This is a genomic window from Burkholderia sp. Cy-637, from assembly GCF_011753175.1.
Taxonomy (GTDB): Bacteria; Pseudomonadota; Gammaproteobacteria; order Burkholderiales; family Burkholderiaceae; genus Burkholderia; species Burkholderia gladioli.
In genome coordinates this window covers 1-89,839 of the sequence record NZ_VWWC01000011.1, presented here as the reverse complement: position 1 = coordinate 89,839, position 89,839 = coordinate 1, and the positions used below count along the sequence as shown (strand labels likewise).

Annotated in this window: 75 protein-coding genes and 3 pseudogenes; 45 read left to right on the top strand and 33 right to left on the bottom strand. The window is 64.9% G+C overall.

The window, feature by feature from the left end; all coding sequences use genetic code 11:
• Nucleotides 1–147: 147 nt before the first annotated feature.
• The 7 genes from F3J10_RS05770 to F3J10_RS05740 all read left to right on the top strand — a co-directional run bounded on the left by F3J10_RS05770 (nucleotide 148) and on the right by F3J10_RS05740 (nucleotide 10,418).
• The gene (locus F3J10_RS05770; RefSeq protein ID WP_013691343.1) at nucleotides 148–633 is read left to right on the top strand and encodes a periplasmic heavy metal sensor; all 486 of its coding nucleotides are present in this window, start codon (nucleotides 148–150) and stop codon (nucleotides 631–633) included.
• 544 nt (nucleotides 634–1,177) lie between these two features.
• Nucleotides 1,178–4,063, top strand: a complete 2,886-nt coding sequence (locus tag F3J10_RS05765) for a GH92 family glycosyl hydrolase (RefSeq protein ID WP_240155397.1) — start codon at nucleotides 1,178–1,180, stop codon at nucleotides 4,061–4,063.
• 413 nt (nucleotides 4,064–4,476) lie between these two features.
• Complete coding sequence (locus F3J10_RS05760; protein WP_025101624.1) at nucleotides 4,477–6,687, top strand: glycoside hydrolase family 3 C-terminal domain-containing protein; 2,211 nt, start codon at nucleotides 4,477–4,479, stop codon at nucleotides 6,685–6,687.
• A gap of 280 nt (nucleotides 6,688–6,967) precedes the next feature.
• A complete protein-coding gene (locus F3J10_RS05755; protein ID WP_013691346.1) occupies nucleotides 6,968–7,297 on the top strand; it encodes an H-NS histone family protein in 330 nt (109 codons plus the stop codon).
• Between the two features lie 178 nt (nucleotides 7,298–7,475).
• Complete coding sequence (locus tag F3J10_RS05750) at nucleotides 7,476–8,966, top strand: DUF1800 domain-containing protein (RefSeq protein WP_167241550.1); 1,491 nt, start codon at nucleotides 7,476–7,478, stop codon at nucleotides 8,964–8,966.
• 2 nt (nucleotides 8,967–8,968) lie between these two features.
• A complete protein-coding gene (locus tag F3J10_RS05745; protein ID WP_167241548.1) occupies nucleotides 8,969–10,120 on the top strand; it encodes a DUF1501 domain-containing protein in 1,152 nt (383 codons plus the stop codon).
• A gap of 76 nt (nucleotides 10,121–10,196) precedes the next feature.
• On the top strand, nucleotides 10,197–10,418 hold the full coding sequence (locus F3J10_RS05740; RefSeq protein WP_025097309.1) for a YXWGXW repeat-containing protein: 222 nt from the start codon (nucleotides 10,197–10,199) through the stop codon (nucleotides 10,416–10,418).
• 82 nt (nucleotides 10,419–10,500) lie between these two features.
• Here the strand turns inward: F3J10_RS05740 and F3J10_RS05735 are convergent, their stop codons facing one another.
• Entirely contained in the window at nucleotides 10,501–11,121 is a 621-nt protein-coding gene (locus tag F3J10_RS05735; RefSeq protein WP_167241546.1) for a TetR/AcrR family transcriptional regulator, read from the bottom strand.
• A gap of 95 nt (nucleotides 11,122–11,216) precedes the next feature.
• Here F3J10_RS05735 and F3J10_RS05730 point away from each other — a divergent pair, with 95 nt between their 5' ends.
• From F3J10_RS05730 to F3J10_RS05720, 3 genes are all read left to right on the top strand, one after another.
• Nucleotides 11,217–12,047, top strand: a complete 831-nt coding sequence (locus F3J10_RS05730; RefSeq protein WP_167241544.1) for an SDR family NAD(P)-dependent oxidoreductase — start codon at nucleotides 11,217–11,219, stop codon at nucleotides 12,045–12,047.
• Nucleotides 12,048–12,089: 42 nt separating this feature from the next.
• The gene (locus F3J10_RS05725; protein ID WP_167241542.1) at nucleotides 12,090–12,722 is read left to right on the top strand and encodes an NAD(P)H-binding protein; all 633 of its coding nucleotides are present in this window, start codon (nucleotides 12,090–12,092) and stop codon (nucleotides 12,720–12,722) included.
• Nucleotides 12,723–12,990: 268 nt separating this feature from the next.
• Entirely contained in the window at nucleotides 12,991–14,547 is a 1,557-nt protein-coding gene (locus F3J10_RS05720) for an FAD-dependent monooxygenase (RefSeq protein ID WP_167241540.1), read from the top strand.
• Between the two features lie 37 nt (nucleotides 14,548–14,584).
• Here the strand turns inward: F3J10_RS05720 and F3J10_RS35960 are convergent.
• A pseudogene (locus tag F3J10_RS35960) lies at nucleotides 14,585–14,701 on the bottom strand (SDR family oxidoreductase); the annotation flags it as partial.
• An 18-nt stretch (nucleotides 14,702–14,719) separates the two neighbouring features.
• Between F3J10_RS35960 and F3J10_RS05710 the strand changes: the two are divergent.
• The 6 genes from F3J10_RS05710 (at nucleotide 14,720) to F3J10_RS05685 (ending at nucleotide 20,823) form a co-directional block, all read left to right on the top strand.
• Nucleotides 14,720–14,932, top strand: a complete 213-nt coding sequence (locus tag F3J10_RS05710) for a helix-turn-helix domain-containing protein (RefSeq protein WP_167241538.1) — start codon at nucleotides 14,720–14,722, stop codon at nucleotides 14,930–14,932.
• 396 nt (nucleotides 14,933–15,328) lie between these two features.
• On the top strand, nucleotides 15,329–16,945 hold the full coding sequence (locus tag F3J10_RS05705) for a peptide ABC transporter substrate-binding protein (protein WP_025097318.1): 1,617 nt from the start codon (nucleotides 15,329–15,331) through the stop codon (nucleotides 16,943–16,945).
• A 13-nt stretch (nucleotides 16,946–16,958) separates the two neighbouring features.
• A complete protein-coding gene (locus F3J10_RS05700; protein ID WP_017918724.1) occupies nucleotides 16,959–17,897 on the top strand; it encodes an ABC transporter permease subunit in 939 nt (312 codons plus the stop codon).
• A gap of 13 nt (nucleotides 17,898–17,910) precedes the next feature.
• Nucleotides 17,911–18,810, top strand: coding sequence for an ABC transporter permease (locus F3J10_RS05695; RefSeq protein WP_167241536.1), 900 nt, complete (start codon nucleotides 17,911–17,913; stop codon nucleotides 18,808–18,810).
• Nucleotide 18,811: 1 nt separating this feature from the next.
• Complete coding sequence (locus F3J10_RS05690; RefSeq protein WP_013691355.1) at nucleotides 18,812–19,801, top strand: ABC transporter ATP-binding protein; 990 nt, start codon at nucleotides 18,812–18,814, stop codon at nucleotides 19,799–19,801.
• A complete protein-coding gene (locus F3J10_RS05685; protein WP_013691356.1) occupies nucleotides 19,798–20,823 on the top strand; it encodes an oligopeptide/dipeptide ABC transporter ATP-binding protein in 1,026 nt (341 codons plus the stop codon). Before F3J10_RS05690 ends, F3J10_RS05685 begins: the two co-directional genes overlap by 4 nt.
• 37 nt (nucleotides 20,824–20,860) lie before the next feature.
• On the opposite strand, the gene F3J10_RS05680 is transcribed toward F3J10_RS05685, so the two are convergent.
• On the bottom strand, nucleotides 20,861–21,217 hold the full coding sequence (locus F3J10_RS05680; RefSeq protein ID WP_167241534.1) for an antibiotic biosynthesis monooxygenase: 357 nt from the start codon (nucleotides 21,215–21,217) through the stop codon (nucleotides 20,861–20,863).
• A 486-nt stretch (nucleotides 21,218–21,703) separates the two neighbouring features.
• Between F3J10_RS05680 and F3J10_RS05675 the strand changes: the two genes are divergently transcribed.
• Entirely contained in the window at nucleotides 21,704–22,450 is a 747-nt protein-coding gene (locus F3J10_RS05675) for an SDR family oxidoreductase (RefSeq protein WP_167241532.1), read from the top strand.
• Nucleotides 22,451–22,575: 125 nt separating this feature from the next.
• Here the strand turns inward: F3J10_RS05675 and F3J10_RS05670 are convergent, their stop codons facing one another.
• The gene (locus F3J10_RS05670; protein ID WP_167241530.1) at nucleotides 22,576–23,493 is read right to left on the bottom strand and encodes a LysR family transcriptional regulator; all 918 of its coding nucleotides are present in this window, start codon (nucleotides 23,491–23,493) and stop codon (nucleotides 22,576–22,578) included.
• A 206-nt stretch (nucleotides 23,494–23,699) separates the two neighbouring features.
• Nucleotides 23,700–24,233, bottom strand: coding sequence for a heme-binding protein (locus tag F3J10_RS05665; RefSeq protein WP_167241528.1), 534 nt, complete (start codon nucleotides 24,231–24,233; stop codon nucleotides 23,700–23,702).
• 472 nt (nucleotides 24,234–24,705) lie between these two features.
• Between F3J10_RS05665 and F3J10_RS05660 the strand changes: the two genes are divergently transcribed.
• The 8 genes and pseudogenes from F3J10_RS05660 to F3J10_RS05625 all read left to right on the top strand — a co-directional run bounded on the left by F3J10_RS05660 (nucleotide 24,706) and on the right by F3J10_RS05625 (nucleotide 34,590).
• Nucleotides 24,706–24,858, top strand: coding sequence for a hypothetical protein (locus F3J10_RS05660; protein ID WP_167241526.1), 153 nt, complete (start codon nucleotides 24,706–24,708; stop codon nucleotides 24,856–24,858).
• Between the two features lie 334 nt (nucleotides 24,859–25,192).
• Complete coding sequence (locus tag F3J10_RS05655) at nucleotides 25,193–27,700, top strand: type VI secretion system Vgr family protein (protein ID WP_167241524.1); 2,508 nt, start codon at nucleotides 25,193–25,195, stop codon at nucleotides 27,698–27,700.
• 52 nt (nucleotides 27,701–27,752) lie between these two features.
• Complete coding sequence (locus F3J10_RS05650; RefSeq protein WP_167241522.1) at nucleotides 27,753–30,575, top strand: hypothetical protein; 2,823 nt, start codon at nucleotides 27,753–27,755, stop codon at nucleotides 30,573–30,575.
• 2 nt (nucleotides 30,576–30,577) lie between these two features.
• Nucleotides 30,578–31,114 (top strand): hypothetical protein, encoded by a 537-nt coding sequence (locus F3J10_RS05645; protein ID WP_167241520.1) that lies wholly within the window; start codon nucleotides 30,578–30,580, stop codon nucleotides 31,112–31,114.
• A gap of 15 nt (nucleotides 31,115–31,129) precedes the next feature.
• A pseudogene (locus F3J10_RS05640) lies at nucleotides 31,130–31,362 on the top strand (PAAR domain-containing protein).
• 245 nt (nucleotides 31,363–31,607) lie between these two features.
• Nucleotides 31,608–32,270 (top strand): hypothetical protein, encoded by a 663-nt coding sequence (locus tag F3J10_RS05635; protein ID WP_167241518.1) that lies wholly within the window; start codon nucleotides 31,608–31,610, stop codon nucleotides 32,268–32,270.
• A gap of 12 nt (nucleotides 32,271–32,282) precedes the next feature.
• Nucleotides 32,283–32,524: pseudogene (locus F3J10_RS36180) on the top strand (PAAR domain-containing protein); the annotation flags it as partial.
• 365 nt (nucleotides 32,525–32,889) lie between these two features.
• Nucleotides 32,890–34,590 (top strand): amidase, encoded by a 1,701-nt coding sequence (locus F3J10_RS05625; RefSeq protein WP_240155394.1) that lies wholly within the window; start codon nucleotides 32,890–32,892, stop codon nucleotides 34,588–34,590.
• A gap of 91 nt (nucleotides 34,591–34,681) precedes the next feature.
• On the opposite strand, the gene F3J10_RS05620 is transcribed toward F3J10_RS05625, so the two are convergent.
• The 3 genes from F3J10_RS05620 to F3J10_RS05610 all read right to left on the bottom strand — a co-directional run bounded on the left by F3J10_RS05620 (nucleotide 34,682) and on the right by F3J10_RS05610 (nucleotide 38,454).
• Nucleotides 34,682–36,091: an amidase gene (locus F3J10_RS05620; RefSeq protein WP_103693273.1), complete on the bottom strand. Its 1,410-nt coding sequence runs from the start codon at nucleotides 36,089–36,091 to the stop codon at nucleotides 34,682–34,684.
• 465 nt (nucleotides 36,092–36,556) lie between these two features.
• Nucleotides 36,557–37,186: a cysteine hydrolase family protein gene (locus tag F3J10_RS05615; protein WP_167241516.1), complete on the bottom strand. Its 630-nt coding sequence runs from the start codon at nucleotides 37,184–37,186 to the stop codon at nucleotides 36,557–36,559.
• A 215-nt stretch (nucleotides 37,187–37,401) separates the two neighbouring features.
• Entirely contained in the window at nucleotides 37,402–38,454 is a 1,053-nt protein-coding gene (locus F3J10_RS05610; RefSeq protein WP_167241514.1) for an alpha/beta hydrolase, read from the bottom strand.
• A gap of 248 nt (nucleotides 38,455–38,702) precedes the next feature.
• Here F3J10_RS05610 and F3J10_RS05605 point away from each other — a divergent pair, with 248 nt between their 5' ends.
• From F3J10_RS05605 to F3J10_RS05575, 7 genes are all read left to right on the top strand, one after another.
• Nucleotides 38,703–39,281 carry a TetR/AcrR family transcriptional regulator gene (locus F3J10_RS05605; protein ID WP_167241512.1) on the top strand — a complete coding sequence of 193 codons (579 nt, stop codon included), beginning with the start codon at nucleotides 38,703–38,705 and terminating at the stop codon, nucleotides 39,279–39,281.
• A gap of 457 nt (nucleotides 39,282–39,738) precedes the next feature.
• Nucleotides 39,739–42,417 carry a type VI secretion system tip protein VgrG gene (locus F3J10_RS05600; protein ID WP_167241510.1) on the top strand — a complete coding sequence of 893 codons (2,679 nt, stop codon included), beginning with the start codon at nucleotides 39,739–39,741 and terminating at the stop codon, nucleotides 42,415–42,417.
• Nucleotides 42,414–44,144, top strand: a complete 1,731-nt coding sequence (locus F3J10_RS05595) for a hypothetical protein (RefSeq protein ID WP_167241508.1) — start codon at nucleotides 42,414–42,416, stop codon at nucleotides 44,142–44,144. Before F3J10_RS05600 ends, F3J10_RS05595 begins: the two co-directional genes overlap by 4 nt.
• A gap of 80 nt (nucleotides 44,145–44,224) precedes the next feature.
• Nucleotides 44,225–45,094, top strand: coding sequence for a T6SS immunity protein Tli4 family protein (locus F3J10_RS05590; RefSeq protein WP_167241506.1), 870 nt, complete (start codon nucleotides 44,225–44,227; stop codon nucleotides 45,092–45,094).
• Nucleotides 45,095–45,499: 405 nt separating this feature from the next.
• Complete coding sequence (locus F3J10_RS05585; protein WP_167241504.1) at nucleotides 45,500–46,273, top strand: T6SS immunity protein Tli4 family protein; 774 nt, start codon at nucleotides 45,500–45,502, stop codon at nucleotides 46,271–46,273.
• A gap of 281 nt (nucleotides 46,274–46,554) precedes the next feature.
• The gene (locus tag F3J10_RS05580; protein WP_167241502.1) at nucleotides 46,555–48,120 is read left to right on the top strand and encodes an AAA family ATPase; all 1,566 of its coding nucleotides are present in this window, start codon (nucleotides 46,555–46,557) and stop codon (nucleotides 48,118–48,120) included.
• A complete protein-coding gene (locus F3J10_RS05575; protein WP_167241499.1) occupies nucleotides 48,105–49,166 on the top strand; it encodes an AAA family ATPase in 1,062 nt (353 codons plus the stop codon). Before F3J10_RS05580 ends, F3J10_RS05575 begins: the two co-directional genes overlap by 16 nt.
• Nucleotides 49,167–49,495: 329 nt before the next feature.
• Here F3J10_RS05575 and F3J10_RS05570 read toward each other — a convergent pair whose 3' ends face one another.
• Entirely contained in the window at nucleotides 49,496–49,894 is a 399-nt protein-coding gene (locus tag F3J10_RS05570; RefSeq protein WP_013691373.1) for an FKBP-type peptidyl-prolyl cis-trans isomerase, read from the bottom strand.
• Nucleotides 49,895–50,253: 359 nt separating this feature from the next.
• Here F3J10_RS05570 and F3J10_RS05565 point away from each other — a divergent pair, with 359 nt between their 5' ends.
• On the top strand, nucleotides 50,254–51,627 hold the full coding sequence (locus tag F3J10_RS05565; RefSeq protein WP_167241497.1) for a sigma-54 dependent transcriptional regulator: 1,374 nt from the start codon (nucleotides 50,254–50,256) through the stop codon (nucleotides 51,625–51,627).
• 25 nt (nucleotides 51,628–51,652) lie between these two features.
• Here the strand turns inward: F3J10_RS05565 and F3J10_RS05560 are convergent, their stop codons facing one another.
• The 6 genes from F3J10_RS05560 to F3J10_RS05535 form a co-directional block, all read right to left on the bottom strand.
• Entirely contained in the window at nucleotides 51,653–54,046 is a 2,394-nt protein-coding gene (locus tag F3J10_RS05560; protein WP_240155393.1) for a PAS domain S-box protein, read from the bottom strand.
• Between the two features lie 51 nt (nucleotides 54,047–54,097).
• Complete coding sequence (locus F3J10_RS05555) at nucleotides 54,098–55,225, bottom strand: hybrid sensor histidine kinase/response regulator (RefSeq protein ID WP_167241493.1); 1,128 nt, start codon at nucleotides 55,223–55,225, stop codon at nucleotides 54,098–54,100.
• The gene (locus F3J10_RS05550; protein ID WP_123037599.1) at nucleotides 55,225–55,845 is read right to left on the bottom strand and encodes a chemotaxis protein CheB; all 621 of its coding nucleotides are present in this window, start codon (nucleotides 55,843–55,845) and stop codon (nucleotides 55,225–55,227) included. The genes F3J10_RS05555 and F3J10_RS05550 overlap by 1 nt, the downstream gene beginning before the upstream one ends.
• Before the next feature lie 5 nt (nucleotides 55,846–55,850).
• Nucleotides 55,851–56,705, bottom strand: coding sequence for a CheR family methyltransferase (locus tag F3J10_RS05545; protein WP_166912172.1), 855 nt, complete (start codon nucleotides 56,703–56,705; stop codon nucleotides 55,851–55,853).
• 16 nt (nucleotides 56,706–56,721) lie between these two features.
• Nucleotides 56,722–60,234: a response regulator gene (locus tag F3J10_RS05540; RefSeq protein ID WP_167241491.1), complete on the bottom strand. Its 3,513-nt coding sequence runs from the start codon at nucleotides 60,232–60,234 to the stop codon at nucleotides 56,722–56,724.
• A gap of 205 nt (nucleotides 60,235–60,439) precedes the next feature.
• Nucleotides 60,440–61,036 (bottom strand): DUF892 family protein, encoded by a 597-nt coding sequence (locus F3J10_RS05535; protein ID WP_167241489.1) that lies wholly within the window; start codon nucleotides 61,034–61,036, stop codon nucleotides 60,440–60,442.
• 114 nt (nucleotides 61,037–61,150) lie between these two features.
• Between F3J10_RS05535 and F3J10_RS05530 the strand changes: the two genes are divergently transcribed.
• Both F3J10_RS05530 and glgX read left to right on the top strand, forming a co-directional pair.
• Nucleotides 61,151–61,915 carry a hypothetical protein gene (locus F3J10_RS05530; protein ID WP_167241487.1) on the top strand — a complete coding sequence of 255 codons (765 nt, stop codon included), beginning with the start codon at nucleotides 61,151–61,153 and terminating at the stop codon, nucleotides 61,913–61,915.
• A 183-nt stretch (nucleotides 61,916–62,098) separates the two neighbouring features.
• Nucleotides 62,099–64,354: a glycogen debranching protein GlgX gene (gene glgX, locus F3J10_RS05525; RefSeq protein WP_205200168.1), complete on the top strand. Its 2,256-nt coding sequence runs from the start codon at nucleotides 62,099–62,101 to the stop codon at nucleotides 64,352–64,354.
• Between the two features lie 289 nt (nucleotides 64,355–64,643).
• Here the strand turns inward: glgX and F3J10_RS05520 are convergent, their stop codons facing one another.
• The 4 genes from F3J10_RS05520 to F3J10_RS05505 form a co-directional block, all read right to left on the bottom strand.
• On the bottom strand, nucleotides 64,644–64,943 hold the full coding sequence (locus F3J10_RS05520; protein WP_166912165.1) for a type II toxin-antitoxin system RelE/ParE family toxin: 300 nt from the start codon (nucleotides 64,941–64,943) through the stop codon (nucleotides 64,644–64,646).
• Nucleotides 64,933–65,178: a type II toxin-antitoxin system ParD family antitoxin gene (locus F3J10_RS05515; protein ID WP_167241485.1), complete on the bottom strand. Its 246-nt coding sequence runs from the start codon at nucleotides 65,176–65,178 to the stop codon at nucleotides 64,933–64,935. Before F3J10_RS05515 ends, F3J10_RS05520 begins: the two co-directional genes overlap by 11 nt.
• Nucleotides 65,179–65,567: 389 nt before the next feature.
• Nucleotides 65,568–66,437 (bottom strand): type 1 glutamine amidotransferase domain-containing protein, encoded by an 870-nt coding sequence (locus tag F3J10_RS05510; protein ID WP_167241483.1) that lies wholly within the window; start codon nucleotides 66,435–66,437, stop codon nucleotides 65,568–65,570.
• A 30-nt stretch (nucleotides 66,438–66,467) separates the two neighbouring features.
• The gene (locus F3J10_RS05505; protein ID WP_025097346.1) at nucleotides 66,468–67,277 is read right to left on the bottom strand and encodes an SDR family oxidoreductase; all 810 of its coding nucleotides are present in this window, start codon (nucleotides 67,275–67,277) and stop codon (nucleotides 66,468–66,470) included.
• 259 nt (nucleotides 67,278–67,536) lie between these two features.
• Between F3J10_RS05505 and F3J10_RS05500 the strand changes: the two genes are divergently transcribed.
• Nucleotides 67,537–68,484 carry a GlxA family transcriptional regulator gene (locus tag F3J10_RS05500; RefSeq protein ID WP_025097347.1) on the top strand — a complete coding sequence of 316 codons (948 nt, stop codon included), beginning with the start codon at nucleotides 67,537–67,539 and terminating at the stop codon, nucleotides 68,482–68,484.
• A gap of 101 nt (nucleotides 68,485–68,585) precedes the next feature.
• Here the strand turns inward: F3J10_RS05500 and F3J10_RS05495 are convergent, their stop codons facing one another.
• The 6 genes from F3J10_RS05495 to F3J10_RS05470 form a co-directional block, all read right to left on the bottom strand.
• Nucleotides 68,586–69,947 (bottom strand): MmgE/PrpD family protein, encoded by a 1,362-nt coding sequence (locus F3J10_RS05495; protein ID WP_167241481.1) that lies wholly within the window; start codon nucleotides 69,945–69,947, stop codon nucleotides 68,586–68,588.
• Between the two features lie 122 nt (nucleotides 69,948–70,069).
• The gene (locus F3J10_RS05490; protein WP_167231053.1) at nucleotides 70,070–70,990 is read right to left on the bottom strand and encodes a LysR substrate-binding domain-containing protein; all 921 of its coding nucleotides are present in this window, start codon (nucleotides 70,988–70,990) and stop codon (nucleotides 70,070–70,072) included.
• Between the two features lie 199 nt (nucleotides 70,991–71,189).
• A complete protein-coding gene (locus F3J10_RS05485; protein WP_025097354.1) occupies nucleotides 71,190–71,795 on the bottom strand; it encodes a thiamine pyrophosphate-dependent enzyme in 606 nt (201 codons plus the stop codon).
• A gap of 8 nt (nucleotides 71,796–71,803) precedes the next feature.
• Nucleotides 71,804–72,319, bottom strand: a complete 516-nt coding sequence (locus tag F3J10_RS05480) for a thiamine pyrophosphate-binding protein (RefSeq protein WP_167231056.1) — start codon at nucleotides 72,317–72,319, stop codon at nucleotides 71,804–71,806.
• 164 nt (nucleotides 72,320–72,483) lie between these two features.
• Nucleotides 72,484–73,818, bottom strand: a complete 1,335-nt coding sequence (locus F3J10_RS05475) for an MFS transporter (protein ID WP_167241479.1) — start codon at nucleotides 73,816–73,818, stop codon at nucleotides 72,484–72,486.
• 219 nt (nucleotides 73,819–74,037) lie between these two features.
• A complete protein-coding gene (locus F3J10_RS05470; RefSeq protein ID WP_166912151.1) occupies nucleotides 74,038–74,433 on the bottom strand; it encodes a tautomerase family protein in 396 nt (131 codons plus the stop codon).
• 458 nt (nucleotides 74,434–74,891) lie between these two features.
• Between F3J10_RS05470 and F3J10_RS05465 the strand changes: the two genes are divergently transcribed.
• On the top strand, nucleotides 74,892–75,779 hold the full coding sequence (locus tag F3J10_RS05465; protein WP_167241476.1) for a LysR substrate-binding domain-containing protein: 888 nt from the start codon (nucleotides 74,892–74,894) through the stop codon (nucleotides 75,777–75,779).
• A 73-nt stretch (nucleotides 75,780–75,852) separates the two neighbouring features.
• Here F3J10_RS05465 and F3J10_RS05460 read toward each other — a convergent pair whose 3' ends face one another.
• The gene (locus tag F3J10_RS05460) at nucleotides 75,853–76,554 is read right to left on the bottom strand and encodes an SDR family NAD(P)-dependent oxidoreductase (protein WP_167241474.1); all 702 of its coding nucleotides are present in this window, start codon (nucleotides 76,552–76,554) and stop codon (nucleotides 75,853–75,855) included.
• 294 nt (nucleotides 76,555–76,848) lie between these two features.
• On the opposite strand from F3J10_RS05460, the gene F3J10_RS05455 reads away from it, so the two are divergent.
• Nucleotides 76,849–77,481 (top strand): glutathione S-transferase, encoded by a 633-nt coding sequence (locus F3J10_RS05455; protein WP_167241472.1) that lies wholly within the window; start codon nucleotides 76,849–76,851, stop codon nucleotides 77,479–77,481.
• Nucleotides 77,478–78,113, top strand: a complete 636-nt coding sequence (locus F3J10_RS05450; protein WP_167241470.1) for a cupin domain-containing protein — start codon at nucleotides 77,478–77,480, stop codon at nucleotides 78,111–78,113. Before F3J10_RS05455 ends, F3J10_RS05450 begins: the two co-directional genes overlap by 4 nt.
• Here the strand turns inward: F3J10_RS05450 and F3J10_RS05445 are convergent.
• From F3J10_RS05445 to F3J10_RS05420, 6 genes are all read right to left on the bottom strand, one after another.
• On the bottom strand, nucleotides 78,104–79,009 hold the full coding sequence (locus F3J10_RS05445; RefSeq protein ID WP_167241468.1) for a LysR family transcriptional regulator: 906 nt from the start codon (nucleotides 79,007–79,009) through the stop codon (nucleotides 78,104–78,106). The genes F3J10_RS05450 and F3J10_RS05445 overlap by 10 nt on opposite strands.
• Before the next feature lie 173 nt (nucleotides 79,010–79,182).
• Complete coding sequence (locus tag F3J10_RS05440; protein ID WP_240154687.1) at nucleotides 79,183–80,520, bottom strand: MFS transporter; 1,338 nt, start codon at nucleotides 80,518–80,520, stop codon at nucleotides 79,183–79,185.
• A 244-nt stretch (nucleotides 80,521–80,764) separates the two neighbouring features.
• On the bottom strand, nucleotides 80,765–82,213 hold the full coding sequence (locus tag F3J10_RS05435; RefSeq protein ID WP_167241466.1) for an NAD-dependent succinate-semialdehyde dehydrogenase: 1,449 nt from the start codon (nucleotides 82,211–82,213) through the stop codon (nucleotides 80,765–80,767).
• Between the two features lie 21 nt (nucleotides 82,214–82,234).
• On the bottom strand, nucleotides 82,235–83,281 hold the full coding sequence (locus F3J10_RS05430; protein WP_167233721.1) for an aldo/keto reductase: 1,047 nt from the start codon (nucleotides 83,279–83,281) through the stop codon (nucleotides 82,235–82,237).
• Between the two features lie 65 nt (nucleotides 83,282–83,346).
• Complete coding sequence (gene fae / locus F3J10_RS05425; RefSeq protein ID WP_025097369.1) at nucleotides 83,347–83,871, bottom strand: formaldehyde-activating enzyme; 525 nt, start codon at nucleotides 83,869–83,871, stop codon at nucleotides 83,347–83,349.
• 237 nt (nucleotides 83,872–84,108) lie between these two features.
• Nucleotides 84,109–85,089: an AraC family transcriptional regulator gene (locus F3J10_RS05420; protein WP_167241464.1), complete on the bottom strand. Its 981-nt coding sequence runs from the start codon at nucleotides 85,087–85,089 to the stop codon at nucleotides 84,109–84,111.
• Nucleotides 85,090–85,202: 113 nt separating this feature from the next.
• Here F3J10_RS05420 and F3J10_RS05415 point away from each other — a divergent pair, with 113 nt between their 5' ends.
• The 5 genes from F3J10_RS05415 to F3J10_RS05395 all read left to right on the top strand — a co-directional run bounded on the left by F3J10_RS05415 (nucleotide 85,203) and on the right by F3J10_RS05395 (nucleotide 88,374).
• Nucleotides 85,203–85,739, top strand: coding sequence for a carboxymuconolactone decarboxylase family protein (locus tag F3J10_RS05415; protein ID WP_025097371.1), 537 nt, complete (start codon nucleotides 85,203–85,205; stop codon nucleotides 85,737–85,739).
• A gap of 76 nt (nucleotides 85,740–85,815) precedes the next feature.
• Complete coding sequence (locus F3J10_RS05410; protein ID WP_025097372.1) at nucleotides 85,816–86,319, top strand: DUF417 family protein; 504 nt, start codon at nucleotides 85,816–85,818, stop codon at nucleotides 86,317–86,319.
• Between the two features lie 125 nt (nucleotides 86,320–86,444).
• Nucleotides 86,445–87,131, top strand: coding sequence for a signal peptidase I (gene lepB / locus F3J10_RS05405; RefSeq protein WP_166912129.1), 687 nt, complete (start codon nucleotides 86,445–86,447; stop codon nucleotides 87,129–87,131).
• The gene (locus tag F3J10_RS05400; RefSeq protein ID WP_167241462.1) at nucleotides 87,115–87,774 is read left to right on the top strand and encodes a hypothetical protein; all 660 of its coding nucleotides are present in this window, start codon (nucleotides 87,115–87,117) and stop codon (nucleotides 87,772–87,774) included. The genes lepB and F3J10_RS05400 overlap by 17 nt, the downstream gene beginning before the upstream one ends.
• Nucleotides 87,775–88,374, top strand: a complete 600-nt coding sequence (locus F3J10_RS05395) for a GNAT family protein (protein WP_166912125.1) — start codon at nucleotides 87,775–87,777, stop codon at nucleotides 88,372–88,374. It abuts the gene before it with no gap.
• On the opposite strand, the gene F3J10_RS05390 is transcribed toward F3J10_RS05395, so the two are convergent.
• Nucleotides 88,313–89,317 (bottom strand): LysR family transcriptional regulator, encoded by a 1,005-nt coding sequence (locus tag F3J10_RS05390; RefSeq protein ID WP_167241460.1) that lies wholly within the window; start codon nucleotides 89,315–89,317, stop codon nucleotides 88,313–88,315. The genes F3J10_RS05395 and F3J10_RS05390 overlap by 62 nt on opposite strands.
• Nucleotides 89,318–89,446: 129 nt before the next feature.
• Between F3J10_RS05390 and F3J10_RS05385 the strand changes: the two genes are divergently transcribed.
• The coding region (locus tag F3J10_RS05385) for an MFS transporter (RefSeq protein WP_167241458.1) at nucleotides 89,447–89,839 on the top strand (393 nt) is incomplete at its 3' end.

Here is an 89,839-nt window from a genome sequence, read left to right as displayed (position 1 = left end):
GGCAGTGCTCGGCATCGGCGCGGCCGGCGCCCTGGCCGGTGCCTTCGCCACCTCGGCCGCGCTGCTGTCGAGCGTGCCGTCCTATGTCCACGAGAGCACCTACCTGACCACCACCTTCGGCGGCTCGCCCGACGACTGGAGCGGCGAATGAACGGCCGCACCGGAACCATCGTGCTGGTCGTCTCGGTGGTGCTGAACGTGTTCCTGCTCGGCGCGATCGCCGGCGGCGCCTATCAGTGGTTCTCCCGCCATCATGCCGGCGGCGCGCCCGCCGCCAGGACCGCGCTGCGCTTCGCCGCCGAGGGCCTGCCGCCGGAGCGGCAGCAGCAATTCGCCGAGGCGCTGAAGGCAGCCCGCCGCGACGGCCGCGTCTATGTGCGCGAGGCCCGCGAGGGCCGCCGCGACGTGCTCGACCTGCTGGCCATGCCCCAGCTCGATCGCTCGGCCGTGGACGAGGCGCTCGCGCGCACGCGCGACGCCGACCTGCGCCTGCGCGCCCAGGTGGAGAGCAACGTGGTCGATTTCGCCGAAACGCTGTCGCCCGACGAACGCCAGCGTTTCGTCGACGGCTTGCGGCACAGCGGGCAATGGCGCTCGGGGGCGGCACGCGCGCCGATCCCGCCGCGTCAGTGACGTGAAGCTACGGGATGCGCGGCGCAACACGCCGCGCATCCCATGCGAAGCCGCTTCGCCCGGCTGCCGACAATCCCGCCTCGACGGACCGTTCCGTCCTCCCGCCTCGCCCGATGTGCATGCGCAGCAGCACGCTCGTGCCGTCGCGCGAATCCCTTCTCCCTTCCCTGTGACCATCACGCGAATCGCGCGCCAACTCCCCGCGTTCTGATGCGATCGCGATGGCTCGCGCCACGCGTTTTTCCCTTCATCGAATCGACGGCCGTCACGACGCAGCGCCGCAAATTTCGCCGTGTTTTTCTCCGCTTCCGGCATTGAGCACAACGACGCCGCGTTTCGTCACGTTGCGCATCGTTTAGTAAATCTAAGAAAAATATTACAACTGTGTTTATTCGATTGACGGCGGATTCGTCCGAATCCTAGTCTTACGACGCAGCAAGACAGTAAGACCTTGTAACGAAGCAGGAGTCGCGACGAGCCGGCGGTTCGATCGTTCGAATCGTCGATACGCAAGAAGCAAAGAAGAATGGAGAGAGAGACGATCATGAATCGATTCACGACGCTCGCAGCCACACTGGCCGTGGCCTGCGCAGTGAGCGCGTGTGGGGGAGACGACGGCGGCAGCGGTGGCGCCGCCTCGATACTGGCGGCGCGTCCGTCAGCCTCCGCGGCCGACACGACCAACCTCGACGACAACCGCAGCCTGTCCCTGACCCAGTACGTCGATCCGCTGATCGGCACGCTGGCCAGCAATTCGCCGAACCCCGTGCCGGCCGGGCAGGCCGGCAGTGTCGAGCCGGCTGCCGGCCTGCCTTCGGGCATGGTGCAGTGGGCGCCCGACACCAACACCACGCCGGCGCCGAACAGCAGCAAGGAGCCGGGCTCGCCGGCCGGCTACTACTACGACATCAACTCGATCCAGGGCTTCAGCGTGACGCACATGCCGGGTGCCGGCTGCGGCGGCAACAACGGCGAATTCCCGGTGATGCCCACCACCGACTTCACCCAGCTGGTACCCACCTTCAGTCATGCGAACGAAACGGCCAAGCCGGGCTACTACTCGGTGCTGCTCGATTCGCAGATCAAGGTGGAGCTGACCGCCACCCTGCGCACCGGCTTCGGCCAGTTCACCTACCCGGCCGGCAAGCCCGCGCTGCTGGTGCTGGACGCCACGCGCACCAACACCAAGACCTCCACCACCGGCTCGATCACGCAGGTGTCCGACAGCGTGATCTCGGGCAGCACGGTGGGCGGCGGCTTCTGCGGCAACTCGGTGCCGGTGCCGGTCTACTTCTATGCGGCCTTCGACCGGCCCTTCACCTCGGCCGCAATCTCGCACGGCGTGGCCCAGCTCGGCTTCCGCTCGGGCCTGACGGTGAAGATGAAGATCGGCATCTCCTACGTGAGCGTCGCCAACGCGAAGGCCAACCTCGACGCGGAAAATCGCGGCTGGGACTTCGACGGCGTGCGCACGCAGGCCGACAGCACCTGGAACGACCGCCTCAACGCGATCCGCGTGGCGGGCGGCACCGCCGACGCGAAGAAGAAGTTCTACACGGCGCTCTATCACGCGCTGTGGGCGCCCAGCATCTTCAGCGACGTGAACGGCCAGTACATCGGCTTCGACAATACCGTGCACCAGGTCGCCAAGGGCCAGCAGGCACAGTATTCGTCGTTCTCGGGCTGGGACATCTACCGCTCGCTGATCCAGCTGAAGTCGATCCTCAACCCGTCGGAAACCAGCGACATGATCCAGTCGCTCGTCAACGACGCGGACCAGTGCGGCGCGATCCCGCATTGGGTCAACGACAACGTCGAGGACGGCGTGATGCCGGGCGATGCCGGCTCGCTGATCGTCTCCAGCGCCTATGCCTTCGGCGCGCGGCGCTTCGATACGCAATCGGCCCTGCAGCACATGGTGAAGATGGCGAACATCCCCGGCACCGCCTGCAACAACGTCACCACCAATGGCGGCCGCGCCAGCTACCTGCAGACCGGCTACATCACCAGCGGCGAGTGGGGGCAGGCTTCGTCGACGCTCGAATACTCGAGCAGCGACTTCGCGATCTCGCGCTTCGCCGGCGAACTGGGCGACACCGCCACGCAGCGCATGCTGCTGGGCCGCTCGGCCTACTGGCAGAACCTGCTCAACACCTCGCTCACGCCGCCGCTGATCGCGGGCCGCCAGTCGAACGGCGCCTGGATCCCGGAAACGCCGAGCAGCGGCGACAACTACGTGGAGGGCAATGCCGAGCAGTACACCTGGATGGTGCCGTACAACGCGGCGGGCCTGTTCGCGCAGCTCGGCGGCAACAGCACGGTGACGTCCCGGCTCGACCAGTTCTTCACGGTGCTCAACGCCGGCCTGAGCCTGCCCAATTTCTACATGGGCAACGAGCCGACCTTCGAGGTGCCCTGGCTCTATAACTGGGCGGCGCAGCCTTCGGGCACGCAGCGCGTGGTGCAGCAGATCATGGGCACCGCGTTCGGCACCGGCCCCGACGGCCTGCCGGGCAACGACGACCTCGGCGCCGTGTCGGGCTGGTATGTGTGGGGCGCGCTGGGCCTGTACCCGCAGATCCCGGGCGTGGCGGGCCTGGCGATCGGCAGCCCGCAGTTCCCGCAGATCGACGTGCGGCTCGGCAACGGCCGCACCTGGCGGATCCGCGCGGCGGGCGCGCCGAACTCGAGCTACGTGCGTTCGCTGTCGATCGACGGCCGTGCCCACGACACCGCCTGGGTCGCCTACGACGACATCGCCAACGGCGCCACCCTGCACTTCTCGATGGGCAGCTCGCCCTCGCAATGGGGCAGCCAGAAGCAGCCGCCGTCGTTCGGCGTGCCGGTGGCGATCAACGCGGCCGACAGCTACAACAACCGCGGCTTCAGCGCGGACGGCGCGACCAACAGCGACGGCCAGGGCGCGGACTTCGACGGCAGCCTGTTCAGCTACTCGCTGAATGCGCTGGCGGCGGCGGGCGTGCAGCCGGGCAAGCCGTTCGCGGTGGCCGGCGCCAGCGTGGCGGTGGCGGGCGGCCCGCTCACGCTCGACAACACCGTCACCGTCGGGCAGACCGTGATGCTGCCCCCGGGCTCGGTGGGCACCGGCGTGGTGGTGCTCGGCTCGGCCAACAACGGCCCGAGCAACGGCACGGCGCAGCTGAACTTCGCGGACGGCTCGAGCCAGGCGGTCACGCTGAGCTTCGACGACTGGACCCTGAACGGCGGCGGCGCGAGCCCGAGCTCGACGGTGGCCGTCACGATGGCCTATCGCAACTCGGCCAGCGGCCAGCAGGACAACGTGAAGACCTACATCTTCGCGCAGAAGATTCCGGTGCCGCTGGGCAAGGTGGTGACCAGCATCACGCTGCCGCGCCAGGTCAGCGCCGGCAAGATGCACGTGTTCGGGATCGGCATGACGAACTCGTGATGACGGCATGACCCGGCAAGGCCCCGCATCGTCGATGGCGATGCGGGGCCTTCTCACCTCCCCCTCCGCGAAATTTTCCCCTTCGCGCATATCCCGCGCCCCGCCTGGTTTTTCGGCACTTCTTACATTCCTTTTTCGATACCTCTCGGGAAGCTTTTCCGCTCGAAAAAGAGACGACATCGGCACCACGAAGAAAGATCCGAGGATTGAGGGAAAACACCGATGCTGTAGTCGGACTACATTCCTACTATCGAAGCCGGTGGAGGTTTCCTACATCACACTGGCCACGTCGATTCTCCACTCCGTCGCGACGGTGCGCACCGTCGCGGCACACGCGGACCGCGTTCCGCGTTGCATCCGTTGTCGCTTCCTGCATCAGAGACACCCAACCAGAACCAAACGGAGAGAGAGACATGCAGGTCAGACTCTGGTCGGCCGCCGCCGTGGCGGCGTTCGCGTTCGCCGGTGCCCATGCGGCCGGCGCCCCCGACATCATCAACTTCCCGCCCACGCCGTCGAGCCTCGACGTGGTCGGTTCGATCGCCGCGCAAATCCGGGCCGACGTGCTCCTGCGCAAGATGACGCTCGATGAAAAACTGCAGCTGATTCATTCGCAGTACGAGATGAGCGCGGTGCCCGGCGGCGGCGCCGGTTATATCCAGGGCGTGCCGCGCCTGGGCATCCCCGACCTGAACATGGCCGATTCCTCGACCGGCTCGGGCAGCACCTCGCAACCCAGCACCACCTTCCCGGCCACCATCGCGGTGGCCGCCAGCTGGGATCGCCAGCTCTCCAACGCCTATGGCCGGCAGGTCGCGCAGCAGTTGCGCGCGCAAGGATTCGGCATGGGCCTGGGCGGCGGCACCAACCTCGCGCGCGAGCCACGCGGCGGGCGCCTGTTCGAGTATCTCGGCGAGGATCCGCAGCTCGCCGGCGACCTGCTGGCCGAGCGCACCGACGGCACGCAGCGCGAAAAAGTGATCGCCACCATCAAGCATTACGCCGGCAACGAGCAGGAACACGGCCGGCAGGGCGGCAACACGCAGATCGACGAGCGCACGCTGCGCGAGATCTACCTGCTGCCCTTCGAGATCGCCGCCAAGCGCGCGCGTCCCGGCAGCGTGATGTGCTCGTACAACCGCCTGAACGGCGACTACGCCTGCGAGAACACCTACCTGCTGTCCACCGTGCTGAAGAACGACTGGGGCTTCGAAGGCCAGGTCCAGTCCGACTGGGGCGCGGCGCACAGCACGGCGAAGTCGATCAACGCCGGGCTCGACGAGGAAGAGGACGTCGGCGCCACCGTCTACCTGACGCCGGCCGCCGTCAAGCAGGCGATCGCGAATGGCTCGGTGTCCACCGTGCGGCTCGACGACATGGTGCGGCGCAAGCTCTACACCATGATCCGGCTCGGCCTGGTCGATCATCCCGCCAAGAGCGGCACGGTCGATTTCGCGGCCGGCAACGCCTTCGCGCAGAAGGCCGCCGAGCAGTCGATGGTGCTGCTGAAGAACGAGGGCAACCAGTTGCCGCTGGTCGCCTCGGCGCTCAAGCGGATCGCCGTGATCGGCGGCCATGCCGACGCGGCGGTGCTCTCGGGCGGCGGCTCGGGCAACACGCGCGACCCGGTGACGGGCTCGTTCGCCGGCTGCGGCGGCCTGCAGTTCGGCAGCTCGACGGGCTGCGGCTGGTGGCACAACCCCTGGCTCAAGCTCGATACGCCGATCGTCGCCGCGATCCAGCAGCTCGCGCCGGGCGCGCAGGTCAGCTTCGCCGGCAACAGCGACCAGCAACAACCGTTCCGCGCCTACACGCAGCAGGAGATCGACTCGGCCGCGGCGCTCGCCAAGCAGTCCGACGTGGCGATCGTGGTGGTCGCGCAGCCGGCCGGCGAGGACTTCGGCGACCTGCAGAGCCTCTCGCTCGCCAATCCGTCGAACCAGGATGCGCTGGTCTCGGCGGTGGCGGCCGCCAACCCGCGCACGGTGGTGGTGGTCGAGAGCGGCAACCCGGTGCTGATGCCGTGGAAGGACAATGTCTCGGCGATCGTCGAGGCCTGGTTCCCGGGCGACGGCGGCGGCAAGGCGATCGCCAACCTGCTGTTCGGCCAGGTCAATCCGTCCGGCAAGCTGCCGGTGACCTTCCCGGCGCGTGACCAGGACACGCCGACCTGGGGCAGCAACGGCAGCTTCGATCCGAATCCCGTCTACAGCGAGAAGCTCGACATGGGCTATCGCTGGTATGACGCGAAGAACATCGATCCGATGTTCGAATTCGGCTTCGGGCTCTCGTATACGCAATTCGCGTACTCGGGCCTGTCGGTGCTGCGCCTGCCGGGCAACCTGCTCGACGTGAGCTTCACGGTCCGCAACAGCGGCCGCGTGGCCGGCGCCGAGATTCCGCAGGTCTACCTGGGCGTGCCGTACAAGGACGAGCCGCCGCGCCGCCTGGTCGGCTGGGACAAGGTTCGCCTGAATCCGGGCGAGTCGCGCCGCGTCAATGTGATCGTCACGCCGCGCATGCAGAGCGTGTGGGACGACACGCAGGGCAAGTGGCGCTTCGTGTCGGGCAGCAGCGTCTACGTGGGCGCCTCGTCGCGCGACATCCGCCTGCAACAGCGCTGATCGAACCGGCCGGACGGCGGCGGGCGACGCCGTCCGGACCCCGAAATACCGGCGGGGCGGGCCTTCTGGCCCGCCCCGCCGTTTTTTATCGGCGCATTCATCGCGCTGCAAAGGGATGCGTGCCGCGCAACGGCCCATCCCGCCGGGTGCAATAAATCCCTTGCTTCGGGTAATCGCATGTAATTAAATGCCTCGAATGAATCAGGCAGATTGCCGGTATATGTGAAAATGTGCCCCGAGCCTAGTAATATGGCGCCCTATCGACACTCGCCCACCCACAATGAGCAATAACCTCAACGTTCTCGAAGAGCAGCTGCGTGAACTCGACCGCCAGATCGCCGAGGCCAAGACAGAAGGCAAGCGTGGCCTGCTTTCGACTCTCAAGGATCAGGTAGAGCAATACGGTATTACCGAAGACGAATTGCTGCGTGCGGCCGGTTTCCGCGAGCCGGCGAAAATGCGTCGCGCCGCGCCCGCCAAATACTACGATCCGTCCTCGGGTAATTCGTGGTCGGGCCGCGGCCCGCGCCCGAAATGGCTGCAAGGCAAGGAACTCGACGATTACCTGATCGACCGCGCGCCGAAACCCTGGTGGCCGGGCGAAGACTGATCGCCGGGCCCGCGACGCGCGAACTGCCCACGCCGGCGCCCTGCCGGCCCTCGCGCACCGGCCGTTGATGTAGACCGGGCGGTCTTGCGCAGGCCGCCCGAAAAAATTTTCGCCCGACGCGACGGATTTCGCGGCGTGCTCCGTTTAATGGAGATCATCCACGCCGGCAGGACTCCGTATGAACGTTCCGCCCCGCCTTACCGCCGCCGCGATCGCGCTGAACCGCTTCGGCCTCGGCGCGCGCGCCGAGGACAGTGCCCCCGCCGATCCGAAAGCCTGGCTGCTCGACCAGTTCGCGCGTTATGAAGCACGTCCGGCGGCCTGGGCCGAAACGCCAGGCGCGGTCGCGCTGGCTACACGCTTCGGCGCGCAGCGCAACGAATTTCGCGCCGCCAGTGCCGGCGAGGCCACGTCCATGCCGCCCGCGCCATCACCGGCCGCCAGGCTCGCGGCGGCCTCGTCGGCCGCACCCGGTGCGACGCAGAACCCCGCGCAGGCAGCACGCCAGGCCCTCAACCAGATGATTCGCCGCGAGAGCGTGGCGGTCTATCGCGATGCCGTCGATGCGCGCGTCGAGAGCGCGCTGAGCACGCCGACGCCCTTCGTCGAACGGCTGGTGCACTTCTGGGCCAATCATTTCGCGGTGTCGGTGGACAAGGGGCAGGTGGCGGGGCTGGCCGGTGCCTTCGAGCTGGAGGCGATCCGTCCGCACGTGCTCGGCCGTTTCGAGGACCTGCTGGTGGCGGCCGAGCAGCATCCCGCCATGCAGTTGTTCCTGGACCAGACGCGTTCGGTCGGCCCCGACAGCCGCGCCGCCATGCGCGCCGACGCGCGCGACCCGGCCCGCAAGCGCGGCCTCAACGAAAACCTCGCGCGCGAGATCATGGAGTTGCACACGCTCGGCGTGCGCAGCGGCTACACCCAGGCCGACGTCACCGAATTCGCGCGCGCCCTGACCGGCTGGAGCGTGGCCGGCGTGCGCGGCCCGCAGCCCAACGACGCGCCGCCGGGCAGCTTCGTATTCCGCCCGGCGCTGCACGAGCCCGGCACGCGCAGCGTGCTCGGCCGCCGCTACGATCAGGATGGCGAAGCACAGGCGCTCGCGATCCTCGGCGACCTCGCCCGCGCGCCGGCCACGGGGCGCCACCTGGCCTTCCAACTGGCGCGTCATTTCGTTGCCGACGATCCGCCCGCCGCGCTGACCGAGCGGCTCGCGCAAGCCTTCGAGCGCAGCGGCGGCGACCTGCCGACCGTCTATCGCGCGCTGGTCGAGGCGCCCGAGGCCTGGTCGCCGCGCGCCGCCAAGTTCAAGACGCCCTGGGACTGGACGCTCTCCTCGCTGCGCGGGCTCGGCTGGACCTCGCTCGACGGCCTCGAGGCCGCGCCGCTGCTGACCCAGCTCGGCCAACCCGTATGGCGCCCCGGCTCGCCCGCCGGCTACGACGATATCGCCGCGAGCTGGGCCGCGCCCGACGCGCTGGTGCGCCGCGTCGAGGTCGCGCAGCGCCTGGCCGCGCGCACCGGCGATCGCGTCGACGCACGCCAGCTCGGCAACACGCTGTTCGCCGGCACGCTGGGCGATGCCACCGCCACCGCCGTGTCGCGCGCCGAGAGTTCCACTACCGCGCTGGCGCTGCTGCTCGTCTCGCCCGACTTCCAACGGAGGTAAACATGCTGCCTTCCCGCCGCCGATTCCTCGGCACCGTCGCCGCCGGTGCCGGCACCCTGCTGATCGCGCCGCGGCTCGCGTTCGCCAACGTCGCCAGCGATCGCCGTTTCGTGTTCGTGATCCAGCGCGGCGCGGCCGACGGACTCAATATCCTGGTGCCCTATGCCGAGCCCGACTACGCCCGGCTGCGCGGCGAGCTCGCGATCGACCCCGCCAAGGCCACGCGCCTGGACGGCAGCTTCGCGCTGCATCCCTCGCTGGCGCAGACGGCGCGGATGTACCAGGGCGGCCAGGCGCTGTTCGTCCACGCGATCGCCTCGCCCTATCGCGACCGCTCGCATTTCGACGGCCAGAACGTGCTGGAGACGGGCGGCCTGTCGCCCTACCAGGTCAAGGACGGCTGGCTGAACCGGCTCGTCGCGATGCTGCCGGCCACGCGCGAGAACGCGATCGCGCTGGCGCCCACCGTGCCCGCCGCGCTGCGCGGGCCAGCCCGCGTCACCTCCTATGCGCCGTCGGGCCTGCCCGGCGCGCCCGACGATCTGCTCACGCGCGTCTCCTCGCTCTACGAGCAGGACGCGCAGCTCGGGCCTTTATGGACCTCGGCGATGCAGGCACGCGGCCTGGCGCACGACGCCGGCGCGCGGCAGGACCCGGCCAGCGTCGGCAAGCTGGCGGCGAGCTTCCTCGCGCGCGACGACGGCCCGCGCATCGCCATGATCGAGACCGGCGGCTGGGACACGCACAGCGCGCAGAACGCACGGCTCGCCAACGTGCTGAAGGGGCTGGACGCGATGCTGGCCTCGCTGCGCGACGGGCTGGGCCCGGTCTGGAACGACACCACCGTGCTGGTGGCCACCGAGTTCGGCCGCACCGCCGCCGCCAACGGCACCGGCGGCACCGATCACGGCCAGGGCTCGGTGGCGATGCTGCTCGGCGGCGCCGTGGCCGGCGGCCGCGTGATCGCCGACTGGCCCGGCCTGCGCCAGGCCGATCTCTACGAAGGCCGCGACCTCAAGCCGACCGCCTCGCTCGACGCGCTGATCGCCGGCGCTGCCGCCGAGACGCTGCGCCTCGATCCGCAACGCGCCGCCGCGGCGCTGTTCGAGCGTTCGGCCGCGAGCCGACCGATGACGGGCCTGGTTCACGCCTGAAGCGCCCGCTTGCGTGCCGGCCGGCAAGCCGGCGTTTCAAGAACAGATCGATAACAGTCCTGGGAGGACATGCATCATGACGATCCGATCCAAAACCATCGCCGCCTTCACCGCCAGCCTGTGCGCGGCCCTGCTTTCGGCCTGCGTGGTCGAGCCGGTGCGACCGCCGCAGCCGGAACCGCGCGTGGAGGTGATACCGGCCGCGCCGGCGCCCGGTTATCACTGGGTGAAGGGGCATTACCGCTGGGAAGGCAATCACTGGGAATGGGTCCCGGGGCATTGGAAGGCCGTTTACTGATCGCCCGGTCGTTCGCATTCCATATGAAAACGGCGACGCACTTCAGGTGCGTCGCCGTTTCCGCTTGTGGATGCGCGGCGCCTCAATCGACCAGGTCGCGCTCCCGTTTCGACAATTGCCCGAGCAGGCCGAAGGCCTCGTCGATGTAGTGCGTCAGGGGACGCGCGGCTTCCTCGCGCCGCCAGTTCTCCTTGGCGACCCGCAAGGTGCCGATCGCGATCATCGCGTCCAGGCGCAGCGCCTGCCGCCGCGCCGGATCCGGCCAGCGCTCGTACATCGCCTCGGCCAGCACATCCTCCATCTGCACCAGCAGCGCCTCCTTGCGCAGCCGCAGCGCCTCGATCGAGCGCAGCACGCGGTCGGCGAGGATCGACTCGCGGGTCTCGTACATCTCGGCGAGCGCCAGCAGCGTCTTGCGCGCCGTCGCCAGCGGCGATTGCTTCGGCGACTGCGCCAGGAAGGTCGGCCGCAACGATTGCGGGAACTTGCCGCTTTCGTGCGCGAGCAGCACCTCCTCCTTCGACTTCAGGTAGTGGAAGAAGGTGCGCCGCGAGATCCCCGCCGCGGCCGCGATCGCATCGAGCGTGGTCGCCTCGTAGCCGTTCTCGACGAACAGTTTCAGGCCGACTTCGGCGATCCGGTCGAGCGTCAGTTGGCGTTTGCGTTCACGCAGATCGTTGGGGGCGTTTTCAGTATCAACCATGGCCGCCAGTCTGACGGTTGACGCGCTTCTTGACAAATTTGCACTGAGTGCTACATTTTGCACTCAGTGCAAAATACTCACCAGGGAGGTTCGTCATGGCAGGGTCGAAGGTCTGGTTCATCACGGGTGCCTCGCGCGGCTTGGGCCGCGTCTGGACGGAGGCCGCGCTGGCACGCGGCGACAAGGTCGTCGCCACCGCGCGGCACGCGCCATCGCTCGACGAACTCGTCGCGGCGCATGGCGATGCGGTGCTGGCGCTGGCGCTCGACGTCACCGATCGCGCCGCCGTGTTCGAGGCGCTCGAGCAGGCGCACCGGCATTTCGGGCGCCTCGACGTGGTGCTCTGCAATGCCGGTTATGGCTACATGGGCGCGATCGAGGAACTGGAGTTCGAGCAGGTCAAGGCCAATTTCGATACCAATGTGTTCGGCGCGCTGTCGGTCATCCAGGCCGCGCTGCCGATCCTGCGTGCGCAGGGCAGCGGCCATGTGCTCACCGTGTCGAGCATCGGCGGCATCATCGGCTTTCCCACCGGCGGCAGCTACACGCCCGGCAAGTTCGCGCTCGAAGCCATGTCGGAAGCCCTGGCCGGCGAAGTGGCCGCGCTCGGCATCAAGGTCACCATCATCGAGCCGGGACATTTCGCGACCGGGTTTCGCGCCGCGACGGCATCCGCGCCGGCCATCGCCGCCTATGATTCGGTCAGGCAGGCGGTACGATCCTCCTTCAAGCCCGAGGACTTCGGCGATCCGGCCGCCACGGCCGCGGCGATCCTCGCCGCCGTGGATGCCGAGGAACCGCCCCTGCGCCTGGCGATCGGAACCAAGGTGGTCGAGAAATTCCGCGCGGTCTATGCCTCGCGCCTGAGCAACTGGGATCGCTGGGAAGCCGTCACGATCGCGGCGCAAGGGCAGCCGCAAGCCTGAGTTAGTCGCCGCGCGCGCAAGCATGAAAAGGAGAACGGGAAGATGAAGCTGTTGCTGCTGGGTGCCACCGGCCTGGTGGGAAGCCGGGCCTTGAAGCTCGCGCTCGATAGCCGCGCGTTCTCCCAAGTGGTCGCCCCGACAAGAACGCCGCTGCCGCCCGACGCAAAACTGCTGAACCCCGTCGTGGCGCGGCTCGACGACTGGGTGCCGGCACTGGCATCGCAGCAGTTCGATGCCGTCGCCTGCGCGCTGGGCACCACCCAGGCCAAGGCCGGCTCGAAGGCCGCCTTCATTCATGTGGACTACCAACTGCCGCTGGCCTTCGCCAGGGCCGCGCACGATGCGGGCGTCCCGACCTTCGCGATCGTCACGGCGATGGGCGCGTCGCCGAGCTCCCGATTCTTCTATCCGAGAACCAAGGGCGAGGTGGAGCGCGATATCCAGGCGATCGGCTTTCGCTCGCTGACGATCTGCCGGCCCAGCCTGATCGACGGGCCGCGCAACGAGAGCCGGCAAGCGGAAGGCGCGGCGCTGAAGCTGGTCCGGCTCCTGGCGCCCGTGCTGCCCAGGAAATGGCGCGTGAATCCCGCCGATTCCATCGCCGCCGCCTTGCTCGACGCGGTGCTCGCCGCGCAACCGGGTTGCCGCTGGATCCATTCGCAGGACATGAACTGAAAATCCAACGCCGTCGCTTCGGTAACCTGACTATCGCGTGCCGGCAGGCCATTGCGCCGCGCCCGCCGCGATGATATAAAGCCGTGTCGGAAAAGGCAGACTTGGTTTGGTAAGCCCAAGTCCTTTCGGTAACGAAAGCTCTGGTCTTTGGCCTCGTGCATGAGATCCCCGCGACGAACATGGAACGCCGTCCAGGCTTCCTCCCGTTCGTCCGTGTGGCGCTCAGCCTGAGAAACGCTCCGGTCGAACCTCGACAATGGAGCCGTTCATGCACGATCACACCCTCAATTCTCATGATGTCGTCATCGCGGGCGCAGGCCCCGTCGGGCTGTTTCTCGCCTGCGAGCTGCGCCTGTTCAAGCTTTCCGTGCTGGTGCTGGAGCGCGCGCAAGCCCCGCAAGCGCCGCTGAAGCGCCTGCCGTTCGGGCTGCGCGGCCTGTCGGTCGCCACGCTCGAAGCCTTCCATCGGCGTGGCCTGCTCGATGAACTCCTGGCCGCGCAACAGGCGCGCGACGCGTCGGACCAGCCCGCCCCGGCTCCGCATTGGGCCGGCAAGTCGCGCAAGCCCGGCGGCCACTTCGCCGGCATCCAGTTTCATCACGACGCGATCGACAGCTCGCGCTGGCCGTATCGGCTGCCGAGCTCGGCCGACGAAGGCATGGCCGTCGAACTGGAGATGCTCGAGACCGTGCTGGCTCGGCGGGCCATCGCGATGGGCGCCGAGATCCGGCGCGGCCACGAAGTCGATCGCCTGCTCGCCGGCGAGGACAGCGTGAGCGTTCGCGCCGGCGGCGAGAGTTTTCGCGGGCGCTGGCTGGTCGGTTGCGATGGCGGGCGCAGCACGGTTCGCAAGCTGGCCGGCATCGCCTTCGCCGGCACCGATCCCGAGTTCACCGGCTATTCGGTCGAAGCGGAGCTGCGCGATCCGCACGCGCTGCGCCCCGGGCGGCATTACACGCCCAATGGCATGTATACCTTCACGCCGCCCGGCACCATCGCGATGGTGGACTTCGACGGCGGCGCTTGCCATCGAGGCCAGCCGATCACGCTGGAGCATGCGCAAACCGTGCTGCGCCGCGTATCGGGTGTCGACGTCGAACTGACTCGCCTGCTGCTCGCCAGCACCTGGACCGATCGCGCCTACCAGGCGCGCACGTATCGCCAGGGGCGCGTTCTGCTTGCCGGCGATGCCGCGCATATCCACTCGCCGCTGGGCGGGCAGGGACTAAATCTCGGCATCGGCGATGCGATGAACCTGGCCTGGAAGCTGGCCTCGACGATACGCGGCGACACGCCCGAGGCGATGCTCGATAGCTATCAAGCGGAGCGGCATCCGGTGGGCGCCGGCATTCTCGACTGGTCGCGCGCGCAGGTGGCCTTGATGCGGCCGACGGCGAGCACGCGCGCCCTGGCGGCCATCATGCGCGACCTGGCGGCGACGGATGACGGCGCCGCGTACCTTGCCGAGCGCGTATGGGGTTTATCGTTGCGCTATCCCCTTGGCGATGGACACCCCTTGATGGGATACAGCCTGCCGGAGTTCGAACTGGGCGACGGGACCCTGGCCGGCAACCTGCTGCGCGACGGCAAGGGCTTGTTCCTCGATTTCGAGCGCGATCCGCAACGGCTGACTGACGTGCGTCGCTGGCAAGGGCGCGTGGCCGGTGTCGCGAGCGAGGCAAGGGATTCGCTGGGGCTGCGCGCGGTGCTGGTACGGCCTGACGGGTTCGTTGCATGGGCAACCGACTCGCCGTCGGACGCAGCGGGCCTTTCACAAGCCCTCGGCCAGTGGTTCGGCGAGCCGGGCGATACAGGCGACCTGTGAACGCCATGGCTGCCCCGGCACGGAAGCCACGGCAAGCTCACAAGCCAGGCGACAGGCCGCCGTCGATACGCAGGTTGACGCCGGTGATATAGCTCGCCAGCGGGCTCGCGAGGAAGGCGACGGCATTCGCGATCTCCTCCAGGCTGCCGACCCGGCGCTGCGCACCTTGCGGATGAAACGCGACCTGCCCGGCATTTCGCAAAAGATGCTGACCCAGCATCTTCGCGAATTGGCGCACGACGGCCTGATCGAGCGAATCGATTTCGCCGAAAAACCCTTGCGGGTCGAATATCGTTTGACTGAAATGGGGCAGGCCCTGCTGCCGGTGCTGATCGCCGCGCGCAGCTTCTCGACGCGCTATTCGGAGCAGGATCGGGGCCAATGATCCGTCCCGGCGTTCTTTATCACGCTCGCTGCAATCAAAATGAAAACCAGGCGATTCACATCGATAACGCAGCCGGAACAGACACCCTCCTCCATATCAATCTAATTTAGTTATTTTTCATCAAACATTTTTTGACGACCTGATTTCGGTCTGCTATGGTTCCTTCCACTGTAAGCATGCGGCGTCCCATGCCGTGGCCGGTAAGCACATAGAGAGCGGCCGTGGCGCGGGTAATCCCTGATATCGACGGGATTTCCGCCCGGAGAATGACCAGGATTACTAATATGAAAGACAAGCATCATGGGCCCCTTCTTTCGTCTCATTCGTAAATATCCCCGGCGTCGCACGCGGTAAATCCGCATCCGCTCCCCTCGTTCCCTCTGTCAATCGCACACGATGAAACATACGCATGCCATGGCGGCCGTGCTGGCCGCGCTCGCCCTCACCGCGGCCTCCACCGCGTCTGCCGTCAACGTCCCGGCGAACGTCACGCTGGCCGCGCAGCAGGACATCACGCGCCAGGTGCCGGCCGAGGTCGAGTCGCTCGATCCCGCCCATATCGAATCCTGGACCGGCAACACCATCGGCCTGGACCTGTTCGAGGGCCTGGCCCGGATCGACGCCGACGGCAAGCTGGTGCCGGGCGTCGCGCAATCGTGGGAGCACCCGTCGCCCGATACCTGGGTGTTCAAGCTGCGTCACGACGCGAAGTGGAGCAACGGCCAGCCGGTGACCGCGGCCGATTTCGTCTATGCCTGGCAGCGCGTGGTGGACCCGAAGACGGGCTCGAAATACACCATCCTGGTGGAGTTCATCAAGAACGCGAAGGCCGTGATCGCCGGCAAGCAGCCGCCCTCGGCGCTGGCCGTGCGCGCGGTGGACCCGTACACGCTCGAGGTGAAGACCGAGAACCCGGTGGCCTTCTTCCCGGAACTGACCGCGATGGCCCCGCTGGTGCCGGTCAACAAGGATGACGTGACCAAGTTCGGCGACGCCTGGACGCGTCCGCAGAACATCGTCAGCAACGGCGCCTACAAGCTGGTGGACTGGCAGCCGAACAACCGCATCCTCGCGACCAAGAACGACAAGTACTGGAACACCGGCAAGGTGGTGATCAAGAACGTCACCTACCTGCCGATCGAAAGCGACGATACGGCAATGCGCATGTATCAGTCCGGCCAGATCGACTACACCTACTCGATCCCCGCCGGCGTGTTCAACCAGGTCAACAAGCAGTTCGGCAAGGAGCTGCGCCCGGGCCTGCAGCTCGCGACCTACTACTTCTACATGAAGAACAGCGACGCGGCCTTCAAGGACAAGCGCGTGCGCCAGGCGCTGTCGATGGTGCTCGATCGCGACATCCTCACCTCCAGGCTCACGCAGGCCGGCGAAGTGCCGATGTACGGCCTGATGCCGAACGGCACCAAGGGCGTGCAGCCGTTCAAGCCCGACTGGGCCGCCTGGCCGATGGCCAAGCGCGTCGACTACGCGAAGAACCTGCTCAAGCAAGCCGGTTATTCCGATGCCAACCCGCTGAGCTTCACGCTGACCTACAACACCAGCGACCTGCACAAGAAGGTGGCCCTGTTCGCCGCATCGGAATGGCGCACCAAGCTGGGCGTGACCGCCAAGCTCGAGAACGTCGAATTCAAGGTGCTGATGAAGCTGCGCCACGACGGCAAGGTGGAGATGGCGCGCGACGGCTGGTTCGCCGACTACAACGACGCGATGACCTTCTTCGACCTGATCCGCTGCGGCAGCGCGCAGAACACCGTGGGCTACTGCAATCCGAAGGTCGACCAGCTGATCGACCAGGCCAACCAGAAGCTCGACGACAAGGAGCGCACCGCGCTGCTGACGCAGGCGCACGACCTGGCGATGAACGACTACCCGATGCTGCCGCTGTTCCAGTATTCGGCGGACCGCCTCGTCAAGTCCTATGTCGGCGGCTACTCGCTGAGCAACGTGATCGACATGCGTGCCTCGCAAGACATGTATCTGATCAAGCACTGAGGCGGAACGCATCATGCTGGCCTACGCACTGCGTCGCACGCTCTGGGCGATCCCGACGATCCTCGCCGTGATCACCGTCTGCTACCTGCTGCTGCACTTCACGCCGGGCGGGCCGTTCGACAGCGAGAAGCAGCTGTCGGCGGCCACCATCGCGAACCTGAACGCGAAGTACCACCTCGACGCGCCGCTGTGGAAGCAGTACCTGCTGTACCTGAACTCGCTGCTGCACGGCGATCTCGGGCCTTCGTTCCGCTACGTCGACTGGTCCGTCAACGACCTGGTGCGCAAGGCCCTGCCGGTCAGCCTCGGTGTGGGCGGCATCTCGATCCCGATCGCGATCGTGCTCGGCGTGCTGCTCGGTACCGTCGCCGCGGTGCGCCGCGACAGCCTGATCGATCGTTTCGTGATGCTGATCGGCAACTTCGGCAACGTGATCCCGCCGTTCGTGCTGGGCCCGGTGCTGGTGCTGATCTTCGCGATCGGCCTGAAGACCTCCGAGGGCCATGGCTGGCTGCCCGCGGGCGGCTGGGGCGACGGCGGCTGGCAGTATCGCGTGCTGCCGATCCTGCTGCTCACGCTGATCAACGTCTCGCTGCTGGCGCGCGTGATGCGCGGCTCGATGATCGAGACGCTGTCGAGCAACTACATCCGTACCGCGCGCGCCAAGGGCCTGCCGGGACGCACCATCGTGCTGCGCCACGCGCTCAAGCCGGCGCTGATGCCGGTGGTGTCGCTGTTCGGCACGGTCTGCATCTCCTCGATCACCGCCGCGGTGGTCACCGAATCGGTGTTCGCCCTGCCCGGGCTCGGGCAGCTGGTCGTGAACGGCGCGATCAACCGCGACTACACGCTGGTGCTCGGCCTGGTGGTGCTGACCACCGTCTGCGCGGTGCTGTTCAACCTGCTGGTCGACCTCGCCTATGCCTGGCTCGACCCGCGCATCCGCTATTGAGAGGGGCGCAACCATGACGCCTGCCGCAACTCCCGCCGAAGCCAAGCCGGCCGACGCGCCGGTACGCTCGCGCACGCCGCTCGAACTGGCGGCCGCGCGCTTCGTGCGCAACCGCGCCGCCATGTTCAGCCTGGCGCTGCTGATCCTGATCGCGCTGGCCTGCTTCGTCGGCCCGCTGCTGCTGCCCAACGATCCCACCGCCAGCGACTGGTCCTCGATCAGCCTGCCGCCCACGCTCGCCGGCCTGCACTGGTTCGGCACCGACGAACTCGGCCGCGACCTGCTCGCGCGCACCCTGGTGGGCGGGCGCGTCTCGCTCGAGGTCGGGCTGCTGGGCACCCTGGTGTCCGGCCTGTTCGGCGTGGCCTGGGGCGCCATCGCCGGCTTCGCGGGCGGGCGCACCGATTCCGTGATGATGCGCATCGTCGACATGATGTACGCGATCCCCTACCTGCTGATCGCGATCCTGATGATGACGCTGTTCGGCCGCTCCTTCATCCTGGTGGTGCTGACCATCAGCGCCTTCTCCTGGCTGGACATGGCGCGCGTGGTGCGCGGCCAGACGCTGTCGCTACGCACCCGCGAATTCGTCGACGCCTCGCGCGCGATCGGCGTGACGCCCGGTACCATCGTGCGCCGCCATATCGTGCCGAACCTGCTCGGCGTGGTGGTTGTGTATGCAACCGTCAGCGTGCCGGGCATCATCCTCACCGAATCGGTGCTGTCCTTCCTCGGGCTGGGCGTGCAGGAACCGATGACGAGCTGGGGCATGCTGATCCAGGACGGCGCGCAGAAGCTCGACGCGATGCCCTGGCTGCTGCTGGCGCCCGCCGTGCTGCTTTGCGTGACGCTCTACTGCGTGAACTTCCTCGGGGATGGTTTGCGCGACGCACTCGATCCGAAGGACCGCTGACATGGCGCTATTGGAAGTCAATAATCTCGGGGTCCGCTTCACGCGCCGCGACGGCCCGCCGGTGGATGCCGTCTCGGGCGTGTCGTTCTCGCTGGAAGCCGGCAAGACGCTCGGCATCGTCGGCGAATCCGGCTCGGGCAAGAGCCAGACCGTGATGGCCCTGCTGGGCCTCCTGGCCGGCAACGGCTCGACCAGCGGCGAGGCGCGCTACCGCGACGCCGACCTGCTCGGCATGAACACGCGCCAGCTCAACGAGATCCGCGGCAACCGGATCGGCATGATCTTCCAGGACCCGATGACCTCGCTCAATCCGTTCCTGACGATCGAGCGGCAGATGACGGAAACCCTGCAGCTGCACCGGAAGATCTCGCGCAAGGACGCCACGCGCCGCGCGATCGAGGCGCTCGAGTCGGTGCGCATTCCCGACGCGGCGCGCCGCATCCGCATGTATCCGCACGAGTTCTCGGGCGGCATGCGCCAGCGCGTGATGATCGCGATGACCCTGCTTTCCGAGCCGGAGATCCTGATCGCCGACGAACCCACCACCGCGCTCGACGTGACGGTGCAGGCGCAGATCATCGAGCTGCTGCGCGAGCTGAACCGCGAGCGCGGCACCTCGATCGTGCTGATCACGCACGACATGGGCGTGGTGGCCGGCCTGGCCGACGACGTGATGGTGATGTACGCGGGCCGCACCGTGGAATACGCGAGCGCCGAGGCGATCTTCGCCGCGCCCTCGCATCCCTACACGATCGGCCTGCTCAACGCCCTGCCCCGCCTCGACGCGCCCGACGACGCACCGCTCATCGCGATCCCCGGCAACCCGCCGATGCCCGGCCAGGGCAGCGACGGCTGCGCGTTCGCCAAGCGCTGCGGCTACGCCTCGGCGGACTGCCACGAGGATCGCCCCGAGCTGGCGGTCTATTCGGAAGCCGGTGCGGTGCGCGCCTGCCATCGGCCCATTGCGGAAATCACGGGAGGCCTGCGATGAGCACCGCCGAACTCGCTTCAACGAATGCCGCGACGGCCGATACGCTGCTGGCCGTGCGCGATCTCAAGGTGCATTTTCGCGTGCCGCTGGGTGGGTATCCGTGGTCGGGCAAGGGGACGCTGCGCGCGGTCGATGGCGTGTCGTTCGACGTGCGTCGGGGGGAGACGGTTGGTCTGGTCGGGGAATCGGGCTGCGGGAAGTCGACGCTGGCGCGGGCGCTGATCGGGCTGGTGCCGGTGACCGAGGGCAGCGTGCAGTGGCGCGGCGAGACGATGGTGTCGGGCTCGCGCCGCGATACGCGCACCATGCGCCGCGAGATGCAGATGATCTTCCAGGATCCGCTCGCCTCGCTGGACCCGCGCATGACGATCGAGCAAGTGGTGGCCGAGCCGCTGGTGACGCATCAGCCGGGGCTCGGGCGGGAGGAGATCCGGCTTCGCGTGCGAACCATGCTCGAGCGCGTGGGCTTGAATGCGCATCATCTGATGCGCTATCCGCATGAGTTCTCGGGTGGCCAGTGCCAGCGTATCGGGATCGCGCGTGCGTTGATCGGCGAGCCGCGGCTGGTGATCTGCGATGAGCCGGTGTCGGCGCTGGATGTGTCGATCCAGGCGCAGATCGTGAACCTGCTGCGCGACCTGCAGCGGGAGCTTTCGCTGTCCTACCTGTTCGTGGCGCATGACCTGGCGGTGGTGAAGGCGATCAGCCAGCGAGTGCTGGTGATGTACCTCGGGCGCGTGATGGAGTTCGGGGCTCGGCATGATGTGTATGGCGTGCCTCAGCATCCTTATACGAAGGCGCTGCTGGCGGCGGCGCCGACGCCGGATCCGGCACGCGAGCGCGCGCGGCGGCCCTTGCTGCTTTCCGGCGAGATGCCCTCGCCGATGAATCCGCCTTCGGGTTGTGCGTTTCGAACGCGGTGTCCGGATGCGATCGAGGCTTGCGCGCAGGACAGGCCGCTGCCGGAAGTGCGTGGCGGGTCGGCGGCGCGGGTGGCTTGTATTCGGGCGGGTGTGGCCTGAGGCTCAACGACATGCGGGATGAGCGCGGTATCGTCGCTCAGGTCCCGCTCGATTCGCCCACTTGCGGCCCCGTGCCTCGCGCCGCCAGCGGGTGCGCGAGCTTGCTGTCACCGTAAGTGCGGATCACCTCGGAAACGATCACCTGATAGCCGTCCAGCCAGTTCGCCTGGGCGGCTTTCGCCTCAAGATGCGCCGGGTTTTTCATCAGAACCTGCAGTGCTTCCAGCGACTCCCAGTAATACACATTGGACGTCAGGCCCGTGGCGGCGTTCTCCCACGTCTCCTCGCCCAGATAACCCGGAATCGTTTTTGCGGCTTCTGCGATCGCTTTGTCGAGGCGGTGGAAGGTGTCGTCGAACTGCCCGGCGGCGAAGATGAAGGTGGAGGAGTACATGGGGTGGGTTTGGGTTGAAGGCGGAAGAATGAAACTGGGCCGTTCGTGCCAGTTCGGCTGACGTCGAGCTCTTCTCGTCATTTCCTCGGCTCCCTTGCCGGCATTATCGCCGACTCGGCCTCGGCAATTCCGACTATCCGGTTGCTCGAATTCGCGCGACCGCCGCCCCGTCCCCGGCCGCTTCCCCACGTTCGCACAACCCGCCGCGCGCGCCGCATGCCGCCATCGGCCATCGTCAGCTATGCGAATTGATCGTCACCCCGGCCAGTGACGCGTCACCCGATATTTCTTCGAATTCCGACGAGATGTTGCGCGAATTCAGTCGATTCCGCCGTCCAGCGACTACGTGCATGATTCGAATCAGGCGAGGTGCTCGTCGAAAAACCGATGATCGATAAAGCTCAAAGGTCTACGACATGCCTTCCATTCAATGACATTCGACAGTCATCACTGGATGACCGGAATATTTTTTACTGGATGACGAAAATGAAGCTCAAGAACAAGGTGGCCTTCGTAACCGGCGGCACGTCGGGCATCGGCCTGGAAACCGCGAAACTCTTCCAGGCCGAAGGCGCCAATGTGGTGCTGGTTGGCTCGAATGAAGAACGCCTGGCCGCCGCAGGCAAGGAGCTCAACGGGACGGCCCTGCTGGTTCGTGCCGATATCCGCAAGGTGGCGGACATCGCGCACGCAGTTGAACAGGCGCGGACGAAATTCGGCCATATCGACGTGGTGTTCGCCAACGCCGGCGCAAGCACGGTCGCCCCGCTCGAAGCGATAACGGAGGAGTATGTCGCGAACAACCTCTCCCTCAACTTCACCGGCACCTTCTTCACCATTCAGAAGACGGCTCCGATCATCGCCAACGGCGGCAGCATTATCGTCACGACCTCGTTCCTCAATACGATCGGATTTCCGGGCTTGTCGATTCTCGCCGCCACCAAGGCCGCGACTCGCTCACTCGTGCGCACCCTGGGCGCGGAACTGGCGCCTCGCGGCATCCGCGTCAATGCCGTGAGCCCCGGCGCGATCGCGACGCCGTTCTACAGCAAGATCGGCTTGCCTGACGATGCTCTTTCCCAAGTCGCCGGCGACGTCACGCAGAAAATTGCCCTCAAGCGCTTCGGAGAACCGATTGAACTGGCGAAGGCCGCGTTGTACCTGGCAAGCGATGATTCGTCGTACACCACGGGCACCGAGCTGGTTGTCGATGGTGGGCTGACACAGTTCTGACGCGCCTTGCCGGCGACACGATGAATGCATCCAGGTTGCAGCGACGCTGCAACCGAATCCAGCCTGCCGCCTGCCTGATCCACGAACGGCAGGCTGCTTCCGATTGATCGATTGGTCTGCCGGGATCATGCCGACTTGGTGAATCGGGAGAAGGACTCCCTGAGTCTGGGCGTCACGAAATCGAGAAAGCGCCGTAGCTTCAGGGGCATGACGCTGCGGAAGACGTGCACGAGTTGTATCGGGACGGGATCGACCTCGAACGCGTCCAGAATGACTTCCAATTCCCCGGCGTCGATGGCCTCCGCGACGTGATAGTGCAGCAACTGTGTGAATCCGAACCCGCGAACGGCTGCATCCACCGCGGAATCCGCGGACGATACCTGGAGCCGAGGCGAAATCGGGACAGTGACCAGGAGCCCCGTATCCGGATATCGGAATGTCCAGTCCGGCGACAGCATCGGGCCGTTGTACATCACGCAGGGCAGCCTTGCGAGCTCGGCCGGCGTTCGGGGCACGCCACGTTCCCTCAGCAAGGCCGGGCTGGCACAGACCACCGTTCGAAATGCGCCAATCCGCGTCGCAATCATGTTGCTGTCGGGCAGGCGGCCGATACGAACCGCGACGTCGACATGCGTATCGACCAAATCGACATTGCGATCCGATTGAGTCAATTTCACGTCGATCTCCGGAAACAGCGCCAGGAAATTCATGATTTCAGGGAGCACGTAAAGCCGCCCAAGCCGCACCGGTGTGGTAATGGCCAGTTCTCCGCGCGGCGCCGTGAATTCGCCCGTCGCCTCACGCTCCTGTTCACTCACCAGATCCAGGATCTGCCGCGCCGTCACCGCATAAGCGAGCCCCGCATCCGTCAGACTCAACTTGCGCGTCGTTCGCATGAGCAAGCGCGTACCTAATTGCTCCTCGAGATCCGTGACTTTACGCGTCAGCGTGGCCACCGGTACATTCATCATTCTTCCGGCAGCAGAAAAACTGCCGGTTTCGATAGTGGCGAGCAACATCGCCATAGCTTCCAACCTATCCATGGCGCCTGAACAGCCTCCGAAAACGGAAAAAAATATTGTAATGGATCCATCGCGATAACGATGGGTATTTTCCAATGCAGAAGAATGAGCAATTCAGCTTCGAGGCATCGACATGAAAATGGGGGCGCACACCGCCTGGAGTTCGGCGTGTTCGCCCCCTGCTTCAACTCATGCGATCGATATTTCGCATTGAATGCCGACGATTTTCAAGGCATCAATTCACTTTCGATCTTCTTCACACCTGCCATCGCGCACTCCTCGTCCTTGTCGCCGCCAGGGGATCCCCCAACGCCAATCGCGGCGATGGTTTCATCCCGCAGCTTGATTGCCACACCACCCGGCAAGGCCGTGACATTCGGGGTCGATGCCAGCGATTGCGCGCCAATCGGCGGATACTTCGCGAGAACATCCCAAAACTGGCTGGTGCGATCGAAGTGGAAAATCGGCCCCATCGACACCGCCGTGTAGGCCTTGCGATAGGAGGAGTCCTTGGTGTGAATGACGGCGTGATCGCCGCGCAGCACGACCTCAGGCGTTCCGGCCACGTCCACCACCGTCGCCGTGACGGCGTATCCTTTTGCCGTGCAGGCGCGGACTGCCTCGAGCGCGCCGTCGAGTGCGATATTCATCGGCAATGTATAACCACTAATCGACACCTGGGCAACGGCCGGTGATTCGACAAACAGAGTACCAACGGCCAGGAGCGCGACTGCGGCGGCCGTATATTTGTTTCCCGACATGTTTTCTCCAAGAATAATTACGCGCCCCACCGGATAATTCTCCGATGGGCTTCACGATATAAACCAGACGATTTATTTCACTCTCTCAGACAAGCAATTTTTATTATCAATCTGAATCACGGTCGATCGTCGGGCAGCGGCTACGCCTCGGATCAGTCTTGTCGTGGCCGATTATGCCGCGTGATCCGGTTCCAATGAATTCGTCAAATCCGAGATACATATCCTCAAGAAATGAGGAAATCGGGCTGAAATTGCGTCGTAAAGTGTCCGGACAGACAGTCCCACCCAAAGCATGACCTCGCGTCATCCGCCTCCTGACGCCGCCGCGCTTCATGCCTCGCGCGTCGCTTCCTAAACTCTCCTTGCATCGTGATCCGCTTCGCCGCTCGGCGAATCGAGCCCGCCCTTCCCCACCTCCCTCCGGAGCGAGCCGGCGCCGGGACGCATCTCGCCACGATAGGAGGATTCCCGCATGAACCGACGCCGCACGCTCCTCAAGACCGCCGCGGCGCTGCCCCTGGCTGCCACGCTGCTCGATGCGAAACCGGGCGCGGGGGTCGCGGCGGCGCTGGCGGCGCTGGTATCGCTGGGGGTGCTGTGCGTGGATTGGTCGCGGCGGGGATGATGCGGAAGATCAGTCGCTCACGCTGCGGCGAATCCTAGAATGGAAAATCCGATGCGCAAAAACGCTAGGCGCCACGCAAGGTGCCATGCCAGCACACGGTAGTTCCATCAACCAGCTTTCGCATGCTCATGGTGACATCGGCTGGCGTCTTTTCTCAGCGATTCGAGAATATCGTGGGTCGATTCAAACCGTTTGGTTGCGCTTTGAGAGGAGCAACGCCACCGGAATTGCGCCATGAGCCGCTGTCTCGGCGGCTTAGGCCAATGCCAATAATATTGCGACCGGTTTTGCCCGGGATGGCTCATCTCCGGTCCAACAGATTCGGAGTTTCCTCATGGCTATCAAGGCCTTGGAACAGTTGCTCGGAGCCCGTTACACCCAGTACGAACGGCTCGTCAAACTCGACACGCCAATCGGCAAGGACGCGCTCGTTCCACTGTACGTAAAGTTCAAGGCGCGGCTCGGCCGAAATTTCGAGGTGGTTGTCGATGCCTTGTCGACGAGCGGAGACTCCATTCAATTCAAGACATTGCTGATGCAGCCGGTCACGCTCTGGATTCAGCAAACCGACGGAAACTATTTGCCCATCCACGGCTACGTGCAGCGCGCTCGCCGTCTTGGTAGCGACGGCTCGGTTTCCTATTTCCAGGTCCACTTCTCATCCTGGCTGAGTTTCCTGAAGCTGAGCAGCGATCGACGCGACTGGCAAGAAGCGAACGGCTCACAGATTCTGAGCGACGTGCTCGACAAGCATCCCCAGGCGAACGGGCAGTACAAGTTCGAGCTGCACGCCGCGATGCGCTCGTACTCGCACCGCGTGCAGTGGGAAACCGACTGGAATTTCGTCCACCGCAGCATGGAGGAGGTCGGCGTGTTCCCGCGATTCGATTTCGCGCAGGATGGGAAGTCGCACCAAGTCGTCATCATGGACGATCTGTATTGCGGCCCGTCGCTTCCCGGCGGCGACATGAAATTCAGCCACTCGAGCATGAACGAGGAGTTCGACGGCCTGACTCAGCTCGGGGAGCAGCAGGACGTACAGAGCGAGTGCCTCACGCTCGGCGCGGCCGACTACAAACGTCCGAATGCCGATCAGCGGATCAGCACGCCGGCTGCCGACCTGGACGAGTTGCCCGGGCAGGGAGAGGACTACCTCTACACGGGCTCGCAGGCCTGGTCGAACAGTGGCATGGGCGAGCAACAGGCGCGCATCCGCACGGAAGAATGGGCGTCCCGCGCGAAACGCTATTTCGCCGTCGGCAGCCCGCGCTATGCCCTTCCCGGCTACTGGTTCAAGCTGACCGGCCATCCCATTCTGGACAAGCTGCCGCCGAAAGATCGCGAGTTGTCCATCATCGCCAGTGACTGGCTGATTCAGAACAATATCCCCGGCATCGACGCGTTGACGCGGTTTCCTCGTAGCCTGCGCAACGAGGTCGAACAGGCGCGCGCGGCCGGCGCTGGCGCCGCCGTCAGGCACGGCGACGGCGGTGTTGGCTTTATCCAGGTTGAAATCGAGGCACAGCGCCGCCGCACGCCTTTCCGCAGCCCTTTCGAGCACCAGAAGCCGGAGATGCATCTCCAGACAGCCGTCGTCGTGACAGACAGCGATGAGGAGATCCTGACGGACGAAGGCAATCGGGTCCACGTTCGGACGACGAACAGTCGAAACCACCCGAAGCTGAAATCGACGAATTGGATTCGCGCTGCCATGCCGGACGCGGGTGCGAAGCGCGGCGGCTACTTCCCGCTGCGCAAGGACGACCAAGTGCTGCTGGGATTCGTGAACGGCGACTGCGACCGGCCGGTCATCATCTCGCGATTACACGGTGGATCGACGATGCCGGTGTGGAACACGCATGGCCTGCTGTCGGGCTTCCGATCCCGGGAGTATGGCGGCGACGGTTTCAACCAGCTCGTCATGGACGATGCCACGGGTCAAAACCGCGTTCACCTCTACACCACGAGCTATCACTCCCATCTTCACCTCGGTCATCTTGTCGACCATTCGGACAACACCCGTGGCGCGTTCCTCGGTAACGGCTTCGATTTGAAGTCCAACGCGTACGGCGCCGTGCGTGCCGAACAGGGGCTCTATGTATCGACGCACCCGGCAAGCGACCAACCGCTGAATGTGACTGCCGCAACAGAATCGCTGGCACGTGTGGAAGCCGTGTTCGAGACAGCCTCGAACGCAAGCGAGACGAATCGTGCCGAGAGCCTGCAAGCCGGGCAGAAAGCGCTGAAGTCGTTCACGGACGGGACGCAGAAGACGATAGCTGGCACGGCGGGTAGCGGCCGAACGGCCGGCGGCGGCACCGGGAACGCCAACGGCTTTTCGAGGCCGGTCATGCTGCTGTCGAGCCCCGAGGGCATTGCGACGTCCACGCAGCAGTCAGTGCATCTCACGGCGACGCAACAGGTCAATGCGGCGGCCGGCGAGAATATCAATCTGGTGGCGGGAAAATCCCTGCTCGCCAGCGTGCTCGATAAGGTCAGCGTGTTCGCACAAAATCTCGGTATCAAGATCTTTGCGGCGAAGGGACCGGTAGAGATCCAGGCGCAGGGCGGTCCGCTGTCGGTCGTGGGCCTGGAGGATGTGAAGATCGAGAGCGCAAACGGTCGGTTGGTGCTGACCGCTGCGAACGAGGTATGGATTGGTGCCGGCGGCTCGTACATCAGCATCAAGGGCGGTGTCATCGAGAATGTGACGACGGGCCAAATCCTCGAAAAGTGCACCACGTGGAACAAGCTTGGCGGGGCGAGCAGGACGATCCGCGACAAGCTGCAGGCCACGCCGATCGCCAGCGAGGGCGGACGCGGCACGCCGTTCTCGGGCTGAACGTATTGCACCGCCCCTCACGATAAGAAATGAACGAGAGATTCCGATCGCCATGAGCCAGCGCCATTCATCCGGGAACCCTAGCCCGCCCGCCAAACCGTCGAACCCATCTTCCACATCGAGCGCGCCCGAACCGTACAAGCCGCTCGCCTGGGCCTTTCCCTTCGCCTCTGTTGACAAGAGCGGCGGGAGCGCCCCGATGACCTATATGAAGGCGTTGGCCGCTGCCGAGGACGGCTTCTATCCGCTGGGCGCGAATGGCATGTGGCACGGTGGCGTCCATTTCGACCAGAACACCGCCAAACACCTCAAACAGGACGCGGGAATTCGCGTGATCGCCGATGGCGAGGTGGTGGCGTACCGGCTGGACAGCAAATATCCGGAGCAGGACTACCCGGATGGCCGCCATGCCCTGTACGCCACGGGCTTCGTGTTGGTGCGGCATAAGCTGCAATTACCGCCGCCGCCCCCGCCTAAGCCCGATGCAAGCAAACAGGCCGCTGGCCAGCCGGCATCCAGTCAGCCCCGGCCAGGCGAAACGCTGATCTTCTTCAGCCTCTACATGCACTTGATGGACTGGAACACCTACCAGTCCGCAGCAGCACAGGCCAAAGTTGCGCAAGTCGACACTGCAAAGTTGAATATGGCGCCCATGCCGTATTGGGAGGGAGAGCGGTTCTATCGAGTGGGCGACAAGGCGAACGACTCGCAAGACGTTCCCAAGCCGAAAACCCCCGCCTCACCGCCGCGCGACTTGATCGGCGAATTCATCCAGAGCGACTTCAAGACCATCCCTGAACCCGATGCCCCCGACGACGACACAGCGAACCTGCCGCCACCGGTCAAAGGCATCCGGATTCGCGAATTTCCAAACGGCAAGATCATCGGGATTCTGCCGAAAGGATCCGAATTGACGGTATCGGACACCGACGAGGTCGCCAAGGCGAAGCCCGGCTGGGCGAAGATCAAGACCATCAAGTCGGGCACGCCGGCGGCTGCCGTGGTGGGCGGCACCCCTTCTCCACATGCGCCATATGGCTACGTCTATGCCAAGGAGTTGGACGCGGTCGTGAACCCGCAGCCGCTGGATTCGGTCGTCGTGTTGAAGCAGCCGTATCCCGTCAAGGCAGGCGACGTCATCGGCCAACTGGGCCACTACCTGCGCTACACCGAGGCCAAGCTGCTGCCGGCGAAACCAACCCGGCCTCTTCTTCACCTGGAGGTGTTCGCCGGGCCGGAACTCGCGACGTTCATTCAGAAAAGTCGAGCTCGTGCGAAGGAATTGCCGGCCGCGAAGACGTTCCTGGAGATCTCGCCCGGGGCACGCCTGGTCGACGGGCTGGCTAAGCCCGATCAGAAGCTGCAGCCTGGCGTGAAGCTCGTCCCCCTCGACGCCAAGGCCAAAGGCAAATGGGTCAAGGTGCAACCGAAGACGGCCGCGCCGGTTCATGGCGGTCGCCACGCGAAACCCACGTACACGGATTCGGGTACGCCGGTATGGGTTGAAGGATCGCTCGCCAACACGACAACGTCGGAGATCGTTCCAGGCTGGAAGGATTTCCCGCTGAACCTCTCGAATGCGAAAGGCCCCGGTGCCGACTTCCGCGACGTGTTCCGACGCGTCGACCTGGATAAGGCCGGCACGAACAGCACTGTGAAGGACGACAAGGGCCGCGCGTGGTTCCTCGTGACGATCGGTGCCAAGGACGGCAGCGCACGGCAGGGATGGGTCTGTGAGCAAGATCATCCGCTCGTGCGGATGTGCGGGCCGTGGGACTGGCCGGGCTTCGAATTGATCGACAACAGCAGCATCATGCCGATCGATATGCTCAAGCGTTACATCCATGTCACCGAGCTGTACCTGGCCGATGAAAGCAAGACCGAGTTCGAGGCGAACGCGGCGACGGTCAATGCCGGCCCGCTGATCACGAATCTCGAGAAAGCGATCGACACGGACCACGATGGGAAGGTCACCGCGCTGGAGCTGAAGCACGCGCTGGAGACGCCGTGGATGGCTGAGGCGCTATCGCATCTGGTGGTACGGTGCGAAAGCGAATGGGGCGGTGGCCTGGGCAAATGGGAGGCGCTGTCGCCATTGATGAAGAAGTTGCTGTGGCTGTGGAAGACGGAGATTGAACGGATTGGGAAGTTGCAGTGGTGGGAGCAGGTGTCTGGTGTGGAGGGGTTTCCGAAGGAAACGAGCCCTTGGCATTTTCATCCGATAGGCGTCATTGGCAACTTCAAAGCCTCCACACTCAGTTATCTCGACGCGCTCATCCGAAGAATCGGCGATATTATCGCGAGTGGCGAGGGTGGCTACGAAGCCTACAACACCGGCACGAAGAATGTCCCTGGCGGAGTGGTCGGCCACTCCTATGTCCATGGCGGACCAGCAGGGCCAGTCACCAGCAAAACCATTAACGAGATCCTCGCGACCGAACCTCTTTCTGGAACGAACACAAGTCGAATGTTTGCAACAGGAAAGTATCAAACAACGTTCGGCACTCTCGGTGCTGGCAAAGCACGCTTATCTCTAACCGGTGACGAAATATACGATGCTGACATGCAAGAACGCATGTTTCGAGATTTCCTATTCGACAAGGCGGGAGGTGGGAAACTCGCCGCGTTCGTTAAACACGGCAAAGGGACGATTGACGATGCGGCTTATGGAGCGTCACAGGAATGGGCTTCGATTGCGGCACCGGCCGGATACCCAACAAACAAAGTCAAGAAAAATCTGGATGGTTCAAAAATTGAAATTTTGTCCGATGGAACCATGACTTACTTTCAAAGCCAAGGCGCTGCGAATAAAGCAAGCATGGAATCCACCCGAAAATTGCGAGACATACTCGCCGAAATTCAAAGATCGAGGTAAAAATGAAAAAGACACTTCAAGCGACCGTCCTTGCGACCTTAACAATTATATCGCCGCCCCTCTTCGCAAAGGCACAAAAACAAGACAACACAATCAACCATCCATATACGCTGGTAAAGATTTCATACGCAACATCTGAATTAACAAATTGCTCATTTCAATATAGCCCGATCAACTTTTGCGACGCCAAGCATGTTGAAGCATACCGAGATGCACTCAAGAACAATCCTCCCAATTTTAACGACCACTACATTCTTCTAACCTATCCAGAGTTCAAAAATTATCACCAGCGAACAGCAGTAGCCATCGACACGCAAACCGGCGTGGTCTATCCGCTTCCCATCGATGCGTTTTCTGGCTACATGCATGGTCGGCGCACCGCCAAAGACGATGGCAAAATCACCTACTCATTAGATGGCAATAAAGTTTGTATCAGTGGAGCAATATTGGTATACCGAGCATTTGAAGAGGGAAACTTTTGCTTTGATTTCGTCGGCGATAAATTTATCGGACATCATACCGAATATATGTACCCTTAACGCCTCGGTACGAGGATGAATCTAATCCGCGTCGGCGACGACACCGACCACGGCGGCAAAGTGGAAACCGGCTCGCAGACGATGCAATACGACGGCCGGTACGTCGCCCGCAAGGGAGCCCTCGTTTCCTGCCCGAAGCATCCCGCGGTGTCACCCAATCTCATCGAACAGGGCGACACGTCGTTGACGGACGCAGGCGTGCCGATCGCGCGACATGCGGGTGCCGTCTCTCGTCGAGCCTCATCTAGCTGAGCCACTCTCGGGCCAGCGCGACCGGGCCCACGGCACTGACTCAATCCGGCACGATCCGCAGTTGCTGGACGGCCTGCTGCATTGAAGGACGACAAGGGCCGCGCGTGATTCCTCATGACGATCGGTGTAAAGGATGGCAGCGCACGGCCGGGATGGGTTTGTGAGCAAGATCATCCGCTCGTGCGGATGTGCGGACCGTAGGACTGGCTTGGCCGTGTTGACGACTACTTCAGACAAAACCATGAACAGATTGGTACGCACTTTTATTGGACTGTGCCTTCTTCCTGGATCCGAGGCGGCGATTGCGCAAGCGCCTCAAACTGAGGCGAGTCCACTTCTTGGCGAATGGCGGTATGCATCTGCGCAACACGAAGGCAAAAATTCTTACTCCACCTTCGTCATTAAATTACACAAATCTTCAGACAATAAAATTATAGGGAGTTACTGCTTTATCACCGAGGAGGGACGAATAATTGATTGCGACACGGAAGGGACCAACAATTTGAATGGAACGATATCGCCTGACGGCTTACGCGCGACGATCAACTTCTTCTCGTTCTTTGGTTCAAAAAATGGAATCTCAGATATTTCAATAAATAACAGAGAATTGCATTGGAAGGTCACAAGAAATCCAGACGGCGATTTCTTTTACGGCCCACTCGACGTGTACCTGACCAGGGATAGCAAAGCATCCGATCATAGGCAGGTAATCGCAAATCGAGCCTACCTGTACGCGGAGCCAACCAGCAAAGGCAAAACAAAATCCTACATAACAAAAGGGGACATGGTTGAATTATTAAAAATCGCTGACAACCTCAAGTTCTGGAGAGTTAGATATGCCGCAAAAGACGGGAGGATTATAGAGCGCTGGATCGAGTGCGGCACAGTCAACGCATGCCCGTAGCCTGGCGCGGAGATGATCAATTTGATTCGGGTAGGCAACGACACCGCCCACGACGACAAGGTGGAAACCGGGTCGGCGACGATGCGGTACGACAGCCGCCAGTTCGCTCGCCAAGGGGATCTCGTAGTTGTCCAAGGCATCCAAACGTGTCACCCAACGTCGTAGAGGAGGGCGACACGTCTTTGACGGATGTCGGCGTACCGATCGTTCGGCATGGGCATCACACAACATGCAGGTGCCGTCTCTTGTCGACGCCTTCACTTCCACACGTGACCACGGCCACTTTGCCTTCCAAAGAATCATTCATCTGCTCCTCCAACGTGGTGAAGATTGATGGATGCCGGGGTCGGCGTGTCACCGGTCGTCGGACCGACACTTCGCCCGGCCTCAGGTTTGCTCCTCGTTCGAGCCACGATTGCCTACCCACATCCACCCGCGATCCAGCGAACGCGCCTTGAGCATCGAAGCCTGAAAAGTCATCGCTCGGCGGTTGCCACACCAGAACATACCGACGAAGCACACGAGATCCCTACCCACAAAAACTACCAACTGTTAGTTAGTTATGACGTAACCTACGCATGTACATGGTCGACCGGCCGTGAAACAGGCGCCCTCTGCCATGTACGCATCGACACCGAAAACGTTGGCCAATGCTTCATCAACCGGGTTCTGGACATACACGTGCCCATGCGCGCTCGAACTTGCGGACAAGGCGCGCCGAATCATCCATGGACAGAACCACTGCACCTCTGTCGAAGGAAAACTGATGACTGTTACACGCCGGGATGTTCTTGCGACCGTCGGCGCGGCCGCCGCGATGCTCACCACTTCCAGGAGCGCTATCGCCCAATCCACCACCGAGGCCCCTGCAGGTCCCTCGCTCCATCCGGTAAGCCTGCCCATTCAGAAGACCGATTCCCCCTTGCACTACAAGGATGCCTCGGAGCTGGCCGCCTTGATTCGATCGAAGCAGGTCTCACCTGTCGAGGTCATGAAGGCGCATCTTGATCGGATCGAATCCGTGAATCCGAAGTTGAATGCGATCGTGACATTGCTCGGCGATCAGGCGCTGAAGAACGCAAAGCTTGCGGAAGCCGCCGTGATGAACGGCTCCACCCTGGGTCCGCTTCATGGCGTGCCCTTTACCGCCAAGGATGCAATCGACACCGCCGGCGTTCCAACGCAACGTGGCTCGAAGCTCTACCAGGGGCGCATCCCCACCGAGGACGCAACCGGTGTCTCGCGCCTGAAGGCGGCCGGCGCGATCCTGATGGCGAAAACCAATCTGCCCGAGTTTTCCTTCGGTATCGAAACCGACAATCTGCTGACCGGGAGAACCAATAACCCGTGGAATCTCGCTCACACGCCCGGCGGGTCGAGCGGTGGAGAAGCGGCCGCGATTGCGGCGGGAATGTCACCGCTCGGCTTTGGCAGCGACGTGGGTATTTCGATCCGTGGCCCGGCCGCGCATACCGGCATTCTCGGATTCAAGCCAACGCTCGGACGCATTCCGACCACCGGACACTGGCCACAAGCCCCGCGACGTTGCTGGCATGTCGGCCCCTTGGCACGTAGCGTCCGAGACATCGCCCTGTCGTACTCGGTCCTCGCGGGACCAGATGGTATCGATGGATATGGCGAAGGTCCGTTGGACATGAATGCCGACGCACAGCGTCAATCCTCTCGCCCGTTGCGTATCGGCTGGCTGGCGGGGCGCGGGTTTGGTCCGGTGGCGCCCGACGTCGCCGCGACGGTCAAGGCTGCCGCCCGCGCGCTGCAAGACAAAGGCTGCGTTGTCGAAGAGGTTCGACTCCCAGCGCTCGAGCAAATGAACAGCCTGGAAATCTACTCCAGGTTCACCATTCCTGAGAGGCAAGCGTATTTCGCGCGGTTCGTCGGAGACCGCCAGGCGCTACTGTCCAAAAGCATTGCCACCTACCTCGAGGCACCCGACCCGTCTCTCGTGGAATACGTCGCCGCCGAGCAGGCCACGGAGCGTTACAAGGACATATTCGCCGGCTTCTTCGAGAACTACGACGCCTTCCTCTGCCCGGTGACGCCGATTCATGCCCCGTTGCACGGCCTCTCCGAGTATGTGATCAACGGCGTGACCGTACCGGCCTGGCACATGGTGACCGCCACGGCACCGTTCAATCTGTCGGGATTGCCTGCGCTGTCGATGCGCTTCGGAACCAGCGACGACAACATGCCGATCGCAGTCCAACTGGTTTCGCGTTGGTATGCCGAGCGCACGATCCTTCGGGTGGCTTCGATACTTGAATCGGTGAGTCCCGCGCGGAATTTGCATCCGCAAATCTGACGAGCTTCAAAACACGCGTGGCGCGAAAAGATTCGCGCCACGTTCTTGCTATCCCCTATTCCCGACGAAGGGATAGGGGATCCACGATCGATTAGAGCTTGGACACGTCGGGATGGAGGCCACGCACCGGGCTCACCGCTTCGAGCAGCGAAGCGAGATGCAGCAGGGTCGATTCCGCCATCCACGGCGCGACGATCTGCACCCCGATCGGCAGCCCGTCGCTGCTGGTGCCGAAGCGCAGCGTCATCCCGGGAAGGCCGGTCACGTTAAGCGGCGCGGTCGGATCCATGACGTGCAGCGCTGATACCGCTTGACCGTTGATGTCGAGATCGGAATCGTGCCCGTGCCCCGCCACCGGCAACACCGGGCAAATCAGGGCGTCGTACTTCTGGAAGTACTCGGAAAAGCCGTCGCGCAATTGTTCCGACTTCTGCTCCGCGTCGACGAAATCGGCGATCGAGGTTTCCGGCGCATCGTAGATGCCCTGGACGTGCTTGAAGATCTTTTCCTCGTGTCCAGCCGTGACCTGCTTGAAGGCGGGCTTGGTTTCCATCAACTGGATCTTCCAGAGCAGCTCCAGCGCGTTGATCTGCGTAAGCACCGGAATGCTCACCGGCTCCACCGCGATGCCGAGGCTCTTCAGCGCTTCGGCCGAAGCTTGCACGGTTGCCGCGACTTCCGCGTCCACCGGCGCAAATTCGTCGACCAGCCAGCCCACCCGCAGCGGACGGCCCGGTTTGGCGCTCACGCCGGTATCAACGCTGAGCGGGGCCGTCGAATAGCCGTCCAGGCCGTCGGGGCCAGCCAGCAGCGAATAGGCCAGGGCGACGTCGCGAACGGTCCGGGCGATCGGGCCGAGGTGCCAATAACGACGCGGCAGGCGCGGCCAGACACCGGTCATCGGAATCCGCCCGTGCGTTGCCTTCAGGCCGACGAGACCGGTCAGTGCCGCCGGGCCGCGTACCGAGATTGCGATGTCGGTGGCCAGACCGAGCGGCGACATCAGCGCCGCGATGGCCGCGGACTCGCCACCGCTCGAGCCGCCAGGCGTGCGCTCCAGGTTCCACGGGTTAAGGGTGCGTCCCGACAGCAGGTTGTCGGTTTCGATCCAGAACGAAAATTCCGGATGGTTGGTTTTCGCGAGCAGGATGCCGCCGGCCTGCTTCATGCGTGCGATGCCCGTGGCATCCGTGTCCGGGACGCGGCCCTTGAAGATCGGAGAGGCACGCTGCGTCATCACGCCGGCGGTGTCGATCGAGTCCTTCGCCGTGAAGGGCACGCCGTGCAGCGGCCCCAGTGCTTCACCATTCATCACCGCTTGCTCGGCCGCGCGCGCGGCGTCGAGCGCGCCATCGGCGAGCGTGACGATGGCATTGAGCTTGGGATCGACGGCTTCGATGCGGTCGAGATGCGCTTTCACGACCTCCACCGGGGAAACTTCCTTGTTGCGAATCAGTTCAGCGAGACGGGTTGCGTCTTGGGAGATGAGTTCGATGCTCATGGCAAGCCTTCAAAAGGGTCGGGACGTGGACAACAAAGCAGGCTCACTAACTACCTAACGTTTGTTAGATTGAACATTAAGCGTTGCGATGTAGGTCGTCAAGAATTTTTTGCTGACCAGGTTGGATGGCAATACCGACGGGCGAGACGATCACCATGAGCTCAAGCATCACTCGAGCACGCCCGAGCCTGGCACGAAGGCAGGCGCGTAATCGATATCGCGAACGGATATTTCAGTAGGAATACAGATGAAAATCGAGGCCCGACTCATTCGCTCGGAACGTTGCCGAGGAAACCGGATATGTCGGGCAGGTCGCCGCACTCAGTGGTCGTGAAGCGTGCGGGACACAGATGATTGCTGCTGTCGAGCGACTGGCGAAATGTCTCGACCTGAATACCGCTATCCCCGCTGAAAAGCGGGAGGCAGGCTGCGCAATCGCAGCCCGCCTTGTGGCGCACGCCTGCTTTACATCTTTCCGTGCGCGCGGAGGTTGGAGTAGTAGATGTTGTCGCTCGCGACGGGCGTCGGGTGCTTCAGGTTTTCCACCCATTCGTCGGTCGACATGGTGGCCGCGTAGGTAGACTCCATGATGACGGTGATGATCCGATGCATCTCCTCCGCGCTCGCGTGGCCTGCCTTGTTCCGGTACGACAGCGAGCCGGCCGCATCGGGCAGGAACTCGACTCGGTAACCCCTGTGCATGGCGTCGCGCATGGTAGCGTCGTTGCAGTTCTGCGTCATGTAGCCGATCACCGTCAAGGTATCGATCTCGTGTTGCTTCAGCCAGTCCTCGAAACCGGCACCGGAAAATGCGCTCGGCAGCACCTTGGTCACGACGCGATCGTGGCGGCGCTCGGCGACCACCGGGTGCAACTGCGCACCGGCGCTGCCCGCCGCGAAAATCGGCGCATCGGCGGGTAGCACGTGCTGTATCAGCACGACCGGGATCTGGTGCGCATTGGCGGCGTCGATCGCCTGAGCGATCTTCGGCAAGGACGACGAAACCGGCGGGTATTCGATCAGGAAATTGCCGTCAATGTATTCGTTCTGCACGTCGATGACGATCAAGGCGCGACGCGGTACTGGCTGGGACATGTTGCTGACTCCGGAAAAAGACCGTCCAGGGACGGCCGTCAAGCTTGAGGACAAGGCAAGGGTGCTAGCGATTGCGGTGGTTCGTGCGGACGGCGGCCCGGGATCGCGGCTGGGGAATCTCGGCAACGTCGGCGGCCGGCTTGGCACGCGCCGGCGTGGTAACCACGTCGCCGAGCGACGGCAGCCGATCAGCACGGCCGGCCGCGGCCTGGCAGCTAGAGCTTCACGACCTGCAGGACCGCATCGGCAAATGCCGCGGGCGCTTCCTGCGGCAGGTTGTGGCCGATGCCGCCGGTGACGTCACGGTGCTGGTACTTGCCCGTGAACTGCTTCGCATAGGCGGCCGGCGGCTGATGCGGCGCGCCGTTCGCGTCGCCTTCCAGCGTGATGGTGGGCACCTCGATCGGCGGCGCCAGGGCCAGCCGCCGTTCCAAGTCGTCGAACTGCGATTCGCCCTGGACCAATCCCAACCGCCAACGGTAGTTGTGGATGACGATCGAGACATGGTCGGGATTGTCGAAGGCCTGCGCCGTCCTCAGGAACGTCGCGTCGTCGAACCTGAACCGAGGCGAGGCGTTGCGCCAGACCAGCTTGTTGAATTCGTCGCGATGCTCGGCGTAACCTTCGGCACCTCGTTCGGTGGCGAAGTAATACTGGAACCAGGCCTGCAGTTCGGCTTGCGGCGGCAGCGGCTTGCGATTGGCCTGCTGGCTGCCGATCAGGTAACCGCTAGCCGACACCAGCGCTCGGCAACGCTCGGGCCAAACCGCAGCGATGATGTTCGCCGCGCGCCCGCCCCAATCGAAGCCAGCGAGCACCGCGCGGTCAATCCTCAGCGCTTCCATCAGCGAAATGACGTCGGCGGCGAACACCGCCTGCTGGCCGTTGCGCGGCGTGTCCGCGGAGACGATGCGGGTCGATCCGTATCCCCTGAGATACGGCACGATCACTCGGTGGCCGGCGGCAGCCAGGATCGGCGCCACCTCGCTGAAACTGTGGATGTCGTGCGGCCATCCATGCAGAAGGATCACGACCGGGCCGTTCTCCGGACCCGCTTCGGCGTAACCGATGTTGAGCCGGCCGGCGTCGATCTGGCGGATCGGGCCAAACGAGGCCGATGCGGCCGGCGTCGCCGCTCGCGGCGAGGTGGTGTAACGCGACGCGGCCCGCGCCGAGGCCGCGCCGGCCAGATCGAGCAGGCTCAATACGGCCAGGGCCGACGTGCTGTTCAACAGGCGGCGGCGCCCGATGTCGAATGGATGGGACATGTCTAAACAACCCCAAGGTAAAAAGGTGATGTCATCAAGGGCTCCGCGATGGTTTCCCGCAGCCCTCGCACCTGATTGCAGGCAGTGGACAAGGTCACATCAGACGAAAGATCTCGGACGTTACGGCCTGCCTTCGACGGAAATCGATGACAGCAGGATCGAGCCAGACAGCGATACTACCTAACGTTTGTTAGTTTTAATGCTAGAAGCTATACTGCGGCTCGTCAACACCTTTTATCGGCGAGTCCATGAAAAGCCAGGCAGGCGTGAATTCCAGCGAGAAGATCCTGGTGACCGCTACCAGGATGGCGCAGGCACACGGCTACGGCGGCCTGAACATCCGCAATCTGGCCGAAGAGGTCGGGATCAAGGCGGCGAGCCTCTACCATCATTTCCCGGGCAAGGCCGAACTGGCGGCCGCGGTGGCACGGCGCTACCGGGAAGACGCGGCCGTGACGCTCGACACGCTCTGGAGCAAGGCGAAAGACCCGCTCGAACGGCTGCGCAGGTATCCCGCCGAGACGTTTCGCAAGTCGCTGGAGAACGGCAACCGCATGTGTCTGGCGAGCTTCATGACCGCTGAGTACGACGACCTGCCCGACATCGTGAAGAAGGAAGCCCAGGCGTTCGCGGACGTCAACATCGAATGGCTGGAAAAGGCCCTTCTGGATGCGGACTTGGTGGGTCCACGAGAAGCCAAAAGGCAGGCGCGCGCGATCTTTGCCGCGGTGGCCGGTGCGCAACTGGTCGCGCGCGGTCGTTCGGACCTGCCATTGTTCGACGCGTTGATCGATGGTTACCGTGCGTGCGGGCTCTTGCCGAAGTGAGGGTGGGTAGCGGGCTCCCGTTAGCCGGAAGCAGTCGATCTGGTGCTCTGGCTATGGTCGTGGCGCAAGGGTTTGGCGTGCCGGGGGCGTTTGTCGCGGTGGCGCTGGCGGCGTTGATGTCGCTGGGGGTGGCGTGATGCGATCCTATAGGGATTTAGGGCCGGACGCAGTTTTCGCGGATGCCTTGATGTAAAGCGTTGCGAAACAACGTTATGTTTTGTCAAAATCCACGTCGATCACGCACCGATCCTGATAGCAGGCCACCTCACTAATCCTCGTTGCAATATGATTGCGAGACGTGCTGATTTGTTGTTTCGATGATTTGTGTATCAACGCTTCTGATACTTAGAGTCTCGCCACGGTAGGCTAGTGGCTAGTCTCCTCGATGCAGGGTCAAGGGGCGGCCGCCCCACTGAGAGAAGGCCGGCGGGCTTTTCATAAACGAGAACCACGCGCTATGAATCTGACCGATTTGATTCAGGCACTCCAAGGCGGACTGATCCAACAAGATCGCCTGGTGAAGACGGACGTGCCGACGCTGCCCGACAACGCGCTCATACCGCGCCGCGCCGTGACCTACTCCGAACTCGGCCGTGACTTCAGCGTCACGCTCGACATGGTGTCGACGGCAAGCGACATCGAACTAAAATCCCTGATCGCTCAGCCAATGACGCTGTGGATACAGCAAGCGAACAAGTCTTATCTGCCAATCAACGGTTACATACATACAGCGCGTCGACTCGGTTCTGAAGGTAGCCAGACAAGCTACCAGTTGACCTTCGCATCCTGGATGCATTTCCTGAAATTCCGCCACGACATGCGGTATTGGCAAGACCAAAGTGTCGACGCGATCATGACGGACGTGTTTAATGCGCATCCACAAGCGAATGGTCGATTCCAGTTCGAGCTATCGAAACCGCTGCCGCCGCGGTCATATTGCCGCCAGAGTGAATCGGATTGGAATTTTGTTCATCGGTTGATGGAGGAAGAAGGGCTATTTGGTTTCTGGCGACAAGGCAAGGACGGCAAGTCTCACACGCTGGTGGTGACTGATGAGGTCCATTCGCTCGACGAAATATCAGGCAACCCCGTTCAGTTCTACAGATCCGGAACCGGCAGCGAAGCGGACGCGTTCACGCAGTGGGCAGGTACGCGTACTTTGCAAAGTTCGGCGCATACGACGCGGACATTTGACTACAAAGCCCCATCGTCAGCGGCAAATCCGAAAGGAACCACACTGCCGACCATGGCTGGACAAGGAGCGCTCCCGGGGCAGACCGAGGTCTACGAATACACGGGCGCCTACACATACGGCCGCCAGGATCGCGGAGAACATCTCTCTCAAATCAAGTTGGAAGAATGGGAATCGCGAGCAAAGCGGTTCTTTGCAGCGGGGGGCGTACGCGGCATCGATGCGGGTTTGCGATTCGAGTTGAATGGTCATCCCGAGCACGATCGTGATCCGGCGGCGCAGCGTGAATTCGCGGCAATCAAGGTCTGGCGCTACATCGAGAACAATCTGCCGTTGTCGGATCAAGAGTCCAGCTTCCCGCACAGCTTGCAAAGCGAACTGGCAAAGGCGAAGGCAGGATACGCGGGCGAATCCGTTCCTCACGATGACGGATCGGCCGGATTCTATCTGGCCGAAGTCGAGGCGCAGCGCACCGCGGTTCCGTACCGCAGCCCATTCGAGCACACGAAGCCCGAGATGCACCTCGAGACAGCGATCGTCGTCGGCCCTCAAGATGAAGAGGTGTACACGGACGAACTGAACCGAGTGAAGGTAATGTTCGTCTGGGATCGGCAGAACACCGGCGATGCAAACGCCTCGTGCTGGGTCCGGGTAGCGCAGTCAGACACCGGCGGCGGTTACGGCGGCGTTCATATTCCACGCGTGGGCGAGGAAGTCATCATCGGGTATGTCGGCGGAGACTGCGATCGACCGATCGCGCTGCACCGCGTCTATAACGGCTCGGTCAAGCCACAGTGGCATAGCAACGGCATCCTGTCCGGGCATCGCTCGAAGGAATACGGCGGCAGCGGCTACAACCAGATGGTCATGGACGATGCGACAGGCCAGAACCGCGTCCAGTTGATGAGCAGTAGCGCGAATACCGTGCTGCACCTTGGATATCTGATCGATCAAAGCGGCAATACGCGCGGTTCGTATCTTGGATCCGGCTTCGATTTGAGGTCGGATGCCTATGGTGCCGTGCGCGCATCGCAAGGTCTATATCTGACTACCCATCCCAAGTCGGCTAGCAGCCAACCCCTCGATGCACGCGAAGCCCAGCAACAACTCATCAATGCCGAAACCGTGGTCGAGGCGATGTCGCAGGCGAGCCAAACGCACCAAGCCGAAAGCCTGGACGACGGCCACAAGGCGCTCAAAACCTTCACCGATGCGACCCAGAATAGTGTGCAAGGAACATCGTCGGGCGGCACAACGGCAGGGGGTGGTACGGGCAGCGCGAATGTCTTCAAATCGCCGGTCATGTTGATTGCGGCCCCTGCCGGTATCGCGTTGTCGACGCAGGATTCCGTGCATGTGTCGAGTGAGCATCAAACGAACATCGTCAGTGGCCAGAGCACGTTTATCTCTAGCGGGAAGTCGCTGGTAGCGAGTGTCGCGGAGAAGATCAGCTTGTTTGTGCAGAACGCCGGGATGAAGCTATTTGCCGCGAAAGGAAAGGTCGAGATCCAGGCGCATGCAGACAATGTGGAAGTCACGGCGCAGAAATCCGTGAAGGTGCTGTCGGCGACCGAGAGCGTAGAGGCCGTTGCAAAACAGGAAATCCTGTTGACGTCCGGCGGTGCGTACATTCGCCTTTCGGGCGGCAACATCGAGATCCATGCCCCCGGGAAGATCGATATCAAGGGCGCGACACATAATTTCTCTGGGCCGACCTCCTTGTCGAAATCAATGAACGAATGGCCCAACATGCCGCACGACGAAGAGTTCATACTTCGTCATCACGCGACCGGGCAACCGATGGGGAACCGGCGCTTTGAATTGACCCGAGCCGATGGTTCCGTGATCACCGGCCGGACCAACGCAAACGGTGGGACCGGCGTACAGAAAAGTTCGATGATCGAGGGGATGCGCCTCAAATTTTTGCCCGAAGGTGAGGGATGAACGATAAGACGCGGACAGTGGCGCGCAGCTACGACGAGGATGGCCTCCCGGTCTGGCATTCGCAGACCTCGCCAACGAGCATGACCACGCGTGCCGAGTGCTTGATGCACCCGGATCGGATCATTCCCGTGATCTTCGTACCCGGCATCATGGGCTCGAATCTCAAAACAAAAGACGTCAAAAAATCAAGAAATATCGTCAATATCTGGCGACCGGATCTGACGAATGCAGTGACGACGATCATCGGACTCAATCCGGCAGGAAGAAAAGAGGTCTTCAACCCCGCCAATGTACAGGTAGACCACGACATTGATATCGGAGGCAAGCGCCTCGCCAATGCTACCAATGGTTTTCCAGCGAAACTTATTCAAACTCGCGGCTGGGGAACGGTTTTTTGGGGAAGCTACGGCCCCTTGCTTGAATACCTTGAATCAAACTTGAATGATGTCGTTCGATGGGATTCGATCAAAAATGACGCTATCGTCGATGGTTCGTGGTCACCCTACGTATCACATGGTGTTAACGTCAAATCAGATGGTAAGGATCAGACTCTTCGCTTGACGAAGGGCGAGTTGGAGCAGGTTGCGAAGTACTGGTATCCCGTGCATGCAGTGGGATACAACTGGCTTCAATCAAATGAACAGTCTGGAAAAGACCTGGCTCAGGAAATTGATTCGATACTCAAGCATTACCGCGACAAGTGGGGCGAAAAGGCAGTCAAGAAGGTGGTTTTGGTAACCCACTCGATGGGGGGCCTCGTTGCTCGAGCAGCGGTTCATCCACAAATGGGCAATGCATCAGACAAGGTGCTAGGCATTCTGCATGGAGCCATGCCTGCTCTCGGGGCGCCGGCGGCCTACAAGCGCATGCGGGCTGGCAATGAAGCGGGTGGATTTTCCATCAATCCGATCACCATTCTGAAGTCCATCGCGACCTGGATGTTCCTGGGTGCATATGGCCGAGACGTCGCACCTGTTCTCGGCCAATCCCCCGGAGGGCTACAACTGCTTCCGAACCAAAACTACCCAGACGGATGGCTCACCGTCAGAGCGGGCGGCATCAGTTACCCGATTAAAGGCAATCCCTACAAAACGATCTACAGCGAACGCAATCGTTGGTGGCGGCTCGTCAATCCGGATTGGCTCGATCCGGGTGGAGACTCGGGCTGGAGATACGACCAATCGGGAAAAGCCGTCACAAAGACCGATCCCGCGTGGGAAAAATACTTGGCCTGCTTGTCGAGCGCGGAGCGCTTTCATGCGACACTGGCCGACAGCTATCACCCGGTGACCTACGCATTCTTTGGTGCCGATGCCGGTCACAAGGCTTGGGGGAAGATTCAATGGGATATTGGCACCCTACGCTTCGCGATGCGCGGCCCCATGTCCGTCTTCGATACCAATGCGGAGTTGAAAAAACTTGCAATGGACGGCCTGCCGACGAGCGACGATGGTAATGGAACAATCGAGGCGCGTGTGGCTGACTCATCGTGGATGGGAGATCTACGCGATCGATTTTCCATCAGCGAGGCGGAATCGCAAGGCGATGGTACCGTGCCGCATGAATCTGGCCTGGCGCCTGGTAAGCGCGGCGGTGCGATCGAGCAGTTCGCATTTGAGGGTTTCGATCACCAAAGTGCGTATCTTCCGGAGATGAGCAACGTGATGGCTGTCACAAAATATGCAATCGCGAAGATTGCTCAAAAGGCAGACTGGGGTGACGCTTGATAGCTAACGCATACATCAAGGTCATTTGCACAATTGCTCTTGTCCAACTTGCTGCCTGCAATCGACATCAGGATTTAAGCATGAGCCATCTACCCCAGCCAGCGGCGGAATCTATGCATACTGTTTGCGTCGGCCGTTACACAATCGATCTCCCGAAATCCGCAACCGATCTTCAAATCGGACAGAAGATCAATGGAATTCAGATCGACGTGCAGTATCCAGCCAATGCAGAACTACAGCAGCATAAAGTTGCAGAAGACGCGCGAGCTGATACTGACAAAGCCCCATCGAAGTTGACCAGCTTACCTGCCAACGCCCCCGAAACTTCAATTTTCCAGATTTCGGACGACACGCAAAATCTACATACGGTTCGCGGTTACATTTTAAAGAAAGACATACTGTACTCATTCAACGTCCAAGTTTTATCCGATTCAGTTTCTGGCGCAAAAATCGCCATTTCGAAGTTAATGCAAGCCATTCTGCCTCGCGAAAACTTTGATATCCCGAAGGGAGCTGGGATTTGCATTGAGCGCGGATTCATCCCCGGGGATCGAGAGAGCGGAGAGTCAGTAAGCATGGTGGTTAATTTGCCGGAAGTCGATAGTCGATTTGGAGTCAATTTCGATACCGGCAGCCGTGGCACCAAAGAGAACATCATCTCTCGCATGTCGAACCTCCCCCTGCCGCTTGCGAATTTTGTCTCCAGTTCATCAACGATTCTGCGCAGCGAGTCAAGGGAAATCGCCGGCCGCAAAGGTGACGAATATGATCTGATCGACAAGTCATCGAAAGCAGCTTCGTTTGAATGGGCAGCCATGCCCGAGGAAGATGGCGCGCATGAGCCAGGCATTGATGCGACGCTCTTCTCTAATGGGGCAGTGCAAGATGAAAAGATCGGCTCACTCCTTGGCACATGGGATGTCATATTGCATTCGCTCAAGCGTCGTTGATTTTCTCGATTTGCTTCAAAAGCTACCGTTGAGTGACTCGAGGCCGGCGTCATGCGTCTCGACACGAAGCCTCAGACGTCGAGAGTGAATTTCTACCGGAGCAACGCCCGCGACTCTTGATGGCTTCGATCAGAGCGCGTATTTGCCGGAGACAAGCAACATGATGCCGGTCACGAAATATGCAGTCGCCAAGTTTGCACAGAAAGTGGATTGGGTAGATGCATGAAAGTGGCCTCTACGTTCGCCACATGCCTTGTCGCCGTCGCGCTCGCAACGCTGGCAGGGTGCAATCATCAACAGGATGCGAACACGTCTAGTTCGCTCAGGCCGACGTCCGAATCCATGCGCACCGTGTGTGTGGGGCGCTATACCGTAGACCTTCCTCGGTCCGCTGAGCATTTCAAGATGGCGCAGTCGTTCAATGGCATTCGTATCGATGCTCGGTCGCCGTCGAACGCTCAACAATTGCACGAAGCGATTCTCCAAGCGGCTCCCGTAGCCGCAAGCATGGCAACGGGCTCACTGAGCAGTCCACCGATCGACATGCCAGATGGGGGAGTTTTTCAGTTGTCGAACGATGGCGAGGATCTCCACACATTGCGAGCGTACATCCTCAAGCAAGACGTGGCGTTCTCATTTTCCGTGCAGGTTTTGAGTGATTCCGTCGCTGGAGCGAAGGTGGCCATAGCGGAATTGATGCAATCCGTGCGACCTCGCCACAATCTGGAAACCCCGACCGAGCCAGGTTTCTGCATCGACAACGGATTCATCCCTGGCGCTCCTTCGGATCTGGAATCTGTCTATCTGATCGGTGACTTGCCAGAATCCAAAAGCGGATTTGGCATAGGCACCGACACGGCTAGTCGTGGCACGCAAAAAAATATCATCGAGCGCCTGTCTAGCCTTCCGCCCGCCCTCGCGAACCTCGTGTCGAGTTCATCAAAGACATTACGTAGTCGTTCCCGGAACGTGGCCCGCCGCGATGGGGATGAGCATGACGTCGTTGACAGATCTGCCAACACCGCGTCGTTCGAATGGACTGCCATGCCTGGCGAAGATCGTGCACGGGATCCATGGATTGACATTAAGCTGGATTCCGATGGGCCTGTTTCCGAAAGCGAGCAAAACCAGCTACTTGGCGTGTGGGATACAATCTTGAACTCGATGAGACGGCGTTGATTTTTCACTATTAGCCGCACTGCAACGATTTGACGACCAGACAGGCTCTAGGCGCCCCCGGAAATGCAGCGAAAGTGGCTAACGTCCAGTTCGCTGAAAATGATTTACAGGTGACCACACGCGGCACCTCCGAGAAAGAAGTCATCATTTAGCGCAAGCAGGTTCTATACGCAGCATGTAATGAAGATCTCGCATAAGATTCGATTTGATTGAGGTGCTCAACCCGAGAGTGTAGCCATCACGATCGACCAGTTCACCTAAGCGACATACGGGGAGTGAGAATGCCAACAATTGAAAGATTGGTGCTGTCTAACTTCAAGAAGTTCGACAGCTTGGAACTCGAGTTTGATCCCGAGATGAACCTGCTCATTGGGGATAACGAAGCGGGCAAAAGCTCGGTGCTACTGGCTTTGGAACTCGTGATGAGCGGAAGTCGCAGCAAGATCGAAACTATTGGAATCGAGACTCTATTAAACGCCAATGCTGTCAAAGCGTTTCAGGACGGGCCATGCACTGTAGATCGTTTACCCAAACTGTTCGTTGAAATCTATCTCTCGGCCGACAAAAAGCCGGGGCTGAACGGAACGAACAACTCGAAAGGTCTCGAGCGTGACGGACTGCGAATGACGTTTGAACCCATCCTCGACTTCAGCAAGGACATCGCGGAAGCACTGAAGGAAGATTCCGCTAATTTCCCATTCGATTACTATGGCGTCCAATACCATACGTTCGCTGGGGAAGCATATTCTAATGTCAAACGGCACGTCCGACATCTAGCCATCGATAGTTCCAAAATCGATAGCGAGTATGCAGCGCGGGAGTACACTCGTTCGGTATTCGCGATGCATGCTGACGTCGGGAACCGTAGCAAGCTCGAGAATGCCTACCGGAAGAGTAAGGGCGAATTCAAGAATGGCCAACTGAAAGAGTTGAACGACCAATTAGCGGACTATCAATTCGGCGTACGCACGAGTGTCAAGGCCAACCTGGAGTCTGACTTGGTGATCACCGAAAATGAAATTCCAATCGAGAGCAAGGGAAAGGGGCGACAGTGCTTCATCAAGACGGAATTCGCACTCAGTAAAAAAGGGGGCGAAAGTCGACTGGATGTCTTACTCCTGGAGGAACCTGAAAATCACCTGAGCCAAGCAACGATGCACCAACTCATCGAGCGAATCGCTCAGTCAGCGAACAAACAACTTTTCATCGCGACTCACAGCAGCCTGATCTCCTCTCGACTTGACTTGCGTAAGGCTATCCTGCTTGGTCAACGAGGTAAGCCGGCTCGCCTCTACAAGCTCCCATCCGATACGGCGAAGTTCTTCATGAAGGCGCCTGATAACAATGTCCTTGAATTCGCACTGTCGAGGAAAGTCATCCTCGTAGAAGGAGACGCAGAATTCATCCTTCTAGATGCACTCTATCAAAAGCATTCAGGATCGACATTGAAGAAGGACGGCGTTCACGTTATCTCGGTGGGTGGTACAAGCTTCAAACGCTATCTGGACCTCGCCAAGTTGCTTGACGTGCGCACGGCTGTCATTCGCGACAACGACGGCAACTATCAGAAGAACTGTGTCGACAACTACGCAGAGCACATGTTGCCCCACGCCAAGATCTTCGCAGACACCGATTCCAACCGACGCACAACCTTTGAGATTTGCCTGTATGAAGACAACAAAGCGATTTGCGACGAGGTTTTCCGTATGCCAAGGCGTAAGCTCGAACCCTTGGCGTACATGCTAGCCAACAAAGCTGACGCCGCGTTTGACCTTCTACTGGCAAAGGAGGCGGAGCTGATAGCCCCGACGTATATACAGGAGGCCATCAAATGGATAAACGAGTAATTTTCGCGGTCGCTGGATCAGGGAAGACCACAAGACTTATCGATGAGCTCAACCTTTTAAAGCGGACCCTGCTCATCACTTATACGGAAAGCAACTACGAGGAGATTTGTCGCCGCGTTCTTATGAAGTTCGGGTACCTTCCAGACAACATCACTGTCTGTACCTACTTCACGTTCTTGAACTCGTTTTGCTACCGGCCGTTGCTTCTGACGAAAATGCAGACAAAAGGTATCGCGTTCGAGAGGCCGAGCAACTATTCGACGCGCCAGAAGCTCAATAGTCGTGATCGGTACGTTACGGAAAGTGGCCGCATCTACCACGCTCGAATGGCGAAGGCCTTGGATGTGCATGGTTGCATTCCAGCGCTCCAGCGCCGATTGGAACGTTACTACGACCGGATCTGTGTCGACGAGGTACAGGATATAGGTGGCCATGACTTCAATCTACTCAAACAAATTATTCAGGCGGATGTAGAAGTACTATTGGTCGGCGATTTCTATCAGCACACGTACTCCACCAGCACTGATGGCGCCGTTAACAAAGGGCTGCATGACAGCTATGACCGTTTCAAAGATGCCTTGCGATCTGCCGGCTTGATTGTCGACACGACGTCTCTGCTTAAAAGCCACCGTTGCAGCACCACCGTGTGCTCGTTCATCCGAGACAAGATCGGAGTCGACATCTATGCGTACTCGGACCGCACCACTCAAGTCTCCGTTGTCAGCAAACTGTCGCAGGCGGCGGAGTTGCATGCGTCACCAAGCATCATCAAGCTGTTTTTTCAAGAACACGGCCGGTATGGCTGCCATTCGCAGAACTGGGGTGAGTCAAAGGGGCGCAACCACTATCAAGACGTCTGTGTTGTCCTAAATGCCGAGTCCTGGAAGCACTTTTTGGCGGACACGCTGTTCCAAATGGCTGTGACTTCGCGGAATAAGCTGTACGTCGCATGCTCGCGGGCACGCGGCGATCTCTACATGATGCCTGACACGCTGCTGAAGGAGTTCAAGAAGGCCCGGGACGTTCGCCATGTGGTCTCCGCTTGAATCTCCTCACCGCGTGGCTATAGTCTCTTTCCGTTTGACATGACATTAGTCAGTCAGGAAGCTGCTTCGCAATGATCGGAGGTTGACATCACCCGACATGGAATCCTCAGCGTCGACCAGACAACGGGAGTTCGCCGCCGGATGAAGCCACGGAAAAAAATCGCGTGGGACGGCACGCCAATCTGAGTAACCGGGGGGGCGCCAATCTGCGCGAAGCACAGCATCAACCACCCAGCACGCGCCCCCTCGAACCAGCATCCCAGACACAAAAAAGCCCGGCCAAAGCCGGGCTCCTGCACACATATCCTGAGTGAGTGACTGAGCGAGCGTTACTGCCCAATCCCCAGCAGCTCCACCTCGAACGTCAGTTGGCTATTCGGCGGAATCACCCCAACACTGCGATCGCCATAAGCCGTTGCCGCCGGGCAGGTCAGCTTGGCCTTGCCGCCCACCTTCATCTTCTGCACGCCTTGCGTCCAGCACGGGATCACGCCGCCGAGCGGGAAGGTTGCCGGGCCGCCGTGCTTGGCCGAGTTGTCGAACTCCGTGCCGTTGGCGAGCGTGCCGACGTAGTTGACGCGCACCACGTCGCTGGCGGTCGGCTGCGCGCCGGTGCCCGCCTTGAGGGTTTCGACGACCACGCCCGAGGGCAGCTTCTCGACGACGTTGGCGGCAAACGCGGACACGGCGAAGGACGATGCAGCGAGCAAAGCGATCAGTGATTTCATTCGATATCCCATGGTTGAAAGGCGCGCCCATTATATCGGCAGCGCGTGACGGTCTCGCCGATCCGGCGACCGACGCGCGGCAGGCCCGGCTCTTGCTTGAATCGTCCGCCCAAGCGCGGGGGTGCAGGTGCCGGCCCGCCGCGCAGCCGTGGAAACGGCGTCGAGGCGGAACGGATTACAAGCGCGCTGTATGATTGCGCGCTTTTTACATGCTCGGGAATCGGCGTGCCTCCGATACCCTCGCTCCTCTCGATCCCGCATCGAAGTTTTAACAGCCACACCGCGAGTTCCGGCATATCGCCACCCGCAGCACAACCCGGCCTGCGCCACGGCCTATTCGATCCACCCCTGGAGTATTCGTGTCCTACGTACTGGTTGTCGAAGACGACGCGGATTCCCGCGACATGCTCGCCGCCCTGGCGCAATCGCAGCAATTGCGCTGCGAAACCACGGCGACGCTCGCGGAAGCCCGCCGCCTGATCGCGGGCAATCCCCCCGACCTGATCCTGTGCGACCTGATGCTTCCCGACGGCAACGGCATGGATCTGTTCAAGGATCTCCCGAAGGGCACGCACTGCGAGATGGTCCTGATGACGGGCCATGCGAGCCTGGAAACCGCGATCGACGCGCTACGCCGCGGCGCGAGCGACTACCTCGTCAAGCCGGTCAACATGCAGCGGCTCACGCGCATCTTCTCGCGGCTGCCGCGCGTGAGCGCCCTGCGCGCGGAGATCGACTCGCTGCGCCAGGAGCTCCAGCAGCTCGGCCGCTTCGGGCGCATGCTCGGCACCTCGCCGCCCATGCAGAGCTTGTACGACGCGATCAACCGCGTCGCCAGGACCAGCGCCTCGGTGCTGCTCAAGGGCGAATCGGGCACGGGCAAGGAACTCGCCGCGGGCACCATCCACGACCTGAGCCTGCGCCGCACCGGCCCGTTTCTCGCCATCAACTGCGGGGCGATCGCCGCGAACCTGGTGGAGAGCGAGATGTTCGGCCACGACCGCGGCAGCTTCACGGGCGCCGATCGTCAGCACAAGGGCTTCTTCGAACGCGCCCACGGCGGCACGCTGTTCCTCGATGAAATCACCGAGATGCCGATGGAATCGCAGGTCAAGCTGCTGCGCGTGCTGGAAACCGGGCGCGTGACGCGGCTCGGCGGCTTGAAGGAGTTCGACGTGGACGTGCGCATCGTGGCGGCCACCAACCTCGACCCCGAGGCCGCGATCGCCAAGGGCAGGCTGCGCGCCGATCTCTATCACCGCGTGAACGTGTTCCCCATCACCTTGCCGCCGCTGCGCGAGCGCGGCGACGACATCGCCATGCTGGCCCGCGCGTTTCTCGAGCAACTGAACGAGCAGGCCGGCAGCGAGATGCGTTTCGCCCCCGCCGCCCTGGCCGCGCTCGCCAATGTCAAATGGCCGGGCAATGTGCGCGAGCTGCGCAACTTCGTGCAGCGCGCCCGCATCTTCAGCGACGGCGAGCTGATCGACACGCTGCCGCCGCCGATCACGGTCGAGGTGGCCGGCAACGAAGCCGAGTTCGGCGACTCGATATCGGTCGAGCTGGGCGCCCCGCTGGACGAACTCGATCGCCAGATGATCCTCGGCACGCTCGCCAAATGCGGCGGCGTGAAGACCCACGCCGCCGAGGTGCTCGACATCAGCCTCAAGACGCTCTACAACCGGCTCGCGCTGTTCGAGGAGGACGTGGCGAGCGGCGACCAGATGGCCTGAACGCACGCTCGCACGGCGCGCCGGATCACGCCGTCGGCTGCGCTCGCGATATCTTCTGCACGGCGCCGAACAGCTGATCCGCGTCGAAGGGTTTTTGCAACGCGGTCCAGGCGAAGCCCAGGTCCACCGCCTTGGAGACCACGTGCCCGGACGCGAAGATCACGCGCAGGTGCGGATGCGCAAACACCGCCTGTCGCGCCAGCTCCATGCCGTCGATGTCCGGCAAGGCCAGGTCCGTCAGGAGAATGTCGCAAGCCTCGCTGTCCAGCACCGCCAGGGCCCGGCGCGAATCCTCCGCGCGCAGCACGACATGGCCGCCCATTTCCAGCAGCATCGCCGTCGCCTCCAGCGAATCCACGTCGTCATCCACCACCAGCACCCGCCGGCCCACGGCCTCGCCGCATGCCGGCGCATCCTGCGGCGGCGGGCTGCTCGGCGCCGCCTCGCCGGGCATGGCAGCCACCGCGGGCAACGCGGGCGGCTCGCCGCTCGCGGCGAGCATCTGGCGCAGCTTGGTGGCGAGTTGCTGGCGGCTATAGGGCTTGCTCAGCAGCTCCACGCCGGGGTCGAGCCGCCCGCCGTGGACGATCGCATTGCGCGTGTAGCCCGAGGTGAACAGGATCTTCAGGTTCGGCAGCAACTGCTTGGCCTGGCGCGCCATCTCCGGGCTGCGCAAGGGCCCGGGCATCACCACGTCGGTAAACAGCAGGTCGATATGCGCGCCGCTGCGGATCACGGCCAGCGCCTGCAGCGCATCGTTGGCCTTCAGCACGTCGTAGCCCAGGCCCGTCAGCGTGTCGATCACGGTCGACTGCACGGAAGGATCGTCCTCCACCACCAGCACCGTCTCGCTACCCTGATGAACCGCGCCGGGCCTCGTGCGCGCCGCGCCGACGGGCGATCCGGCCGACCTCGGGAAATAGGCCTTCACCGTGGTGCCGTAGCCCACCTCGCTGTAGATGCGGATATGGCCGCCGCTCTGCTTGACGAAGCCATAGGCCATGCTCAGGCCGAGCCCCGTGCCGGCGCCTTCCGACTTGGTGCTGAAGAACGGGTCGAAGGCGCGGGCCAGGATCTCGGCGGGCATGCCCACGCCGTTGTCGGTGACGGCCAGCATCACGTACTGCCCCGGCGGCACGTCCGATTCGGCGGCCACGTAACGCTCGTCGAGCGCCTCGTTCTCCAGCTCGAGCGTCAGCTTCCCGCCTTCGGGCATCGCCTCGCGGGCATTCACCGCGAGATTGAGCACGGCGTTCTCGAACTGATGCGGGTCGATCATGGTGTGCCAGAGCCCCGGCGCCACCAGCGTCTCGATGTCGATCGACTGGCCGAGCGTGCGCCTGAGCAGGTCGTCCATGTCGCGCAGTTGCCGCTCCAGGTTCACGACCACCGGCTGCAGCGCCTGCTGCCGCCCGAAGGCCAGCAGGTGCGTGGCCAGCCGGGAGCCGCGCTCGGTCGCGTCGATCGCCTTCTGCAGGCGCTCGATGGTCCAGGGGTCGCTCTCATGGCGGCTCGTCAGCAGATCCAGGTTGCCTCGCAGCACCTGCAGCACGTTGTTGAAGTCATGGGCGACCCCGCCGGTGAGCCGCCCCAGCGCTTCCATCTTCTGCGCCTGGAACAGCGCCACGCGCGCCTGCTCCAGTTGTTCGGCCGCCTGCTGGCGTTCGGTGATGTCGCGCGTCACCTTCGCGAAGCCGGCGAGTTCGCCCTCGTGCCGGATCGCGTCGATCACCACATGCGCGAAGAAGCGGCTGCCGTCCTGCCGGACCCGCCAGCCCTCGGCCTCGAAGCGCCCGTTCCGGCGCGCCGTTTCCAGCGCATTCTCGGGAACGCCGGCGGCCACGTCCTCCTCGGTGTAGAAGCGCGAGAAATGCGAGCCGATGATCTGCCCGGACGCGTAACCCTTGATGCGCTCGGCACCCGGGTTCCAGCTGACCACATGCCCATCCGGCGACAGCATGAAGATCGCGTAGTCCACCACGCCCTGCACCAGGATGCGGAACTGGCGTTCGTTTTCCAGCGCCGCGTCATGGGCGGTCTTCCTGCTGCTGACGTCGTTCAGCACCTTGACGAAGCCGAGCAGCACATTGTCGGGACTGCGCAGGGCCGTCACCACGGCATCGGCCCAGAACGGCGCGCCGCCCTTGCGCACCCGCCATCCCTGTTCGGCATGGCGGCCATGCTCGGCCGCGGCGGCCAGCGCCTCGGCCGGCGCGCCGGCGGCGCAGGCCTTCTCCGGATAGAACGAGGAGAAATCCTGGCCGATGATTTCCGTGCCCTGGTAGCCGCAGGCGCGCTCGGCGCCGCGATTCCAGGTCAGGATGCGCCCCTCGGGCGACAGCAGGCAGATCGCATGGTCCTCGGTCTCGCCGATCCATCCGCTTTGCCAGTCCACCGTCGAACCGGATATCTGTTTCATCGCACTGTTCATGATCTGTCTAGCTTGCGTCACGTCCATCAATCCATCGGCTTACCCGCGCGATGCCGTCTCGTCGCGTTCGTCCGCGCGCGGCAGCTCGATACGGAAGCTGGTGTGATCCGCCTCGTCCGTCACGACCTTCACCGTGCCGCGATGCATCTGGGCGATCTTCTCGACGATGTGCAGGCCGAGCCCCAGGCCGGCGCGGCGCGGCGTGTCGGCCGCGCCGGGCCCGAAGGCCTCGAACAGATGCGGAACGAGGCTCTCGTCGATCACGCCGCGATTGCGGACCTTGATCGACACCCGGTTCGCCGCCTCGCCATCCACCTCCACCGTCACCACGCTGTCCGGCTCGCCATGCTGCAAGGCATTGCTGACGAGATTCGAAATCGCCTGCCATAGCAGGTCGCCATCCCAGTTGCCGGCGCCGTCGCCGCGCTCGACGATCTCGACGCGGTCACCGCCGTCGCCGCCGCGGAACTCGTCCGCGATCGAGCGGCACAGCGTGCCGAGCTGCACCGCCTCGCGCTGCAACTGAAGCCTGCCGCCCTGCAGGCGCGCGAGATTCAGCAGCTGATGGACCATTCGCGCCATGCGCTGCGAACTGCTCTTGATGCGGTTCGCGACCTTCACCGTCTGCGGGCCGTTCGGCTCGCGCAGCAGATACTCGGCCGAGGACAGCACCGCGCCGAGCGGCGTGCGCAGGTCGTGCCCGAGCACCGCCATCAGCATCTCGTTGGCCGCGAGCAGCGCGCGCGAAGTCTGCAACTCCTCGGCCAGCAGCCGCTTGTGGCGTTCGAGCTGCACGAACACATCCACCTTCGCCTGCAGGATCTGCGGATTGACGGGCTTGTAGAGGAAGTCCACCGCGCCCGCCTCGTAGCCGCGGAAGGTGCGCGAAGCTTCCTCGGTGGTGGCGGTCAGGAAGATGATCGGCACATGGGCGGTGCGCGAGCTGCCGCGCATCAGCGAGGCGAGCTCGAAGCCGTTCATGTCGGGCATGTTGACGTCCAGCAGCGCCAGCGCCACCTCGTGCACCAGCAACAGCTCCAGCGCCGCGGTTCCCGATTGCGCCACCAGCAGGTTGACGCCATCCCGGGCCAGCAATGCCTGCAAGGCCGTGATGTTGTGGGCGATATCGTCGACGATGAGAATGTTGACAGAAGCCATGGTCTGCATCAGGAGTAAGCGGAAAAGGCGGCCAGCCGGCCGGCCATGGTGAGCGGAGAAAGAATCTCATCCGCCGCGCCGCGCGCGATGGCCGCCAGCGGCATGGTGGACGCTTCGGCCGTGGCCGGGTCCTGCACCCAGGCGGTGCCGCCCGCGGCACGGATGCGGGCCAGCCCCGCCGCGCCGTCGTCGTTGGCACCCGACAACAGCACGCCCAGCAGGCGGCGGCGAAAGCGACGGGCCGCCGATTCGAACAGCACGTCGATCGAGGGACGGGAAAAGGCCACGCGGGCATCCACCGACAGGGCCACCGTCAGGTCGTCGGCGACCAGCAGATGATAATCGGGCGGCGCCACGTAAACGTGACCGGCGGCCAGCGGCTCGCCGGCATCGGGCTCCTGCACGGGAAGCAGGCAATACCGCGCGAGCGCCTGGGCCAGATGGCTCGGCGCATCGGTGGGCAGGTGCACCACCACCATCACGATCGCGGGAAACGCGGCGGGCAGCGCGCCGAGCAGGACGGCCAGCACTTCGATGCCGCCGGCCGACGCGCCGATCGCGACCGCCTCGTAGGGCGGCCGGGCGGGAGCAGGCAGCGCGCCGGGTGGAGACGAAGCAGGTAGCGACATGGCCGTCAGCGTTTCCGGTAGATGCGTTCACGCCCGCGGAAATCCTCGAAGGCCGGATGCTGGCCCGAGAAACGCAGGCTCTCCTTGATCCCCAGGCCGAGGAAACCGCGCCGCACCAGGCTGCGCTCGAACAGGGCCAGCGCCCGATCCTGCAGCTCGCGCTCGAAGTAGATCAGCACGTTGCGGCACGACACCAGGTGCGCCTCGAGAAACACCTCGTCGGTCGCGAGGCTGTGGTCGGCGAACACCACCCGCTCGCGCAACCGGGACGCGATGCGCGCCCCGCCGTAAGCGGCATGGTAGTAATCCGACAAGGACCGCTTGCCGCCCGCCTCCAGATAGTTCCGCGAGAAACCCGGAATGCGGTCGGCGGCGTAGATGCCGGCCTCGGCACGCGCCAGCGCGTCGGGATTGATGTCGGTCGCGTAGAACATCGTGCGATCCGTCAGCCCCTCCTCGTCGAACAGGATCTTCAGCGACCAGAGTTCCTCGCCATTGCTGCACCCCGCCACCCACACCTTGATGGAAGGATAGGTGCCGAGCACCGGCAGCACCTGCTCGCGCAGCGCCCGGAAATAGGCGGGATCCCGAAACATCTCGCTGACCTGCACCGTCAGGTACTGGAACAGGCGCGTGAACTCGTCCTCGTGGCGGAGGATGCGGTCCTGCAGTTGCGACAGCGTCGGATGGCCGAATTCCGCCAGCGCCTGCGTCAGGCGCCGGCGCAGCGAGGGCAGCGAGTAGTGGCGAAAATCGTGCTGGTATTTCAGGTAGATCGCATCGAGCAGCAGCTTGAGCTCGATGTCGAAGTTATCCATGCGCAGCGCTTCGACTTCGTCGTCACGGTATTGCGATTCCATGCCGGCGGTCTCCATCCTAGCGCTGCCGCAGCCAGACACGACACAGCGACACCAGCTTGTCGATATCGATCGGCTTCGAAATATAGTCGTCGGCGCCCGCCTCGATGCAGCGGATGCGGTCGTGCTCCATCGCCTTCGCGGTCAGCGCGATGATCGGCAGGCGCATGAAGCGCGCGTCCTTCCGGATCGCAGCCGTCGCGGCCAGGCCGTCCATCTCCGGCATCATCACGTCCATCAGGATCAGGTCGACCTTGTGCCCCTGTTCGAGCAGCTCCAGCACCTCGCGCCCGTTGCGCGCGATGAACAGCTTGGCGCCGAGCGGCTCGATCACGTGCGAGAGCGCGAAGATGTTGCGTGCATCGTCTTCCGCCAGCAGGATCGAGCAGCCCTCGAAGATGTCGTCGCGCTGGCGCACGGTGCGCAGCATGCGCTGCTGTTCCGGCGCGAGGGTGGACTCGACGCTGTGCAGGAACAGCGTGACCTCGTCCAGCAGGCGCTCGGGCGAGCGGGCGCCCTTGATGATGATCGACTTGGAATAGCGCCGCAGGCGGTGCTCCTCGTCGGCCGACAGCGCGCGGCCCGTGTAGACGATCACCGGCAACAGCGCGCGCGCCGGATCGGCCGCCAGCGTTTCGAGCAGGTCGTAGCCGGTGCCGTCGGGCAGCGCGAGATCCGTCACCACGCAATCGAAGTCGATCAGGCTGAGGTTCTCCACGGCGCTCGCCAGCGTGTCCACCGCCACGATCTCGGTGGTCTCGTTGGTGAGCAGGTCGCGGATGCCCTCGCGCATCGCCGTGTCGTCCTCGATCACCAGCACGCGCTTGAGACGATGCTGCAGGCGCCCTTCGAGGCGCCGGATCGCGTCCTCCAGCGTCGCGCGCGCGGCGGGCTTGAGCGTGTAGCCGGCGGCGCCCAGGTGCAGGGCCTTCGCGATATGGTCGGTGGCGGCCACGATATGGATCGGGATATGGCGCGTGAGCGGATCGCTCTTCAGCCATTCGAGCACGGTGAGCCCGGAGCGATCCGGCAGCCCGACGTCGAGCAGGACCGCCGTGGGCTGCATGTCGCGCACCAGCGCGACGCCCGAGCTGCCGTCGGCCGCGTGCACGAAGTCGAAGTCGAGTTCGTGCACCAGGTCGCGCAGGATGCCCGCGAATACCAGGTCGTCCTCGATGGCGAGAATCAGGCGCCCAGGGCGATGCCGGTTGTCGCGATCGTCGGCGATGGGCTTCGCGAGCATCGCGCCCTGGCCGCCCGCGTTGGGCTGGACGACGGGGCTCGCGGCGACCGGCGCGACGCCGGTGGCGCGCAGTGTCTCGCGCGCGTCCTGCGGCGCGGCCACGACGTCGGCCTGCTGCGCGGCGCGCGCCGGGTCCAGCGCGGCGGCCGGCATGGCCAGGTCCAGCGGCAGGCGCAGCGTGAACACGCTGCCCGCGCCCGGTTCGCTGACCACGTCGATGCGCCCGCCCAGCAGCTCGGCGAATTTGCGCGAGATCGACAGGCCCAGGCCGCTGCCGCCGTAATGGCGGCTGGTCGAGCCGTCGGCCTGCTGGAACGCCTCGAAGATCATCTCGAGCTTGTCCGCGGCGATGCCGATCCCCGAATCGCGAACCTCGAAGCGGATCTCGCCCGCGCCATCCACCGAGATGCCCAGGGCGACCTCGCCGCGCTCGGTGAACTTCAGCGCATTGGAGAGCAGGTTGCGCAGGATCTGCACCAGCCGCTGGTGATCGCTCACGATCGTGCCGGGCGTGCCCGGCGCACGCATGACGCTCAGCGTCAGCGCCTTGCCCTCGGCGATCGGCGAGAACATTTCCCGCATCGACTGCATGACGGTATCCAGCACGACCGTCTCGGGCTCCATCACGATGTGCCCGGCCTCGACCTTCGACAGATCGAGGATGTCGTTGATCAGGTTCAGCAGGTCGCTGTTCGAGCTGTGGATCGTCTGTGCGTAGTGGACCTGCTCGTCGGTCAGGTTGCCGCCGCGATTTTCCTGCAGCAGGCGGGCCAGGATCAGCGAGCTGTTCAGCGGCGTGCGCAGCTCGTGGGACATGTTGGCCAGGAACTCGGACTTGTAGCGGCTGGTCTGTTCGAGCCGCGCCGCGTTGGCCGAGAGCGATTGCTGGGCGCTCACCAGTTCGGCCTTCTGCCGCTCCAAGCGCTGCGCGTATTCCTCGAGCTGCGTATTGGTCTGCTCGAGTTCGGCCTGGTGGGATTGCAGCCGCGCCTGCGAATCGATCAGCGCGCGCCCCCGTTCCTCCAGCCCCTCGTTGGCGACGCGCAGTTCCTCCTGCTGGACCTGCATTTCCTCGTTGAGCTGCTGCGCCTCGGCCAGGGTTTCCTGCAGGCGCTCGCGATATTGCGCGGCGGCGATGAAGCCGCCCGCGCTGTTCGCGATCAGCTCCAGCAGTTCGAGATCGCGGTCCTGGACGTCGCGCATGAAGGCCAGCTCGATGACGCCGTTCACCACGTCGTCATTGACCACCGGCAGCACCACGAGATTGCGCGGCACCCCGCTGCCCAGCCCGGACGTCACCGTGAGGTAGGTGGCGGGGATGTCCTTCAGCACGGCCGTGCGCCGCGACGAGGCGGCCTGGCCGACCAGGCCCTCCGAATCCCGGAAGCTGCCGCCGCTCGCCTGCTCGTGGCTGAAGCCGTGCGTCGCCACCCGGCGCAGGTCGCCGGCCGCGGCATCGCGCACGTAAAGGGCGGAAACCAGCGCGTCGAGATAGTTGGCGAGGAAGTCGAGCGTGGCCTGCCCCACCGAGGCCAGGCTGCTCTGCCCGACCATCTTCTCGGCCAGCAGGCGCTGGCCCGAACGCACCCAGACCTGCCGCTTCAGCACCTCGGTATGTTCGAGCTCCTGCCGCAGCGCGTCGTCGTAGGTGCCGGAGAGTTCCAGCAGCTCGCGGCGGCCGCGCCAGGCGAGCACGCCGCTCACCAGCAGGCTGAACAGCAGGAAGGTGCCGACCACCACCGCCGTCAGGCTGCGCGCGGCGGCGCTGCGCTGCTGGCGCAAGGCCAGCTCGACGTCCAGGAAGGAGGTGAATTCGCGGCGCGTCTCGTCGAATTCGCGCTGCCCCTTGCCCGCCTGGATCGCGCCGCTGTAGTCGGCGCCCTTGCGCCGCAGCTCGATGACCTCGTCGATCGAGCGGTTCCACAGCGCATGGATCGCCTGGATACGCTTGAGCGTCTCGACCTGGGGGGGATTGTCCTGCACCAGCTTCACCAGGGAATCGAGCTCGGCCTGGAACTGGCGCTCGCCGACCTCGTACTGGGACAGGAAGCGCTCGTCGCCCGTGATGAAAAAGCCCCGGCTCGACGACTGGCGCTCGACGGCCAGCCGCATCATCTCGTTGGCGTCGCCGATGACTCGCTCGGAATGCTCCACCCAGCTCATGGTCGAGACCAGGTACACCACCAGGCCGATGAACACCGCGACATTCACCAGGCCCATCACGAGCGGGAGCGCGATGTTGCGCTGAATGATCCTGCGGAAGGAACGCTGGTCGATAGCGTCGGTCATGTATGCCTTTTCATCGATTCACCCCATTCGAATCGGCTTTCAAGCCGATTTCGTCCCCGCGTGGCGCAGACTGGTCAATCCGGCCGGCACACGTCGTCCCACAAGAGGTCGAACTGTACAGGCCTCGACCGATCCGCGAAACAATCACCGCGATAAGGGCGGGTTTCCCTTCGGGCGAGTTGTTATTCGAAAACCTATTCGCGGGCTACTGGATCCGCATCGGTATTTCATCCGACATCGGTGCCGCCCTCCGCGCGAGGGCGGCATCGTCCATCGCGTCGTCAGGGGCGCCGCCGCCCAGGGCCGCGAGACCGCCGGCGATCGGGCCGATCTTCCCGTCGGCAGACGTTTGCGGCTCCCGTTCGCCTTCTCCCTGGCCCTCGCCCGGCTGGTCGAGCCAGCGCAGCACGTCCGAACGGCCCGCCAGACTGGCCAGCATGCGCGCATCGGCGAGCATTTCCTGCTCGCCGCGCATCACCCGCCGCGCCATGATGCGCATCCCGGCGTCCAGCACCTCGCCGGGCCGGGTCGCCTCGATCAGCTCCGCGATTTCCTCGGCCAGGCCCTCCATGGCCAGGCATTTGGTCGAATTCAAGTCGATCGCGCACTGCGCGGCCAGCATCTCGATGAGCGCCAGGCGCCGCAGCGTCGCCTCGCGGCGGGCTTGCAGGCAGGTGGCGAGCGCCGGATCGGCGGCCAGCCGCGAGAGCGTCGAAAACAGCCTGGCGGCCTGCTTTTCGGCGTGGTGAAACTTCGACAAGGTGCGCAATAAAAGTAGGTCGATGGTTCTGATGGGCGCCATGATGAGCTCGTTGGTTAAACGGCGACGCATACTTAAAGCAATCGTCGTGCCACCGGGTTTCGCGCCCGCCGGACCAGGGCGCGCGAACCGTCCGCCCCTGCCCTCGCCTCCCCGATGGAAATCGGCATCGCCCGGACAAGCCCTTCCCACCTGGCACGGATCTCGCATGTATCACGCATCCTATGTTTCGGCATGCACCGAAACACCGCCAGTTACCCCCGGCTGCTCGCACGAAAACGCGGGCGGCGGATAGCGATGACTTTGCAGTTTTTGCCAAAAACCGGAATAGCGATGAACAATTTTCAACACGAAGGCTCGGCCGGCGGCGGCCGATGCGGCATCGGCGCCGAGCGGCTGCCGCTTCGCGGCGACCTGGGCAAGATCGCAGCACCCTTTGTCGGATCGGTTTATTCGGGATCGGATATGAACGAAAAGCGTGGTGAAGGCGGCCTGTTCGGCCTGGCGCAAGTCCTGGGCGGCGCGCCTTCGGAACGTCAGGCCGCCGGGGGCAACCCGGGATCGCTCGCCAGGCCGTTCGAATGCCTGGGCCGGACCTGGATCGTGCATCGGGCCAGCGTGGCGAACCTCGGCGACATGCCGCGCTACGACATCGTCGACATGGAAACGGGCCGCAGCCAGGGCCAGGTCGCCGCGCCGACCCTCGCGGCCGCGCGGATCCTGGCGATCAGCTCGATGACGATGATGCCGATGCCCACCGCGAGCGAGCTGATCCGGCCTCGCCCGGCCGCCGGCAAGGCGAACGGGGCCGAGCGCCGCAACGATCCCTACCCGGCGCGCCTGCCGGCGCTCGACGCGGCCGCGGCTTGCGAACGCCCGCTGGCCGACGGCGGCATGCCGGGCGCGCACGGCACGGCCTGATCCGCTCGACGCGGCAGCGCCCGGGCCGCGAGCACGGCACCGCGTTCGGTGCCGTGCTCTTGTATTTCGTACACGGCGCGCCGACGGAATCGGCCAAGCCGGCGCCGCCCGGCGCGAGGATCGCGTCGATGCCATTCGCGGCCCGGTTTTTGCTCGGCTCCTGCACCCTTCAGGAGCCTTGCCATGTCCACCGCCTTCGATACCCCGCAGTCCACCACCGCTGAACGAGCGACGCCGCCCGCTTCCCGCGAGGGCCGCTTCGCCCGCGCCATCCAGGAAGGACAGCCCTTCCCGCTCGGCGCGACGTGGAACGGGCAAGGCGTGAATTTCGCGCTGTTCTCCGCCCATGCCACCAAGGTGGAGCTTTGCCTGTTCGACGAGGACGGCAAGACCGAGCTGGAACGCATCGAGCTGCCCGAATACACCGACGAGGTGTTCCATGTGTTCGTGCCGGGCCTGGCGCCGGGCGCCGTCTATGGCTACCGCGTGCACGGCCCCTACGAACCCGAACGCGGCCATCGCTTCAATCCCAACAAGCTGCTGCTCGATCCGTATGCGAAGGCGCATGTCGGCGAGCTGGTCTGGTGCCCCGAGATCTTCGGCTACACGCTCGATTCGCCCGACGGCGACCTGTCCTTCGACGAACGCGACAGCGCGCCCTTCGTGCCGAAATGCAAGGTGGTCGACTCGACCTTCTCGTGGACCCATCCCGATCGCAACGGCCTGGCGCCCGATCGCGTGATCGTCTACGAGGCGCACGTGCGCGGCTTCACGAAGATGCACCCGGAGGTGCCCGAGGCGGCACGCGGCACCTTCGCCGGCTTCGCGCACGAGCAAGTGATCGACTACCTGAAGGGGCTCGGCGTCACCACGGTCGAGCTGCTGCCGGTCCACACCTTCGTCAACGACAGCCACCTGCTCGACAAGGGCCTGACGAACTACTGGGGCTACAACACGATCGGTTTCTTCGCCGCCGACCCGCGCTATTTCGCCGACAAGCAGGCCTCGCTGGCCGAATTCAAGGAGATGGTGGACCGCTACCATCACGCCGGCCTCGAGGTGATCCTCGACGTGGTGTACAACCACACGGCGGAAGGCAACGAGCGCGGGCCGACGCTGTCGTTCAAGGGGATCGACAACGCATCGTATTACCGGCTGATGCCCGACCAGCCGCGCTACTACATCAACGACACCGGCACCGGCAACACCTTCAACCTGTCCTGCCCGCGCGTGCTGCAGATGGTCACCGACAGCCTGCGCTACTGGGTGGCGGAAATGAAGGTGGACGGCTTCCGGTTCGATCTCGCCACCATCCTCGGCCGCGAGCCGCATGGCTTCGACGAGGGCGGCGGCTTCCTCGACGCCTGCCGCCAGGATCCGCTGCTCGCCAGCGTGCGGCTGATCGCCGAGCCCTGGGATTGCGGGCCCGGCGGTTATCAGGTCGGCGGGTTCCCGCCGGGCTGGTCGGAATGGAACGACACCTTCCGCGACACGGTGCGCGCCTTCTGGAAGGGCGACGAGGCGATGGCGCCCGAGCTTGCCCGGCGGATCACCGCCTCCGGCGACAAGTTCAACCATCGCGGGCGGCGCCCCTGGGCCAGCGTGAACTTCATCGCCGCGCACGACGGCTTCACGCTGAACGACTTGGTCTCGTACAACGACAAGCACAACGAGGCCAACGGCGAGGACAACCGCGACGGCCACTCCGACAACCGCTCCTGGAACATGGGCGTGGAAGGCCCCAGCGACGATCCGGACATCCGCGAGCAGCGCGAACGCCAGAAACGCAACATGCTGGCGACGCTGCTGCTCTCGCAGGGCACGCCGATGCTGCTGGGCGGCGACGAGTTCGGCCGCAGCCAGCACGGCAACAACAACGCCTATTGCCAGGACAACGAGATCAGCTGGATCGACTGGCCCGGCATCGACGAGGACGGCCGCGCGCTGGCCGACTTCGTGCGCAAGCTGACCACCTTGCGCCAGCGCCTGCCGGTGCTGCGTCGCGGGCGCTTCCTGACCGGCGAGCACAACCCGGCGCTCGACGTGACGGATGCGCGCTGGCTCTCGCCGGCGGGCGAGGACCTTACGCAGGCGCAATGGGACGATGCCTCGATGCGCTGCTTCGGGCTGGTGATCGACGGGCGTGCGCAGGCCAGCGGTATCGTGAAGGCAGCGTCCGACGCGACCTTGCTGCTGGTGTTCAACGCGCATTTCGACGTGGTGGATTTCACCCTGCCCGAGATCCCGGAAGGCGAGCACTGGACCTGCCTGCTCGACACCAATGTGCCCGTGCGCGACGCGCTGCCCGAACTGCGCAGCGGCGACGTCTACCAGGTGACGGGACGCTCGCTGCTGCTGTTCGCGCTCGAGGCGCCGAGCGCCGCGACGCAGCGCGTGTTCGATCGCCTGGAGACGGCGCTGACCGACAACGCCGAGTGAAGCCGGCCTATCGGCCGAGGAAGCGCGCAGGGGAAACGGGTTCCATATAATTCATGACGTCTTGATTTGTCATGATTGGCCCGAGCAGCACTTGCACGACCTGAACGGGATTGGCCGCCTCCAAGGCCTCGAAGGCGGCCTGGAGTCGTTCAAATTCGACCGATGCATCGCATTGCATGGTCTCTCCCGAGTGATCGATATAGGTCTTGAACGCTCGGCCTCCTCAGACCAGCCGTTTCCCCATGGGACTCGTCGGGCCAGCGCGAGCCGCAAGCTCGGTCGTGTCCCGCTACAAATGCCGGTCGACGTCCATGCGCTGATGCAGCACGCGAATCACGTCCAGGGTAGCCTGCGTTTCCCGATAGAAGACCACGTGAGACCCCACCAGGTAACGCCGATAGTCATCGCTCGCGCGGCTAGATCGCCCTACCCAATCGCCGCGTGCCAAGCGCTCGAACGCCTCAACCAGGTCGCCCACGTAGCGCTCGGCCTGCTCGAGTGACCACTGCTCGAACGTGTAGGTCCAGATATCCTCGAGATCCGCCTCGGCCAACGGCGTCAGTCGCACCGCCCGTGCCTTAGCCCACATGCTTGACGCGCATGCGCGCAAGGAACGCCTTGCCGTCGAAGGCCGCCGGCGCGCCGGATACCTCACCTGCGCGCAGTGCTTCCTGCAAGGCCTTTAGCTCGGTTTCCTGCGTCTCGAGCAGCCGCAAACCGGCCCGAACCACGTCGCTGGCCGAGCCATAGCGCCCGGACGCGACCTGGGTATCCACGAACTGGGTCAGGTGATCCCCCAGCGAGATCGATGTATTCCGCGGCATCGTGCACCTCCTCATGAGGTTTCAATCATATACCAAAATTTGGTATCACTCGGGACAGCGTCCGCAGTCGGACCCACGATAAGCATCGTTATGAGGTGAGCCACGTTTGCCTCGCCCTAACCGGCCGCCAAACACCCCCCCCCCTGTAACCCGCTTCAAAGAGATCTGGACGGCGCGATAGTTTGGACTGCCCAGGGAATGCTAGACGCCGCTGGCTCATGATTGCTCGCCGGCCTTCCAGTGGAAGTCCAGAACCGCAATCAGGCTCGCGTTCCGATCTGATATCGGGGGAAACCGCGAGCGGCTGTCGATCTCTCAAAGTGATATCGCGATCGCCACAAACACGAGGGCAGCCGGACATCTCCCGTCCAGCCCCCTTCCCTCCCCCCTCAGCGCACCCGCGCGTTCAACTTCTCCACCAGCACATCGCCGAACTCCGGCGCCGACATCGGCTGCTGCCCCGTGATCAGTTCGCGATCGACCACCACGTTGCTGTGCCAGTTCGCCACCGAGTCGACATGCGCGCCGGCTTCGGCCAGGGCATTCACCGGATAGAACTGCACATTGCCGCCCAGCCCGTTCGGCCCTTCGAGCGCCTGTTCCTCGCCGGTCGAGAACACCGTCAGGCGATAACCGGCATACGGCCAGCCGCTCGCCAGGGCATTGGCCTTGCCGTCGTTGGCGATCATCGACTGCACGAAGGCATGCGGATCACGCAGCGCGGCGAGCAGCACGATCGGCCCGTGGCAGATGATGCCGGTGGGGCGGCCGCTGTCATGGAAGCCCAGCAGGATCTTGCCGAGGTTGCGGTCTTCCAGCAGGTCCACCATCGGCGCGTGGCCGCCCGGGATGAACAGCCCGACATAGCCGCCGGTGCCTTCGGCCACCACCGAGGCCAGCGTCTTCGGGTGCTCGAGCTGCGCGATGCCTTGCGCGTACTTCAGCGCATCGGCACGCGCCGCGTCGTCGCCGCCGAAGAACATCTTGTTGTTCGAATTCGCGTCCATCACCGGCATGTCGCCCTTAGGATTGGCGATCACCGGCTCGTAGCCCGCCTCCACCAGCTTGCGGTAGGGCACCACGAATTCGTTGAGGTAGTAGCCGGTCGGGTACTTCTTGCCGTCGCGCAGGTCGAGTTGATGGGCACTCGACATCACCACCAGCACCTTGCCGCGCGACTGCGCGGAAGCGCCAAGGGGAACGGCGAAGGTGGTGGCCGCCGTCAGCAGGGCAGCACCGATCTTGAACAGGTTCTTCATGATGGGAATCCTTCAGGAAAGGGCAACGATTCAGGCACCGGCCTTGGCGTCCAGCACGTAGCGCGGCGCGGCCTTGGCATTGGCGAACTGCGGTGCCAGCGCGCGGCGGTCCGCTTCCCAGCGCGTCCAGCCCTCGCCGTCGTGCAGGGTCGGGATGGTCACCAGTTCGCCCGCGTCGAGCCCGACCAGGGCGGCATCCACCAGGTCTTCGGCGGTCATGGTGCTGGCCGCTTCCTTTTGCTTCGCGTAGCCGGCCACGTCCCAGAACTCGGTCGCGGTCGCGGCGGGCAGCACCGACTGCACGCGCACGCCCTTGCCCGCCAGGTCGCGCTGCAGCGCGTGGCCGAAGCTCAGCACATAGGATTTCGATGCGCTGTAGACGCCGTTCAGCATTTCCACGGCAATCCCCACCACCGAGCCGATGTTGACGATGGTGCCGGCGCCGCGCGCCACGAAGGCCGGCGCCACCGCGTAGGTCAGCCGCGTCAGCGCGGTGATGTTCAGCTTGATCATGTCCTCCATGGCGTCGACATCGCCATTCAGGACCGAGGCAACCGAGCCGATGCCCGCGTTGTTCACCAGCATCGTGATGCCGGCGTTCTCGCGCAGCACGCTCTCGACCTTCGCCAGCGAGGCGCGGTCGTTGAGGTCGGCGGCCAGCGGCGTGACCGAGCGGCCCGTTTCGGCCGCCAGGCGGCCGGCGAGGGCGTCCAGGCGATCCTGGTTGCGCGCCACCAGGATCAGGTCGTAGCCGCGCTTGGCCAGGCGGTCCGCGTAGATGGCGCCGATGCCGGCCGAGGCGCCCGTGATCAATGCGATTCCTTTCGTCGAGGCAGTCATGTCTTTTCCTTTCGTTGGGGTGATCCGGCTGGGTGCCGGTTCGTGAAGGGAATTCTGGTCGTGACCGCGCCCATCCTCAATGTCAGATATGCAATGATTTAGGACATGGCTGGCAGGAAGGCCGGCATGGACGGCAGGAACGCCGAATGACAGGAAATCGAAAGGAAAACGACGAAAAGTAGCGCGACGGGCACCGCGCTCGATCATGTCCGCATCGTGATAGATTCAATCAATCCGGACATTCGCCCTGCCAAACGCCATGCATTCCGTCGGTCTCGTCGTCTACCCCAATTTCCAGTCGCTGGCGCTCGCCGTGGCCAGCGTGTTCGAGTACGCGAACCTGCTGCACGGCGACGAGGTCTATCGCTTCCGCATCGTCTCGGAGCACGGCGGCCTGGTGGCCTCCTCGCAGGGTTTCTCGGTGCAGAGCGAACCGCTCGCCGAGGAGGGTTACGACACGCTGATCGTCGCCGGCGACAACGAATGCCGGCTTCCCTCGGCCGCGCTGCTCGACTACACGCGCCGCGCGCCGCAGCACTCGCGGCGGGTGGCCTCGATCTGCACGGGCGCCTTCGTGCTGGCCGAAGCGGGCCTGCTGGAAGGCAAGCGCGTGACCACGCACTGGCTCCATGCACGCAACTTCAAGAAGCAGTATCCAGGGGTCCAGCTCGACGAGGACCGCATCTTCGTGGTGGACGGGCAGATCTGGACCTCGGCCGGCATGAGCGCGGGCGTCGATCTCGCGCTCGCCATCGTGGAGAGCGATCTTGGCCTGGAGACGGCGCGCGGCGTGGCCCGCAAGCTGGTGCTGTACCAGCGGCGCGGCGGCGGGCAATCGCAGTTCTCGGCCCTGCTCGAACTGGATGCGCGATCCGATCGGGTCCAGATGGCGCTCGCCTATGCGCAGGAAAACCTCGCCAGCGATCTGTCCGTGGAGCGGCTGGCGGAAGCCGCCCACTTGAGCCCGCGCCAGTTCAGCCGCGTGTTCCGCGAGGAAACCGGCCAATCGCCCGCCAAGGCGGTCGAGCGGCTGCGCGTGGAGGCCGCGCGCCTGATGATGGAAACCACCCGCCATCCGATCGAGGTCATCGCGCGCGAAACCGGCTTCGGCGATCGGGAGCGGATGCGCCAGGCCTTCCTGCGCGCCTTCGGCCAGGCACCGCAGACCATCCAGCGAGCCGCGGGCAACGCGCCGCTCACGGCCTGAAGTTCGAGCAGGCTCGGTCGGCGCGAAGCACCGGATCGCTTCGCTCGGCCCCTCCCCGCCAGCAGACCGTCACATCGCCGGCCGACCCGGCGATGCCATGCTCATCCGCGCGTTTCGGGCAGCAGCCTGGGTACCGTAGCCGCCTCGGCGAGACGCCAGATCGCCGCGATCGACGCATCGATTTCCGCCTCGCTCGCGGCCTGCCCATAACTCGCGAGCGTGCGCAGCTTGTGCTCGAGTTCCGCGCGCGACAGGGTATTGCCGGGATCGCCCTTCGGCTCGTCGACGCGCCCTTCGAAGCGCCGGCCGTCCCGCGTCTCGACGGTCACCTTGCCGATCCAGCGCGACGGATAGGCGGCATCGACCTCGGCGTCGAGTTCCATGTGAACCAGCTCGCGAAAGCGCGCGATATCGGCATCGAGATAATGCTCGTCGAATTCGTGCACGCCGGCATGCCGATAGCGCGCCACCAGCCCCAGCACGGTGCCCATCGAGAACTTCGCCTGATGGATGGTTTGCGGCCGCGTCACCGGGCCCAGCACGTCGATCGCGGCCTGATGCACGTGCGTCGTCACGCGCTCGATATCCTCCGCTTGCAGCGCATGCCGGTCGAGTACATGCAGCAGCGCATCCGCCGCCGGATGCGTGTGGCGACACGAGGCATGGAACTTGAACGAGGTTTCGACCAGCGCCCAGCGCGTTCCGAGCCGATCGACGAGCTGGGCCGGGAAGGTCTGCTCCGACATGCCCGCGCCCATCCCCTTCTCGCCTTCCAGGATGTTCGCGGCACCCGTGAAGCCGTCGGCTGCCAGGTAGGCGGCCAGCAGGCCATTCACGGCGGCCTTGGCGGTATGCAGTTGCTTCGAATCGGCGGCGTCCTTCAGGAACTCCCACAAGCCGGCTGCCTGCGTGCCGGCCGAGCCGAACGCATGCAGCATGCGCGCGCCGTCGAGCCGGAGCAGATGGCCGACCGCGGCGGCGGCCGCCAGCGTGCCGACCGTGCCGGTGGTGTGGAAGATCCGGTAATGCGAGCGCCCGAGGAATTCGCCGACGCGAATGCCGACCTCGTAACCCGCCACGCAGGCGGCCAGGAATTCGCGGCCGCTGCGCCCCAACTCCTGGGCGGCGGCCCAGGCCGCCGGAAATACCACGGTGGCCGGATGCAGCACCGAGCTGTTGTGCAGGTCGTCCTGTTCGGCGAAGTGCGAGGCCGCCGCGTTCACCAGCGCGGCGAACAGCGCGCTGCTCGAGCGGCGAAACGGCAGGATCTCGCAGGGTCCGCTCGCCGGGCCGAACCTCGCGGCCAGCCGCTCGATCGCCTCGACCGGGCGCCCCGTGCGGCCCGCCAGCGCGGAACCGTACCAGTCGAGGAACAGGTCCTCGGTTTTCCTGATGACTTCGATGGGAATCTGCTCGTAGCGCAGGTCGGCGGCGAAGCTGGCGAGGATCTCGGTGTCGGTCATGAATGTCGGAAGGCCGGGAATGGAGACCAGCTAGCCTGACGCAGCCGAAGGCCGCCGACAATTCGTGCTTTGCAAACGGGGATTTAAGGAGCCGTTAAGCCCCTGGCTCAGGCAGCTCAGGCTCAGGCGAGCGGCAGCGCATCGGCGGCGCCGGCGCGGCTCGTCAACTGGTTGACGAGATCGCGCGTGAACGACGGCAGCAGCTCGAAGCTGCGGAAGCAGATCACCAGGTTCCGGATCGACCAGGCATCCTCGATCTCGACCAGCCGCACATCCATGGCGCGCACATAACGAACCGCCGACGAAAGCGGCAGCACGCCGATGCCGATATCGGCCTCCACCATCCGGCACAGCGCCTCGAAATTGCCCACCTCGATGCGCACGTGCAGGCTCTTGTGCATCTCACTGGCCACGCGGTTCAGGAAGCCGTGGATCGCGCTGGCCTCGGGCATGCCGATGAAGTCGTAGCCCATCGCGTCGGCGAACGGAATCGAGGCGCGCGCGGCGAGCGGATGCGAGGGATTGACGGCGAGGATCAGCTTGTCCTGTCGATAGGGCAGCGTCATCAGCGAGTCGGCGCGGCCGTCGCCGGCCACGATGCCGACATCGGCCCATCCCTCGCTGACGGCCCGCACGATATCGGGGCTCAGCCGCTCCTTGATGCCGATGCTGACATCGGGATGGCTGCCCAGGAAATCGCGCAGGTCGGCGGGCAGGAACTCCGTGGTGGCCGTGGTGTTCGCGAACAGCCGGATATGCCCCTTGATGCCGCGCGCGTATTCCTGCATGTCGCCGCGCAATTGCTCGAGCTGCGACAGCACCATCCTGGCGTGATGGAGAAAGGCCTGCCCCGGCGGCGTCAGCGTGACGCCCTGGCTGGTGCGGAACAGCAGCTTGGTGCCCATGCTCTCTTCGAGATTCTTGATGCGCGTGCTGGCCGCGGGCACGGACATGCAGGAACGTTCGGCGCCGCGCGTCAGGCTGTTGGTTTCCGCGATGCTGCTCATCAGGCGCAGATCGACCAGATCGAAATGCATGGCCATGGTTCATCCTTCCCGGGCGCGAAACGAATCCGCGGATCTTATCAACAAACGGAAGGGCGAAACATGCGTGATTCCATGCAGGCCGGCGGCGATCGGCCTCGAAGATAGGGCTGCCAAGTGATTTTTTCGAGCCCTTGTCCGCACGATGCACGCCAGCGTCCGGCCTGCATCGCGCGGCAGGAAAAAACGACGCCGCGCCCTACTGGCTCGCGTGCGCCGCGGCGCCGAGCAGCGCTTCGCGGAAGCGGCTGCGCAGGTAAGGACCATCGCGCGGCGGCAACTGCACCGGCGCCGGATCGGTGCTGACCTTGACCGTGGCGAGCACCGGCCCGGCACCGTTCAGCAGGCTCTCCACCGCGTCCTCGAGTTCGCCTTCGGTGGTGACGGTCCGCGCCTCGGCGATGCAGGCGGCCCGGGCGATCGCCGTCAGGTCGACGCCGCGCCCCGCGTGCGCCGGCTGCATGCCGGTTTCGGCGTAATGGCCGTTGTCGATCACCACGATCGACAGGTTGGCCGGATGATCCACGCCCACCGTCGCGAGCGAGCCCAACCCCATCATCATCTCTCCGTCGCCGACGAACACGATCACGCGCCTGGCCGGTTGCGCGCGCGCGAGGCCCAGCCCGAAGGCGACCGCGCCGCCCATCGCGCCCCATAGATAGAAGTTCTGCGCGGTGTCGCCCGCCGCGGCCACGTCGAAAGTCGGATTGCCGAGGCTCGTCACGGCCAGCACGCGATCGGCGCGATCGCGCAGGATGCGCCGGACCGCGACGCGGCGATCCAGGGGCTTCGAGGTTTGGGTCATGGTTCTGCTCACTTTTTGAAGTTTTTCGTGCCGATCACGCGCTGGCCGATCAACACGGCCACCATGCGCGAAGTCTGGAAGGCGAAGTTCAGCGCGGCCTGCACGGTGGGCGCGACCTCGTCGGGCTGGTCGGCACGATAGACATGGACGCCTGCCGATTCGAGCGCGTCCTGGGTCGACTTGCCCATCGCCACCTGCCAGGGATTGAACTCGCCCCACTCGCCGCGCATGGTGACGAGCATCAGGATCGGCATGCGGCACTCGTGCTGCAGCGACAGCATGTTGATGCAGTTGCCCACGCCGCTCGACTGCAGCAGCAGCACCGCCTTCTGGCCGCCGGCCCAGGCGCCGCCCACCAGCGCCACGCCTTCCTCCTCGGTGGTCAGCGATACCGCGTGGATGCCGTCGTCGGCTTCGCAGAGTTCGATCAGCCGCTTGTGGCCGGCGTCGGGCACATAGGCGACCTGGCGCACGTCGGACGATTTGAAATGCTCGAAAAGGGTTTCGGGCCAGTGTGTTGACATGGTGGGCTGAACCTGTGGTGTCGTGAGTGGAAGGTCGTTGTCGGGCGCATCGAGGCTGGAGCGGATGCGGTTCCCGGATGACGAGAGCGTGACGCGACGCGCCGGCGAACTCAATTCGCGATTGCCGAACGGGCGCTTAAGCCCCAGTTAACGTGGACGCCGCATCAGGCGTCCTTCGGCAGATGGCGCGCCGCGGCCAGGCCAACCAGGGCACAGCCGATGCCGCAAACGAATACGCTGGTGTAGCTGCCCGTCATGTCGATGAAATAGCCGGAGACGATCGGCGCCAGCGATCCCGCGACTTGCGCGACGGTATTCATGAAGCCACCGATCGGCCCCGCCGCCGAGGTGGGAAACAGCGTGGTCGTGTAGGGCCAGACGAGCACCCACATGTTGACGAACACCGAGAACAGCACCGCGACCAGCATCACCATCGAGACGGGCACCCGGCCCGGCCCCGCGATCGAACACAAGGCCAGCAAGCCGCATAAGGCGGCCACGCCGCAGAGCGAGGCGCGCAGGGTTCGCGAGCGGCCGAAGCGGTCGGAGGCGAGGCCCGCCAGCGGCTGGCACAGCGCGGCGGGAACGGCCGCGATGAAGGCCCACAGCAGCCCCGCGTGGATCACGTCGACGTGATAGCCGGCGGACAGGAAGGCCGCGAACCAGGTCCACACGAAATACTTGCAGACGATGAAGCCGGAATAGGAGATCGTGAGCACGTAGGGATAGGGCGAGCCGCGCATGATCCGGCGGAACGTGATGCGCGCGGCGCCCGGCTCGGCCGACGAAGGCCCGGATCGCGGTGCCGCGTCGAGCGAGGCCAGCCCGATTTCCTCGGGACGATCACGCAGCACCAGCGGGATCACCGCCATCATGACCAGCCCCGGCACCGCCGACAGGATGAAGCCCGATTGCGTGGCCGATAGCCCGAGGATCGCCGCGTTGCCGCTCAGGAAGATCGGCATCAGCGCGCCGCCGGCGCCGGTGCCGAGCGCGCCGCCCATCGCCAGCAGGCCGGTCTGCATGCCGCGCAGGCGCGGCGCGAACCAGCGGGCCAGCATCGGATTGACGGGCACCCAGACGGCCGCGGCGCCCAACCCGATCATTGCGCGCGCAACGATCGCCAAGGCAACGCTGTCGATATGCACCGCGAAGGCGATGCTCGCCGCGGCGATCATCGCGGTGCCGATGCTGACCGTCCAGCGCGCCCCCAGCCAGCGCTCGCTGACGATCCCCCATGGCAGTTGCCCGGCCGCGTAGGCGATCAGGAAGGCCGCGTCGATCCAGCCGACCGTCGCCGCATTCCAGTGATACCGCTCGCGCAGCAGCGGGATCACGGTCGGAATGTTGTAGCGCATGAACAGGTCGATGTAGTACGCGATGCCGGCCGTGGCGAGGATCCACCAGGACCGCCGGTAAGCCAGGGGCCGGGCGGTCGAAACCGTGCTCGGGCCCATCCCGGAAAGGGCTTCCCGGGAAGGTGGGCGTATCGCCGCCATGCGCTCGTCTCCAGTCCGTTGTGCTTGTGCCCGCGTGCCCGGGTTCGTGACGCCCGGGCCGATGGCTTGCACGCCATACTGTTCGCAAAGCGACTCGCGACCAATACGCTTTTCTGGAAGGGGGGCTTAAGGGGCGATGAAAGCCGCCCGGCGGGCGGCGCCATCGATGCTCCGGCAGCATCGCGCCGCGGAGCGGGTCGCTCGAATCGACCTACCGGCTCACTGCTCGCCGGGCGTCCACTCGGGGCTGTAGCCGCCGAGCGCCGGGTGGTACATCTCGTCGCCGGAATGCTGGGTGAACTCGACATTGAGCCGGTCCTCGCGCAGGCCGAGGATCTCGACGCAATGCGCGCACAGCGCCTTGGCCACCGCCATGCGCTGCTCCGGCGGCCGGCCCTTGCGGATGTCGAGCATCATCACGGCCACCGGCACGGGCGCCTCGCCGGCCTCGGCGACGCGCCACACGCCGCCTGCCCCCAGTTCGCGGATCGCCACGCTGATGCGCCGGATATCCACCTCCATCATGCGGGCATAGGTCTCGCTCATCTCGGCGGCGAGCCGCTGCTTCTGCTCCACCGAATAAGCGTCGTTCACGTCGAGTTGCAGATAGGGCATGGGTTCGAGCCTCCTGAAAAAGATGTCGCGCCGGCACGGCGCCGGTGCCAGCGATCGATTCTCGCACTTGGCCCGGCATGCCCCCATGTCGAATCCGCAAGGATTCGGGACAGGCCGCGCCGGCCGCGCGTGCCCCGGCTCGCGATCGACCGATGCCGGGCGGGCGGCTCGGATCCGTCCCAGGCGGATGACGGTCGCGTCTGAAAATCGCGATGCCAACCCTCGCGCCAACTACCCCCGATCGGCCCGCGCAAGCCCCTCGATCACCCCGCGCCGCAAGCCCTTCCGGCCGCCGCGCCATCGCCCCGCGAAGCCGCCGCGTCAGCGCCGTGAGAGGCTCGGGTTTACACTGCCTGCCGCTGCTCCCGCTTTTCTGCCATAAAGCTCCGCCAGCCCGTGTTTTCCGGCGCGAACATCGCCCGGACGGGCCGGCGCGAGACGACAGAAAGGAATGAATCATGCGGCGGATGCCTTCGCTGATTGCCCTGCGTTTTTTCGAGGAGACCGCCCGTCATCTGAGCTTCAACCGCGCCGCCACCTCGCTGTGCGTCACCCAGGGCGCCGTGAGCCGGCAGATCCGCCTGCTGGAGGACAGCGTCGGCGCGCGCCTGTTCGAGCGCGACCACAAGGGCGTCAAGCTGACCGCCGCCGGCATGCTGCTGCTGCCCTTCATCGAGCAGGCCTTCGACACCATCGAGCGCGGCGTGCTCGAGATCACCGCCGTGCAGCCCGGGCGCAAGCGCCGACTGACCGTCTCGGTGCCGCCCACCTTCGCCACCCAATGGTTCTCGCCGCGCCTGGGCACGCTGTTCGAGACGCTGCCCGAGGTCGACCTGTCGATCCGCACCGAGCCCGGCGACGATTGCCATTGCCATATCCGCTTCGGCCGCGCGGCGCGCGCCGACATGCTCTCGGAGCGGCTGATGATGGAGCGCCACGCGCTGGTGGGCTCGCCGCGCTACGCCGGGCTGCCGCTCGATTCGCTGTTCGGCCGGGTGCCCTCGCTGCACGTGCTGCACGAGGGCAAGCGCCTCACGCTATGGGCCGACTGGTGCGCCCAGGCCGGCGTGCCGGTGGCGCGGATCGGCGACGGCATCGAATTCTCCACGCTCGAACAGGCGATCCACGCGGCGCGCAAGGGCGCCGGGCTGGCGGTGGTCGACCTGGGCATGATCGAGGAGGAGATCGCCGAGGGCAGCCTGGTGCCGCTCTCGCCGGTCGAGGCGATCGGCCCTTACGGCTACTGGCTCGACATCGCGCCCGAGCGGCTCAACGACGAGCACGTCGGGGCCTTCGTCGCCTGGCTGCGCGGGCAGGCGGCAGGCAGCCAGGCCGCCCAGGCCTGAACCGCGCGCGGCGCGAGCCGCCGCGCCGCCTCCGCCATCACGTCATCACGTCATCACGCCATCCCGCCCGAGTTCAGAACCTCTCGGTCCAGGGCCGCACCTCGATCTCCCAGGACCAGGCGCTGCGATGCTGGCGCAGCAGGTCCGCGTAGACGCGCGCGATCGCGTCGGGGTCGAGCGTGCTGTCGGGCGCGTCGGCCGGATCGGGGCGCTGTTCCGAGCGCACCATGCCGTCCACCACGATATGCGCGACGTGGATGCCCTTGGGCGTCAGCTCGCGCGCCGCGCTCTGCGCCAGCCCGCGCAGCGCGAACTTGCCCATCGCGAACGGCGCCGACAGCGCGAAGCCCTTCACCCCGGCGGTGGCGCCGGTCAGCAGGATCGCGCCCTTGCCGGCCGGCAGCATGCGTCGCGCCGCCTGCTGCACGGCATGGAAGGCGCCCATCGCCGAGACGGCCAGTGCCTGCTCCACCTGGGCCGCGTCGAGTTCGGCGATCGGCCCGCGCAGGCGCCCGCTGGCGTTGTAGACGACGATTTCGGGCGCGCCGATGCGCGCCTCGGCCTGCTCGAACAGCCGTTCGACCTGGGCCGCGTCGCTGGCGTCGACCGGCAGCGCGATCGCGCCGGTTCCGGCGGCCAGCGGCGCGAGCCGCTCGGGATGGCGCGAGGCGATCGCGACCTGCAGGCCGGCCTCGCGCAGCAGCCGCGCCAGCGAGGCGCTGATGCCGGGGCCCGTGCCGATGATGAGGGCATTGCGATAGGGGATGTCGCTCATGGTGTCACCGTGGATGGAGTGTCGAGGGCGCCGGCGCGATCGGAACGCATCGCTGGCCCGCCCGCCTGGGCGCCGCCGCCTGCCGGCCGTCCGCCGAGCATAGTGGATCGCGCCGCCGGCTGCAGGCGGCCCCACCGGCCGGGCCGCGCCCGGCGGCGGCCAGGCGGCATTGTTCGCGAATCGCGGATACTCAGTCGCCTTCCGGCTCGTTTATTGGGCCCCGGACCTTGTCGAGAATGGCTTCAACGGTCGAGCGACCGCCAGACCATCCAGCCAACCGATCAAGGACATCCCATGCAACTGCACAGCTTCCATCTTTCCGGCCACTCGCATCGCGTTCGCCTGTTCCTCTCGCTGCTCGGCGTCGAGCACGAGGTCCACGAGATCGACCTGCGCCAGCGCCAGCAGAAATCGCCCGAGTACCTGCGCATCAACCCGCTCGGCCAGGTGCCGGCGCTGGTCGACGGCGAGCAGGTGATCGTCGATTCGACCGCGATCCTGGTCTACCTGGCGCGCAAGCACGGCCCGTCCTGGCTGCCCGAGGACGCGAGCGGCGCGGCACGCGTGCAGCGCTGGCTGTCGGCGGCTTCGGGCGAGGTGGCGCACGGCCTCGCGGCGGCCCGCGCGATCCAGTTGTTCAAGCTGCCGCGCGATCCCGCCGAGGCGATCGCCAAGGGCGAGGCCTTCCTGGCCGCGCTCGACCGGGAACTGGCAGGCAGCGACTGGCTCGCCGGCAACACGCCGACGATTGCCGATGTCGCGATCTACGCCTACGTGGCGCGTGCCGGCGAAGGCAAGGTGGATCGTTCGAACTGCCGGAACGTGACGCGCTGGCTGGAGCGGGTCGAGGCGCTGCCGGGCTTCGTGCCCTTCGTGCGCTCGCCGATCGGCTTCGACGCACCGACATCGGATCAGGAGGCGGTATGAACACGGGCTTGATCGAACGCGCGCGCATCGAGCTCGATGCCGTGCCGGGCAAGGAAGGGGCGATCGTCCAGTTGAGCGAGGCGAGCGCCACGCGCAGCAGCAGCGTGGTCGATCTCGCGCCTTCGCAGCGCCTCGAACTCGATGGCGGCTCGCGACACGACCTCTATCTGCTGCGCGGCAGCGCCGATCTTTCCGGCGAGCCGCTCGCCAGGGACGATTTCGTCACGCACGCGGGCGAGGCGCTCACGCTGCGCGCCGGCCCGCAAGGCGCGCGAGTGCTGGTCTATCGCGAAGCCGGCGCCGCGCCCGGCGGCACCGCGATCGAGCGCGCCGCGCAGCGGCAATGGCTCGCGGGCCGCCACGCGCACATGCAGGTGGTGCCGCTGCCGAGCGAGGGGCATCGCCTGAGCCTGGTGGCCTGGGCGCCCGGCGCGCGCACGCGCGATCACACGCATCCCCAGGGCGAGGAGATCTTCGTGCTGAGCGGCACGCTGCGCGATGGCGAGGAACGGCTCACGGCCGGCACCTGGATGCGCCTGCATCCCGGCACGCATCACGAGCCCTTCGCCGACGAGCCGGCCGTGATCCTGCTGCGCCACGGCCATCTGCTCGCGCAGCCGGATCAGCCCTGAGCGAGATGCGCCTTGAGGCGGTCGATCAGCGCGCGGACCTTCGGGGGCGTGTGCCGGCCCGGCGGCAGCAGCGCGTGCATCGCCATCGCCGGGCCGGCCCAATCGGCATGGACACGCACCAGCCGGCCCGCGGCGATATCGGCATGCACCGCGAAATCGGGCAACCAGGCCAGCCCGGCGCCTTCGGCCGCGGCGGCGCGGCAGGCGTACATGGTGTCGGCCAGCAGGCCCGGCGCGAAATCGAGCACCAGGGTTTCGCCGCCGGCCTTGCGCAACTGGCAGCGCAAGGGATGCGCCAGCACCGAGAGCCCGACGAAGGGCAGCCCCGCCGCCTCGGCGACGTCGCCCGGCAGGCGATGCCGCGCGAGCCAGGCGGGGCTCGCCACCAGCCACTTTTCATACCTGCCGACGGTCACCGCGCGCAGGCTCGAATCGGCCAGCTCGCCGAGCCGGATCGCCACGTCGACGCCCTCGGCCAGCATGTCGATGAAGCGGTCGCCCGACACCATCTCGATGCGCAGCTCCGGATGCGCTTCGCGCATTCCCGCCAGCACCGGCGCGAGCACGATCGCGCTGAACTCGACCGAGGCCGCCACGCGCAAGGTGCCGCGCAGCGTCTCGGCGGCCGGATTGACGGAGGACACGGCCTCGTCGGCCAGCTCGGCCAGGCGCCGGGCCGCCTCGAAGAAGGAGGCGCCGGCCTCGGTCACGTGGATGCGCCGCGTGGTGCGCGCGATCAGGGTGGTGCCGAGTTCGTCCTCGAGCCGCTGCACGTGCTTGCCGACCGCGGTCTTGCCGATGCCGAGCCGCTCGGCCGCGCGCGTGAGCGAGCCGGTCTCGACCACCGCGATGTAGATCAGGAGTTGCTCGAAGCTCAGCTTGCGTAGATCGGTCATGGCGCGGCGGTCGGTGAGGACGGGCGACGGCGCGCGAGGCGGCGCCGTCTGGGTCGGAGGGAAGCGCGATGGGCCGGATTATATCGGCGCGCGCGCCATGCGAGGCGGGCGGGACGCGCCGCCGCGCGTCCCGCCCGCTCGTTGCTCCCAGGCTCTCCGGTGTCGCGCCCCGCTCAGTGGCCGGCCGAGGCCTCGTCGAGCGTCAGGTGCTTGGTTTCCGGCGCCCAGGCGATCGACACGATCATGCCCGCCAGCAGCACGCCGGCCAGCGCGAACATGGTGACGTGGAAACCCAGGGTGGCGATGCCGACCGGCAGCAGGAAGGTGCCGACCGCCGAGCCCAGCCGGCTGCAGGCGATCGCCAGGCCCACGCCGCAGGCGCGCACCTCGGTCGGGAAGCATTCCGGCGGGAACACGCCCACCAGGTTGCTGAAGGCCGACATGGTCAGCGTAAACAGGCTGAAGGCGGCGATCATCCCCAGCGCCGCCGAATGCGGCAGCACCGCCAGCGCGACCAGCGAGGCGCAGCACACGGCGAACGAGCCGATCAGGAAACCGCGCCGCGACAGGCGGATCGTCAGCCAGATGCCGATCACCGCGCCCAGCACCAGCAGGCCGTTGAGCAGCAGGTCCGCGCCGAAGCCTTCCGAGAGGCCGATGGTCTTGAGGATGGTCGGCAGGAAGGTGTAGATCGCGAAGTACGGAATCACCAGGCAGACGAAGAACGCGCAGTTGAAGAGGGTGCGGCGGATCAGGTCGGGGCGGAACAGGCGCGCATAACCATGGGACACATGCGCCTCTCCGCTGCCGTCGAGCACCACATGGCTGCCGAAATGCCTGGCCACGATGGCGCGCGCCTCGGCGGCGCGACCCTTGCCGAGCAGCCAGCGCGGCGATTCGGGCGTGCCCAGCCGGGCCAGCAGCACGATCAAGGCCGGCGCCGCGGCCGAGGCCAGCAGCCAGCGCCAGGCGCCCGGCGAGGCATCGGCGAACACCAGGCCCAGCACGTTGGCCACCACGTAGCCGACGGTCCAGATCACGCTGAACGAGCCGAGCAGCGCGCCGCGATGCTTGCGCGGCGAGAACTCGGCGAGGATCGCGTGGCCGACCGTGAAGTCGCCGCCCATGCCGATGCCGATCACGATGCGCAGCAGCGCCAGCTCGGCCGGCGAGGTGACGAAGAATTGCGCGGCCGCGGCCAGCGTGATGATCACGAAGCTGGTCAGGAAGATCTTCTGGCGGCCCATGCGATCGGACAGCCAGCCGAAGATCAGGCTGCCGAGGAAGATGCCGATCAGCGCCGAGCTGCCGATCACGCCCATCCAGAACGCGTCGAGCGGCATCTGCCGGCCGAGCGCGGTGAGCGCGTAGCCGATCGTGCCGATCGTGTAGCCCTCGGTGAGATGCGCGCCGAAGGTCAGGCCGGCGATCTTCAGGTGGAAGGCGTTGAGCGGCACGTCGTCGAGCGACATCGGTTTCTGCGGCGTGCTGGTGCCGCGCGCCAGCGGCATGGCGGCGGCAGGCACCGCGCCGGTTTGCACATTGACTTGATTCAAGCTGCCTCCAACATTGTTGTGGTTGTGTGCGTCATGCGCCGCGCCGGGCCGCCTCGATGCGTGCCGCCCGCCGCCTGCGTCCTGCGCCGCCGTCGCGTCCCGGTCGCCCGGGCGCGCGGCCCGCGCCGCGAATCCCCCCGCGGCGCGCTTCATGCCGAAAGGGCGGCCGCACCTTCCGGCACGGCCGCCCTTCCGGGCTTCATCGGCCGAGACCGGCCATCAGCGTGTATTTCAGCTCGACGTATTCGTCGATGCCGTACTTCGATCCCTCCCGTCCCAGGCCCGACTGCTTGACGCCGCCGAAGGGCGCCACCTCGGTCGAGATGATCCCGTCGTTGACGCCCACCATGCCGCTTTCCAGCGCGCCGGCGACGCGCCAGGCGCGGCCCAGGTCGCGCGTGTAGAAGTAGGCGGACAGGCCGAACGGCGTGTCGTTGGCGGCGGCGATCGCCTGTTCCTCGGTCGAGAAGCGGAAGCACGCCGCCACCGGGCCGAAGGTTTCCTCCTCGGCGATCAGCGCGTCGGCGGCCACCTCGGCCAGCACGGTCGGCTCGTAGAAGGTGCCGCCCAGCGCATGACGCCGGCCGCCCGTCAGCACGCGCGCGCCGTGGCCGGTCGCGTCGGCGACGTGGCGCTCCACCTTGTCGAGCGCGGCCGCGTTGATCAGCGGGCCCTGGTCGACCTCGCCGGCCAGCGCGTTGCCCACCCGCAGCTTGCGCACCGCCTCGGCCAGCTTGCCGGTGAAGGCCTCGTAGACGCCGTCCTGCACCAGGAAGCGGTTCACGCAGACGCAGGTCTGGCCGGTGTTGCGGAATTTCGAGGCGATCGCGCCTTCCACCGCCGCGTCGAGATCGGCATCGTCGAACACGATGAAGGGCGCGTTGCCGCCCAGTTCGAGCGAGAGCTTCTTGAGCGTGTCGGCCGACTGCCTGGCGAGCAGCTTGCCGACTCGCGTCGAGCCGGTGAACGAGAGCTTGCGCACCACCGGCGATTCGGTCAGCGCGCCGCCGATCGCCACCGCGTCGCCCGACACGATGTTGAACACGCCGGCCGGAATCCCGGCGCGCTCGGCCAGCACCGCCAGCGCGAAGGCCGACAGCGGGGTTTCCTCGGACGGCTTGAGCACCATGGTGCAGCCGGCCGCCAGCGCGGGGCCGGCCTTGCGGGTGATCATCGCGAGCGGGAAATTCCAGGGCGTGATGGCCGCCACCACGCCCACCGGCTCCTTGGTCACCACGATCTGCGAGTTCGGCTTCGGGCTCGGGATCACGTCGCCGTACATGCGCTTGGCTTCCTCGCCGAACCACTCGAAGAAGCTCGCCGCGTAGCCCACCTCACCCTTGGCCTCGGCCAGCGGCTTGCCCTGCTCGCGCGTGAGCAGCTCGGCCAGCGCGTCGCGATGCTCGAGCATCAGCTCGCCCCAGCGCTTGACGCGCGCGCCGCGCTCCTTGGCGGTCAGCGCGCGCCAGGCGGGCCAGGCCCGCTCGGCCGCCGCGATCGCATGCCGAGTCTCGACCGCGCCGCCGCGCGCGACTTCGGCGACAGTCTCGCCGGTGGCCGGGTTCAGCACCGCGTAGGTGGCCTCGCCGCCGCGCGGCTCATGCCATTCGCCACCGATGTAGTGGCCCGTCTTCAGGAATTCGCTCATCTCGATGTCCTCGCGTCGTGCTCAGGCGGCTTCCGGCACCGGCGGGAAATCGCCGGCGAACTCGCCCTGCGCCGCGCGCGCTTCACGCGCGATGCGGCGGCCGGCCGTGTAGTCGTTGATCAGGTCGCAAGGCGTGTAGTTGCGCTCGAGTTCGAACAGCTCCTCCTCGCCGAGCTTGGTGCCCAGCGCGGCCAGCGCGCTGTCGAACTGCGCCACCGTGTCGGCGCCCACCAGCATGCTCGACACGCCGGGGCGGCCCAGCACCCAGGCCTGCGCGATCTGCGCCGGCGCCACGCCGCGGCGGCGCGCCACCGCGGCCACCGATTCGGCGATCGCGCGCGAGGCCGGGTCGCCGTACATCTGCGCGGTGAAGAAGTCGGTCTGGTTGCGCGTCGATTGCGCATCGCAGGTCAAGAGGCCGCGCGCCAGCGGGCTGAATACCGAGACGCCCACGCCCTGGTCGATGCAGTAGGGCACCATCTCGCGCTCTTCCTCGCGATAGGCCAGGTTCAGCTGCAGCTGCATGTTGATCGGCTTGTCCCAGCCGTTGCGCTCGCAGGCCTGCATGATCTTGGCGAACTGCCAGGTGTACATGGTCGACACGCCGATGTAGCGGGCCTTGCCGGCGCGCACGATGTCGTGCATCGCGCTCATGGTTTCCTCGACCGGCGTGTTCACGTCGAAGTAGTGCAGCATGTAGATGTCGACGTAGTCCATGCCGAGGCGCTTGAGCGAGCCGTCGATGCCGTCCAGCACGTGCTTGCGCGAATGACCGCCCGCGTTCGGGTAGGCGCCCATGTCGTAGCCGACCTTGGTGGTCACCACGATTTCCTCGCGGCGCGCGGCGCGCTTGAGGATGCGGCCCACCACTTCCTCGCCCACGCCGGTCGAGTAGAAATCGGCCAGGTCGATGAAGTTGACGCCGGCCTCCAGCGCGTGGCGCACGATCGGCTCGCTCTGCGCTTCGTCGAAGATCCAGGGCTTCCATTGCGGCGTGCCCATGTTCATGGTGCCCAGGCACAGGCGGGAGACCTTCAGGCCGGATTGGCCGAGGCGGACGTATTCCATGTTTCCTCCAGGCGCGGCTCGCTCGGCCGCGGCATGTTCGTGTCGATGCCGGCGCGGCGCGCCGGTCAGCTCTTGTTGGGCGTGTAGAACGGGTTCGAGACTTCGCGCGCGGCCGCGAACACCTTGTCGCGCAGCGGCAGGCCTTCCATCGCCGCGACGATCGCGTTGCGGCAGGCGCGGTAGTTGTTCTCGAACACGGCGTCGAGGTCGTCGGTCTGCGGGTTCACCCAGTTCGCCGTCACCACCACCCAGTCGTTCTCGGCCTCGGGCGGCAGCGTGCCGCTTTCCAGCGCCTCGGCCACGGCCTTGGCGATGCCGGCCTGCGAGGCGCCCCAGGTGGCGTTGCCGTGGAAGTCGTTGGCGATCTGCGCCTTGTTCACGTAGAGCGTGAGCGGCTTGGTCGGCACGCCCGGCTGCGCGATCACCACGAACGGCGCGTGGCCGGCCGAGGGCGTGGCCAGCGCGGTGGAGAACGCCTGTCCCGCCGGGCCCTCGCGCGGCCCGACCAGCACGTTGATGTGCGCCAGGTTCACGCCGGGGCCTTCGAAGCCTTCGCCGATGTAGAGCGACTTGCGGGGAGTTGCGGTCATTGCGGTGTCTCGTCGTTCGGGTTTGAGTTGGGGCGATTATCGACAGCGCCGTTGCGAGCGACGAAACGATGTTTCCTGATCGGGGCTATGAGATTGGGTCATATCGGGAGGACTACCGAGGCGACGAGGGATGCGAGTGCCGGGAGGCGCTTCTGGCAAGGACGGCGGGGATGGAGGGAGCGAAGGAAGCAGCAAGTTGGATAAACCGGACGAGGCGGCAAGCGAGGGCCGGCAGCCTCAGTCCTCGATCCCGGGCGAGACGGCGCCAGTCCCGCCCGTGCCGGCGTGGCCGCGCCGCGCCGCGCCCGGGGTGGTCCCCGTGCGTTCGCGAAACGCGCGCCGGAACGCCGCGACGGACTGGTAACCGACCGCTTCGGCAATCCGCTCGGTGCTGGCCTGCGGATCGCGCAGCGCATTCGCGGCCAGGCTCATGCGCAGGTCGAGCAGCAGCTCATGCGCGCTGCGGCCGAGGCGTTTCTGGAACTGGCGCAGGAAGGTCGCGCGCGACATGCTGCAACGTTCGGCCAGCTCCGGCACCGTCCAGGGCCGGGCCGGCTCGTTGAGCATCGCCGACACCGCCGGTGCCAGGCGCGGCAACGCCGCGAGGCCGAGCAGGCCGGCCGGCGCGTCGCCCTGCTCGCTGGCCAGCCGGATCGTCAGCGCGAACAGCATCGACGAGAGCGCATCGAGGATGGCATGGCCGCCGAGGCGCTCGCCGACCGACTCGATCCGCATCAGCCGCGTCAGGCTTTCGAGTTGCGCGGAGGTCTCGCTCGACGCCGCCGTCCCGGCGCGTGTGCTGACGACCAGCGCCGCCGGCAGGTATTCACGCACCAGGCGGTCGTGCGGCGGCGCGATCGCGAAGCGGCCGCACAGCATGTCGAGCCGCGCCTGCGTGCCGGCGTTCTCGCTGACCAACACGTTGACGTCCTCGTAGCGGTGTTCCGCGAGCGCCCGCTTGCCGCTGCCGTCATGCAACTGATGCGCCGAGCCGTGCGAGAGCAGCACGATGTCGCCGGCATGCAGGGCCCGGGTTTCGCCGCCCGGGCAGTCGAGCACCGCCGAGCCGGCCAGCAGCACATGGAACGGGATCTCGCCCGGCGGCGACGGCTCGTAGGCGATCCGCCACGGCGCGCCATAGGCGCAGCGGATTTCCAGTTCGCCCCTCACAGTCATGATTTCCAGCAGACGGCTCAGCCAGTCCTTCGACACCGACATCGTTCTCTCTCCTGATACTTTGGAGCATTTTATTGAGCCTATTCGTTATCGTAAAGCTCACTATCGATCGATAAAGTGAGGGCTCCTCAACCAACGAAACCCAGGAGCACACCATGAGCCGCATCCTCTTCCCCGCCGTCGATACCGCCACGGGCGACACCGCCGACGCTTACGCCGCGGTCCGCAAGTTCGCCGGCGGCAGCTTGCCGAACCTGTTCGCCACGCTCGGTCATCTCGCGCCCGCTTCGCTGAAGAGCGTGCTGCAGGCCGAAACCGCGCTGGCCGGCGGCAGCCTGAGCCGCCAGGAGCTGGAGGCGGTCAAGCTGGCCGTCAGTGAATTCACCGGCTGCGACTATTGCGTCGCCGCGCACGCGATGCTCGGCAGGCTGGCGGGCCTCGCGCCCGACGCGCTGCGCCGCATCCGCGCCAAGGAGCCGACCGGCAACGCGAAGCTCGATGCCCTGCTGCACTTCGTCGAGCTCGTGATGAGCACGCGCGGCACGCTGGAGCCGGCCGCAGTCGAGACGATTCGCGCCGCCGGCTACACCGAGGCCCAGCTTGCCGATCTCTCGCTAGCGATCGGCCTGACCGTGTTCACGAACACCTTCAACCGGATCAACGACACGGACCTGGACTTCCCGTCGAAGTAAGCCGATCCGAACGGGCGCGTCGCCGCGGCATGCGAGGCGCGCCCCGCCCTCCTCTCTTTCTCTCCTTCCTGCCCGCATGGATGCGCTCATTGACCGTCTTGCCCGTTCCGACCTGATTCAACGGGACTACGCCTATCCGATCGTCCGACTGTCGATGGTCGTGATGTTTTTCTTCTTCGGCTACCAGAAGTGGTTCGCCTACGAGGCTCAGGTACTGATCCCCTACATCAGCAACGGGCCGCTGATCCGCTGGCTCTATCCCGTGTTCGGGATCCGCGGCGCGAGCTGGTTTCTCGGCGTCTGCGAATGGAGCTTCGGCCTGCTGATCCTGGCCGGCTTCCGCGACAAGCGCCTCGGCGCCCTCGGCGCACTGGGCTCGGTCGGTACCTTCGTGGCGACCGTCACCATCATTCCGTTCATGCCCGGCGGCTGGGCGGCGTCGGCCGGCGGCTTCCCGGCCATGGTCGGCAACGTTCCCTTCCTGATGAAGGACATCGTGCTGCTGGCCGCCTCGTTCTACCTGCTGCGCGAGGACATCTGGCGCCAGTCGGTACGCATCGCGCTGCATCGGGTCGACTGATTCCGGGCCGGCACCGCGCGCCCGCCATGACTGGCCGCCAGCGAGGCGGCCGCGCGTTGCCGGCGGCGCGCTTCGGGTATAGTCCGCATACACGAAACACGGGCCGCCCGGCGGCTTACAGCAAGATGCGCATGATTGTCAGGTTGTGGAAAGCCAACAAGGGCTTCATCGCCTTCCTGTTCCTGATGGTGGTCTTCCGCAGCGCGGTGGCCGACTGGAACGTGGTGCCCAGCGGCTCGATGCTGCCGACCATCCGGATCGGCGACCGGATCCTGGTCGACAAGATGGCCTACGACATCCGCATCCCCTTCACCCACCTGCGCCTCGCGCGGCTGCACGAGCCGCAGCGCGGCGACATCGTCACGATCGACTCGGCGGCGGCGCACGAGCTGCTGGTCAAGCGCCTGATCGGCCTGCCCGGCGACACGGTGGCGATGCACGACAACGTGCTGACCATCAACGGCAAGCGCGCCGACTACCGCCCGATCGGCAGCAACCTGCTGCGCAGCGATGCCGATTCGCCGGGCGAGTACCTGGCCGAGCGGATCGGCGGCGCGCCGCACACGGTGCGCCTCTCGCCCGAGGCGCCGAGCCCGCGCGAATCCTTCGGCCCGATCGTGGTGCCGCCGGGCCAGTACCTGATGCTCGGCGACAATCGCGACAACAGCGCCGACTCGCGCTACTTCGGTTTCTTCCCGCGCGACGAGATCATGGGCCGCGCGCGGCGCGTGGCCTTCTCGCTCGACCCGAGCCGCGATTACCTGCCTCGCCTCGATCGCTTCGGCCGCCGCCTCGATGCGCCGCTGGGCTGAGGCGCGCCGCTGGCGCGCGGCATGGGCGGGGCTCGCCGCGGCCGCCACGCTGTTCAGCGCGGCGGCCCGGGCCGCCTGCGATACGGCACCCTCGCGCTGCCCCGACAATCCCGAACTGCCGGCCGCCGTACAGAAGCTGGTCCCCGCCGGCTATGAAGTGCTCGATCACCTGGCCGGCTCGCTGACCGACGCGGGACGCACCGACTACCTGGTGGTGGTGCACCGGATCCCCGATACCGAAGCACGCCCTTCCGCGCGCCCGCTGCTGCTGATCACGCAGGGCGCCGACGGCCGCTACGCGCTGGCGGCCCGCAATGATTTCGTGGTGATGCGCGCCGACCAGGGCGGCGTGTCGGGCGACCCCTACCTCGATCTGGACGACAACGGCCTCGCGATCAAGCACCGCTATTTCTCGGTCCAGAACGGCGTGGCCGCCGGCCCGAACCACTGGAGCGACAACATCACGTTCCACTACGATGCGGCTCGGCGCGGCTGGCTGTTCCACCAGGAAATCGTCCACAGCAGCGAGCTGAATCCCGATCCCCGCCCCGACGCCGACGCGCTGCTGCCCGACCAGGCCAGCGTGATCAAGGCCGATCGCCAACGGCCCGTGAGCTTCGACGCGTGGCGCCCGAAGCATTGAATGATTGAATCCACGATGATCGACACCCCCACCCTGACCGGCCGGCTGGTCGAGCTGCGCCCCCTGAGTTCCGTCGGTGCGGAGCAACTGCTGGCCGCCGCCGCGGACGGCGAACTCTGGAACCTGAAGGTCACCAACGTGCCCGGGCCGGACACGGTCGAGGCTTATCTGGCGAAGGCCTTCGAAGGCGAGCGTGCCGGCACCGTGATGCCCTTCGCGATCGTCCATCGCGAGACCGGCCGCGTGGTGGGCAGCACGCGCTTCTGGAAGATCGACCGCGCCAACCGCAAGCTCGAGATCGGCCACACCTGGCTGGGCGCCTCGATGCAGCGCTCCGGCGCCAACACCGAATGCAAGTACCTGCTGCTGATGCATGCCTTCGAGGTGCTCGGCTGCGTGCGCGTGCAGTTCACCACCGACGTGCTCAACGAGAAGTCGCGCGCCGCGATCCTGCGCATCGGCGCCAGGCAGGAAGGCATCGTGCGCCACGAGCGCATCATGCCGGACGGGCGCAAGCGCGACTCGGTACGCTTCAGCATCATCGACGACGAGTGGCCCGCGACCCGCGAGCATCTGGAGCGGCTGCTGGCGAAGGCTTGAGGCTCGCGCGCCGATACACCGATTCCAGCCGGGTGATCGCATCGGCGCCGAAGCGCTCGACGATGAAATCGATGAAGCTGCGCAGCTTCGGCGAGATCCGCCGCTCCGGCAGGTAGAGCAGGTTCAGCGCGCGCTCGGGCGCGGGGTAATCGGGCAGCACTTCCACCAGGCGCTTGGCGCGGATATCGTCGCCGACCAGCACGGACGGCAGCATGGCGATCCCCAGCCCGCCCAGCACGGCGCGCCGCAACGCCTCCGAATTGTCGATCCGCAGCCGGCCCTCGATCGGCACGCCCGCCTGCCCGCCGGGCCCGTCCAGCAGCCACTCGGCCTTGGCCGCATACCATTCCGAGCGCGGCGGATAGGCATAGCTCAGGCATTGATGCGCGGCCAGGTCCGCCGGCGTCGACGGCACGCCGTGCGCCTTCAGATAGGCCTTCGAGGCGCACAGCATCAGCCGGTACGGCGCGAGCGGCCGCGCCACCACATCCTCGCTGCCCGGCGCGCCGACGCGGATCGCCGCCTCGAAGCCGTCGTCGATCAGGTTGGTCAGCGCATCGGTGGCGACCACGTCGAGCCTGACCTCGGGATAACGCGCGTAATAATCGGCCAGCGAGGGAATCAGGCATTCGTTGCTGAACACCACCGGCGCGGTCACGCGCAGCCGCCCGCGCGGCGTCGCCAGATGATCGAGCGCGAGGCGCTCCGAATCGTCGACCAGGCCGAGGATCTCGATGCAGCGCTCGTAATAGGCCTGGCCGAACGCGCTGAGCTGCTGCTTGCGCGTGGTGCGATGGAGCAGCCGCGTGCCGAGCCGCGCCTCCAGCGCCTGGAGATGGTTGCCGACCATGGTCGGCGACAGGTCGCAGGCGAGCGCGGCCGCGCTGAGGCTGCCGCTCTCGACCACGCGCACGAAGACGGTCATCGCTTTGAGTAGGTCCATTGCGCAATATTAGTGGATTCTCTTGCAAGGATTGGCCCGTTTATCCAGTTTTGCTTAGGGAATACAGTGGGCGCCGAACCCCGTGGATCAACCGATCCGCCCTGGCACGCTCACCCCGGATTCCGTCTCATGCCCGCTTCCCCGCATCGCTCGCCGCGCCTGGCGCTGCTCGCCACCAGCCTCGGTTTCGTCATCGTCTGTATCGACGTCACGGTGGTGAACGTCGCGCTGGCGCGCCTGCGCGACGGCCTGTCGATCGACGCGGCCGGGCTCGAATGGATCGTCAACGCCTATACGCTGGCCTTCGCGAGCCTGCTGCTCAGCGCCGGCGCGCTGGCCGACCGCTTCGGCGCGCGCCGCGTGTTCGTGGCCGGCTTCGCCGTGTTCACCTGCGCCTCGATCGGCTGCGGGGTGGCCAACGGGCCGGCCCTGCTGATCGCCTCGCGCGTGCTGCAGGGCGTGGGCGCCGCGCTGTGCGTGCCGCCCTCGCTGGCCCTGCTCGGCGCGGCCTTCCCCGACGCG

Bases quoted from the DNA above. Each gene is read 5' to 3' on its own strand.
- F3J10_RS05770 (WP_013691343.1), top strand. From the start codon at position 148: ATGAACGGCCGCACCGGAACCATCGTGCTGGTCGTCTCGGTGGTGCTG.
- F3J10_RS05765 (WP_240155397.1), top strand. From the start codon at position 1,178: ATGAATCGATTCACGACGCTCGCAGCCACACTGGCCGTGGCCTGCGCA.
- F3J10_RS05760 (WP_025101624.1), top strand. From the start codon at position 4,477: ATGCAGGTCAGACTCTGGTCGGCCGCCGCCGTGGCGGCGTTCGCGTTC.
- F3J10_RS05755 (WP_013691346.1), top strand. From the start codon at position 6,968: ATGAGCAATAACCTCAACGTTCTCGAAGAGCAGCTGCGTGAACTCGAC.
- F3J10_RS05750 (WP_167241550.1), top strand. From the start codon at position 7,476: ATGAACGTTCCGCCCCGCCTTACCGCCGCCGCGATCGCGCTGAACCGC.
- F3J10_RS05745 (WP_167241548.1), top strand. From the start codon at position 8,969: ATGCTGCCTTCCCGCCGCCGATTCCTCGGCACCGTCGCCGCCGGTGCC.
- F3J10_RS05740 (WP_025097309.1), top strand. From the start codon at position 10,197: ATGACGATCCGATCCAAAACCATCGCCGCCTTCACCGCCAGCCTGTGC.
- F3J10_RS05735 (WP_167241546.1), bottom strand. From the start codon at position 11,121: ATGGTTGATACTGAAAACGCCCCCAACGATCTGCGTGAACGCAAACGC.
- F3J10_RS05730 (WP_167241544.1), top strand. From the start codon at position 11,217: ATGGCAGGGTCGAAGGTCTGGTTCATCACGGGTGCCTCGCGCGGCTTG.
- F3J10_RS05725 (WP_167241542.1), top strand. From the start codon at position 12,090: ATGAAGCTGTTGCTGCTGGGTGCCACCGGCCTGGTGGGAAGCCGGGCC.
- F3J10_RS05720 (WP_167241540.1), top strand. From the start codon at position 12,991: ATGCACGATCACACCCTCAATTCTCATGATGTCGTCATCGCGGGCGCA.
- F3J10_RS05710 (WP_167241538.1), top strand. From the start codon at position 14,720: ATGAAACGCGACCTGCCCGGCATTTCGCAAAAGATGCTGACCCAGCAT.
- F3J10_RS05705 (WP_025097318.1), top strand. From the start codon at position 15,329: ATGAAACATACGCATGCCATGGCGGCCGTGCTGGCCGCGCTCGCCCTC.
- F3J10_RS05700 (WP_017918724.1), top strand. From the start codon at position 16,959: ATGCTGGCCTACGCACTGCGTCGCACGCTCTGGGCGATCCCGACGATC.
- F3J10_RS05695 (WP_167241536.1), top strand. From the start codon at position 17,911: ATGACGCCTGCCGCAACTCCCGCCGAAGCCAAGCCGGCCGACGCGCCG.
- F3J10_RS05690 (WP_013691355.1), top strand. From the start codon at position 18,812: ATGGCGCTATTGGAAGTCAATAATCTCGGGGTCCGCTTCACGCGCCGC.
- F3J10_RS05685 (WP_013691356.1), top strand. From the start codon at position 19,798: ATGAGCACCGCCGAACTCGCTTCAACGAATGCCGCGACGGCCGATACG.
- F3J10_RS05680 (WP_167241534.1), bottom strand. From the start codon at position 21,217: ATGTACTCCTCCACCTTCATCTTCGCCGCCGGGCAGTTCGACGACACC.
- F3J10_RS05675 (WP_167241532.1), top strand. From the start codon at position 21,704: ATGAAGCTCAAGAACAAGGTGGCCTTCGTAACCGGCGGCACGTCGGGC.
- F3J10_RS05670 (WP_167241530.1), bottom strand. From the start codon at position 23,493: ATGGATAGGTTGGAAGCTATGGCGATGTTGCTCGCCACTATCGAAACC.
- F3J10_RS05665 (WP_167241528.1), bottom strand. From the start codon at position 24,233: ATGTCGGGAAACAAATATACGGCCGCCGCAGTCGCGCTCCTGGCCGTT.
- F3J10_RS05660 (WP_167241526.1), top strand. From the start codon at position 24,706: ATGAACCGACGCCGCACGCTCCTCAAGACCGCCGCGGCGCTGCCCCTG.
- F3J10_RS05655 (WP_167241524.1), top strand. From the start codon at position 25,193: ATGGCTATCAAGGCCTTGGAACAGTTGCTCGGAGCCCGTTACACCCAG.
- F3J10_RS05650 (WP_167241522.1), top strand. From the start codon at position 27,753: ATGAGCCAGCGCCATTCATCCGGGAACCCTAGCCCGCCCGCCAAACCG.
- F3J10_RS05645 (WP_167241520.1), top strand. From the start codon at position 30,578: ATGAAAAAGACACTTCAAGCGACCGTCCTTGCGACCTTAACAATTATA.
- F3J10_RS05635 (WP_167241518.1), top strand. From the start codon at position 31,608: ATGAACAGATTGGTACGCACTTTTATTGGACTGTGCCTTCTTCCTGGA.
- F3J10_RS05625 (WP_240155394.1), top strand. From the start codon at position 32,890: ATGTACGCATCGACACCGAAAACGTTGGCCAATGCTTCATCAACCGGG.
- F3J10_RS05620 (WP_103693273.1), bottom strand. From the start codon at position 36,091: ATGAGCATCGAACTCATCTCCCAAGACGCAACCCGTCTCGCTGAACTG.
- F3J10_RS05615 (WP_167241516.1), bottom strand. From the start codon at position 37,186: ATGTCCCAGCCAGTACCGCGTCGCGCCTTGATCGTCATCGACGTGCAG.
- F3J10_RS05610 (WP_167241514.1), bottom strand. From the start codon at position 38,454: ATGTCCCATCCATTCGACATCGGGCGCCGCCGCCTGTTGAACAGCACG.
- F3J10_RS05605 (WP_167241512.1), top strand. From the start codon at position 38,703: ATGAAAAGCCAGGCAGGCGTGAATTCCAGCGAGAAGATCCTGGTGACC.
- F3J10_RS05600 (WP_167241510.1), top strand. From the start codon at position 39,739: ATGAATCTGACCGATTTGATTCAGGCACTCCAAGGCGGACTGATCCAA.
- F3J10_RS05595 (WP_167241508.1), top strand. From the start codon at position 42,414: ATGAACGATAAGACGCGGACAGTGGCGCGCAGCTACGACGAGGATGGC.
- F3J10_RS05590 (WP_167241506.1), top strand. From the start codon at position 44,225: ATGAGCCATCTACCCCAGCCAGCGGCGGAATCTATGCATACTGTTTGC.
- F3J10_RS05585 (WP_167241504.1), top strand. From the start codon at position 45,500: ATGGCGCAGTCGTTCAATGGCATTCGTATCGATGCTCGGTCGCCGTCG.
- F3J10_RS05580 (WP_167241502.1), top strand. From the start codon at position 46,555: ATGCCAACAATTGAAAGATTGGTGCTGTCTAACTTCAAGAAGTTCGAC.
- F3J10_RS05575 (WP_167241499.1), top strand. From the start codon at position 48,105: ATGGATAAACGAGTAATTTTCGCGGTCGCTGGATCAGGGAAGACCACA.
- F3J10_RS05570 (WP_013691373.1), bottom strand. From the start codon at position 49,894: ATGAAATCACTGATCGCTTTGCTCGCTGCATCGTCCTTCGCCGTGTCC.
- F3J10_RS05560 (WP_240155393.1), bottom strand. From the start codon at position 54,046: ATGAAACAGATATCCGGTTCGACGGTGGACTGGCAAAGCGGATGGATC.
- F3J10_RS05555 (WP_167241493.1), bottom strand. From the start codon at position 55,225: ATGCAGACCATGGCTTCTGTCAACATTCTCATCGTCGACGATATCGCC.
- F3J10_RS05550 (WP_123037599.1), bottom strand. From the start codon at position 55,845: ATGTCGCTACCTGCTTCGTCTCCACCCGGCGCGCTGCCTGCTCCCGCC.
- F3J10_RS05545 (WP_166912172.1), bottom strand. From the start codon at position 56,705: ATGGAATCGCAATACCGTGACGACGAAGTCGAAGCGCTGCGCATGGAT.
- F3J10_RS05540 (WP_167241491.1), bottom strand. From the start codon at position 60,234: ATGACCGACGCTATCGACCAGCGTTCCTTCCGCAGGATCATTCAGCGC.
- F3J10_RS05535 (WP_167241489.1), bottom strand. From the start codon at position 61,036: ATGGCGCCCATCAGAACCATCGACCTACTTTTATTGCGCACCTTGTCG.
- F3J10_RS05530 (WP_167241487.1), top strand. From the start codon at position 61,151: ATGGAAATCGGCATCGCCCGGACAAGCCCTTCCCACCTGGCACGGATC.
- glgX (WP_205200168.1), top strand. From the start codon at position 62,099: ATGTCCACCGCCTTCGATACCCCGCAGTCCACCACCGCTGAACGAGCG.
- F3J10_RS05520 (WP_166912165.1), bottom strand. From the start codon at position 64,943: ATGTGGGCTAAGGCACGGGCGGTGCGACTGACGCCGTTGGCCGAGGCG.
- F3J10_RS05515 (WP_167241485.1), bottom strand. From the start codon at position 65,178: ATGCCGCGGAATACATCGATCTCGCTGGGGGATCACCTGACCCAGTTC.
- F3J10_RS05510 (WP_167241483.1), bottom strand. From the start codon at position 66,437: ATGAAGAACCTGTTCAAGATCGGTGCTGCCCTGCTGACGGCGGCCACC.
- F3J10_RS05505 (WP_025097346.1), bottom strand. From the start codon at position 67,277: ATGACTGCCTCGACGAAAGGAATCGCATTGATCACGGGCGCCTCGGCC.
- F3J10_RS05500 (WP_025097347.1), top strand. From the start codon at position 67,537: ATGCATTCCGTCGGTCTCGTCGTCTACCCCAATTTCCAGTCGCTGGCG.
- F3J10_RS05495 (WP_167241481.1), bottom strand. From the start codon at position 69,947: ATGACCGACACCGAGATCCTCGCCAGCTTCGCCGCCGACCTGCGCTAC.
- F3J10_RS05490 (WP_167231053.1), bottom strand. From the start codon at position 70,990: ATGGCCATGCATTTCGATCTGGTCGATCTGCGCCTGATGAGCAGCATC.
- F3J10_RS05485 (WP_025097354.1), bottom strand. From the start codon at position 71,795: ATGACCCAAACCTCGAAGCCCCTGGATCGCCGCGTCGCGGTCCGGCGC.
- F3J10_RS05480 (WP_167231056.1), bottom strand. From the start codon at position 72,319: ATGTCAACACACTGGCCCGAAACCCTTTTCGAGCATTTCAAATCGTCC.
- F3J10_RS05475 (WP_167241479.1), bottom strand. From the start codon at position 73,818: ATGGCGGCGATACGCCCACCTTCCCGGGAAGCCCTTTCCGGGATGGGC.
- F3J10_RS05470 (WP_166912151.1), bottom strand. From the start codon at position 74,433: ATGCCCTATCTGCAACTCGACGTGAACGACGCTTATTCGGTGGAGCAG.
- F3J10_RS05465 (WP_167241476.1), top strand. From the start codon at position 74,892: ATGCGGCGGATGCCTTCGCTGATTGCCCTGCGTTTTTTCGAGGAGACC.
- F3J10_RS05460 (WP_167241474.1), bottom strand. From the start codon at position 76,554: ATGAGCGACATCCCCTATCGCAATGCCCTCATCATCGGCACGGGCCCC.
- F3J10_RS05455 (WP_167241472.1), top strand. From the start codon at position 76,849: ATGCAACTGCACAGCTTCCATCTTTCCGGCCACTCGCATCGCGTTCGC.
- F3J10_RS05450 (WP_167241470.1), top strand. From the start codon at position 77,478: ATGAACACGGGCTTGATCGAACGCGCGCGCATCGAGCTCGATGCCGTG.
- F3J10_RS05445 (WP_167241468.1), bottom strand. From the start codon at position 79,009: ATGACCGATCTACGCAAGCTGAGCTTCGAGCAACTCCTGATCTACATC.
- F3J10_RS05440 (WP_240154687.1), bottom strand. From the start codon at position 80,520: ATGCCGCTGGCGCGCGGCACCAGCACGCCGCAGAAACCGATGTCGCTC.
- F3J10_RS05435 (WP_167241466.1), bottom strand. From the start codon at position 82,213: ATGAGCGAATTCCTGAAGACGGGCCACTACATCGGTGGCGAATGGCAT.
- F3J10_RS05430 (WP_167233721.1), bottom strand. From the start codon at position 83,281: ATGGAATACGTCCGCCTCGGCCAATCCGGCCTGAAGGTCTCCCGCCTG.
- fae (WP_025097369.1), bottom strand. From the start codon at position 83,871: ATGACCGCAACTCCCCGCAAGTCGCTCTACATCGGCGAAGGCTTCGAA.
- F3J10_RS05420 (WP_167241464.1), bottom strand. From the start codon at position 85,089: ATGTCGGTGTCGAAGGACTGGCTGAGCCGTCTGCTGGAAATCATGACT.
- F3J10_RS05415 (WP_025097371.1), top strand. From the start codon at position 85,203: ATGAGCCGCATCCTCTTCCCCGCCGTCGATACCGCCACGGGCGACACC.
- F3J10_RS05410 (WP_025097372.1), top strand. From the start codon at position 85,816: ATGGATGCGCTCATTGACCGTCTTGCCCGTTCCGACCTGATTCAACGG.
- lepB (WP_166912129.1), top strand. From the start codon at position 86,445: ATGCGCATGATTGTCAGGTTGTGGAAAGCCAACAAGGGCTTCATCGCC.
- F3J10_RS05400 (WP_167241462.1), top strand. From the start codon at position 87,115: ATGCGCCGCTGGGCTGAGGCGCGCCGCTGGCGCGCGGCATGGGCGGGG.
- F3J10_RS05395 (WP_166912125.1), top strand. From the start codon at position 87,775: ATGATTGAATCCACGATGATCGACACCCCCACCCTGACCGGCCGGCTG.
- F3J10_RS05390 (WP_167241460.1), bottom strand. From the start codon at position 89,317: ATGGACCTACTCAAAGCGATGACCGTCTTCGTGCGCGTGGTCGAGAGC.